The sequence below is a fragment of the Streptomyces sp. NPDC002463 genome, assembly GCF_042889835.1.
In the GTDB taxonomy this organism is placed as follows: Bacteria; Actinomycetota; Actinomycetes; order Streptomycetales; family Streptomycetaceae; genus Streptomyces; species Streptomyces nymphaeiformis.
Window position 1 is genome coordinate 706283 of sequence record NZ_JBIARL010000001.1, and the last position, 107579, is coordinate 813861.

The window sequence follows — 107579 nt, forward strand, 5'->3', positions numbered from 1 at the left end:
TCGAGCAGCAGCACCTCGTCGGGGCCGCGCAGCAGCGACTCCAGGACGAGCCGCTTCTGCTCACCGCCGGAGAGGGTCCTGACCTGCCGGAACTGCGCCTTGTCGTACGGGACGCCCAGCGCGGCCATCGTGCAGATGTCCCAGAGGGTCTCGGCCTCGTACCCCTGCACCTCGGCCCAGTCGCTGAGGGCCTGCGCGTACTTCATCTGCGCGGCCTCGTCGTCGACGGTCATGATCAGGTGCTCGGCCTCGTCGACGGCCTTCGCCGCCTCCCGGATCCGGGGCTGGGCGACGGAGACCAGCAGGTCGCGGACGGTGGACTCGTCCCGTACGGAGCCGACGAACTGCGGCATCACGCCGAGCCCGCCGCTGACGGTGACGGTGCCGCCGTGCGGCTGGAGCTCCCCCGCGATCATCCGGAGCAGTGTCGTCTTGCCGGCGCCGTTGGCCCCGACGAGGGCGACGACGGCGCCCTCTCCGACCCGGAAGGAGGCGTCCCCGAGCAGGACCCTCCCGTCGGGAAGGTAGTACTCCAGATGTGCGGCCTCGACATGTCCCATGGGATGCATTGTCACCGCCCGCCTGGGCCTCGCCCAACCGGTTTAGGATGCGCGGCATGAGCTTTGGGGGACCGCAGTGGCCGCAGGAGCCGCAGCAGCAGGGGCAGCAGGGGTACGGACAGCAGCCCGGGTACGGGTATCCGCCGCAGCAAGGGCAGGGGCAGGGGCAGCAGCCGGGCTACGGCTACCCGCAGCCCCACCAGCCGCAGCAGCAGCCGAACCCCTTTCCCGGCGCGCAGGGCAGCACTGACACCCCCGACTGGGGCGCCCTGGCCGACGCCTCGGCCTCGCGCGGCCGCCGCAAGCGCCTCCTGATGATCGCCGGCGGCGTCGTGGCCACGGTGGCCGTGGGCGCGATCGTCGCGACCGCCGTCGTGAGCACGAACAAGAAGAACGACGAGGCCAAGAACCCGGTCCCCACCGGCACGGTCTCCCCCACGGGCACGCCGACGCCCGAGCCGACGTTCTCGTCGGTGGCGCCGCCGCCCCCGCCGAACCCGAAGGACTACATCTCCGACCCGAAGAAGGACAAGGCCCCGCTCAGCGCCGAGGGCCTCTTCCCGGGCAAGAAGCTGACCATGAGCGGCCGCGCGTACAAGAAGGGCGCGACCTCCGCCACGACGAACTGCGCGGCCGTCACCCAGGGCGGCCTCGGCACGGTCCTGAAGAGGCACGGCTGCGAGCGGGTGCTCCGCGCCACCTACGTGAAGGACGGCGTGGCGATCACCGTCGGCGTCGCCGTCTTCCCCTCCGAGGCGGCGGCCCAGAAGGCGAAGGACCAGGCCGCCGGCGGCATCGCGCCCCTGACGGGCGCGGGCGTGGGTGACTTCTGCCACGCCACCGTCTGCCTGCGCCGCTCGAACGCGATCGGCCGGTACGCGTACTTCACCCAGGCCGGCTTCGCCAACGGCAGGAAGGTCACCAAGGCCGACGAGCCCGTCTTCCAGGCCAGCGACGACCTCGGCACCTTCGCCTTCAACCAGATCTACGCCCGGGGCCGCGCCCAGGCCTCAGCAGCAGCCGCCGACTCCGGGGAGTGACCGCTTGTTGCGCGCCTCCCGGCTGCGGGCGGCGAGCAGCTCGTCCGCCGGGTAGCCGACCTCTTCGAGGGTGAGGCCGTGCGGCCGCACGACGTGGACGGCCGAGTCCCGGACGCCGGCGGCGAGCACCTTGCCGGGCCAGTCGACCGGCCGGTGGCCGTCGCCGACGAAGAGCAGGGCGCCGACGAGCGAGCGGACCATGTTGTGGCAGAAGGCGTCCGCCTTGACGGTCGCCTCCAGGATCCCGTCCTCGCGCCGCTCCCAGCGCAGCACCTGGAGCGTGCGGATGGTGGTGGCGCCCTCGCGCTTCTTGCAGTACGCGGCGAAGTCGTGCTCGCCGACGAGCGCGGTGGCGGCCTCGTTCATGGCGTCCATGTCGAGGGCCCAGTCGTGCCAGAGCACGTGCCCGCGGAGCAGCGGGTCGACGCCGCCGGGGTTGTCGGTGACGCGGTAGGCGTAGCGGCGCCAGACGGCGGAGAACCGGGCGTTGAAGCCGGCGGGAGCCTCCTCCACCGACCACACCCGCACGTCGTGGGAGAGCCGCCCGGCGAGCCGCCGCAGCAGCTTGTCCCGGTGCTCGGCCCACACGTCCACGGGCAGGTCGACATGGGCGACCTGGCCGCGCGCGTGCACCCCGGCGTCGGTCCGGCCGGCGACGGTCAGCTCGTACGTCTCCTTGGACCGGGTGACGGTCCGCAGGGCGTCCTCGATCTCCCCCTGCACGGTCCGCTGCCCCTGGGCCTGCTTGGCCCAGCCGGAGAAGTCCTTGCCGTCGTACGAAAGGTCGAGCCGAACCCGTACGAACCCGTCCTGCACGTCATCGCTCACGCGAAGATCCTCTCAAAGACACGGGAACGGGCCCGCACCCCAGGGGGTACGGGCCCGCTCACGAGAAACGTACGAAAAACGCTTACGCGTCCTTCGCCTCGTCCTCGGTCGCCTCGACGGCGGCGGCCTCGTCGGCCTCCTTGACGGCGCGCTTGGTGGCGGCCTCGGCCTCGGCAACGGTCGCCTTCTTGGCGATCTCGCCCTCGACCAGCTCGATCACGGCCATCGGGGCGTTGTCGCCACGACGGTTGCCGATCTTGGTGATGCGGGTGTAGCCACCCGGACGCTCCGAGTAACGCGGGGCGATCTCGGTGAAGAGGGTGTGGACGACGCCCTTGTCGGTGATCGTCTGCAGCACCAGGCGACGGTTGTGGATGTCGCCCTTCTTCGCCTTGGTGATCAGGCGCTCGGCGACCGGACGCAGGCGACGGGCCTTGGCCTCGGTCGTGGTGATGCGGCCGTGCTCGAAGAGCGACTTCGCCAGGTTGGCGAGGAGCAGCTTCTCGTGCGCGGCGGAACCGCCGAGGCGGGCACCCTTCGCGGGACGCGGCATGGTGTTTCTCCTTGTGATCTGCACCGGCCGTATGAGGTACCGATGTCAGTGTCCGAGCGGGCGGTCACCCGTCGGAGACCCCGCGCCCCCATGGGGGCGCGGGGAACTGCGCGACCAGCCGAAACCGGTCCGCAGCAAGACTGCGACTAGTACTGCTCGGTCTCGACGAAACCGGCGTCCGCGTCGTCGTCGGCGCCGAAGGCGTCGGCGGCGGCGGTCGGGTCGAATCCGGGCGGCGAGTCCTTCAGCGCGAGGCCCATACCGGCCAGCTTCGCCTTGACCTCGTCGATCGACTTCGCACCGAAGTTGCGGATGTCGAGCAGGTCGGCCTCGGAGCGGGCGACGAGCTCACCCACGGAGTGGATGCCCTCACGCTTGAGGCAGTTGTACGAACGAACGGTGAGCTCGAGCTCCTCGATCGGCAGCGCCAGGTCGGCGGCGAGGGCGGCGTCCGTCGGGGACGGGCCCATGTCGATGCCCTCGGCGTCGATGTTGAGCTCGCGGGCGAGACCGAACAGCTCGACCAGGGTCTTGCCGGCGGACGCCATGGCGTCGCGCGGGCGCATGGCCTGCTTGGTCTCGACGTCGACGATGAGCTTGTCGAAGTCGGTGCGCTGCTCGACTCGGGTCGCCTCGACCTTGTAGGTGACCTTGAGGACCGGCGAGTAGATCGAGTCGACCGGGATGCGGCCGATCTCCTGGCCGACCTGCTTGTTCTGGACGGCGGAGACGTAGCCGCGACCGCGCTCGACGGTCAGCTCCATCTCCAGCTTGCCCTTGGCGTTCAGGGTCGCCAGAACGAGGTCGGGGTTGTGCACCTCGACACCGGCCGGGGGCGCGATGTCGGCGGCGGTGACCAGACCCGGGCCCTGCTTGCGCAGGTACATCACGACCGGCTCGTCGTGCTCCGAGGAGACGACCAGCTGCTTGATGTTGAGGATGAGGTCGGTGACGTCCTCCTTGACGCCCGGCACGGTGGTGAACTCGTGCAGGACACCGTCGATGCGGATGCTGGTGACAGCGGCACCCGGGATCGAGGAGAGGAGGGTACGGCGGAGGGAGTTGCCGAGGGTGTAGCCGAAGCCCGGCTCCAGCGGCTCGATGACGAACCGGGAGCGGAACTCGTCGACGACCTCTTCGGTCAGCGACGGACGCTGAGCGATAAGCATGTCTGTGATTCCTTCATTCGTGGACGCCCACTATTTGACGTCCTCGGGGGTACTGCGTACTGCAAGGGTACGGGCGGTACGTCCCACGAAGGGTCGCACCGCCCGAAAAGTCCTGCTCAAGCAGCCCGTGCGTCAGACGCGGCGGCGCTTGGGGGGACGGCAGCCGTTGTGCGGCGTGGGGGTGACGTCCTGGATCGAACCGACCTCGAGGCCCGTGGCCTGGAGGGAGCGGATCGCGGTCTCACGGCCGGAGCCGGGACCCTTGACGAAGACGTCGACCTTGCGCATGCCGTGCTCCTGCGCGCGGCGGGCGGCCGACTCGGCGGCCATCTGCGCGGCGAAGGGGGTGGACTTGCGCGAGCCCTTGAAGCCGACGTGGCCGGCGGAGGCCCAGGAGATCACGTTGCCCGAGGGGTCCGTGATCGAGACGATCGTGTTGTTGAACGTGCTCTTGATGTGCGCGTGGCCGTGAGCGACGTTCTTCTTTTCCTTGCGGCGCACCTTCTTGGCAGCGCCCTGACGACCCTTGGGGGGCATCTATAACTCCTACGGGAGGTGGTCGGTCCTACAGCGAAGACCGCTTGGTCAAGCGTCCGCTGAGGACTACTTCTTGCCCGGCTTCTTCTTACCGGCGATGGCGCGACGCGGGCCCTTGCGGGTACGAGCGTTCGTGCTGGTGCGCTGACCGCGGACGGGCAGGCCACGACGGTGGCGGAGGCCCTGGTAGCAGCCGATCTCGACCTTGCGGCGGATGTCGGCGGCGATCTCGCGGCGGAGGTCACCCTCGGTCTGGAGGTTGGCGTCCACGTACTCGCGGATCTTGACGAGGTCTTCCTCGGCAAGGTCGCGGACACGGATGGACTCGTTCACGCCGGTCGCGGCGAGGATCTCCTCGGACCGGGTGCGCCCGATACCGAAGACGTAGGTGAGTGCGACCACCACACGCTTGTCACGCGGGATGTCAACACCGGAAACGCGTGCCATTCAATGGCTCCTGTGTTCTCGGGGGTCTGCTGCAGAACCGATCCCGGCTGCCGTATGAGGTACAGGTCGGGTCCCCGGCCCCCGCCGGAGGTGCCGTCAACCGTGGGACACGGTCGGACGGGCTCTGCGTATGTACGTATTGCTATGCGTCGCGCGAAGAACTGCGAGATGCAGGTCGGTCGGCGTGCGTCAGCCCTGGCGCTGCTTGTGGCGCAGGTTGTCGCAGATGACCATGACCCGGCCGTGACGGCGGATCACCTTGCACTTGTCGCAGATCTTCTTGACGCTCGGCTTGACCTTCATGGGATGTGAGGTTCTCCGGGTCAGTGCCACCACCCGCGCAGAGGGCGGGTGCGGGCAAGATCTACTTGTACCGGTAGACGATCCGGCCACGCGTCAGGTCGTACGGAGAGAGCTCCACGACGACCCGGTCGTCCGGGAGGATTCGGATGTAGTGCATCCGCATCTTGCCGGAGATGTGCGCGAGGACCTTGTGACCGTTCTGGAGCTCCACCTTGAACATGGCGTTCGGGAGGGACTCGATCACGGTGCCCTCGATTTCGATGGCACCTTGCTTCTTGGCCACGCTTCGCCTTTCGAATCGGCTACCTTGATCGACTCTCTTCGCCGCGTGCAGGCACACGGGTACACGAGAGCCGACGCATCAGTCTACGTCAGGCCCCAGGAAAAGACGAATCGGGAAGTCTGCCCACCGTAGAAGATCATTACGCAAAGGACGAAACCGCCCTACGCCAGCGGGTCCGGCGCCGCCGTGACGCCCAGCTCGGCGAGCTTCGCCTTGCCGCCGTCGACCGCCGTGAGGACCAGCGGGCCCTCCTCGGTCAGGGCGATGGAGTGCTCCCAGTGGGAGGACCAGGTGCCGTCGGTCGTGACGACCGTCCAGTCGTCCTCCAGGACCTCCGTGCGCGGGGTGCCCAGGGAGACCATCGGCTCGATCGCCAGGCAGAGGCCGGGGACCAGCTTGGGACCCTTGCCGCGCTTGCGGGAGACGTAGTTCAGGAGGTGCGGGTCCATGTGCATCTCCGTACCGATGCCGTGGCCGCCGTAGTCCTCGATGATGCCGTAGCGGCCGAGGCTGTGGTCGCCCACCGCGGGACGCGGCTGGCGCTTGATGTACGACTCGATCGCCTTGGAGATGTCCACCAGGCGGTTGCCGAGCTTCATCGCCGCGATGCCGGCCCACATCGACTCCTCGGTCACCCGGGAGAGCTCGACCAGCTCCGGGGCGTGACCGGTGCCGACGAAGGCGGTGTACGCGGCGTCGCCGTGCCAGCCGTCCACGATCGCGCCGCAGTCGATCGAGATGATGTCGCCGTCCTTGAGGACGGTCTTCTCGTCGGGGATGCCGTGGACGACGACCTCGTTCACCGAGGTGCAGATCGTCGCGGGGAAGCCGCCGTACCCGAGGAAGTTCGACTTCGCCCCGTGGTCGGCGATGACCTTGCGCGCGACCTCGTCGAGGTCCTTCGTCGTCGCACCCGGCACGGCCGCCTCGCGGGTCGCCGCGTGGATGGCGGCGACGACCAGCCCCGCCTCGCGCATCTTCGCGATCTGCTCGGGGGTCTTGATCTGCACCATCGTGGCCGCGGCCTTTCCTTCGAGTACGGGGAACAGAACAACGATACGGCCGCGACGCCCCCGAGGGGCACCGCGGCCGTATCGAACGAACCAGGGTTACTTCTTGAGCGCGTCCATCGCCTTGGCGGTGACCTCGTCCACCTTGCCGAGCGCCGAGATCGTCGCGACCAGGTTCTGCGCCCGGTAGTAGTCGATGATCGGCTCGGTCTCGGTGTGGTAGACCGCCAGACGCTTGCGGACGGTCTCCTCCGTGTCGTCGTCGCGCTGGTACAGCTCGCCGCCGCAGGCGTCGCAGACGCCCTCGGTCTTCGGGGCGTTGTACGTCACGTGGAAGACGTGCGAGGAGTCGTTGCGGCAGATGCGGCGACCCGCGATCCGCTTCACGACCTCGTCCTCGGGGACCTCGAGGTCCAGGACGGCGTCCAGCTCGATGCCGCCGGCCTTCAGGAAGGCGTCCAGGGCCTCGGCCTGGGCCACGTTCCGCGGGAACCCGTCGAGCAGGAAGCCGCCCTCGGCGTCCGCCTGGCGCATGCGGTCCTCGGCCATCCCGATCGTCACGGAGTCCGGCACGAGCTGGCCGGCCTTCATGTACGACTGCGCCTCTACGCCCAGCGGCGTGCCCTGCGAGATGTTGGCACGGAACAGGTCGCCCGTAGAGATGTGCGGGATGCCCAGGTTCTTGGCGAGGTACGCGGCCTGCGTGCCCTTGCCCGCACCGGGCGGTCCGACGAGGACGATTCGCATCAGCGGAGGAACCCTTCGTAATTGCGCTGCTGGAGCTGGCTCTCGATCTGCTTCACGGTCTCCAGCCCCACACCCACGATGATGAGGATGCTCGTCCCGCCGAAGGGGAAGTTGGCATTGGCGCCACCGAAGCCTGCCAACGCCATCGTCGGCACAAGAGCGATCAGACCCAAGTACAGCGAGCCCGGCCAAGTGATCCGGTTGAGCACGTAGCTCAGATACTCGGCAGTAGGTCGACCAGCCCGGATACCCGGGATGAAGCCACCATACTTCTTCATGTTGTCCGCGACTTCCTCGGGGTTGAACGAGATCGCCACGTAGAAGAAGGCGAAGAACACGATCAGGAGGAAGTAGGCGGCGATGTAATAGGGGTGGTCACCCTTGACGAAGTGGGCTTCGATCCAGGTCTTCCAGCCCGCGGTGCTGTTCGAGAACTGCGCGATCAGGGCCGGGATGTAGAGAAGCGACGACGCGAAGATGACAGGAATCACACCTGCCTGATTCACCTTCAACGGGATGTAAGTGGACGTACCGCCGTACGACCTGCGGCCGATCATCCGCTTCGCGTACTGCACCGGGATGCGTCGCTGGGCCTGCTCGACGAAGACCACGAGGGCCACCATCACGAAGCCGATGAGGATGACGGTGCCGAACTCGATCCAGCCCTTGGCGAGCTTGCCGCTCTGCTTGATGGCCCACAGGGCGCCCGGGAAGCCGGCGGCGATCGAGATGAACATCAGGATCGACATGCCGTTGCCGATGCCGCGGTCGGTGATGAGCTCACCGAGCCACATGACGACACCGGTGCCCGCGGTCATCGTGATGACCATGGTGGCGATGGTGAAGATCGACTGATCGGGCACGACCTGGTCGGCGACGATGCAGCCGCTGAAGAGCGCACCGCTCTTGGCGGTCGCGACGAGACCGGTGCCCTGGAGGATGGCGAGAGCCACGGTCAGGTACCGGGTGTACTGCGTGATCTTGGCAGTGCCGGACTGACCCTCCTTCTTGAGGGCTTCGAGGCGGGGGATCACGACGGTCAGCAGCTGCAGGATGATGCTCGCCGTGATGTACGGCATGATGCCGAGCGCGAAGATGGTGATCTGCAGCAGCGCCCCGCCACTGAACATGTTGACCAGGCCGAACAGGCTGTTGTTGCCCTCGCTGGCCTGCTTGACACACTGCTGGACGGCCTCGTAGCTGACGCCGGGGACCGGGATGTGGGCCCCGAGGCGGTACAGCACGATGATGGCGAGCGTGAAGAGCAGCTTCTTGCGCAGGTCGGGCGTCTTGAACGCCCGGGCGAACGCGGTGAGCACGGTGCCTCCTGCGACCCCCGCGCACGTGCGTCAGAGGTGACGGTCTTGAGGTAAAGGACAGAGTTGCACGCCACCTTACCGGCGACCATGCCCCCCTAGGAACGACCAACCGGGGATGCCCCTTTTGAGAGGCATCCCCGGTCGGATGTTCAGGCCATCGAGTCGTCTCAGACGAGCTCGGTGACGGTGCCGCCGGCGGCGGCGATCTTCTCCTTGGCGGAGCCGGAGACGGCGTCGACCGTCACCTGCAGCGCCACGGAGACCTCGCCCTGGCCCAGGACCTTGACGAGCTGGTTCTTGCGAACGGCACCCTTGGCGACCAGGTCGGCCACCGTGACCTCGCCACCCTGCGGGTAGAGCGCGGTGAGCTTGTCCAGGTTCACGACCTGGTACTCGGTGCGGAAGGGGTTCTTGAAGCCCTTCAGCTTCGGAAGACGCATGTGGAGGGGCATCTGGCCACCCTCGAAGCGCTCCGGAACCTGGTAGCGGGCCTTCGTACCCTTCGTACCACGACCGGCCGTCTTACCCTTCGAGGCCTCACCGCGACCCACACGGGTCTTCGCGGTCTTGGCGCCCGGGGCGGGACGGAGGTTGTGGGCCTTCAGCGGGTTGTTCTCCGCCATGTCAGTCAACCTCCTCGACCGTCACGAGGTGGCGGACGGTGTGCACCATGCCGCGGAACTCGGGGCGGTCCTCCTTGACAACCACGTCACCCAGGCGCTTGAGGCCCAGGGAACGCAGGGTGTCGCGGTGGTTCTGCTTGCTGCCGATGTACGACTTCGTCTGCGTGACCTTGAGGCGAGCCATTACGCACCCGCCCCAGCACGCGCACGGAGCAGAGCCGCGGGAGCGACGTCCTCGAGCGGCAGACCACGGCGAGCCGCGATCTCCTCGGGACGCTGCAGGCCCTTGAGGGCCTCCACGGTCGCGTGCACGATGTTGATCGCGTTGTCGGAGCCGAGCGACTTCGACAGGATGTCGTGAACGCCGGCGCACTCGAGGACGGCGCGCACCGGGCCACCGGCGATAACACCGGTACCGGGGGAAGCCGGCTTGAGCAGGACGACGCCCGCGGCCTTCTCGCCCTGGATCGGGTGAGGGATGGTGCCCTGGATGCGGGGAACCTTGAAGAAGTTCTTCTTGGCTTCCTCGACGCCCTTGGCGATGGCCGCGGGAACTTCCTTGGCCTTGCCGTAACCGACACCTACGGTGCCGTCACCGTCACCCACCACGACGAGCGCGGTGAAGCTGAAGCGACGACCACCCTTGACAACCTTGGCGACGCGGTTGATCGCGACAACGCGCTCAACGTACGCGGTCTTCTCGGCGGCAGCGCCACCGTCGCGGCCCTTCCGGTCCCGCCGCTCGCCGCCACCGGCACCGCTTCCGCGGCGCTGGGGTCCAGCCATTGGATTACCTCTCTCTGTTACGTCCGTTAGTCCCGGAACCGGGGCTTAGAACTTCAGCCCGGCTTCGCGGGCGGCGTCAGCCAGAGCGGCAATGCGCCCGGCGTACCTGTTGCCACCACGGTCGAACACGACAGCCTCGACACCGGCGGCCTTGGCGCGCTCGGCGACCAGGGAACCGACCTGCTTGGCCTGCGCGGACTTGTCACCCTCGCCGCCGCGGATCGACGCGTCCAGGGTCGACGCCGACGCAAGGGTGTGACCCTTGAGGTCGTCGATGACCTGAGCGGTGATACCGCGGTTGGAACGCGTCACGACGAGGCGCGGACGCTCCGCCGTACCCGACACGTTCTTGCGGATGCGGATGTGGCGGCGCTTCTTGGCGGCGCCCTTGTAGGCGTCGCCCTTGGCGATCTTCACACCGTATGCCATGGCTTACTTACCAGCCTTTCCGACCTTGCGGCGGATGACCTCGCCCGCGTACTTCACGCCCTTGGCCTTGTAGGGGTCGGGCTTGCGAAGCTTGCGGATGTTGGCGGCGACCTCGCCGACCTTCTGCTTGTCGATGCCCTCGACCGAGAACTTGGTCGGCGACTCGACCTTGAACGAGATGCCCTCGGGCGCCTCGATCAGGATCGGGTGGCTGTAGCCGAGCTGGAACTCCAGACCGGAGCCCTTCGCGGCCACGCGGTAACCGACACCGCTGATCTCGAGCGCCTTGACGTAACCCTGGGTCACACCGGTGATCATGTTGGCCACCAGCGTGCGGGACAGGCCGTGCAGGGCCTTGTTCTGACGCTCGTCGTTCGGACGGTTGACGTTGAGCACGCCATCCTCGCCCTTAACGATCTCGATCGGCGCGGCGACGGTGTGGGTCAGGGTGCCCTTGGAACCCTTGACCGTGACCGTGCGGCCATCGATGGTGACGTCCACGCCGGCGGGAACCTGGATAGGCAGCTTGCCAATACGCGACATTAGCTATTCCTCCGTTCCCGACTACCAGACGTAGGCGAGGACTTCCCCACCTACGCCCTTCTTGCCTGCCTGCTGGCCGGTCAGGAGACCGTGGGACGTGGAGATGATCGCCACGCCCAGGCCGCCGAGGACCTTCGGCAGGTTGGTGGACTTCGCGTAAACCCGGAGGCCGGGCTTCGAGATCCGCTTGATGCCCGCGATGGAGCGCTCACGGTTCGGACCGAACTTGAGCTCGAGGACGAGGTTCTTGCCGACCTCGGCGTCCTCGACCTTCCAGCCCGTGATGAAGCCCTCCTGCTGGAGGATTTCCGCGATGTGAGACTTGATCTTGCTGTGCGGCATCGTCACGGAGTCGTGGTATGCCGAGTTCGCGTTACGCAGACGAGTCAGCATGTCCGCGATCGGATCAGTCATGGTCATGAATTGGCCTTCGGCCTCTCTCGCCGGGGTTTCCTGTATGCGCCATCCCTCTCCCCACACAGGGGCGGGACGGGTGCGGCGCGGGGACCTACGGCGTAGTAAGTCGGTAGGGCGGCGGACGCCCAACCCCACAAGCCTAAGGCATGCGGGGGGTGGGCATCCGCCGACCCAATGCTTACCGAGAGACTCCGGTCATCCCAACTAGGGGATTACCAGGAGCTCTTGGTCACGCCCGGCAGCTCGCCACGGTGAGCCATCTCACGGAGGCACACGCGGCACAGGCCGAACTTGCGGTACACGGAGTGGGGACGACCACAGCGCTGGCAGCGCGTGTAGCCACGCACGCCGAACTTGGGCTTGCGGGCAGCCTTCGCGATGAGAGCCTTCTTCGCCATCTCGCTTACGCCTCCTTGAACGGGAAGCCGAGGTGACGCAGAAGGGCACGGCCCTCGTCGTCGTTGGTCGCCGTGGTCACCACGGTGATGTCCATACCCCGGACACGGTCGATCTTGTCCTGGTCGATCTCGTGGAACATGACCTGCTCCGTGAGACCGAAGGTGTAGTTGCCACGGCCGTCGAACTGCTTGGGGGACAGGCCGCGGAAGTCGCGGATGCGCGGGAGCGCGAGCGACAGGGTGCGGTCCAGGAACTCCCACATGCGGTCGCCACGGAGGGTGACGTGCGCACCGATCGGCTGGCCCTCACGCAGCTTGAACTGCGCGATGGACTTGCGGGCCTTGGTGACGGCCGGCTTCTGACCGGTGATGGTGGTCAGGTCACGGACGGCACCGTCCATGAGCTTCGAGTCACGGGCGGCGTCGCCGACACCCATGTTGACCACGATCTTCACGAGGCCGGGGATCTGCATGACGTTCTCGTACTTGAACTCGTCACGCAGCTTGCCCGCGATCTCCTCGCGGTACTTCGTCTTGAGACGCGGAGTGGTGGTAGCCATCAGATGTCCTCACCCGTCCGCTTGGCAACGCGGATCTTGTTGCCCTCGTCGTCGAAGCGGTAACCGACACGCGTGACGACCTTCTTGCCGTCCTTCTCCACGACCAGCTGGACGTTGGAGACGTGGACCGGAGCCTCGGTCGTCACGATGCCGCCGGCCTGCGAGGGACCGGCCTTGGTGTGCTTCTTGACCCGGTTGACACCCTCGACCAGGACACGGTTCTCGCTCGGGAAGGCCGTGATGACCTTGCCCTGCTTGCCCTTGTCCTTGCCGGTGATGACCTGGACCAGGTCGCCCTTCTTGATCTTCATGCTTACAGCACCTCCGGCGCGAGCGAGATGATCTTCATGAACTTCTTCTCGCGCAGCTCACGGCCGACCGGGCCGAAGATACGGGTGCCACGAGGGTCGCCGTCGTTCTTGAGAATGACAGCGGCGTTCTCGTCGAAGCGGATGTACGAGCCGTCCTGGCGGCGGCGCTCCTTGACGGTGCGAACGATGACCGCCTTGACGACGTCACCCTTCTTCACGTTGCCACCGGGGATCGCGTCCTTGACGGTGGCGACGATGACGTCACCGATGCCCGCGTAGCGGCGACCCGAGCCACCGAGAACACGGATGCAAAGGATCTCCTTGGCACCAGTGTTGTCGGCGACACGCAGTCGCGACTCCTGCTGGATCACGTCTATCTCCTGATTGTCTGCCGGTTCCCGGCCGGGGCTTCACGAAGAAGCCCCGGCCGAGCCTGGCGGAACTGACTCGAGGGAAACCCCTCGAGTAATTACTTGGCCTTCTCGAGGATCTCGACGACGCGCCAGTGCTTCGTCGACGACAGCTTCCGGGTCTCCATCAGGAGGACGCGGTCGCCGATGCCGGCAGCGTTCTGCTCGTCGTGAGCCTTGAGCTTGTTCGTACGGCGGATGACCTTGCCGTACAGCGCGTGCTTGACGCGGTCCTCGACAGCGACGACGACGGTCTTGTCCATCTTGTCGCTGACGACCAGGCCCTCGCGGACCTTGCGAGCGTTGCGCTCGGTCTTCTCAGTCACGTTGCTCTCGCTCATCAGGCGTTCTCCACCGTCTCGATGCCCAGCTCACGCTCACGCATCAGGGTGTAGATCCGGGCGATGTCCTTACGGACGGACTTGAGCCGACCGTGGTTCTCGAGCTGGCCCGTCGCCGCCTGGAAGCGGAGGTTGAACAGCTCTTCCTTGGCCTCGCGGAGCTTGTTGAGAAGCTCCTCGTTGCCCAGCTCGCGCAGCTCGGACGCCTTGGTACCGGCCGACATCACAGCTCACCTGCTTCGCGCTTCACGATCTTGCACTTCATCGGCAGCTTGTGGGCCGCACGGGTCAGGGCCTCGCGCGCGATCTTCTCGTTCGGGTAGGACAGTTCGAACATCACCCGACCCGGCTTGACGTTCGCGATCCACCACTCCGGAGAACCCTTACCGGAACCCATGCGGGTCTCGGCGGGCTTCTTCGTCAGCGGGCGGTCCGGGTAGATGTTGATCCAGACCTTGCCGCCACGCTTGATGTGGCGGGTCATCGCGATACGAGCCGCCTCGATCTGGCGGTTGGTCACGTACGCCGGCGTGAGGGCCTGAATGCCGTACTCGCCGAACGCAACCTGCGTACCACCCTTGCTCGCGCCGGAGCGCTTCGGGTGGTGCTGCTTGCGGTGCTTGACCCTACGGGGGATCAGCATGTCGGTCAGGCCTCCGTTCCGGTGCTCTCAGCCGGAGCAGCGGCGGCAGCCTCGGCCTTGGGGGCCTCGGCGGCCGGAGCCGACTGCTGCGGCTTGCGGCCGCGGCCGCCACGCTCGCCACCGCGGCCACCACGGCCGGCCGGGCGGTCGCCAGCGCCGGCGCCACGGGCCGGGCGGTTACCCGCACGGGCAGCGGCGTTCTCGGCGCGGACCTCGGCGATGTTCTTGACGTCGCCCTTGTAGATCCAGACCTTGACGCCAATACGACCGAAGGTCGTCTTGGCCTCGAAGAAGCCGTAGTCCACGTTCGCGCGGAGCGTGTGCAGCGGCACACGGCCCTCGCGGTAGAACTCCGAGCGGGACATCTCGGCGCCGCCGAGACGACCGCCGCACTGGATCTTGATGCCCTTGGCGCCGGCCTTCATCGTGCCCTGCATGCTCTTACGCATGGCGCGACGGAAGGAGACGCGGGAGGAGAGCTGCTCGGCAACGGCCTGGGCGACCAGCTGGGCGTCCATCTCGGGGTTCTTGACCTCGAGGATGTTCAGCTGGACCTGCTTGCCCGTGAGCTTCTCGAGGTCGCCGCGGATGCGGTCGGCCTCGGCGCCACGGCGGCCGATGACGATGCCGGGACGCGCGGTGTGGATGTCCACCCGCACGCGGTCACGGGTGCGCTCGATCTCAACCTTCGAGATGCCGGCGCGCTCCATGCCGGACGTCATCATCCGACGGATGGCGACGTCTTCCTTGACGTAGTCCTTGTACAGCTTGTCGGCGTACCAGCGGGACTTGAAGTCCGTGGTGATGCCGAGCCGGAACCCATGCGGGTTAACCTTCTGGCCCATTACCGGGTTCCTTCCTTGCTGCTGACGACCACGGTGATGTGGCTGGTCCGCTTACGGATCCGGTAGGCACGGCCCTGGGCACGCGGACGGAACCGCTTCAGGGTCGGGCCCTCATCGACGAACGCCTCGCTGATGAACAGCGAAGAGGCGTCCGTGTGGTCGTAGTTGTGCGCGGCGTTGGCGATGGCGCTGTCAAGCACCTTGCCAACCGGCACGCTCGCGGCCTGCGGGGCGAAACGCAGGACCGCCTGAGCCTCCGTGGCGTCCATGCCACGGATAAGGTCCACCACGCGGCGGGCCTTCATGGGCGTGACGCGGATGTACCGCGCCTGGGCCCTGGCTTCCATGGTTGTCCTTCCAGTGTCTGTCATGGTCATTCCACCCCGCTACTAGCGGCGCTTCGACTTCCGGTCGTCCTTCACGTGACCCCGGAAGGTGCGCGTCGGCGAGAACTCGCCGAGCTTGTGGCCGACCATCGACTCGGTGACAAACACCGGAATGTGGGTCTTGCCGTTGTGCACCGCGATCGTGTGGCCGAGCATGGCCGGGATGATCATCGAGCGACGGGACCAGGTCTTGATGACGTTCTTGGTACCGGCTTCGTTCTGGGCGTCCACCTTCTTGACGAGGTGGCCGTCGACGAAGGGTCCCTTCTTGAGACTGCGCGGCATCTAAACCCGCTCCTAGCGCTTCTTGTTCGTCTTGCGGCGGCGGACGATGTACTTGTTCGAAGCCTTCTTCGGCGAACGAGTACGACCCTCCTTCTGACCCCACGGGGAGACCGGGTGGCGACCACCGGAGGTCTTGCCCTCACCACCACCGTGCGGGTGGTCGACCGGGTTCATCGCCACACCGCGGACGGTCGGGCGAACGCCAAGCCAGCGCTTGCGGCCGGCCTTGCCCCAGTTGATGTTCGACTGCTCGGCGTTGCCGACCTCGCCGATGGTGGCGCGGCAGCGGGCGTCGACGAGACGGATCTCACCGGACGGCATGCGGAGGTGGGCCATCGTGCCCTCCTTCGCCAGCAGCTGCACGGACGCACCAGCGGAACGCGCGAACTTGGCGCCGCCACCGGGACGGAGCTCGATCGCGTGGATCGTGGTACCGACCGGGATGTTGCGGAGCGCCAGGTTGTTGCCGGGCTTGATGTCCGCGCCCGGGCCGTTCTCGACGCGGTCGCCCTGGGTCAGACCCTTGGGGGCGATGATGTAGCGCTTCTCGCCGTCCACGTAGTGGAGGAGCGCGATGCGCGCGGTGCGGTTGGGGTCGTACTCGATGTGAGCGACCTTGGCCGGCACGCCGTCCTTGTCGTGACGACGGAAGTCGATCACACGGTAGGCGCGCTTGTGGCCACCGCCCTGGTGACGGACGGTCACACGACCGGTGTTGTTACGGCCGCCCTTGCTGTGCAGGGGGCGGACCAGCGACTTCTCCGGCGTGGACCGCGTGATCTCGACGAAGTCGGCTACGGAGGAGCCACGGCGGCCCGGCGTAGTCGGCTTGTACTTGCGGATTCCCATTTCTCAGTCCTCGTCCGATTCCGGACGATCCAGACCGCCGTTAGGCGGTCGGACCGCCGAAGATGTCGATACGGTTGCCCTCGGCAAGGGTCACGATGGCGCGCTTGGTGTCCTTGCGCTTGCCGAAACCGGCCTTGGTGCGCTTGCGCTTGCCCTGGCGGTTGATCGTGTTGACCCCGGTGACCTTGACCGAGAAGACCGCCTCGACGGCCTGCTTGATCTGGGTCTTGTTGGAGCCAGGCGCGACGATGAACGTGTACTTGTTCTCGTCCAGCAGGGCGTAGCTCTTCTCCGAGACGACCGGCTTGACGAGAATGTCGCGCGGGTCCGAGAAGGTCTTGCTGGTGACGACGGCCTCAGTCATCAGGCGTCGCTCCCTTCGGTCTCAGCGGTCTGGGGGCCAGACACGAAGGACTCGAGGGCGGCCTGGGTGAAGACCACGTCGTCGGAGACGATCACGTCGTACGTGTTGAGCTGGCCCGGCTCCAGGATGTGCACCTGGGGCAGGTTACGAGCGGACAGCCACGCGGCCTCGTCGGAGCGCTCGACGACCAGGAGCAGGTTCTTGCGCTCCGAGATCTTGCCGAACAGCGTCTTGGCGGCCTTGGTGGAGATGCCACCCTCGACCACGCCGGTGACGACGTGGATGCGGGAGTGGTTCGCCCGGTCCGACAGGGCACCGCGGAGGGCGGCGGCCTTCATCTTCTTCGGGGTCCGCTGCGAGTAGTCACGCGGCACGGGACCGTGCACGACGCCACCACCGGCGAACTGCGGGGCGCGGGTCGAACCCTGACGGGCGCGGCCGGTGCCCTTCTGGCGGTAAGGCTTCTTGCCACCACCGCGGACTTCGCCACGGGTCTTGGTCTTGTGCGTGCCCTGACGGGCCGCGGCCAGCTGCGCGACGACGACCTGGTGGATCAGCGGGACGCTGACCTTGGCGCCGAAGATCTCCTCGGGGAGCTCGACGGTCCCGGCCTTGTCGCCAGACGGCGAAAGGATGTCAATGGTGCTCATCGGTTCCTCAAACCCCCTTGGCCGCGGTGCGGACCAGGACGAGGCCACCGTTGGGGCCGGGGACGGCGCCCTTGATGAGCAGCAGACCCTTCTCGGCGTCAACGGCGTGGACGGTCAGGTTCTGGGTGGTCACACGCTCGTTGCCCATGCGACCGGCCATGCGCATGCCCTTGAAGACACGGCCCGGGGTGGCGCAGCCACCGATCGAACCGGGCTTGCGGTGCACGCGGTGGGCACCGTGCGAGGCCTTGCCACCACGGAAGTTGTGGCGCTTCATCGCACCGGCGAAGCCCTTGCCCTTGCTCTTGCCGGTGACGTCGACCTTCACGCCGGCCTCGAAGACCTCGGCGGTGATCTCCTGGCCGAGCGTGTACTCGGAGGCGTCAGCGGTGCGGAGCTCCACCAGGTGGCGGCGCGGGGTGACGTCGGCCTTGGCGAAGTGGCCCTTGAGGGGCTTGTTCACCTTGCGCGGGTCGATCTCGCCGAAGGCGATCTGGACCGACTCGTAGCCGTCGACGTCGTTCGTACGGACCTGGGTCACGACATTCGGGCCGGCCTTGACGACGGTCACCGGGACGACCCGGTTGTTCTCGTCCCAGACCTGCGTCATGCCGAGCTTCTCGCCCAGGATGCCCTTGATGTTCTTAGCCATCTCGCGCGTCACCTCAGAGCTTGATCTCGATGTCGACGCCCGCCGGCAGGTCGAGGCGCATGAGCGAGTCAACCGTCTTCGGCGTGGGGTCGAGGATGTCGATGAGGCGCTTGTGCGTGCGCATCTCGAAGTGCTCGCGCGAGTCCTTGTACTTGTGCGGCGACTTGATGACGCAGTACACGTTCTTCTCAGTGGGCAGCGGCACCGGGCCCGCGACCGACGCACCAGTGCGGGTCACCGTCTCGACGATCTTCTTCGCCGAGGAGTCGATGACCTCGTGGTCGTAGGCCTTGAGCCGGATGCGGATCTTCTGTCCCGCCATGGCTACTAGTAGTCCTTTGTCTCGTAACGCTCTGGAACCCGGTACGTTCGCGGTTTCCTCCGACCCACGCGGTCGGGCGTGTCGCGCTCCCTCTACGCAGAAATCCCAGAGGATTTCCCAACCAAGGGGGCACGGTCGCCATGACCGCGGTTCGGGGGTAAATCACCCACCGGGTGCCTGGTCGGCACCCCGCTGACGCTTCCCAGAAGATTCCCGTACGTCCGCTCCTGAGAAGGAGCGACGAGTACTGTGGGACTCGCTTCCGGTCCTCCCGACGGGAGGCGCGCAGCATCGGCACTCAACCGAGCAACCCCGACAGTCTGCCATACGCGGCCTTCCGGCCGCCAATCGGGGGCGAAGACTGTACCCCACGTCACGTACGCCCATGCGCCGGGGCGCACAGGTGTGCCGCGCGCGCCCCATGGGGCCCGTCATCCCAACCGTTGGGCCTGCTCCGCCAGATGGCGCCGCTCGGGCGCGCTCGTGGTGCGCCGGGCCGCCTCCCGGTAGGCGGCGGCCGCACCCTCCTTCTCGCCGAGGAGTTCGAGGAGATGCGCCCGGGTCGCGAGGAGGCGGTGGTTCCGGGCCATCCGCCGGTCCTCCGCGAGAGCGTCGAGCAGGTCGAGGCCGGTCTGCGGACCGTGGACCATGGCGACGGCGACCGCGCGGTTGAGGGTGACCATCGGGTTCGGCCCGGTGCGCTCCAGGAGCTCGTACAGGGCGAGGATCTGCGGCCAGTCCGTGGCATCGGCGGACCCCGCCTCGTCGTGCACGGCCGCGATGGCCGCCTGGAGCTGGTACGGGCCGACCCGGCCCTGCGGCAGGGTGCGGCTGATCAGCTCCACGCCCTCCGCGATCAGGGCGCCGTCCCAGCTCCCCCGGTCCTGCTCCGCGAGCGGTACGAGCTCCCCGTGCGGGCCCGTGCGGGCCGGGCGGCGGGCGTCGGTGAGCAACATCAGCGCGAGCAGGCCCGCCGTCTCGGTGTCGTCGGGGACGAGCCGGTGCAGCAGCCGGGCCAGCCGGATCGCCTCCGTGGACAGCTCGGGCGCGGTGAGCTCCTCACCGCCGCTGGCCGTGTAGCCCTCGTTGAAGACGAGGTACAGCACGTGCCGCACCTCGGCCAGACGGGCGGTGCGGTCCTCGCCCTCGGGCAGCGTGAGCTCCCAGCCGGCGGCCTTGATCGTCTGCTTGGCCCGGCTGATCCGCTGCGCCATGGTCGACTCGGGCACGAGGAACGCGGCGGCGATCTGCGCGGTGGTGAGGCCGCCGACGGCGCGCAGGGTGAGCGCGATCCGGCTGGGCGGCGACAGGTCCGGGTGGCAGCAGAGGAAGAGCAGCGACAGCGAGTCGTCCCGGTCGGTGTCCGGGGCGTCGTCGGCGGCGCGCGCGAGGAGGGCGGAGTCGGGGGTGGCGAGCGCGACGGCGTCCTCGCGGCGCCGGCGGGCGGACTCGCTGCGCACCAGGTCGACGTACCTGCGGGTGGCGACGGTGAGCAGCCACCCGCGCGGATGCTCGGGCACCCCGTCCTCGGGCCACTGCCGGGCGGCCGCGATCAGCGCCTCCTGAACGGCGTCCTCACAGAGATCGAAGGCCCCGTACCGCCGCACGAGCGCACCGAGGACCTGCGGCGCGCACGTACGCAGCAGGTCCTCGATCGCGTGTGGACCCGTCACACGTCCGCCGCGGACTCGTGCAGGATCGGCCACAGCTCGACGGGCTCGGCGTCCGCGAAGGGCATGTCCGCGGCGATCGCCTGGGCGCGCTCCAGGCTCTCGCAGTCGAGCAGGTAGAAGCTGGCCAGGTACTCCTTGGTCTCCAGGTACGGGCCGTCGGTGACCGCGGGGACGCCGTTCTCGCGCCGGACGAGCTGGGCGGCGGCCGCGTCGGCCAGGCCGTACGCGCCGAGCAGCTCGCCGCTCTCCCGGTACTTCCGGTTGAAGGCCTCCTGCCGGGCGATCGCCTCGGGCCAGGCCTCGGCCGGGAAGGAGTCCCACTTGGCCTGGTTGCCGTAGATCATCGCCATGTACTTCATCTCGGGTGTCCTCCCGCTCCCGCCCGCCCTCGTGGCGCGCTGTCACCCTTCGGTCGTTGCCAGGATCGCCCGCTCGACATGCGCCCGCACAGTTTCGAAGATCTTTTTTGAAGATCTTCCTACCCCGGTCGGACCAGGCGCACAACCCCGTCGCTCGCACAGCCGTCTTCCCGTGGACTGATGAGCGAAGGGGGCCCCGCCTTGCACACTCCAGCCCGTCGGCGGACGGTACTCGCCGCCGCCCTCGCGGTCACCGCGGCCGCCGCCGGCTGTTCCGTACCGGAGCCGCGGCGCACCGCGCCGACCGCCGATCCGGCGCCGGGCAGGCCGATCGCCTCCGCGCGGGCCCGGCGGGCGCTGCTCATGCAGTTCTCCGCGCATCCGGACGACGACCTGTACTTCATGAACCCGGACACGCAGCGGCTGCTCGACGCGGGCGTCCCGCTCGTCTCCGTGTACGTGACGGCCGGCGAGCACAACGGACGCAACCGGATCGCGGGGATGCCCGAGACTCCCCCGGACCCTGCGGCCTACTCCTCCGCCCGCCACCAGGGCCTGCGCCAGTCGTACGCGGTGGCGCTCGGCCTCCCCCCGTTCACGCCGTGGCGCCGGGAGGTCCTGACGCTCCCCGGCGGCCGGCGGGCCGAGTCCGACACGCTCACGAACGGCTCCCGCAGCGTCGAGCTGGTCTTCCTCAACCTGCCGATGCACGCCGGCCGCCGCTACATGGCCGTGCCGTCGCTCTGGCAGGACCGCGCCCTGGAACTGCGCACCCACCTGTCGGCAGGCTCCCCCGTCACCCGCGCCGACACCTACGACTACGACCAGCTGATCGCCGCCCTCGTCGGCCTGCTGCGCCGCCACCGGCCCACGGTCGTGCACACGCTGGACCCGGACCCGGACATCCAGCACAGCGACGAGGCGACCCGGAAGCGGGACTCCGAACAACCGGGCTACGCGGACCACGGGGACCACACGGCCGTCGCCTCCTTCACCTGGGCCGCGCTGTGCCGCTGGGTCTCGGACGCGGTCCGGGAGGGCGAGCCGGTCCCGGCCTTCACCACCACCGCCTTCCGCGGCTACTACAACCGGCACTGGCCCAAGAACCTCCCGCCCGCGGTCCTCGCCGAGAAGGCCGCCCGCCTCGTCCCGTACGGCGGGAACCCCTCCTGGCAGTGCGGGAACCCCTCCGGCTGCGGCGACTACGGCGTCGGCGGCGACCGGCCGCTGACCAACCGCAAGGGCTGGGTGCGCTCCACCCACCACCGCTGGCCGGGTCCCGGCCCGGCCCTCGCCGAGGAGCCGGGCGGCCGGCTCGCGGCGTACGGGGTGCTCGGGCTGCGCGCGGTCCGCTGGCGGGAGTCCGCGCCCGGTGTCTGGGGCGAGCCGGTGGACCTGGGCGGCGGCCCGCTCGCGCCCGCGCTCGGCTCGGCGGTGCTCGGCGACGGCCGGGTGCTGCTCCTCGGCGTGCGGTTCGCCGCGCTCGACGGGCACGGCGGGGCCAACCGGCGCGAGGTCGTGCTCCTGGAGCAGCGCTTCCCCGGCGGCGCCTTCCTGGCCTGGCGCGGCCTGGGGAGCCCGGAGCGCACCGACGACCGGAGCCGCAGAATCGGTTCTCCCGTGGCTCTCGCAGCCCCCGACGGCCGGGTCCACCTCTTCGTACGGAACGCGGACAAGGGCGTCTCGACGCGGGTCCGGGCGGCGGACGGCTCCTGGTCGCCGTGGCGGGCCCTCCCCGGTGACGCGGAGGTCCAGGACGGCCTGGCCGTCTCGGCGGACACGGCCGGGCGGGTGCACGTGTACGCGGCGGGGCGGGACGGCGTACGGCACTGGGTGGACGGCGTCCCGCAGGGAGCCGGGCTGCCGCTCTCCGGGTCCACGGTGGCGAGCGCGGGCGGCGAGCTGTACCACCGGGCGCCGGCGGCGGCGCGGCTGCTCGGCCCGGCCGGTGACGCCGGGCTCGACGGGTACGGGGGCGTGGTCGCCGCGCGGTCGGCGGCGCTCGGCCCCGTCCTGCTCGGCACGGACGTGAAGGGCCGGGTGGCGCTCCGGGCCGGCCGCCGGCTCCGCAGGAACGGCAGGACGGCCGTCTCGACCGCGCTCCACGTGGACGCCCGGGGGGCGACCGTGGTGGGCCTCGGCGCGGACGGCCACCCGTGGAGCTGGCGACCGTAAGGACTCCGGACGCGCGAGAGGGCCAGGACGAGCGCGAAGACCCGGACGGGCGAGAAGGCCCGGGAACGCGAGAAGGCCCCGCACCTTTCGGTGCGGGGCCTTCCCTTACTGCTCAGCAGCTCTTGCGAGCTACCAGGTCAGTTCAAGATCAGGCAGTGATCTTGACGACCTGGCCGGCGCCGACGGTCCGGCCACCCTCACGGATGGCGAACTTGAGGCCCTCCTCCATGGCGACGGGCTGGATCAGCTCGACGGACATGGCGGTGTTGTCGCCCGGCATGACCATCTCGGTGCCCTCGGGGAGGGTCACGACGCCGGTCACGTCCGTGGTACGGAAGTAGAACTGCGGGCGGTAGTTGTTGAAGAACGGGGTGTGACGGCCACCCTCGTCCTTCGACAGGATGTAGGCCTGGGCCTCGAAGTTCGTGTGCGGCGTGACCGAACCCGGCTTGATGATGACCTGGCCGCGCTCGACGTCCTCACGCTTGATGCCACGGAGGAGCAGACCGACGTTCTCACCGGCCTGGCCCTCGTCGAGCAGCTTGCGGAACATCTCGATGCCGGTGACCGTGGTGGTGGTCTTCTCGGTCTTGATGCCGATGATGTCGACGGTCTCGTTGACCTTGAGGACACCACGCTCGATACGACCGGTGACGACGGTGCCACGACCGGTGATCGTGAAGACGTCCTCGATCGGCATCAGGAACGGCTTGTCGACGTCACGCTCGGGCTGCGGGATCGACTCGTCGACGGCGTGCATGAGGCCGAGAAGCTTCTCGCCCCACTCCTTGTCGCCCTCGAGCGCCTTGAGCGCCGAGACGCGGACGACCGGCAGGTCGTCGCCCGGGAACTCGTACTCGGAGAGGAGCTCACGGACCTCGAGCTCGACGAGCTCCAGGATCTCCTCGTCGTCCACCATGTCGGCCTTGTTCAGGGCGACGACGATGTACGGAACGCCGACCTGGCGAGCAAGGAGGACGTGCTCCTTGGTCTGCGGCATCGGGCCGTCGGTGGCGGCGACCACGAGGATGGCGCCGTCCATCTGCGCGGCACCCGTGATCATGTTCTTGATGTAGTCAGCGTGACCGGGGCAGTCGACGTGCGCGTAGTGACGCGACTCCGTCTGGTACTCGACGTGCGCGATCGAGATGGTGATACCGCGCTGGCGCTCCTCGGGAGCCTTGTCGATCTGGTCGAAGGCCGAGGCCTCGTTCAGGTCCGGGTACGCGTCGTGCAGCACCTTGGTAATGGCGGCCGTGAGGGTCGTCTTACCGTGGTCGATGTGACCGATGGTGCCGATGTTGACGTGCGGCTTAGTCCGCTCGAACTTCGCCTTCGCCACTGGTTCCTCCTGTGGAGTGGTTCTGTACGCCTTGCTTCATCGGCGCCAGGTGATCTTTGCTGGGATGCCAGTCGCCGGGGCCCGATCCTCGGGGTTCCGGGGCGAAACCCCGGCGACTGGTGTCAAGCCTAAAGCGTGAACTCGGGAGAGTTACTCGCCCTTGGCCTTCGCGATGATCTCCTCGGCGACGTTCCGCGGAACCTCGGCGTAGGAGTCGAACTGCATCGAGTAGCTTGCGCGACCCGAGGTCTTGCTGCGGAGGTCTCCGACGTAGCCGAACATCTCCGAGAGCGGCACGAGGCCCTTCACGACGCGGGCGCCGCTGCGCTCCTCCATGGCCTGGATCTGGCCACGGCGGGAGTTGATGTCACCGATGACCTCGCCCATGTAGTCCTCGGGCGTGACGACCTCGACGGCCATCATCGGCTCAAGGATGACGGGAGAAGCCTTGCGCGCGGCCTCCTTGAAGGCCTGCGAACCGGCGATCTTGAACGCGAGCTCGGAGGAGTCGACCTCGTGGTAGGCACCGTCGAGAAGGATGACGCGGACGCCAGTCATCTCGTAGCCGGCCAGGATGCCGAACTGCATGGCCTCCTGCGCACCCGCGTCGACCGAAGGGATGTACTCCTTCGGGATGCGGCCACCGGTGACCTTGTTCACGAACTCGTAGGAGGCGTCGCCACCCTCGATGGGCTCGATCGCGATCTGCACCTTGGCGAACTGACCGGTACCACCGGTCTGCTTCTTGTGGGTGAAGTCCACGCGCTCGACGGCCTTGCGGATCGTCTCGCGGTACGCGACCTGCGGCTTGCCGACGTTCGCCTCGACCTTGAACTCGCGACGCATACGGTCGACGAGGATGTCGAGGTGAAGCTCGCCCATACCACCGATGATGGTCTGGCCGGTCTCCTCGTCCGAGTGAACCTGGAAGGAGGGGTCCTCCTCCGCGAGACGCTGGATGGCGACACCCAGCTTCTCCTGGTCACCCTTGGACTTGGGCTCGATGGCGACCTGGATGACCGGGGCCGGGAAGTCCATGGACTCCAGGATGACCGGGTTCTTCTCGTCGCACAGCGTCTCACCGGTGGTGGTCTGCTTGAGGCCCATGACGGCGACGATGTCGCCGGCGCCCACCGAGTCGATCTCCTCACGCTTGTTCGCGTGCATGCGGTAGATCTTGCCGATGCGCTCCTTCTTGCCCTTGACGGAGTTCAGCACCGCGGTGCCGGCCTCCAGGCGACCGGAGTAGATCCGGACGAAGGTGAGCTTGCCGAGGTGCGGGTCGCTCGCGATCTTGAACGCGAGGGCGGCCAGCGGCTCCTCGTCAGACGGCTTGCGCTTGACGACGACCTCGGCGTCCTTGACGTCGTGGCCCTCGATGGCCTCGACGTCCAGGGGGGACGGCAGGTAGCGGACGACAGCGTCGAGCAGGGGCTGAACGCCCTTGTTCTTGAACGCGGTGCCACAGAACACGGGGGTGACCGTGGTCTCGCCGCCCTTGCCGGAGGCGATGGTGATACGACGGACTGCGGCGTACAGCTGCTCCTCGGTGGGCTCGACGCCCTCGAGGAAGAGCTCCATGATCTCTTCGTCGTTCTCGGCGACCGTCTCGACGAGCTTGCCGCGGTACTCCTCGGCGAGCTCGAGCTTGTCGGCCGGGATGTCGACGACGTCGTACATCTCACCCTTGCTGGCCTCGGCGGACCAGACAAGCGCCTTCATGCGGACCAGGTCGATGACGCCCTGGAAGTCCGCCTCGGCACCGATCGGGAGCTGCATGACGATCGGGGTCGCGCCGAGGCGGTCCACGATCATGTCGACGCAGCGGAGGAACTCGGCGCCCGTACGGTCGAGCTTGTTGACGAAGCAGATACGCGGCACGCCGTAGCGGTCCGCCTGACGCCAGACAGTCTCGGACTGGGGCTCGACACCGGCCACACCGTCGAACACGGTGACAGCACCGTCGAGCACGCGCAGCGAACGCTCCACCTCGACGGTGAAGTCGACGTGACCCGGCGTGTCGATGATGTTGATCGTGTGATCGACATTCTCGAGCGGCCAGTGGCAGGTCGTCGCGGCGGACGTGATCGTGATGCCGCGCTCCTGCTCCTGCTCCATCCAGTCCATCGTGGCAGCGCCGTCGTGGACTTCACCGATCTTGTACGAAACGCCGGTGTAGAACAGGATCCGCTCGGTGGTGGTCGTCTTGCCCGCGTCGATGTGGGCCATGATGCCGATGTTGCGCACCTTGGCCAGGTCAAGCGAAGTGGTAGCCATAAGGCTTCAGTCTTCTCTCGGTCTCGATGTGGGTTGCGACTACCAGCGGTAGTGCGCGAAGGCCTTGTTGGACTCGGCCATCTTGTGCGTGTCCTCGCGCTTCTTGACCGCAGCTCCGAGGCCGTTCGAGGCGTCGAGGAGCTCGTTCATGAGGCGCTCGGTCATGGTCTTCTCGCGACGGGCGCGGGAGTAACCGACGAGCCAGCGGAGGGCCAGCGTGGACGCGCGGCCCGGCTTGACCTCGATCGGCACCTGGTAGGTGGCGCCACCGACACGGCGGGACTTGACCTCGAGGGCCGGCTTGACGTTCTCGAGAGCGCGCTTCAGCGTGATGACCGGGTCCTGGCCGGTCTTCTCACGAAGACCCTCCATGGCGCCGTACACGATGCGCTCGGCGGTGGAACGCTTGCCGTCCAGCAGGATCTTGTTGATCAGCGAGGTGACAAGAGGAGAGCTGTAGACCGGGTCGATGATGACCGGGCGCTTCGGGGCGGGGCCCTTACGAGGCATTCTTACTTCTCCTTCTTGGCGCCGTAGCGGCTGCGAGCCTGCTTACGGTTCTTGACGCCCTGCGTGTCGAGGGAACCGCGGATGATCTTGTAGCGAACACCCGGCAGGTCCTTCACACGGCCACCGCGCACGAGCACGATGGAGTGCTCCTGCAGGTTGTGACCCTCACCCGGGATGTAGGCCGTGACCTCGATGCCCGAGGTCAGACGCACACGCGCGACCTTACGGAGGGCCGAGTTCGGCTTCTTCGGGGTGGTCGTGAACACACGCGTGCAGACGCCGCGACGCTGAGGGGAACCCTCGAGTGCGGGCGTCTTGTTCTTCTCGACCTTGTCCTGCCGGCCCTTACGGACCAGCTGCTGGATCGTAGGCACTACTTCTCCGGTTTCTGTGTGCCGTCGGTAAAACTAACCTGGAACATTCGCCGACCCACGCGGTCGGGTGTGTCGAATCTCGCGGACCTCCGCACGGGGCGGAAAAGGCGCGGATCACGGTGGCCGGTATATGACTCGCCGTGCGGTTGAGGACACGCACGGGAGCCCAGGCACACCCCAGGCACAAGGCTTGAGCGTACCTATCGCACGGACTCCGGTCAAAACAAATGCGGGACCCCGGCCGGAGGCATACGAGACCCGGGCCCGGATCGTTCCCGCACGGGCCCGACGAGAACGTGCGGGACCCCGCCCGGGCTCGGCGGGGACGCCGGCTCCGCGCGAGGTCCGGCAGGGAACGTGCCTGCACCGCGCGGGGCCCGGTGGCGCGGTCGGGCCCGGGCGCCAGGTGTCAGTCGCGGGCCGTGCGGCGGGGTTCCACGGTCTCGCCGGGGTCCGTCGCGTCCGTGTCCGGCTCCAGGAACTGGTTGACGACCTTGACGAAGACGCCCATGCGCTCGTCGGGGACGCCCAGCCAGCGGGCGAAGTCCTCCAACGAGGGCTGCCAGTCGCTCGGCGGCAGCAGGTCCGCCGCCATCGGCAGCTCCTCGGGGGTCACGCGACCGGACCGGATGAGCATGTCGCGGACGGAGACGCCGAGCAGCGGGGCGATCCGGCGCATGGTCTCCAGGTCGGGCATGCTCTGCCGCTGCAGCAGGCGCGTGACGGCGGCCCGGTGGACGCCGGCCTCGTCCGCGATCCGGGACTTCCCGCCCCCGCGCGGACTGTCGATGTCGTAGCCGCGCCGTCTCATCAGGCCTTCGACCCAACCTGCGAACTCGTCGAGCCCTTGAGTGCTCATGTGTACCGCTCCTCGCTCCCCCACCCTCCGGATCCCATACCTTAGCGTGCTTGCGCGCACGGAATTACGTGCTTTCGGGCACGCAATCGTGTCGAATCGGTGAAGGGCAGCTCACGGGCACGAAAGTTTTTGTTGCGCGCTCGCACGCAACGTGTAAGTCTGGCTCGCCGCCGCACTCGTCGGCCCCCTGAGCCCCAGGCGCCCCACCGGCCCCATGGACGGCCCCGGCGGGCCCCGGACCGTGGAGAACCCCTTGTCCCATCCCGACCCGTCCCCCTGGCAGGCCTCCGCCGCGTGCGCCGGCCTCTCCCCGTCCGTCGTCTTCGCCCGCCGCGCCAAGGAGGCCGCCCCCGCCCTGCGGGCCTGCGACTCCTGCCCCGTACGGAGCGAGTGCGAGGCCGCGGTGGCCCCGGCCGAGAGCTACTTCGACGGCGTCTGCGCGGGCCGCCTCTGGCGCAACGGACGCCCGGCGGACGCGCGGCGCGTGGCCAGGGCGCTCGCCCTCACGGGGAGCGGCCGCCGTGGCTGACCGCACCGACACCACCCCCGTACTGCGGGACATCACGCTCTGGACCGCCTCCCTCGTACGGCAGTTCCCCGAGCTCGCCGAGGAGCTCACCCCCGGCCGGCGCGGGCCCGCCGGAACGCCCGCCGGAACCGCCCCCGCCGTGCGCGACGACCTGATCCGCGAGGAGCGCCGGGAGGCGCTGCTGCTCGAACAGCGCCACGGGCTCGCCGTCCCCGGCCACGGCGCCGCCCCGATCCGGCTGCACGTCTCCGACGCCATCCGCGACATCACCGACGGGGTGGTGGAGCTGGAGGAGGCCGTGTGCGCCCGGCTCACCCTGCCCCGCCCGCCCCGCGCGGGGGTGATCGACCGCCTCCGGCGCCTCGTGACCCTGCTCGACCGCATCGCGGCCCACCCGGACCTCGCCCGGCACGTACGGGACGAGATCCGCCGGATGGCCCGGCGCTGCGCCCGGACGCTCGGCGACACGGAGACGATCGTGCGGGTCTCGGGCCGCTGCCCCTGGTGCGACTCGGTGTCGCTGCGGGCGTTCCCGGACCGGCGCGCGGTGCTGTGCGTGAACCCGGCCTGCGTCTGCACGGACGAGGTGTGCGGCTGCCAGGACGACCCGGCCTACCGGCACCTGTGGCCGGAGGACCGGTGGGAGGAGCTGTCGGAGGCGTCGGGGACCGGCACCGCCGAGATCGAGGCCGCGATGGACGACCCGAAGGAGACCTCATGCTGAGCTCGCCCGCCCTGCCCACGCTGGTGCCCGGCCCGCTGGCCGCCGAGGAGGCGGGGGTGGCGCCCGCGACGATCCGCAAGTGGGTGCAGCTCGGGCACCTGCGGGCCGCGGGCCGGGCGGGCCGGGCGCAGCTCTTCCGCCTGGAGGACGTCTTCGCGGCGGAACGCCTGGCGCGCCGCCGCCGTCCCCGTACCGCCTGACCCGCCCCGCCCCGCCCCCGCACGACGAGCGCCCCGCGTCCTTCCCGGACGCGGGGCGCTTCGTCATGCCGCCGTCACGCCTCCAGGAAGCGGCGCAGGGAGTCGACGAAGGCGCGGGCGAAGCGCTCGCGGGTCTCCTCGGGGACGCGGTCGAGGGAGAGGTACGGGTTGAGGTCCTCCAGCTCGACGAGGAGCAGTTCGCCGCCGGGGGCGCGGCAGGCGTCGACGCGCTGGATGCCGTGGTCGAGGGTGTTCCACTCGATGAAGCGGCGGGCGAAGGCGAGGTCGTCGGCGGTGGGTTCGTACGGCTCCAGGACCCAGCGGCGCTCGGGGTCGGGGGCGTAGAGGGCGTACTGGAAGAGGTCGTCGACGAAGTAGAAGGAGACCTCGTACCGGAAGTCGACGCGCGGCTGGACGAGGACCTCGCCGTATCCGACCGCGTCGAGCTCCTCGTACGGGAGGAAGCGCAGCCCTATGGAGTCGGCGCCGGCCTTGGGCTTGACCGCGTAGCTCGGGGCCTCGGGCAGGAGGTGGAGGTCCTCGGGCCGGTCGACGGTGGGGATGACCGGGTGGCCGGCGGCGGTGAGGTCGAGGAGGTACTGCTTGCCGGCCATGTCGCCGCGGCCGTGGAGGGGGTTGTAGACGCGGGTGCCGCGGGCGCGGGCCCGCTCGCGGAAGGCCTCGTACTCCTTCTGGTACCCGATGACGGGACCGCTGTTGCGGACGACGACGGCGTCGAAGCCGTCCATGAGGGCGGCGGCGTCGAGCGGGTGACAGAGCGCCAGGTCGAAGCTCTCGCGCAGCCGGGCGGTGAGGTGGATGTCCTCGTCGCAGTAGCGGCGGCCCCGGGCCGGGTAGGCGAGATCGGACACGTAGAGCAGACGGGGGCGAGGGGACACGGGGCGGCTCCTGGTGGTTCGGGGCGGCCCAACCTAGCGGGGCCCTTCCGGCGGGCGGCCTGGAGGGGTGGGACGGGTTGGAGTCCAGAACTAGTTGCGTGCGCGCACGCTCCCTGTCACAGTTGGTGCAGCGGCGGAGCTGTGCCCGCGAGACGGGCCGCAGTCTCCGCCGTTCGCCGTCCGGGAGCGCTCCGCGCCCCCGCCCCCTTCCCCGCGTCGAGCGCCCCGGACGGCCCCCGCGCGGCCCGTCCCGCCGGACGGTCGGTCACCGACCGCCCGGCGGACGGCCCGCACCGCCCGTCCACCGGACGGCCCCGCATCACCTGTCCACCGGACGCCCCCGCACCACCGTCCACCGTCCACCGGACAGCCCCGCATCACCCGCCTGCTCCCCACCCTTCCTCCGAGGAGAACCGTCATGACCACTCCCCCGAGTGCGTTCCCGGACGTCGAGAAGCTGGTCGTCGACGTCCTCAAGGCCGACCCGGCGATGGCCGGCATCACGGTCGCCGCCCAGGCGCCGGCCGGCTTCGACGGCACGCAGAGCGCCGTCCTGGTGAACCGCCGCGGCGGCGCCTGGATCGGCGACCTGCACGTCGACAAGCCGCTGATCGAGTTCGAGGTGTACGGGCCGACGAAGACCGCGGCCCACGTCCTCGCCAACGCCGCCCGCCAGGTCCTGCTCGCCACGATCGGCAAGCAGCTCGGCGCCACCTTCGTCAGCGACGTCGAGGAGCAGGACGGACCCCGCTGGATGCCCGACTACCTCTACCGCGGAGCCCACCGCTACCTCTGCGTCATCCAGCTCTCGCTGAACGTCTTCTAGCCCCCCGGGCGGACGCCCAGCGACCCACAGACCAGGCCTCGCCGTCCGGCGGGGCCTTTGCCGTGCCCGGAGCCGAACTCCGGTAACCGGCAGCCCTCATCACACAAGGAGAAACACCACCATGGCTGGAAACAACTCCGCCGAGATCCGCGTCGCAGGCATCGGCAAGCTCTACGTCGCCGACGCCGGCACCTCCCTCCCCGCCACCTTCGGCACGGACTCCGCCGCCGACTGGTCCGGCGCGGGCTGGAAGGACCTCGGCTTCACCTCCGGCGACGGCGTCACGTTCTCGAAGAAGGACAAGCTGGAGGCCATCGACTCGTGGCAGTCGGTCTCCCCGGTCCACTACATCTACTCGAGCCGTGACCTGTCGCTGAAGTTCTCGATGCTCCAGTTCAACGAGGACACGCTGCCGTTCTTCATGGGCGGCGACTCGGTGAAGGCGGAGCCGACCCCGGCGGTCGACACCTACCGCTACGAGATCGCCGAGCGTCCGTTCGCGGACGTCCGCGCCCTCGGCCTGGAGTTCACCGACGTCAAGGCCGGTGGCACGACCGCGGTGAAGTACCGCTTCATCATCCCGCGCGGCCAGGTCACCGCCACGGACGACATCAAGATGGCGCGCAAGGCCGCGTCCCAGCTGGGTGTCACCTTCACCGCCATGTCGAAGGGCGACGGCAAGCCGCTGGCGACCTTCCTCATGAAGGACAACCAGTACTCCGCGACCGTCTGATCCCTCTCCACCCGGGGCGGGACGGCCGACCGCCGTCCCGCCCCACCTCTCTCCTCTTCACCCACTCGAACAAGGAGTACGCATCACCATGGCCCGCTTCGACGTCAACGCCGCCCGCGCCCAGCGACAGGAGGCCCACGGTCGCACCTGGTCCTTCGAGCTGGACGGCGAGACCTACACGCTTCCCACCGAGCTCTCCCGCAAGACCGCGAAGGCGCTGCGGAAGCTCGACGACAACGACGTGGACGGTCTGCTCGGACTCCTGATGGGTGAGGAGCAGTACGTCCGCTTCGAGGAGCACGACCTCACGATGCAGGACATCGCCGCCATCCTGGAGGCCTACGGCAAGGAGACCGGGCTCGGCCTGGGGGAAGACTGAGCCTCGTCGAGTTCGTCGACGAACACGCCGAGGCCCTCGAAGCGGACCTGCTCCGCCACTACGCCGCCGATCTCCTCGACTGGCACCGCGGTGAGCTCTCCAGCCGGCGCCTGATGGTCATGATCAAGCACCTTCCCGCGGACAGCGCGGTACAGCGCGAGCTCCACGGGGAGGCGGCCGAGTGGTCGCTCTCCGACCACCTCCTCGCCGCGGCGGTGGACCATCTGGCCGCCGCCAACTGGATGTTCCAGTGCGTCAACACGGGCGAGGACGACGAGACCCCGGACCCGCCGAAGCCCGTTCCCCGTCCGGGCGTCACGGACGAGGACGGCGAGGAGCGGAGCGAGGATCCGACGGAGGAGGGCGCCGCTCCGGCGGTCTCCCCCGCGTCCCTGGCCCGCTTCTTCGGCTGACGCTCCCCCGGGTCCCCTTCGCCCCCGGCTCCCGCTCCTCTCAGGAGGCGGGGTCCGGGGGCGCTTCCTGTGCTCGCTCGGCCAGTTCGTCCTCCAGGGTCCTGGCCCGTTCGGACAGCCGGCGGCCGCGCCGCTCGGGGGTCCCCCCGGACTGGCCGGGCACGCCGCCGATCGGCGGCACGATCGGGCGGCCGCCCTTGCCGCGGACGACCTTCCGCACGGGCTGGCCGTTCCTGCGGGCACGGCTCTCCTGGGCGCCCACACGATCGCCGGGCTCGGGTACGAGTTCGGGTTCGGGTTCGGACGCGTGCTCCGGCTCGGGTTCGTACGCGGGCGCGGGCTCCGGCTCGTACTCCGGCTCGGGGCGCTGCTGTTCGAACAGCTCGCGCTCCCGGCGGACGCGCTCCTCGGCGTCGACCACCACGGCCGGGGGTTCCATGAGCCGGGCGAAGGGCAGCGGGATGACGCGGGCGCCCTCGCCGTGGGCGTCCGTGCGGCGCTGCGGGCGCCGTATGCCCCGCGCGTCGCCCTGCCCCTGGGCGTACGCGTCGGCCACGCGCCGCTCGTACTCCCTGCGGATACGCGGGAGTTCGTCGGAGACGGCCTCGGCCCAACCGGCGGTGAACGCGGCGGTCTCGCGGCGGTCCACCTCGGCGCGGGGCAGCACGACGAGGTCCTCCGGGGCGTACCCGGCGACGTGGACGAGTTCGGCGAGCCGCGCGAAGAGGTGGGGCAGATCGGGGTGGGATTCGAGCCAGTCGACGACCTGCTCGCGCCGGTTACCGCCCGGCTCCGTGTCCATGCAGCACTGCCTTCCGACCCCCTGGGGTTCCCCACGCGCCCCTCGCGTCCCCCGGCTCCCCGAATAAGTCAGGTCCAGGGAACGCGTCCCCCAGAGTACCCCGGTCGAACACAAGGTCAGTTCGAGGCTCAACCCCCTTGGGGAACCCGCAGGAAGACACACCGTCAAGCGTTTCCCGCTCGACAAACATCGAGCACTTGTTCCACACTCTGTTCGCACAACAGTTCGAACACGTGGTGCCCCCGCCCCTCACTCCGCGGCGCCGCCACACCCGCACGGGCAAGCAACCGGAAGGCAGGCGTCCATGACTCAGCAGGCCGAGGCATCCCGACCGCACATCCCGCTCCAGGACCGCCTCCGCCAGCTCCTCGACGGACCCGTCGCCCTCGACAAGAGAGCGCTGCTCGGCACGCTGTGCGCCGAGGTCTCCCGCTACGAGACCCTCGCGTACACGGCGGGCTGGAACGACGCCCTCGCGACAGTGCGCCGCGGCGCCCGCCGAGCGGACGACGCCTAGCCCTCCGGACCGCCCCTACGCACGAGCCCCTGCCGAAGTCCCATGCCGGCGGGGGCTTTTCGGCGCTTGGCCGCCACCGGCCGGAAGCGGAGCAAACCATGGCAGAAGTAACGACCGAGGATCTCTCGATCCAGATCGCCGGCCTCGGGCACAAACTCCGGATCGTGGACGGGGGCTGGCTGCCCTCGACGGAATGGCTGAGGGGAAAGCTGGCCCCCCTCGACCTCCTCGCCGACATGAAGTCGAAGATCGAGGACATCCACAAGGAGGTCGTGAAGGCGAAGAAGGTGGAGATCCTCGAACAGCTGGGGATGGACCACCTCGCCGCCGCGTACAAGAAGCTCACCGAAGAAGGCTGGGGCGCGGCGCGCGACTACTTCATCGCGGCAGTCGCGAGCACTGTCGTCCCCCTCATCGGCGGCGCCCTGGTCCTGATACTGAGCGCCTGGGCGCTCAAGGCGTCCCGGGGCATCCAGGAGAGGATCTTCAGGGGCTTCGTCCTCGCCCGCACCGAAAGCGGCCTCGGTATCTGGCCCCAGCGCCGTACCGACGTCGAGGCCCGGGAGGCCAACACCGGCGGCGTCCTCAACACCGCCAACATCCCGGACCCGACGACGCTGGACGCCCTCAAGCTGGCGCTCGCCGATCTCAACCCGAAGATCACGGCGTTCAACACCGCGATCCGCAAGGTGCCGAGAGCGGGCAGCCTCACCAAGACGGCCGACGGCATCACCAGGGTCAAGACCGCCGTCACCGGCGCCGACCCCGACAACATCACCGCCCTCGCCAAGGCACTCGGCAAGCTCACCGGCGCCGTGAAGCACCACGACCCGAAGAAGATGCCGGACCCGCGCAAGGTCGAGAAGCTCAACACGGCCATCGCCGCGGCCAACCCCACCGAGATCGAGAAGGTCGCCACGGCGATCGGCAAGCTCTCCACCGCCCAGCAGCACTTCCAGCCGAGGAGCATCCCCAAGGCCCACGCCCTCTCCTCCGCCGCCAAGGCCGCCGAGCGGCTCGCCAAGGCCGGCTTCGAGGTCGGCCGGGCGTTCGACAGCCTCAAGCTCGCGGCCTCGCAGGCCACCTCCGTCCTCGGCGCCCCCTCCGGTTCCTGACCCACCCCCGAAAGGAGGTAACCCATGTCTCTCAACAACTCCCTGAAGGGCGCGACCACCGCCCTGCGCAACCTCAAGACCCAGGCCTCCGGCGCCTCCGGCGACATCAAGAAGGTCGGGGACGCCGGCAACGGCGCGTCCGGGCAGCTGAAGAACCTCAAGAGCAGCGCAGACGCTTCGAACGCCCAGCTCAAGAACCTGAAGACCGCCTCGGACAACGCCGAGAAGGCGATGACCAAGGCCGGCAAGACCGGCGAGACCGCCGGGACCAAGCTCGGCAAGTACGAGTCCGGCGCCGGCAAGGCGTCCAAGGGCCAGGACAAGCTCAACAAGTCGATGAAGGGCAATCTGCTCGCCCGGCTCGTCGAACTCTTCATGCCTCTCATCGAGAAGGTCGTCGAGATGGCGATGCAGTCGAAGACGATGCAGAAGGTCATCAAGAAGGCCTTCGACGCGATCAAGGTCGTGATCAGCGCCGTCATGAAGGCCATCGGCCCGATCATGAAGCAGGCCGGCACCCTGATCAAGAAGGTCTGGGACGGCATCAAGAAGGCCATCACCGTCGTCGTCAAGGCCGTCGCCACCGTCATCAAGACCTACGTCAACATCTGGAAGACGGTCATCACCACGGTGATGAAGGCGATCAAGGCGGTCATCGGCACGGTCTGGAGCGGCATCAAGGCCGTGATCACCCCGGTGGTCAACTGGATCAAGGAGACGATCCCGCACGCCTTCCAGGCCGTGAAGGACAAGATGTCGTCCATCTGGGGCACCCTCAGCGGCATCGCGTCCCGGGCGTTCGACGGCATCAAGAGCGCCGTCTCCGGCCCGATCAACGCCGTCATCGGCCTGATCAACCGCATGATCAACGCGGTCAACGGGGTCCACGTCAGCGTCCCCGGCTGGGTGCCGCTCGTCGGCGGCAAGACCTTCGGCGTGCACATCCCGACCATCCCGATGCTCGCCACCGGTGGTGTCGTCATGCCCCGCGCCGGCGGTGTCCCGGCGATCATCGCCGAGGCCGGCGAGGCCGAGGCCGTCCTCCCGCTGTCCAAGCTGGACCGGCTGCTCGCCCTCACCGCCCGCCGCGCCCGCATGACGGCGCAGCTCCAGGGGGGCGGCGGCGGTGGTGCCGGGCTGCACATCGAGCACTACCACGCGGCCCGTAACAGCGACCCGCAGTCCACGGCGGACGCGCTGATGTACCTGGCGAAGGCGCGCGGATGAGTGCCGCCGCCGCTTTCCGCAACCCGTTCCAGGGCGCCGCCCCGGTCCTGAGCAGACTGCGGCGGGGCATCGGGGACGCGACCGGCGCGCTGAAGCGGATCAAGGAGGACGCGCAGCGGGCGTCCGGCAGCATGGACAAGTTCGCCGCCGGGCTCCGTACGGCCGGCACCACCGTGCGCTCCCTCAGGACCAGCGCGTCCGGCGCGGCCGGCACCGTCCGCCGGATCCAGCGGTCCAAGGCGGCGAACGGGTTCAGGAAGCTGGGCACCGCGGCGGGCAAGGCGGGAACCGTGGCCGGGATGTTCGGCGGCCCGGCCCTCGGCATGCTCCTGGAGATGCTGATCCCCCTGCTGCCCTTCGTCGACACCGTCACCAAGCTGATGGACACCTACGGCACGGTGATGGAGATCGCCTCCGTCGCCATGACCGGCGTCAACCTGGCCATGAAGAGCAGCCCGCTGGGCTTCATCGCCGGCATCCTCCTCCCGGTCGCCGCCTGGCTCATCGAGTACGCGGTGAACACCGAGACCGGGCAGCGGATCATCAAGCAGGTCATGCAGCAGGCCCTGAAGGGCTTCCAGGCCGTCTTCACGTTCCTGCAGCCGGTCCTGAAGCTCATCGGCACGCTGGTCATGAACTACTTCAAGGCGTACCTGACCGTCTTCACGACCTTCCTGAAGATCATCGGTGACGCGATCAACGGGTTCTCCCACGTCCGGTCCCTCGTCACCTCCGCCGTCAACGCCCTGCGCGGCATCGCCTCCAGCAGCATCACAGCCGTCAAGAACGTCATCCATCCTCTCCTGTCCCTCTTCACCGACAAGATCCCCGGCTTCTTCAGCCACGCCAAGGACGCGGTGGGCAAGGCCCTGCACGGCATGGGCGAGCTCATCAAGGGCGCGCTCACCGCCGTCATCGGCGTCGTCAAGGGACCGATCGACGGGCTCGTCGCGTTCGCCAACTGGATCATCGACGGGCTGAACAAGCTGAGCTTCGACTTCCTCGGCAAGCACTTCGGCATCGACATCCCGAAGATCCCGATGCTCGCCGAGGGCGGTGTCGTCTTCCCCGGCGCCCCCGACGCCCCGCGCATCGACGCGCTCGGCGTCCTGGAGAACCGCCGCGTCCCGGCCCTCACCGAAGCCCCCCGGCAGCCCCACCGCATCCGGGACTTCCACGAGGACCCCGGCGCCGGCCCCCGGTCGACCGCCGAGGACCTGCTGTTCCTCGTCGCCGCCCACGGCTGAAGCCCTCTCATCCGACAGCCCCCTCAGAAGTGAGGTGACGGCCCCATGGCCGAGACCACAACCACATACGCCGGAAACGACCTCACCGCCGACCTCGCGCCCGGCTCGCTGATCACCCAGGACGGGCAGATCCAGTGGGCCGGGCTTCTCATCGGACCCGGTACGCCGTTCAACGTCGACCGGACCGGTCTCCAGGGCTGGGAGGACCTGCCCGAGTACGACTCCTCCGACGCCGACCGGCCCACCTCGCACGGCGCCTGGCCCGGCTCCCGGTACGCCAAGCCGCGCAAGATCAGCGGCACGATCGTGCTGATGCCGGAGTACGACGCCGCGGGCGAGGCCATCCGCGCCCTGCGCCAGTCGCTCGCCCTGCTCGACGAGGAGCGCTGGCTCACCGTCCGGCTGCACGGCGAACTCCTCGCCGTACGCGCCCGGATCGCCCAGCGCGTGGTCCCCGCGGACCAGGGCTTCGCCACCCAGGGCAGCTCCCGGATGTCGATCCAGTGGGTCGCCTCCGACCCCCGCCGCTACACGGTCTACGAGCAGTCCGCCTCCACCACCCCGCCGCAGCCCGAGTCGGGCCTGACCTGGCCGCTGGCCTGGCCGCTCGACTGGGGCCAGGCCAAGTCCACCGGTGACGCCGTCGCCGAGAACACCGGCTCCGCCGCCACCCACCCGGTGATCGTCTTCCGCGGCCCCTGCTCCATGCCGACCGTCACCGAGCGGGTCTCCAAGCGCCGGCTGCGGTACGCGATCGACCTGGCCGCCGGCGACGAGCTCGTCGTCGACACCGCCAACGGCACGGTGACGCTCAACAACACCGCCTCCCGCCGCCACACCGCGATGGCCGACTCCAGCCCCGAGGAGCTGTTCCTCCTCGAACCGGGCCGCACGGAGCTGGCGTTCCGGCCCGACTCGGCCACCCCCGAGGCCCTGATGACGGTCCGCTGGCGCAGCGCCGAGTGGTGACCGCCGCCTAGGCGCCGACCCCCTCCCGACCCCACAGAAGAGGTGAACCCATGACCGTACGGGCCGCCTGGCTCCAGACCAACGGGCAGACCCGCGAGGACACCCGGATCGCCCTGTCCGCGCTGCTCACCCCCAGCGGCGGGAACGCCACCTCGCCCCCGCTGCGCTCACGGCCCGGCATCGTGCCGGGCGGCTTCGCGCTGACCGGTGACTCCGCGATGCAGTGCAGCATCGGCACCGGCCGGGCCGTCGTCCAGGGCTCCGAGACCGCCCAGGGCGCGTACATGATCGCGGTGACCGCCCCCGAGACGTTCACCATCGCCGACGGCGACCCGCAGTACGGCCGGATCGACGTCATCGAGCTGGCCGTCCTCGACGACGCCTACGACAGGAGCGGCGCCACCGACGCCGTGATCCGGCTGGTCAAGGGCACGCCCTCGGCCGCCCCCCAGGTCCCGGCCTCGGGCCCCGGCAGCTCCTTCCCGCTCTACACGGTCTCCGTCCCGGCCGGCACCTCCGCCGGCACCGGCGGCATCGGCTGGACCTCCGGCGCCGTCACCACCAAGCACTACCCGATGACGGCGCTCGGCGGAATCATGCCGACCAGCGGTTTCAACGGCGTGTACGTCGGCCAGTACCGCGACGTCTCGGGCCAGTTGCAGCGCTGGGACGGCACCGCCTGGGTGGCGTACCCGAAGGCGATCGGCGGCATCGCCCCGAACGGGACGGCGACGACCGGCAGTTACGCGGGCCAGTACCGCGACAACGCCGGCATCCTGCAGCGCTGGGACGGCGCGGCCTGGCAGTACGCCGAGGGCAAGGCGACGATCCTGTTCAGCGCCTCGCAGACGTCGATGCAGAGCGTGCCGCAGAACGCCTGGACGCCGATCACCCTGAACTACGTCGACATCGACGACTTCAACGGCTGGAACGGCACCGACAGCTTCGTCGTCCCGCGCACCGGCTGGTGGCGGGTCGGCGCCAACATCAACTGGTACGGCGACTCCACCAGCGGCGTACGCGGTGCCCGCCTCCTCGTCGGCGGCGTCGGCTACTCCCGGATGACCTGGATGACCGCGGCGTCCATGGGCACCACGAGCGTCGGCGGCGACGGCCTGGTCAAGCTCACCGCGGGCAACGTCCTCCAGCTCGCCGGCTACCACAACGCCACCGCGCCGGTCCGCACCCTCGGCGGCTCCGGCTACTACACGACCCTCACCGCCCAGTGGATCCGGTCCTGAACCGCCCTCCCCGTACACCCTCTTGGAGAAGTCCATGAACCTGCGCAGCAGCTGGGTCGCCGAGACCGGCCAGACCCGCGAGGACACCCGCCTCACCCAGACCCCGACCACCATGATCAACCCCGTCCAGGTGCGCTCCGGCATCCTGCCGGGCTCCTACAGCGGCCAGTGGCGGCTCTCCGGCTTCTGGATGACCGGCGCCTCCGCGATGACGGCGACCGTCTCCGAGGGCCGCGCCGTCATCCAGGGCGACATCTCGCAGGGCGTCTACCCGGTGACCCTGCCGGCCTCCGAGCCGGTCACCTTCACCGCCGGCAACGCCACCTACGGCCGGATCGACCTGGTCGTCCTGAAGGTCTACGACAAGCTCTACGACGGCGGCACCCGCAACGAGGCCGTCGTCGAGGTCGTCCAGGGCGTGCCGGAGGCCAGCCCGAAGGCGCCGGCCACCCCGCCGCGCAGCCTCCCGCTGTACGAGGTGACGGTGCCCGCGAACGCCAGCGCGGGCAACGGCGGCATCCCGTGGAACACCTCCCTGAAGGACCTGCGCACCCCGGTCGTCGCGGCCGGCGGCATCCTCCCGGTCGAGGGCCCGGTGCTGCCGGGCGCCCACCCGGGCGCGTACCAGGACGCCCCGAACAACCAGCTGCAGCGCTGGGACGGCGGCAAGTGGGTCGCGTACCCGGAGGCGATCGGCGGCATCGTGCCGAGCTCGGCGTCCACCCTGCCGGGCAGCTACGTCGGCCAGTACCGGGACGGCGCGGGCGGCCGGATCGAGCGCTGGAACGGTTCGGCGTGGGCGCCGGCCGTGCCGGGTCCGTACTTCACCGACTCGCTGACCTCCAGCTACACCACGTCGACGACCTGGGTGAACACGCTCACCAACCGGGACGTCGTCTCCCTCTCCTTCGTCGCTCCGGCCTCCCGGCAGGCCCTGCTCTCGTACGGCTCGCGGATCCAGCTCGTCGGCACGGGCTCCGGCGTCGGCTTCATGGGCGTGAAGGTCACCACGGGCGCGACCGTCCACAGCGACGTGAACGACTCGAACGCGGTGGTCGCCGCCTCCCCCGGAAACGTCTCCATGGCCACCGTCCAGCGCCTCCAGAACCTCACGGCCGGCGCCACGTACACGGTCACCGCCTACTACCGGGGCACCAACAGCGCGCTGCAGACCTGGTTCAACAACACGTACCTCCAGGTCACCCCGCAGCACTGAGCCCAGGCCACCCGCCCGCCGCCCCACCGACAGGAGTCCACCCATGCCCGTACGTTCCGGATGGCTGATGCCCACCGGGCAGACCCGCCAGAACACCCGCGTCACCAACATCGGCGCCACCGTCCCCGTCAACCCGCTCGGCGTCCGGTCCGGCATCCTGCCCGGCACGTACGACGGCAAGTACCGGGTCGGCGGCCTGTGGATGAGCTCGACCGGCCCGATGACGGCCACCGTCTACGCCGGCAGGGCCGTCGTCCAGGGCGCCACCGTCACCGACGGCGCCTACCCGGTCGCCCTCGACGAGGACATGACCATCACCTTCGCCGACGGCGACCCGCTCAACGACCGCATCGACCTCGTCGTGGTCCGCGTCTACGACAACGACGTGGACGCCCTCGGCAAGTACGACGCCGGCATCGAGATCGTCAAGGGCGCCCCGGCGGCCGCCCCGGTCGCCCCGCCCGCCCCCGCCCGCTCCATGACGCTGTTCACGGTCAAGGTGAAGAAGGGCGCGTCGGCCGGCACCGGCGGCATCGACTGGGCGGGCGGCGCCTCCACCGACCTGCGCACCACCACCGTCTCCTCCGGCGGCATCCTGCCCGTCTACAACAACGCGGGCGTGCCCGGCGCCTACCCGGGCCAGTACCAGGACAACGACAACGCCCACTTCCTCCAGCGCTGGGACGGCACCGCCTGGGTCGCCTACCCCAAGGAGATCGGCGGCATCGCGCCCAGCGGCACGGTGACCACCGGCAGCTACAACGGCCAGTACCGCGACTACAACGGCGGCCAGCTCCAGCGCTGGAACGGCAGCGCCTGGGTGGTCTACCAGCCGCCGGTCGAGGTCGAGACCACCAACACCGGGGCGGTCGCCCTCGCCAACTGGTCGCTGATCTCGTTCTCCGGCCGCAAGACCAAGGGCGGCCTGTGCACCGTCACCGTCACCGTCACGCGCAGCGGCGCCCAGGTCAACGTCGACAGCGCCGGCAACTTCACCGACGAGCCCCTGTGCACCCTCCCGGCCGGCTGGCGTCCGGCCATGGACTTCGAGGCCTCGGCCTGCGACGGCTACGGCGACGGCGGCGCCAACATCTACACCAACGGCCAGGTCAACCTGCGGACCTGGTCCTCCAGCGGCGCCCTCGTCCCCGGCCGGAACATCCGCGTCTCCGCCACCTACGTCCTGTAAGGGGGCCCACTCGATGGCCATCGACACGCCCTACCGGGCGATCTTCTGCGACCTGCTCACCGACCAGACGCTGGACATCCTCCCGCTGCGGGACGTCTCGTTCGACGACTACATCGGCAAGGCCGGCTCGCTCTCCGGCACGATCCCCATCCCCGACAAGGCCATCGCCGACCGCGTCAAGAAGGTCCGGGAGGGCCGCACCGCGGTCTACCTGGAGCGCGGCGGCGACCTGTGGTGGGGCGGCATCGTCTGGACCAGCACCCTGCAGTCCAGCGGCCGCGGGGTGCTGACGCTCGGCATCCAGGCCGCGACCTTCGACTCGTACGCCGGACGCCGCCGCATCCGCACGGACATCACGTACGCCACCCCCACCGACCAGCTGGAGATCGCCCGCCGGCTGTGGAGCGAGCTCGACGTCCAGGCCTACCCCGACGCCCCCGGCGGCGAGGAGCCCCGCCGCCTCGGCATCACGTTCGGCGACGAGGTCCCCAAGTTCAAGAAGACGGCCTCGTGGCGGAAGGGCGACGAGACCGTCTACCTGGAGGCGCTCGACCAGCTCGCCGCCACGGAGAACGGCTTCGAGCACCAGATCCTCGTCTACCGCGATCCCGTCAGCGGCGCCCGGATCCGGCAGCTCCGCATCGGCGAGCCCAAGATCGTCACCGGCGCCACCGACCTCGTCTTCGACCGGCCCGGCGTCATCCTGTCGTACTCCTTCCCGTACGACGCGACCCGCGGCGGCACCACCGCCCTGGCCCGCGGCGCCTCCACCAACTCCAACGCCGCCGCCGAGTCCCGGCCGATCTCCTCCACCCAGCAGTACGCCAGCGACCTGCTCGCGGACGGCTGGCCGCTGATCGACCTGTCCTCCGACCACAACGAGATCACCGACCCGCTCGCGCTCGACTCGGTGGCCTCCACGGAACTCGCCCAGGCCCGCGGCGCCGTGGTGATCCCGTCCATCAGCATCCACCTCGGCGGCATCGTCCCGCCCGCGCTCCTCGGCCGCGTCGCCCGCATCCGGATCACCGACGAGTGGTACTCCCAGGGCCTCGACGCCCGGTACCGCATCGTCGGCGCCAAGGTCACTCCCCCGGAGCGCGGCCGCCCCGACACCGCCGAGCTCTACCTCGAGGAGGCCTGATGCCCCAGCTGCCCGAGGACATCATCGACCGGCTCAACCAGATGGAACGCCGGCTCAAGTCCCTGTCCACCGCCGTGAACACCCGCCCCGCCGTCAACGAGTTCCGCCCGACGGCGACCGAGAGCGTCACCATCACCCGGCCGCTGTTCCGGATCTTCGACGGCTACAACCACGAGATCTTCGCGGACGACATCATGACCGGCGGCCTCGCCCGGCCCTGGCTGCAACTCATGCCGCCGCTGGCCACCGACGTGACCAAGTGGCCCTCCACCACCGCCGCCGCCTTCACGACCGTCGCCCGCTGCTCCAACCCCATCTGGCAGCCCAAGATGCGGCTCGCCATCAGCACGGCGGCGTCGAGCGGCGCCACCGGCCAGGTCCGGGTCCTCGTCGACAACGTCCCCTTCGGCCCCACGGTCACCGCCGGCACCACCTACGACTACATCGGCCTGCTGCCCGGCGACATGAAGGCCCGGTTCGGCCAGACCATGAACATCGAGATCCAGGCCCTCGCCACCGGCGGCACGGTCTACGCCCAGCCCGTCCTCATCCACGGCGCCCAGACCTGAGCAGGAGCACTCCATGAACATCGACCCCACCCAGCCCTGGGGCGTGGCCATCGACTACGCGGGCCGCGCCACCGTCACCGAGAACGGCCACACCCTCTCCGTACGCGTCTACGACAACAGCCTGGGCAACACCGTCCAGCGCGACCCGGTGACCGGGCAGTACCCGGCGGTGTACGTCACCGCCGAGGTCACCGAGAAGGGCACCGGCGACGCCGTCCTGCGCGGCTCCGGCCTCGTCATCGTGGACGCGAAGGACGGCGCCCCGGCCGCCCCCGACCAGACCGCCGCCCAGCGGGCCGTGACCGCCGCCCTCGCCGACTTCGAATCGCGCCGGGCCGCGTACGCCGCACTGTGCGCCACCTGGGCCCCGCCGGCCCCGGCACCCGCCCCGTAAGACCCCGTACGAAGAAACCGCAGGCCCGCCGGACGCGGGCCTTTCTCATGTCCGGAGGACACCAGATGGCCACTCCCCTCACCGCGGACCGGTTCGTCGCCGCGCTCCGCGCCGAAGGCGTCGACGTCGTCGAGCACCCCGGCTGGCGCACCCACAACCGCAACCACGTCGGCGCCTGGGGCCCCGTCACCGGCGTGATCATCCACCACACCGTCTCCGCCGGCACCGCCAACTCCGTCGAGATGTGCTTCGACGGGTACGAAGGGCTGCCCGGCCCGCTCTGCCACGGCGTCATCGCCAAGGACGGCAGCGTCCACCTCGTCGGCAACGGTCGCGCCAACCACGCCGGCGGCGGCGACCCGTCCGTCCTCCAGGCCGTCATCAGCGAGACGTACGGAGACCGGCCTCCCACCCCGCGCGAGCACCAGGGCAGCGCCGGCGCCGTCGACGGCAACTCCCGCTTCTACGGCTTCGAGTGCATCAACCTCGGCGACGGCACCGACCCCTGGCCGCCCGCCCAGCTCGACGCCATCGAACGGGTCTCCGCGGCCCTGTGCCGCGCCCACGGCTGGGGCGCCCGTTCCGTCATCGGCCACAAGGAGTGGTCGGACTGGAAGGACGACCCGCGGGGCTTCGCCATGCCGACGATGCGCGACCGCGTCCAGGCCCGCCTGAACAAGGCCCCCGCCAAGCCGTCCGCCGACACCGGAAAGCCGGCCGCCCCCCGCCTCCAGCCCTTCCCGGGCACCTCGTTCTTCCGCGCGGAGACGAGCTCCCCGGTCATCACGGCCATGGGCCGCCGCCTCGTCGCCGAGGGCTGCTCCGCCTACACCGTCGGCCCGAGCCCCCGCTGGGGCGAGGCCGACCGGCTCAGCTACCAGAAGTGGCAGCGCAAGCTCGGCTTCCGCGGCTCCGACGCCGACGGCATCCCGGGCGCCGCCTCATGGAACGCCCTCAAGGTCCCGTACGCGAAGTAACCGCAAGGAGCACAGTGATGTCCGATGCCGCCAAGCGCACGGCCCGTACCGTCCTCCAGTCCGCCGTCGGCATCGCCGTCGTCCTCCCCGCCATCGTCGACGCCTCCGGCATCCCCGCGACCCTCCCCTGGGTCGCCGGGGCGCTGGCCGTCGCCGGCGGGCTGGCCCGCGTGATGGCCCTCGACCTGGTGCAGAACCTGCTGCCGTCCTGGCTGCGCCCCACCCGGGACGGTGCCGATGACCGAGCCTGACCCGAACGACCCCGTCGCCGTCGCCCTCGAACTGGAACGGCTCCGCGGCACCCTGGAGGCCGGCTTCGCCCGCGTCGACGGCTCGCTCGCCCTGCTCGTGCAGCGCAGCGACCAGACCGACAAGCAGCTCGCCGACCACGAGGCCCGCCTCGACGACCTGGAACGCGCCCGCTGGCCGCTGACCAGCATCGCCGCGCTGGCCGCAGTGGCGACGGTCGCCGTCACGGCCTGGGAGCTGACCGCGCGCTGAGGCGCGTCCGACCGGGGAGGTCTTCCTGCCGGGCCCCGGCAGGAAGACCTCCCCCACACGACCGGCCCGTGGCCCTGTCGCCCCGGGGCCGTACGGGCGGACACTGCAGAGGAGCTCGACCAGCCGGCGAAGGGGGACCGTCATGGCGACGGACGACGACGTCCAGCTCACCGTCATCGAGTACGGCGCGGTGGCCGCGGAGTACGCCGGAGCCGCGACCCATCCCGACGCGCCCCGGGCGATCGTGGACGACTACGCCATCGTGGTCGACGCCCTCGCGCTCGCTCGCCGGGTCCCCACCGAAGACGTCCCCGCCGTCCTCGCCGTCGGCACCCGGGCGCTGATGCGCGTGCACCGCGCCCTCCTCGGCTAGCCGAAGGAGGGCCACGAACGCCGAAGGGCGGCACCCCGGTCGGGGTGCCGCCCTTCTTGGCGTCTATCGCCGCCTAAGAGGCATACGACTTACTGGTTGTACGGACCGTAGTCGTAGTCCTCCAGCGGAACGGCCTGGCCGGAGCCCGAGCCGAACGGCGAGTAGTCGATGTCGTCGTAGCCGACGGCCGAGTACATCGCGGCCTTGGCCTCCTCGGTCGGCTCGACCCGGATGTTGCGGTAGCGGGACAGACCCGTACCGGCCGGGATGAGCTTACCGATGATGACGTTCTCCTTGAGGCCGATGAGGCTGTCGGACTTGGCGTTGATCGCCGCATCCGTCAGGACTCGGGTCGTCTCCTGGAAGGAGGCGGCCGACAGCCAGGACTCCGTCGCCAGCGAGGCCTTGGTGATACCCATCAGCTGCGGACGGCCGGAGGCGGGGTGACCGCCCTCGGTGACCACACGACGGTTCTCGGTCTCGAACTTCGAACGCTCGACCAGCTCGCCCGGCAGGAGCTCCGCGTCGCCGGACTCGATGATCGTCACACGGCGCAGCATCTGCCGGATGATGATCTCGATGTGCTTGTCGTGGATCGACACGCCCTGCGAGTTGTAGACCTTCTGGACTTCGCCGACCAGGTGGACCTGGACCGCGCGCTGACCGAGGATCCGGAGCACGTCGTGCGGGTTGGTGGCACCCACGGTGAGCTTCTGGCCCACCTCGACGTGGTCGCCCTCGCCCACGAGCAGACGGGCACGCTTCGAGATCGGGAACGCCGTCTCGTCGGTGCCGTCGTCCGGGGTGACGACGATCTTCTTGGTCTTCTCGGTCTCCTCGATGCGGACGCGACCGGCCGCCTCGGAGATCGGGGCGACACCCTTCGGCTGCCGGGCCTCGAAGAGCTCGACGACACGGGGCAGACCCTGGGTGATGTCGTCACCGGCCACACCACCGGTGTGGAAGGTACGCATCGTCAGCTGGGTACCGGGCTCACCGATGGACTGGGCGGCGATGATGCCGACCGCCTCACCGATGTCGACCAGCTTGCCGGTGGCGAGCGAACGGCCGTAGCAGAACGCACAGGTACCGACGGCGGACTCACAGGTCAGGACCGAACGGGTCTTGACCTCCTCGACGCCCGCGTTGACCAGGGCGTCGATGAGCACGTCACCCAGGTCGACGTTGGCCGGCGCGATGACCTTGCCGTCGACGACGACGTCCTCGGCGAGCATCCGCGCGTACACGGAGGTCTCGACGTCGTCCGTCTTCCGCAGGACACCGGCCTCGTCCTTGGCCGCGATCCGCAGCTTCAGACCGCGCTCGGTGCCACAGTCCTCCTCGCGGATGATGACGTCCTGCGAGACGTCCACCAGACGACGGGTCAGGTAACCCGAGTCGGCGGTACGCAGGGCGGTGTCGGCGAGACCCTTACGGGCACCGTGCGTCGAGATGAAGTACTCGAGGACGGAGAGGCCCTCACGGAACGAGGCCTTGATCGGACGCGGGATGGTCTCGTTCTTCGCGTTCGACACCAGACCACGCATACCGGCGATCTGCCTCATCTGCATCATGTTTCCTCGGGCACCCGAGTCAACCATCATGAAGATGGGGTTCGTCTTGGGGAAGTTCGCGTTCATCGCCTCGGCGACCTCGTTGGTCGCCTTGGTCCAGATCGCGATGAGCTCCTGCGTGCGCTCTTCCTTGGTGATCAGACCGCGCTCGTACTGCTTCTGGACCTTCTCGTCCTGCGCCTCGTAGCCGCGGACGATCTCCTTCTTCGCCTCGGGAACGACGACGTCGGAGATGGCCACGGTGACACCGGAACGGGTCGCCCAGTAGAAGCCCGCCGCCTTCAGGTTGTCGAGCGTCGCCGCCACGATGACCTTGGGGTAGCGCTCGGCGAGGTCGTTGACGATCTCGGAGAGCTGCTTCTTGCCGACGGAGTAGTCGACGAACGGGTAGTCCTCGGGCAGCAGCTCGTTGAAGAGCGCGCGGCCCAGCGAGGTCTTCAGACGGAACGAGTCACCCTGCTGCCACTCCGGCTCGCCCTCCTCGGCGACCGGGGGAACCCAGCCACGGGGAGCGACGGTGCCGACCGGGAAGCGGATCTCGATCTGCGACTGCAGCGCGAGCTCGCCGGCGTCGAACGCCATGATCGCCTCGGCCGTCGAGCCGAACGCGCGGCCCTCGCCCTTGGTGTCACGGAGATCGCCGTCGGTGGTGAGGAAGAACAGACCGAGGACCATGTCCTGGGTCGGCATCGTCACCGGACGGCCGTCGGCGGGCTTGAGGATGTTGTTCGAGGACAGCATCAGGATGCGGGCCTCGGCCTGCGCCTCCGCGGAGAGCGGCAGGTGGACGGCCATCTGGTCACCGTCGAAGTCCGCGTTGAACGCGGTGCAGACGAGCGGGTGGATCTGGATGGCCTTGCCCTCGACCAGCTGCGGCTCGAAGGCCTGGATGCCGAGGCGGTGCAGCGTGGGCGCACGGTTCAGCAGGACCGGGTGCTCGGCGATGACCTCTTCGAGGACGTCGTACACGACCGTGCGGCCGCGCTCGACCATCCGCTTCGCCGACTTGATGTTCTGCGCGTGGTTCAGGTCGACCAGGCGCTTCATCACGAACGGCTTGAAGAGCTCCAGCGCCATGGCCTTCGGCAGACCGCACTGGTGCAGCTTGAGCTGCGGGCCGACGACGATGACGGAACGCGCGGAGTAGTCCACACGCTTGCCGAGCAGGTTCTGACGGAATCGACCCTGCTTGCCCTTCAGCATGTCGCTGAGGGACTTCAGCGGACGGTTGCCGGGGCCCGTGACCGGGCGACCACGACGGCCGTTGTCGAAGAGGGCGTCGACCGCCTCCTGGAGCATCCGCTTCTCGTTGTTCACGATGATCTCGGGGGCACCGAGGTCGAGCAGACGCTTCAGACGGTTGTTGCGGTTGATCACACGGCGGTACAGGTCGTTCAGGTCGGAGGTCGCGAAGCGGCCACCGTCCAGCTGCACCATCGGACGCAGGTCCGGCGGGATGACCGGGACGCAGTCGAGAACCATGCCCTTGGGGCTGTTCGCGGTCTGCAGGAACGCGGAGACGACCTTGAGGCGCTTGAGCGCACGGGTCTTCTTCTGGCCCTTGCCGGTACGGATGATCTCGCGGAGGCGCTCGGCCTCCTCCTCCAGGTCGAAGGACTCGAGGCGCTTCTGCAGCGCCGCGGCACCCATCGAACCGTCGAAGTACGTGCCGAAGCGGTCACGCAGCTCGCGGTAGAGGAGCTCGTCGCCCTCCAGGTCCTGGACCTTGAGGTTCTTGAAGCGCGACCAGACCTCGTCCAGACGGTCGATCTCGCGCTGCGCACGGTCGCGCAGCTGCTTCATCTCGCGCTCGGCACCCTCGCGCACCTTGCGGCGCACGTCGGCCTTGGCGCCCTCGGCCTCGAGCTCGGCGAGGTCGTTCTCGAGCTTCTTGGCGCGGGCCTCCAGGTCGGAGTCGCGACGGTTCTCGATCTGCTGGCGCTCGACGGAGACGTGCGCCTCCAGGGAGGGCAGGTCACGCGTACGACGCTCGTCGTCGACGTACGTGATCATGTACGCCGCGAAGTAGATGACCTTCTCCAGGTCCTTCGGGGCGAGGTCGAGCAGGTAGCCGAGGCGCGACGGAACGCCCTTGAAGTACCAGATGTGGGTGACGGGGGCGGCGAGCTCGATGTGGCCCATCCGCTCGCGGCGCACCTTGGCGCGGGTGACCTCGACGCCACACCGCTCACAGATGATGCCCTTGAAGCGGACGCGCTTGTACTTGCCGCAGTAGCACTCCCAGTCCCGGGTCGGACCGAAGATCTTCTCGCAGAAGAGTCCGTCCTTTTCGGGCTTCAGGGTGCGGTAGTTGATGGTCTCCGGCTTCTTGACCTCGCCGTGGCTCCACTGACGGATGTCGTCAGCGGTGGCCAGACCGATCCGGAGCTCGTCGAAGAAGTTGACGTCGAGCACTATGCGTCAATCCCTCTCAGGGTTGTAAGGCTGTGGGGTCTGATACGGGGGTCCTGGGGCCGGCGGGGGCTCATCGCTGAGCCCCCGCCGGACTCCCGTCAGACCTCTTCGACGCTGCTCGGCTCGCGCCGGGACAGGTCGATGCCGAGCTCCTCCGCTGCGCGGAAGACGTCCTCGTCGGTGTCGCGCATCTCGATGGACATGCCGTCCGAGGACAGCACCTCCACGTTGAGGCACAGGGACTGCATCTCCTTGATGAGGACCTTGAAGGACTCGGGGATGCCGGGCTCAGGGATGTTCTCGCCCTTGACGATGGCCTCGTAGACCTTCACGCGGCCGGTCACGTCGTCGGACTTGATCGTCAGCAGCTCCTGGAGGGCGTACGCGGCGCCGTAAGCCTCCAGCGCCCACACCTCCATCTCACCGAAGCGCTGGCCACCGAACTGGGCCTTACCACCCAGCGGCTGCTGGGTGATCATCGAGTACGGGCCGGTCGAACGCGCGTGCAGCTTGTCGTCGACCAGGTGGTGGAGCTTGAGGATGTACATGTACCCGACGGAGATCGGGTCCGGGAACGGCTCGCCGGAGCGGCCGTCGAACAGGCGCGCCTTGCCGGACGGGAGCACCATGCGCTCGCCGTCGCGGTTCGGGATGGTGTGCTGGAGCAGACCCGCGAGCTCGTCCTCACGCGCACCGTCGAAGACCGGGGTCGCGACGTTGGTGCCGGGGGCGACCTGGTCGGCGCCGATCGCCTGGAGGCGCTGCGCCCACTCGTCCGCGAGACCGGAGACGTCCCAGCCGCGGCTGGCGAGCCAGCCGAGGTGGATCTCCAGGACCTGTCCCGGGTTCATTCGGGACGGGACACCCAGCGGGTTGAGGATGATGTCGACCGGGGTGCCGTCCTCGAGGAAGGGCATGTCCTCGATCGGGAGGATCTTGGAGATGACACCCTTGTTGCCGTGACGGCCGGCGAGCTTGTCACCGTCGGTGATCTTGCGCTTCTGGGCGACGTAGACGCGGACCAGCTGGTTCACGCCCGGGGGAAGCTCGTCGCCCTCCTCGCGGTCGAAGACGCGGACGCCGATGATCTTGCCGATCTCGCCGTGCGGCACCTTCAGCGAGGTGTCACGGACCTCACGGGCCTTCTCACCGAAGATCGCGCGGAGCAGGCGCTCCTCCGGGGTCAGCTCGGTCTCGCCCTTCGGGGTGACCTTGCCGACCAGGATGTCGCCGGCGACGACCTCGGCACCGATGCGGATGATGCCGCGCTCGTCGAGGTCCGCGAGGACCTCCTCGGAGACGTTCGGGATGTCCCGGGTGATCTCCTCGGGGCCGAGCTTGGTGTCACGGGCGTCGACCTCGTGCTCCTCGATGTGGATCGAGGAGAGGACGTCGTCCTGCACGAGGCGCTGCGACAGGATGATCGCGTCCTCGTAGTTGTGGCCCTCCCACGGCATGAACGCCACGAGGAGGTTCTTGCCGAGCGCCATCTCGCCGTCTTCGGTGGCGGGACCGTCGGCGAGGACCTGGCCCTCGATGACGCGCTGCCCCTCGTCCACGACGACCTTCTGGTTCACAGAGGTGCCCTGGTTGGAGCGGGAGAACTTGTGCAGGCGGTACGTGATGTACGTGCCGTCGTCGTTGGCGACCGTGATGTAGTCGGCCGACAGCTCCTGGACGACACCGTCCTTCTCGGCCTTGAGCACGTCGCCGGCGTCGGTGGCGCAGCGGTACTCCATGCCGGTGCCGACGAGCGGGGCCTCCGACTTAATCAGCGGGACGGCCTGACGCATCATGTTCGCGCCCATGAGGGCACGGTTGGCGTCGTCGTGCTCGAGGAAGGGGATCATGGCGGTCGCGACCGACACCATCTGGCGCGGCGAGACGTCCATGTAGTCCACGTCCGAGGGCTCGACGTAGTCGACCTCGCCGCCACGCTTACGGACCAGGACGCGCGGCTCGGTGAAGCGGAGCTCGTCGTTCAGGGTCGCGTTCGCCTGGGCGATGACGAAGCGGTCCTCCTCGTCGGCGGTGACGTAGTCGACCTCGTCGGTGACCTGGCCGTCGACGACCTTGCGGTACGGCGTCTCGATGAAGCCGAAGGGGTTGATCCGGCCGTACGAGGCGAGCGAACCGATCAGACCGATGTTCGGGCCTTCGGGGGTCTCGATCGGGCACATGCGTCCGTAGTGGGACGGGTGCACGTCTCGGACCTCGAAGCCGGCCCGCTCACGGGAGAGACCACCGGGACCCAGCGCCGAGAGACGACGCTTGTGCGTCAGACCCGACAGCGGGTTGTTCTGGTCCATGAACTGGGACAGCTGGCTGGTGCCGAAGAACTCCTTGATGGAGGCGACGACCGGCCGGATGTTGATCAGGGTCTGCGGCGTGATCGCCTCGACGTCCTGGGTGGTCATCCGCTCGCGGACGACGCGCTCCATACGAGCCAGACCCGTGCGGACCTGGTTCTGGATGAGCTCGCCGACGTTGCGCAGACGACGGTTGCCGAAGTGGTCGATGTCGTCGGGCTCGACGACGATCTCGTTGCCGTTCTCGCCGACCGTCTCGGTCTCGCCCGCGTGGAGCTTCACGAGGTACTTGATCGTGGCGATGATGTCGTCGGTGGTGAGGACACCGGCGTCCAGCGGCTCGTCGGCGCCGAGCTTCTTGTTCACCTTGTAGCGGCCGACCTTCGCGAGGTCGTAGCGCTTCGGGTTGAAGTAGAGGTTCTCGAGCAGCGTCTGAGCGGCCTCACGGGTCGGCGGCTCGCCCGGACGCAGCTTGCGGTAGATGTCGAGCAGCGCGTCGTCCTGGCCCTGGGTGTGGTCCTTCTCCAGGGTGGCGCGCATCGACTCGTACTCGCCGAACTCCTGCAGGATCTGCTCGGTGGTCCAGCCGAGGGCCTTCAGGAGGACGGTGACGGACTGCTTGCGCTTGCGGTCGATGCGGACACCGACCAGGTCGCGCTTGTCGATCTCCATCTCCAGCCAGGCACCCCGGGACGGGATGATCTTGGCGGAGAAGATGTCCTTGTCGGACGTCTTGTCGATGGAGGAGTCGAAGTAGACACCGGGGGAACGGACCAGCTGCGACACCACGACACGCTCGGTGCCGTTGATGACGAAGGTGCCCTTGCTGGTCATGAGCGGGAAGTCGCCCATGAAGACAGTCTGGGACTTGATCTCGCCGGTCTCGTTGTTGGTGAACTCGGCGGTGACGAAGAGCGGGGCGCCGTACGTGAAGTCACGGTCCTTGCACTCGTCGATCGAGTTCTTCGGCGGCTCGAAGCGGTGGTCGCGGAAGGTCAGCGACATCGACCCGGAGAAGTCCTCGATCGGGGAGATCTCCTCGAAGATCTCCTCCAGACCGGACTTCGTGGGGACGTCCTGTCCCGACTCAAGGGCAGCCTCGACGCGAGCCTTCCAGGCGGCGTTGCCGAGCAGCCAGTCAAAGCTCTCGGTCTGCAGCGCGAGGAGGTTCGGAACCTCGAGGGGCTCCTTGATCTTTGCAAAGGAGATGCGCAGCGGGGCGGTGCTTGCGCCGTTGTTCGTATTGGTCGAGGCGTTGCGCGAGGCGGCCAAGAGGGGGTCCTTCCGAGGGCTCGGACTCACTACGCGCGTACCGGTCCCCAGCAACGCTTCACGGCAGACGTTTCCTGAGATGACCAAAAGGCCAGGTCAGACGGGGTCGGTCCACGAAGCTGATGCGAAGGTATGCCCCTGGTGACGGGCAGGAGGCAGCTAACAGGCAGCGCAAAGGGTCAGTGTAGCCACTTGGCTCACTGATGTCCAGGGCGACTTCTTCGCGACCCTCGTTGCTCTCAACTCCGCGGTACCTCGCGCCGTGCGGCGCACCTCGATACTGCCCGTTCAGTCGTCGATCCATGCCTCGGAAACGGATCGTTGTGACGACGCGTCCTGAGAATTGCGCGCTGCGTGCGGTTCGTCAAGGCCCCCCGGTCTGCGGGGCGCACGGCGAAGATCACCATACTCCGCTCCCGGCGGCCCGCAGGACCCCCGCCACGCCCGTTTCCCGGGAACGCCGAAAGGCGACCACCCAGATGGGTGATCGCCTTTCGATGCCCCCGCGTTACACGGGGGCAGGAGTCAGCTCAGCGAGCCGAAACGGTCTTACTTGACCGTGACGGAGGCGCCGGCGGCCTTGAGGGACTCGGCAGCCTTCTCGGCGGCCTCCTTCGCGACCTTCTCGAGGACCGGCTTCGGGGTGCCGTCGACGAGGTCCTTGGCCTCCTTGAGGCCCAGGGAGGTGAGCTCGCGCACGACCTTGATGACCTGGATCTTCTTGTCGCCGGCACCCTCGAGGATGACGTCGAACTCGTCCTGCTCCTCGGCGGCGGCGGCACCCTCGCCACCACCCACGGGGCCGGCGGCAACGGCGACGGCCGCGGCGGCGGTGACGTCGAACTTCTCCTCGAAGGCCTTCACGAACTCGGAGAGCTCGATGAGGGTCATCTCCTCGAACTGGGCGAGGAGGTCGTCCTGAGAGAGCTTCGCCATGATGGGCGATCCTTCCACTAATCTCGGCAGGTGCCGATGTGTCTATAGAGGCGGGCGTAACGGCCCGCTACGACCCGCGCACTAGGCGGCGCGGATCAATGCGCGAGCCGAATTACTCGGCACCGCCCTGCTCGGCGAGCTTGACGCGAAGCGCTTCCGCGGTGCGGACGAACTTCGACGGCAGCGCCTGGAAGAGCGAGGCAGCCTGAGACTGCTTGCCCTTGAACGCGCCGGCCAGCTTGCTGAGCAGAACCTCGCGGGACTCGAGGTCCGCAAGCTTCTTGATGTCGTCGGCGGAGAGAGCCTTACCGTCAAGGACACCAGCCTTGATGATGAGGTTCGGGTTCTCCTTGGCGAAGTCACGCAGGGCCTTCGCCGACTCCACCGGGTCACCGGTGACGAAGGCGACCGCGGTCGGACCAGCGAAGTGCTCGTCCAGTGCGGTGATCCCGGCCTCGTTGGCCGCAATCTTGGTCAGCGTGTTCTTCACCACGGCGTACTGGGCGTTCTCACCGAGCGAACGACGCAGCGTCTTGAGCTGCGCGACGGTGAGACCCCGGTACTCGGTCAGCACGGCGGCGTTGGAGCTCTGGAACGCGTCCTTGAGCTCGGCCACCGATGCAGCCTTGTTGGGCGTCGGCATAGTGCTTCAGCCTCCTTCCGGGTGATGAGGACCGCTCAGAAGGGGACTGAACAAAACAAAACGCCCCGGGCGCAGGCGCACGGGGCTGAGCTCGACCGAACATAAGTCCGGGAACTTTCCACAGTCACCTGCGCGGGTCGTCCGTCGTGAGCGGATCCTTCGGCCACCGCACCCGGTAAGGGCACAGCAACGACCAGCGGTCTTTGGCTTCTGTGGAAGCGTACGTGATGGCCCGGGCCAGGAGCAAATCAGCCCCTACCGAGGCGCTTCAGGAGATCCACGAAGGCGACGGTCTCGCCGGCGGGCGGGGCCTGGACAGCGGCCTCGGCGCCGAATTCGGAGTACTTCGTGGTGAGCGAGGTGCTGGTCCCGTCGGCCTCCGAGGCGACGCGGGTCTCCATCGGGTAGCCGTCCGCGCCGATCCAGACCTGCACGAACGTGCCGTCGGGAAGCTCGCCCTCGTACCCCTGCGCCCCCTTGAAGTCGCCGCGCGTGCCGGGGCCGAGGTGCTTGACCGACGACGACCCGGCGAGGAGGCCGAGCTCCTTGGGCAGGTCCATGCTCGCGGCCGTCAGACCGCCGGTCAGCTGGACCATCAGCTCGTCCCCGCCGGCAGCGCCCCCGGTCTCCACCTTCAGCCAGCGCTTGCCGCCCGTCTGCGCGGTGAGCCCCTTCCCCAGGTCCACATAGGTGGCCTCGCCGGCCGTGACCACGCGCGTCTCGACGGGAGCGCCGGGGATGTCGGCCAGGTACGACGAGTCGAAGACCTTCAGGTCGGCGGTCACGGGACCCCACGCCTGGACACCGGTGAACGTGCTGCCGCCGGGCGCCTTCTCGCCCCCCACGGTGAGGCGCATCTCGACCTTGGCGCTCTTCGCCGCCGAGGTCTTGGCGTACGCGGCCCGGACGGCCTTCGCGGCCTCCTCCGGGCTCTGCGCGGCCTGCGCGCCCGGCTGCGCCGTCGCGGAGGCCCCGGCCGCCTTCGTACCGCCGTCGCCGTCCTGGCAGCCCACGGCACCCGCCACGACGGCGAGGGCCACCGCGGCGTACCTCCATCGGGATCCGCTCTTCACTCTTCCCCACCCCTGGTTTCGACGTCCTGCGTCCTACAAGAAACCGGCCCCGCACCTCCGGAGAGGTGCGGGGCCGGTTGACCACTCAGCGAGCCTGATGGGGCTCGGCCCGGCTAGACAGCAGCCGGGTCCTCCTCGACGAGGAGGTTACGGGTGCGGTTGGAGTCCAGCGGGATGCCGGGGCCCATCGTCGTGGTGAGGGCGGCCTTCTTGATGTAGCGGCCCTTGGCGGCGGACGGCTTCAGACGGAGGATCTCCTCCAGAGCCGCGGCGTAGTTCTCGACCAGCTTCGTGTCGTCGAAGGAGACCTTGCCGATGATGAAGTGCAGGTTCGAGTGCTTGTCGACGCGGAACTCGATCTTGCCGCCCTTGATGTCGTTGACAGCCTTCGCGACATCGGGGGTGACGGTGCCGACCTTGGGGTTCGGCATGAGACCACGCGGGCCGAGGACGCGGCCGAGGCGGCCGACCTTGCCCATGAGGTCCGGGGTGGCCACAACGGCGTCGAACTCGTTCAGGCGGTTGCCCTTGGAGATCTCGTCGATGAGCTCGTCGGAACCGACGATGTCGGCGCCCGCGGCGATCGCGGCCTCGGCACGGTCACCGGTCGCGAAGACCAGGACCCGGGCGGTCTTACCGGTGCCGTGCGGGAGGTTCACGGTGCCACGGACCATCTGGTCGGCCTTGCGCGGGTCGACGCCCAGGCGGAAGGCGACCTCGACGGTGCCGTCGAACTTCGTGGTGGCGGTCTCCTTCGCGAGGCGGACGGCCTCGAGGGGAGCGTAGAGCCGCTCGCGGTCGATCTTGGCGTCCGCGTTGCGGAGAGCCTTGCTGCGCTTCACTGCTTCTCCTGTTGGTTCAGGTATGGAGTCGTGGTGCGGGCCGCGCCGGCCCTACCACTAGGTCAAACGGGGGGGTGATCAGCCCTCGACCGTGATGCCCATGGAACGGGCGGTGCCAGCGATGATCTTGGACGCGGCGTCCAGGTCGTTGGCGTTGAGGTCGGGGAGCTTGACCGTGGCGATCTCGCGGACCTGGGCGGCCGTGAGCTTGGCGACCTTGGTCTTGTGCGGCTCGCCGGAGCCCTTCTCCACACCCGCGGCCTTGAGGATCAGCTTGGCGGCCGGCGGAGTCTTGGTGATGAAGGTGAAGGTGCGGTCTTCGTAGACCGTGATCTCCACCGGCACGACCATGCCACGCTGCGACTCGGTCGCGGCGTTGTAGGCCTTGCAGAACTCCATGATGTTGACGCCGTGCTGACCGAGCGCGGGGCCGACCGGCGGGGCCGGGTTGGCCGCACCGGCGTTGATCTGGAGCTTGATAAGCCCCGTGACCTTCTTCTTCTTGGGAGGCATTGCTCTCTCCGGGTCCTAGTGAGAGTGTTCAGCCCGCCTTCCGGTCATCCGGATGCAGGCATACCGCACAACGATAACGGGTATAGACGTGCGGCTAAAAACCGAGCAGGTCAGAGCGGCTGCGAGAGCCACTCTGACCTGGTCGGAAGACGGTGAGATCAGTTCTTCTGGATCTGGTCGAAGCTGAGCTCGACCGGGGTCTCGCGACCGAAGATCTCGACGAGGCCCTTGACCTTCTTGGAGTCCGGGTTGATCTCGTTGATCGTGGCCTGGAGCGTCGCGAACGGGCCGTCGGTGACGGTGACCGAGTCGCCGACCTCGAAGTCCAGGACCTGGACCTCCAGCTTGCGGGCCGGAGCCGGCTTGCCCTCGGCCTCGGCGGCCTCGCGGGCGGCCTTCTCCTCGGCCTCCGGAGCGAGCATCTTGACGATCTCGTCCAGGGTCAGCGGGTACGGGTCGTAGGCGTTGCCCACGAAGCCGGTGACGCCGGGGGTGTTGCGGACGACGCCCCAGGACTCGTTCGTCAGGTCCATGCGGACGAGAACGTAGCCGGGGAGCTTGTTCTGCTTGACGTTCTTCCGCTCGCCGCCCTTGATCTGGACGATCTCTTCCTCGGGGACCTCGGCCTGGTAGATGAAGTCCTCGACGTTGAGCGAGACGGCGCGCTGCTCGAGGTTGGCCTTCACGCGCTTCTCGTAGCCCGCGTAGGTGTGGATGACGTACCACTCGCCGGGGAGGGTGCGGAGCTCCTCGCGGAGCGCGGCGACCGGGTCGACCGGGGCGGCCGGCTCGGCCTCCTCCTCGGTCTCCTCCTCGTCGGCCTCGACCTCGGCCTCGACGGTGTCGTCCTCGTCGGCCTCGTCCGCAGCGTCCTCGTCCTCGTCGATCTCGTCGACCTCGACGTCCTCGTCCGCAGCGTCCTCAGCAGCGTCGACCTCGACGTCCTCGACGTCCTCGTCGGCGGCCTCGACGATGTCCAGCTCGTCCTCGACGGACTCGGACTCGAAGGCGTCGTTCAGGTTCGCGTCAGACACGGTGGCTGCTTCTTCCTGCGATACAGATGGGTGGAACAAAAAGTCAGCCGAAGACGTACTTGACTGCTTCCTGGAAGCCATAGTCAATCACGGTGACAAGGCCGATCATGATGACGACGAAGACAATCACCACGGACGTGTACGACGTCAGCTGGTTGCGCGTGGGCCAGACGACCTTGCGGAGCTCCGCGATGATCTGGCGGTAGAAGAGCGCGAGACGGCCCAGAGGGCCCTTCTTTCCGCGCTTGCCGCCCTTACGGGACTTCTTCTTCGACTCGGCGGTCTCGTCATCGGCATCAGGCATGTCGATGGAGCCTACGGCGTCCGTCACGATCTCTCACCTGATTCCGGGTCGGCCGTGCCGCGCCCGGGTGGAGCCGCACGGCGGTGCAATGAAGTACGTACACATGCGCACAACACCTGGCGGTGTGTGTAGCAGGGCCGGAGGGACTTGAACCCCCAACCGCCGGTTTTGGAGACCGGTGCTCTACCAATTGAGCTACGACCCTTTGTCGGTGCCCCTCAACCTACCGCATCGTGAGATGTGGTCGCCGTGGGCCAACGAGGAGTGAGCATACGTGGTCAGGGGCCCCTACGTCGAACAGGAACTGCGCCGACCTGTCGCCGGAAGCGCGTACGACCGGGAATGACCGTTCCTGTCCGGTCCGTGAAACCCGTGTGCCGGGCCCTTACGGGGTCTGGGACGATGGCCGCATGAGCGCTGCTACCCCTCCCACCGAGCGTCGGGTCTCCGCCCGGATCGGTGCGATCTCCGAGTCCGCCACCCTCGCCGTCGACGCCAAGGCCAAGGCCCTCAAGGCCGCCGGTCGCCCGGTGATCGGTTTCGGCGCGGGTGAGCCCGACTTCCCGACCCCGGACTACATCGTCGAGGCGGCCGTCGAGGCCTGCAAGAACCCCAAGTACCACCGCTACACGCCGGCCGGCGGTCTGCCCGAGCTGAAGGCCGCGATCGCCGCCAAGACGCTGCGCGACTCCGGCTACGAGGTCGACGCCTCCCAGGTCCTGGTGACCAACGGCGGCAAGCAGGCGATCTACGAGGCCTTCGCCGCGATCCTCGACCCGGGCGACGAGGTCATCGTCCCGGCGCCGTACTGGACGACGTACCCCGAGTCGATCCGCCTCGCGGGCGGCGTCCCGGTGGAGGTCGTCGCCGACGAGACCACCGGCTACCGGGTATCGGTGGAGCAGCTGGAGGCGGCGCGCACGGAGAAGACCAAGGTCGTCCTCTTCGTCTCCCCCTCGAACCCGACCGGCGCGGTCTACAGCGAGGCGGACGCCGAGGCGATCGGCCGCTGGGCCGTCGAGCACGGTCTGTGGGTCCTGACGGACGAGATCTACGAGCACCTGGTCTACGGCGACGCGAAGTTCACCTCGTTGCCGACGCTGGTGCCCGAGCTGCGCGACAAGTGCATCGTGGTCAACGGTGTGGCGAAGACGTACGCGATGACGGGCTGGCGCGTCGGGTGGATCGTCGGCCCGAAGGACGTCGTGAAGGCCGCGACGAACCTGCAGTCGCACGCCACGTCCAACGTGAGCAACGTCGCGCAGGTCGCCGCGCTCGCCGCCGTCTCCGGCAACCTGGACGCGGTCGCGAAGATGCGCGAGGCCTTCGACCGCCGCCGCCAGACGATCGTGCGGATGCTGAACGAGATCGAGGGCGTGTACTGCCCGACGCCGGAGGGCGCGTTCTACGCGTACCCGTCGGTGAAGGCGCTGCTCGGCAAGGAGATCCGCGGCAAGCGCCCGCAGACCTCGGTCGAGCTGGCCGCCCTGATCCTGGACGAGGCCGAGGTCGCGGTTGTCCCGGGCGAGGCCTTCGGCACCCCGGGCTACCTGCGTCTTTCGTACGCGCTGGGCGACGAGGACCTGGTGGAGGGCGTGTCCCGGATCCAGAAGCTCCTCGCCGAGGCGCGCGACTGAGCCGACCACCTGGGAACGTCACCAGGTGAGTGCGGGCCCCCGGTTCTCCGGAACCGGGGGCCCGTTTTTACGTTCTAGCAAGGTCCCGATCGGGGAAACGGACTGTATTCGTCCATTCGGGTGCGGCAGTATCGGGCAATGGAGCACCCACGCGATCTCACCCTGCTGCCCAAGGCCCATCTGCACCTGCACTTCACCGGCTCGATGCGGCCCACGACGCTGCTCGAACTCGCCGACAAGTACGGCGTGCACCTCCCGGAGGCGCTCAAGAGCGGTACTCCTCCCAAGCTGCGGGCCACCGACGAGCGCGGCTGGTTCCGCTTCCAGCGGCTGTACGACATCGCCCGCTCCTGTCTGCGCGAGCCGGAGGACATCCAGCGCCTCGTCCGGGAGGCGGCCCAGGAGGACGTCAGGGACGGCTCGGGATGGCTGGAGATCCAGGTCGACCCCACCTCGTACGCCCCGCACCTGGGCGGTCTGATCCCGGCCCTGGAGATCATCCTGGACGCGGTCGACGCGGCCTCCCGGGAGACCGGGCTCGGGATGCGGGTGCTCGTCGCGGCGAACCGGATGAAGCACCCCCTGGAGGCGCGGACCCTGGCCCGGCTCGCGGTGCGCTTCGCGGACCGGGGTGTGGTCGGTTTCGGGCTCTCCAACGACGAACGGCGGGGCATGGCCCGGGACTTCGACCGGGCCTTCGCGATCGCGCGGGAGGGCGGCCTCCTGGCGGCCCCGCACGGCGGCGAGCTGACGGGCCCCTCGTCCGTACGGGACTGCCTGGACGATCTGCGGGCGGCGCGGGTCGGGCACGGGGTGCGGTCGGCGGAGGACCCGCGGCTGCTGCGGAAGCTCGCCGAGCGGGGCGTGACCTGCGAGGTCTGCCCGGCGTCGAACGTGGCGCTCGGGGTGTACGAGAAGCACGAGGACGTCCCCCTGCGGACCCTGTTCGAGGCCGGGGTGCCGATGGCGCTCGGCGCGGACGACCCGCTGCTCTTCGGCTCGCGTCTTGCCGCCCAGTACGAGATCGCGCGGAAGCACCACGGGTTCACGGACGCGGAGCTGGCGGAGCTGGCCCGTCAGTCGGTGCGGGGCTCGGCGGCGCCCGAGGAGGTCCAGGCGAAGCTGCTGGCGGGGATCGACGACTGGATCAGCGGCTGAGCCCCTGGAGCAGGGTGCGGGCCAGCGCGCGGGCGAATTCGTCGAGGGAGTCCGGCGGCCTGCGGTCCGGGGTCATCTCCCAGGCGAAGGAGCGCTGCACACAGGCTCCGAGGAGCAGGGACGCGGCGGCCACGGGGTCGGCGTCGGCGCTGATGCGGCCGTGCTGCTGCTCGGCGCGGAGGTAGGCGGCGAGGCCTTCGATGGGCTTGTGGGGGCCCATCCCGTACGTGCGCATGGCCTCCTCGTGGCGCCGCTTGAGCTGCGGTTCCGCGTAGAGGGAGGCGACGACCGGGAAGGTCTGCTCGTAGAAGAGCGCGGCCTGCCGGGCGACCCGGGTGAGGTTCTCCTCGACGGTGCGGCCGCCGGGGTCGGCGGCGAGCGCGCCGAGGAGCCCGCCGAGCTGGGGAAGTCGCTCGTTCAGGACGGTCAGGAAGAGCTCCTCCTTGCTGCTGAAGTACTTGTAGAGCGCGGCTTCCGAGCAGCCGGCCGCCTTGGCGATCTCCTTGGTGGTGGTACGGGCGAGCCCCGCCGTGCGCATGAGGTCGCGGGCGGCGTCGACGATCCGGGTGCGGGTCGGCTTCTGTTCCATGCATCCTCCAGCCACGCTTGACGTACGAGTGAGTATCCACTCACCCTGAAGGTGAGTGAATACTTACCCACCCGGGGAGGGTGCGACATGAAGCTCACAGTCTTCGGCGCGACCGGCGGCATCGGTCGGGAGATCGTCCGGCAGGCCCTGGCCGCGGGTCACGAGGTCACGGCGGTCGTGCGGGATCCGGCACGGCTCACGGTGACCGGCACACGCCTCACGGTCCGGCGGGCCGACCTGACCGACCCCGAGGCCCTGCGCGGGGCCGTCGCGGGCCGGGACGCGGTGCTCTCGGGCCTCGGGGCCCGCAGCCGCGCGGACGCGGGCGTGACCGCGCGCCTCACCCGCTCGGTGCTCGCGGCGATGGAGGCCGAGAAGACCCGTCGGCTCCTGGTGGTCAGCGCGGCCCCGCTCGGCCCGGTCCCGGACGGTCAGGCCCTCGTGGACAAGGCGGTCCTGGCGATCATCAACAACGTCCTCAAGGACGTCTACGCCGATCTGCGGGTCATGGAGTCGGACCTCGCCGCGAGCGGCACCGACTGGACCTCCGTACGCCCGCCCAAGCTGACGAACAAGCCCGGCACGGGTCGGTACCGCAAGGTCGTCGGCGGCACCCCGTCCCGGGGCCGCTCCCTGGCCCGCGCGGACGTGGCGCACGCGATGCTGGCGATGATCGACGACCCCGCGACGGTCGGGCAGGGCGTCGGCGTCGCGTACTGAGCCTCAGAGCTCGACCCCGACGGTCACCGGCTCGTTGACGAGGGTGATCCCGAAGGCCTCCCGTACGCCGGCGACGACCTCGCGGGCGAGGGCCAGGAGGTCCTCGGTGGTCGCCTCGCCGCGGTTGGTGAGGGCGAGCGTGTGCTTGGTGGAGATCCGGGCGGGCCCGGAGCCGTACCCCTTGGTGAAGCCGGCCTTGTCGATCAGCCAGGCCGCCGAGGTCTTCACTGCGCCGTCCCCGTCCGCCGGGAAGGCCGGCGCGGCGACGTCGGGGCCGAGCCGCTCCGCCACGCGCGCGCGGAAGGTCTCGTACTCCCCCGCCGTGAGGATCGGGTTGGTGAAGAAGGATCCCGCGGACCAGGTGTCGTGGTCATCCGCGGCCAGGACCATGCCCTTGCTCGCGCGGAGCTTGAGGACGGTCTCGCGGGCGGTGGCGAGGGGCACCCGGTCCCCGGCCTCGACGCCCAGGGCGCGGGCGGTCTCCGGGTACTTGATCGGCGCGGACAGCCCGTCCGCGTCCTCGAGATCGAAGCGGACCCGCAGCACGACGTACCGCTCGGGCTGGTCCTTGAAGAGGCTGTGCCGGTACGAGAAGGCGCACTCGGCGTTCGCGAGGGTGACGGTCTCCTCGGCGCGCCGGTCGTAGGCGACGACCTCGCTGATGGTGGCGGAGACGTCCTGCCCGTACGCGCCGACGTTCTGGATCGGGGTCGCGCCGGCCGAGCCGGGGATGCCGGCCAGGCACTCGATCCCGGCGAGCCCGGCCTCGACGGTCCGCGCCACGGCGTCCGTCCAGACCTCTCCGGCGGCGAGCTCCAGGCGGGTCCCGTCGAGCGAGAACCCGGTGGTCGCGATGCGCAGCGCCGTGCCGTCGAAGCCCTTGTCCCCGATGACCAGGTTGGAACCGCCGCCGATGATCAGCAGCGGGGTCCCGGCGGCGTCGGCCTCACGGACCGCCGCGACCACCTCGTCGTCGGTGGTGGCGGTGACGAGCCGGGTGGCGGGCCCGCCGAGCCGGAAGGTGGTCAGGGGCGCGAGGGGGGCGTCTGCGATCTGCTGCACGGGCTCAAGGGTACTTACCGCATGGGCAAGCACCCTTCAGCAGCGAGCGTCAGGCCAGCCGGACCACGGCCCGGCTCATGCCGAGGACCTTCTGTCCGGCGCTCATGGCCGTGATGTCGACCCGCACCTGCTGGTCGTCCAGCTTCGCGGCGACCTTGGCGGAGACCTCGATCAGGGCGCCGGTCCCGTCGTTGGGGACGACGACCGGCTTGGTGAAGCGGACGCCGTACTCGACGACGGCGGCGGGGTCGCCGGCCCAGTCGGTGACGACGCGGATCGCCTCGGCCATGGTGAACATGCCGTGGGCGATGACGTCCGGGAGGCCGACCTCGACCGCGAACTTCTCGTTCCAGTGGATGGGGTTGAAGTCCCCGGAGGCGCCGGCGTACTGCACGAGCGTGGCGCGGGTCACGGGGAAGGTCTGCGCGGGCAGCTCGGTGCCGACCTCGACCTCGTCGTAGGCGATCTTCGCGGTCATGGTCAGGCCCCCTCGGGTGCGCGGGAGACGAGCTTGGTCCAGGCGGTGACGACGTGCTCGCCGGAGGCGTCGTGGACCTCGCCGCGGATGTCCAGGATGTCGTTGCCGGCGAGGGACTTGATCGCCTCGATGGTGGAGGTGACCGAGAGCCGGTCCCCGGCGCGGACGGGCCGGGTGTAGGCGAACTTCTGGTCGCCGTGGACGACCCGGCTGTAGTCGAGACCCAGCTGGGGGTCCTCGATGACGGCGCCGGCGGCCTTGAATGTGATGGCGAACACGAAAGTGGGCGGGGCGATCACATCGGAATGTCCGAGCGCCTTGGCCGCCTCGGTGTCGGTGTACGCGGGATTCGCGTCACCGATCGCCTCGGCGAACTCGCGGATCTTCTCGCGGCCGACCTCGTAGGGCGGGGTGGGCGGATAGGTCCGGCCCACGAAGGACTGGTCGAGCGCCATGGACTCGATACCTCCTGGATTTGTTGCCGATGCCTGTCGGGGGGAGCCGACAAACGACACGAGGCCGCCCCCGAGTGGGGACGGCCTCGTGTACGAGCCTGATTAGCGCGTCTCGCGGTGCGCGGTGTGCGAGTTGCAGCGGGGGCAGTGCTTCTTCATCTCAAGACGGTCCGGGTTGTTACGCCGGTTCTTCTTGGTGATGTAGTTCCGCTCCTTGCACTCCACGCAGGCCAGCGTGATCTTCGGGCGGACGTCGGTGGCAGCCACGTGAGTGCTCCTTGACGGACGGATGGACGGATGAACGCATAGAAGAGTAGCCGATCGTAGGACCGACCCCACAATCGGCTACTGTCTGTAGCGGTGACCGGACTTGAACCGGTGACACAGCGATTATGAGCCGCTTGCTCTACCGACTGAGCTACACCGCTTTGATGATCCGGATCCCGCCCGAAGGCGGGATCCCTCTCACCAGAGCCCCAATACGGAATCGAACCGTAGACCTTCTCCTTACCATGGAGACGCTCTACCGACTGAGCTATTGGGGCGAGCGAGGAAGACATTACACGGTCTCCGGCCCATCACCCAAATCCGTTTCCCCGAGCCCTCGCGACGGCCCTCATCAGGCGTCCCGTACGCCACTCGTGGCCTCATCGGTACGACTTTCGCCGCTCCTCCCCGAAGGTCGCTCCGAGCGCCCCTAGGCTCGGCCCCACGCTTGGTGATCTTGAGCTTGAGGAGCCTTGAGGAGCCCGATGTCAGCCGACAGCAAGCAGCCCCAGCCACCCGAGGACGGGGCCGCCACCACCGCCGACTCGACCTCGCTCCTGCTCTCCCACGCCCGGCTCGCCGACGGAAGGACCGTGGACGTCCGGCTCGTCGGCGGCCGCATCGAGGCCGTCGGCACCGCGGGCAGCCTCACCGCCGTGGGCGCGCGCGTGGACCTCGCCGGCTACCTCCTGCTGCCCGCGGCCGCCGAACCCCACGCCCACGCCGACAGCGCACTCTCCGCCGACACCCCGGGACCCGTCTCGTACGCCCCCGAGGACGTGCAGCGGCGGGCCACCGAGGCGGCGCTGCTCCAGCTCGGCCACGGCGCGACGGCGCTCCGCGCGCACGTGCGCATCGGCGACGTCCACGGGCTGGGCCCGCTCGAAGCGGTGCTCCAGGCCCGGCGCTCGCTGCGCGGGCTCGCCGACCTGAAGGCGGTCGCCGTGCCCCGGCTGCTCACCGGCGTCGCGGGCGCGGACGGGCTCGCGATGCTGCGGGACGCGGTGAAGATGGGCGCCGGCGTGGTCGGTGGCTGCCCGGACCTCGACCCGGACCCTGCCGGGTACGTGGAGGCCGTCCTGGAGGTCGCCGCCGAGCACGGCGTCCCGGTCGACCTGCACACCGACGGGGACGACCCGGCGAGGCTCGCCCGGCTCGCGGCGATGGCCGGCGGGCTGCGGCCCGGGGTGACGATCGGGCCGTGCGCGGGGCTCGCGCTGCTTCCTGCGGACGCGGCCCGGCGGGCGGCGGACCAGCTGGCGGCGGCCGGTGCGACCGTGGTCTGCCTGCCCCAGGGTGGCTGCGCGGCGACCGAGGTGCGCGGCACCGCCCCCGTACGGCTGCTGCGGGCGGCCGGGGTGCGGGTCGCGGCGGGCAGCGGGGCGCTTCGGGACGTGGCCAACCCGGTGGGGCGCGGGGACCCGCTGGAGGCGGCCTACCTGCTCGCCTCGCTCGGCGGACTGCCGCCCGAGGAGGCGTACGGGGCGGTGAGCACGCACGCGCGCGCGGCGATGGGCCTGCCGGAGGTACGGGTGGAGGCCGGCTTCCCGGCGGAGCTGCTCGCGGTGCGGGGCGAGCGCCTGGCGGGCGTGCTGTCCCTCGCGTACAGCCGGATCGTGGTGCACCGCGGGCGGGTGGTGGCGCGGACGAGCGCGGTGCGGGAGTACTGCGACTCGGCGGCGGCCCTGGACCTGCCGCGGCAGGCACGTCCTGAACGTCCCGAGCGCCCGGAGCGGCCGCCCGAGCCGGGGAGCCCTCCGCCCGGACCCGACGTACGGTCGTGAGTATGCGCATCGTCATCGCTGGAGGACACGGACAGATCGCCCTGCGCCTGGAGCGGCTGCTCTCGGCGGCGGGGCACGAGGTCGCGGGGATCATCCGCAACCCGGAACAGGACGACGACCTGCGGGAGGCGGGCGCGGAGCCCGTCGTGCTCGACCTGGAGTCGGCGTCGGTCGAGATGGTCGCCGCGGTGCTCCAGGGCGCCGACGCGGCCGTCTTCGCGGCGGGCGCGGGTCCGGGCAGCGGCTCCGCCCGCAAGGACACGGTGGACCGGGCGGCCGCGGTGCTGTTCGCGGACGCGGCGGAACGCGCGGGCGTGCGGCGGTACCTCGTCGTCTCCTCGATGGGCGCGGACGCCTCCCACCCGGGCGACGACATCTTCGACGCCTACCTCCGCGCGAAGGGCGCGGCCGACGACGACATCCGCGCCCGTACGGCCCTGGAGTGGACGATCCTGCGCCCCGGCTCCCTGACGGACGACGCAGGCACGGGCATGGTCCGTCTGGAGGCCCGTACGGGCCGCGGACCGGTCCCGAGGGACGACGTGGCCGCGGTCCTCGCGGAACTCATCGACACGCCGGCGACGGCCGGCCTCACCCTGGAACTGGTCGCTGGCTCGGTGCCGCTCTCGGTCGCGGTGAAGGACGTGGCCGGCAATTGACGCCGATCGTCTCCGAGAACGAGTGAAGGTCCCCGGTGCAAGCACCGGGGACCTTCTTCACGTGGCGACGCCAGGATTCGAACCTGGGTAGGCTAAGCCGACGGATTTACAGTCCGCTCCCATTGGCCACTCGGGCACATCGCCATGGGTTCGCTGCCTTGGTTCACCGCGTTTCTGCGGTGTTCCCCGGCAACGACGTAAACAATACCTGATCCCGGGGGGTGGTTCGCCACCCGGTTGATCAGCGGTTCGGCCGGCTGCTCACCCCCTAGGCTTCTGGGGTACCCCACAGCATCCGAGCAAGGAGCCACGAGTCATGGCCGACTCCAGTTTCGACATCGTCTCCAAGGTCGATCGGCAGGAGGTCGACAACGCCCTCAACCAGGCCGTGAAGGAGATCTCGCAGCGCTACGACTTCAAGGGCACCAACGCCTCGATCTCCTGGTCGGGCGAGAAGATCCTGATGCAGGCGAACGGCGACGAGCGCGTCAAGGCGATCCTCGACATCTTCCAGTCCAAGCTGATCAAGCGCGGGATCTCGCTCAAGTCGCTGGACGTCGAGGGCGAGCCGCAGCTGTCCGGCAAGGAGTACAAGCTCTTCGCCTCCGTCCAGGAGGGCATCTCCCAGGAGAACGCCAAGAAGGTCGCGAAGGCCATCCGCGACGAGGGCCCCAAGGGCGTCAAGGCGCAGGTCCAGGGCGACGAGCTGCGGGTCAGCTCGAAGAGCCGGGACGACCTGCAGGCCGTGCAGGCGCTGCTCAAGGGCAAGGACTTCGACTTCGCGATCCAGTTCGTGAACTACCGCTGACCCCGTGGGCAGGTCGTGAGGGTGGTGTCCGAATACCGCCAGCCCCGGGCTCGGCGGTCCCCGCACACTGGGTCTCGGGAAGACCCGTACGGGGAGAGGAACCAGCCATGACCGTGTACGCGTACGTCGACGGCCCCCTGGGCGAGATGCTGCTCGTCGGGCAGCTCGCCGAAGGGGGCCGAGCCGTACTGCGCTCGCTGTCCCTGCCGGGGCAGAAGGGCGCCGTCGAGGTCGAGGACGGCTGGACGCTCGCGCCCGGGGCGTTCGCCGAGGCCGCCGGGCAGCTGGGCGAGTACTTCGCCGGCCGCCGGGACCGGTTCGACCTGCCGCTCGCCGGCGACACCGGGACCGCGTTCCAGCGGCGCGTCTGGCGGGCCCTGGAGGAGATCCCGTACGGGACGACCGTCTCGTACGGGGAGATCGCCCGGCGCGTCGGCTCGACCGGCTCCGGAGTACGGGCCGTGGGCACCGCGATCGGGCGCAATCCGCTGCTCGTGGTGCGGCCCTGCCACCGGGTGATCGGCGCCGACGGGAGCCTGCGGGGGTACGCCGCCGGCCTTGAGCGCAAGGAGCGGCTCCTGGGGCTCGAAGGGGCCCTCACCGGGGCTCACGCGTGACCGAGGGGCTCTTCCCCCGCGAGCGGGCCACCGTGGCGCCCGGAGCGGTGCACGTGCCCGCGTGGCTCCCGTTCGCGCGCCAGCGGGAGCTGGTCGACGCCTGCCGGGAATGGGGGCGCGGGCCCTACCCGTACCGGCAGACCGTGCTGCCCGGCGGCGGCGTGATGTCGGTGCGCTCGCTGGCCCTGGGGCGGCAGTGGGTGCCGTACCGCTACCTCGACACGGTCGGGGTCCCCCTGCCGGAATGGCTGATCACGCTCGGCCGGGAGGCGCTCGTCGAGGCCTGCGGCGAGCACGGCGGCTTCACCCCCGACACCGCGCTCGTGAACTTCTACGCGCCCGGCGCGCGGATGGGCATGCACCAGGACCGGGAGGAGCGCTCCGGGGCGCCGGTGGTGTCGCTGAGCCTCGGGGACCGGTGCGTGTTCCGCTTCGGGAACGAGGAGAACCGCGGCCGGCCGTACCAGGACGTCGATCTGGTCTCCGGTGACCTCTTCGTCTTCGGCGGCGCTTCGCGGTGGGTTCACCACGGGGTTCCCAAGGTGTTCCCGGGGACGGCCGACCCGGCGCTCGGCCTGGCCGGGCGCCTGAACATCACGCTCAGGGAGACCGGGCTCAGCGTCTAATGTGCGGAGCATGACACCGGAACTGCGCCGCTCGCTGGGCCTCTTCGACGCGGTCGTGATCGGGCTCGGCTCGATGATCGGCGCGGGGATCTTCGTCGCGCTCGGCCCCGCCGCGGGCGCCGCCGGTTCCGGACCCGGACTGCTCTGGGCGCTCGGGCTCGCCGCCGTCGTCGCGTACTGCAACGCCATGTCCTCGGCGCGGCTCGCCGCCCGCTACCCGGCCTCCGGTGGCACGTATGTGTACGGTCGCGAACGCCTCGGCTCCTTCTGGGGGTACCTGGCCGGCTGGGCGTTCGTCGCCGGCAAGACCGCCTCGTGCGCGGCGATGGCGCTCACCGTCGGTTCGTACGTGTGGCCGGAGCAGGCGCACGCGGTGGCCGTCGCGGCCGTGGTGGCCCTGACAGCCGTCAACTACACGGGGGTTCAGAAGTCGGCACTCCTCACCCGGGTGATCGTGGCGCTCGTCCTGGCCGTCCTCGCGTGCGTGGTCACGGCCTCCCTCACGGCCGGCGGGGCGGGGCTCTCTGCCCCCGGCGGAGAGCTCACGACCGGCGGGGTGCTCCAGGCCGCGGGTTTGCTCTTCTTCGCGTTCGCGGGGTACGCGCGGATCGCCACGCTCGGCGAGGAGGTCCGCGATCCGGCCCGCACGATCCCCCGCGCGGTGCCACTCGCGCTCGGCATCACGCTCGCCGTCTACGCGCTCGTCGCGGTGAGCGTCCTGACGGTCCTCGGCCCCTCCGCCCTCGCCTCCTCCCCCGCTCCGCTCGCCGACGCGGCCCGTGCGGCGGACGAGGGCTGGCTGGTGCCGCTGGTCACGGTCGGCGCGGCGGTGGCCGCCCTGGGCTCGCTGCTCTCGCTGATCCTCGGGGTGTCCCGTACGACCCTGGCGATGGCCCGCGACGCGTACCTGCCGACGGCCCTCGCGGCCGTGCACCCGCGCTTCCAGGTCCCCCACCGGGCCGAGCTCGCGGTGGGCGCGGTGGTGGCCGTGGTGGCGGCGACGGTGGACGTGCGGGGCGCGATCGGCTTCTCGTCCTTCGGCGTCCTCGTCTACTACGGCATCGCGAACGCCTCGGCCTGGACCCTGGGCGCCCGTGACCGCGCCCTGGCCGCGATCGGTCTTGTCGGCTGCGCCGCCCTGGCCTTCGCCCTCCCCCTGGGCTCGGTCCTGGCGGGCTCGGGTGTGGTGGCGGCGGGCGTGGTGGCCTGGGCGATAAGCCGGGGGCGCGCGGTACCGCCGGGACGGTGAGCCCTCCGTCGCGTCAGTGGCCCGCGTAGCCGTAGGCCTCGTCCGTGCGGACGATCTCCTTGCCCAGGGGCAGGAGCGACACCGGGATCAGCTTGAAGTTCGCGATGCCCAGCGGGATGCCGATGATCGTGATGCAGAGCAGGACGCCGGTGGTGATGTGGCCGAGCGCCAGCCACCAGCCCGCCAGGATCAGCCACAGCACGTTGCCGACGCAGGACGGCGCGCCCGCGTCGCGGCGGTCGACGACCGTGCGGCCGAAGGGCCACAGGGCGTACACGCCGATGCGGAAGGCGGCGAGGCCGAAGGGGATGCCGATGATCGTGATGCAGAGCAGGACGCCCGCGAGCATGTAGCCCAGGAACATCCAGAGGCCGCACAGGATCAGCCAGATGATGTTGAGGATCGTCTTCACGGGCGTCGACCTGCCATCTGTTCGAGCCGGGCGATGCGCTCGGCCATCGGCGGATGGGTGGAGAACATCTTCGACAGCCCCTGCCCGGGCCGGAAGGGGTTGGCGATCATCATGTGGCTCGCCGTCTCGATCCTCGGCTCGGGCGGCAGAGGCAGCTGCTTGGTGCCGGCCTCCAGCTTCCGCAGGGCGCTGGCGAGGGCCAGCGGATCCCCGGTGAGCTGGGCCCCGGACGCGTCGGCCTCGTACTCGCGGGAGCGGGAGATCGCGAGCTGGATGACCGAGGCGGCGATCGGGCCGAGGATGAGGATCAGCAGGTAGCCGAGGATGCCGGGGCCGTCGTCGTCGCTGGAGCGGCCGACGGGGATCAGCCAGGCGAAGTTGACCAGGAACATGATCACGGAGGCGAGCGCTCCGGCGACCGAGGAGATCAGGATGTCCCGGTTGTAGACGTGGCTCAGCTCGTGGCCGATGACCCCGCGCAGCTCCCGCTCGTCGAGGATCGCGAGGATGCCCTCGGTGCAGCAGACGGCGGCGTTGCGCGGGTTGCGGCCGGTCGCGAAGGCGTTGGGCGCCTGCGTCGGCGAGATGTAGAGCCGGGGCATGGGCTGACGCGCCTGCGTGGAGAGCTCGCGCACCATCCGGTAGAGCGCGGGGGCCTCGAACTCGCTCACCGGCCGGGCGCGCATGGCCCGCAGCGCCAGCTTGTCGCTGTTCCAGTAGGCGTACGCGTTGGTGCCGAGCGCCACGATCAGCGCGACGATCAGCCCCGTACGCCCGAAGAAGCTGCCGATGACGATGATGAGGGCCGAGAGCCCTCCGAGAAGGACCGCGGTCCTCAGCCCGTTGTGCCGGCGGTGCACGGTACGCCCTCCAGGTGGTGCGGCGGGGGAACCCTTGACCTCGTGGTGGTCCACTCGTCCAGTGGACCCTCCCGTACTGGTCAACGCCAGGCGGGAGGTCCGGGTTCCCCGGCTCGCACGGGGTGCCGCGTGGGCCGTACGGGTGATCAGCGGGCGGCGGGGATCTTCTCCAGGCCGGCACCGATCGGCTCGACCTCGCTGGTGCAGTGGGCACAGCGGGAGGCGATGGCCGGGATCTCGGTGAAGCAGCGGGGGCAGTCGCGCTTCTCGGCCTTGGGGTCCTTCGCCTCCTCCTTGGCGAACTTCTCCTGGATCTTCGTCATGGGGACGACGATGAGGAAGTAGAGGACCGCTGCGGTGATCACGAACGCTATGGCGGCGGCGATCGCCAGACCGTACGGGAAGTCGGTCTTGCCGATGGTGAACTTGGCCTCGCTGAAATCGCCGACCGAGCCCGTCGCGAGACCGATGAGCGGGGTGATGAACGCCTTGCTGAAGCCGGTGACGACGGCCGTGAACGCGGAGCCGACGGCCAGACCGATGGCCATCGAGACGACGTTCCCGCGAAGTATGAAGTCCTTGAATCCGTTCAGCACGGGGTGTTGCTCCTCGGTGTTCTCTGTGGGGGGGTCAGAACAGGCTGGTCGCCGCGAAACGGAGGGCGAACTGCGGGTAGCCCGACAGGACGACTCCGGCGACGGCGGTCAGCGCGATCGCCAGGGTGATCGGCGCGGGGGCCGTGTGCCGGACGGGCGTGCCCTCCGGTGCGCCTTCCGGCGCGCGGAAGAGCAGGGCCGTCCAGCGCAGGTAGTAGTACAGCGCGATCACGACGTTGACGCCCATGATCACGGCCAGCCACCCGAGGCCCGCGTCGACGGCCGCCGAGAAGACGGTCACCTTGGCGAAGAGGCCGATGATACCCGGGGGCAAACCGGCCAGATTCAGGAGGAAGAACCCGAGGGCGAGGGCTGCCGCGGGGCTGGCGGCGTACAGGCCCCGGTAGTCCGCGATCCGGTTCTCGGGGCGGGTGCGGGCGACGAGCGCGACGACGGCGAAGGCGCCGAGGTTCACGACGGCGTACATGAGGGCGTACGCGACGGTGGAGCCGATCTGGTCGTCGCTGGAGTACGCGGCGGCCGCGATCGGCACCAGGAGGTAGCCGGCCTGGGCGACGGAGGACCAGGCGAGCAGCCGGACGGCGCTCCGCGCGCGCGTGGACTGCTGGCGGAGCGCGGCGACGTTCCCGGCGGTCATGGTGAGCGCGGCGAGGGCGGCGAGCGCCGGGCCCCACACGTCCGCGTACGAGGGGAAGGCGACGACGGTCACCAGGATGAGGCCGGTGAAGCCGACGGCCTTGCCGACGACGGACAGGTAGGCCGCGACGGGCAGCGGGGCGCCGACGTAGGTGTCGGGGACCCAGAAGTGGAAGGGGACGGCGGCCGTCTTGAAGGCGAAGCCGACGAGGGTGAGGGCGACGCCGGCCTCGGCGAGGGTCTGGAGCTGTCCGGGGACGTCGTCGAGGCTCTGGGCGATCTCCGTGAGGTGGAGGGTGCCGGTGGCCGCGTACACGAAGCTGACGCCGAGCAGGGTGACGGCGGTCGCGGTGACGGACGAGAGGAAGAACTTGAGCGCGGCCTCGCCGGACATGCGGTCGCCGCGCTTGAGGCCGACGAGGGCGAACGCGGGCAGCGAGGCCACTTCGAGGGCGACGACGAGGGTGGCGAGGTCGCGGGAGGCGGGCAGCAGGGCGGCGCCCGCGGCCGAGGAGAGCAGCAGGAACCAGAACTCGCCGGCCGGGAGCTTCTCGCGGGTCGCCTCCATGGAGAGGAGCGCGGTGAGCAGCGCTCCGGCGAGGACGAGGAACTGGATGACGAGGGTGAACTCGTCGGCGGTGTAGCTGCACGCCTTGACCTGGGTGGCGGCGGTGAGACAGAAGGTCTCCCGGTCGCCCGACCGCAGCGGCAGGAGGAGGGCGAGGGCGGCGGCGAGGCCGCCGATCGCGGTCCAGCCGAGGAGCTGCTTGCGCTCCTGCGGGAGGAAGAGGTCGGCGACGAGGACGACGAGCGCGACCACGGCGGTGAGGGTGGGGGGCGCGATCGTGAGCCAGTCGACGGACTGGACGAGGGACGTCATCGGGGTCCTCCCGCGAGGAGCTGCTGGACGGCCGGGTCGGTGAGGCCGAGGAGGACGGCGGGCCAGAGTCCGGCGAGGACGGTGAGGGCGACGAGCGGGGTCCAGGCGGCGAACTCGTACCCCTGGACGTCGACGATCGCCGTCTCCCCCGCGGGTCGCGGGCCGCCCATGCAGACCCGGCGGACGACGAGGAGGAGGTAGGCGGCGGTGAGGAGGGTGCCGAAGGCGCCGATCGCCATGAAGGTGAGGAAGGCGGGGCGGCTGAGGCCCTCGGCCGGGTCGAAGGCGCCGAACAGGGCGAGCATCTCGCCCCAGAAGCCGGCGAGGCCGGGCAGCCCGAGGGAGGCGACGGCGGCGAAGGCGAGGAGGGCGCCGAGGCGGGGGGCGCGGCCGTAGAGGGCGGCGCCGGTGGCTCCGGCGAGGGTGTCGAGGTCGGCGGTGCCGTAGCGGTCCTTGACGGCGCCGACCAGGAAGAAGAGGAGGCCGGTGACGAGTCCGTGGGCGATGTTGGCGAAGAGTGCGCCGTTGACCCCGGTGGGGGTCATGGTGGCGATGCCGAGGAGCACGAAGCCCATGTGGCCGACGGAGGAGTACGCGATGAGGCGCTTGAGGTCGCCCTTGTTGCCGGGCTTCACGAGGGCGAGGCAGGCGAGCGATCCGTAGATGATCCCGGCGACGGCGAAGGCCGCGAGGTACGGGGCGAAGGTCGCCATGCCGTCGGGGGTGATCGGCAGCACGATCCGGACGAAGCCGTACGTGCCCATCTTGAGCAGGACGCCGGCGAGGAGGACGGAGCCGACGGTCGGGGCTGCGGTGTGGGCGTCCGGGAGCCAGCTGTGGAGCGGCCACATCGGGGTCTTCACCGCGAGCCCGAGACCGATCGCGAGAACGGCGATGACCTGCACCGATGTGGTCAGTCCGCGGCCGTTGTCGGTGGCGAGTGCCACCATGTCGAACGTGCCCGCCTTCAGACCGATGAGGAGCAGGCCGAGCAGCATGACGACGGAGCCGAGCAGCGTGTAGAGGATGAACTTCCAGGCGGCGGCCTGCCTGCCCTCGCCGCCCCAGCGGGCGATGAGGAAGTACATCGGGACGAGGACCGTCTCGAAGGCCAGGAAGAACAGGACGAGGTCGAGGACGGCGAAGGTGGCGAGGGTGCCGGACTCCAGGACGAGCAGCAGGGCGACGAAGGCCTTCGGGGACGGGCCCGCGGGCATCTTGAAGTAGCTGTAGAGCGCGCAGAGGAAGGTCAGCAGCGCGGTCAGGACCAGGAGGGGGAGGGAGATGCCGTCGACACCGAGGTGGATGCGCACGTCGAGTGCCCTGATCCAGCTGATGTCCGTCGTGGCCTGCATCTTCGACGGGTGGTCGTGGTCGAAGCCGAGGGCGAGGACGAGCGCGGCAAGCAGGATGACGCCGGTGACGGTGACGCCGTGGCGGAGCACGGCCTGGTCGGGTGACTTCCCCTTCAGCCCGGGCGGGGCGGGCAGGAGAGCGGCGGCGGCGCCGAGGAGCGGGCCGGCGACGATCAACGCCAGAAGGAACTGCATCACGGATTCGCTGATATCGATCACGGCTCACGCTCCGGCGGCGGCGTTGGCGAGGGCGACGGCGACGATCGCCAGGACGACGGAGCCGGCGAGCAGGGCGCTCAGGTAGGTCTGCACGTTGCCGGTCTGGGCGCGGCGGACGAGCCAGCCGAGCCCCTTGGCGGAGTTCCCCGCGGCGCTCACGTAGGTGTCGACGACCTCGCGGTCCAGGAAGCGGACCAGGGAGGCGGCGGCGAGTACGGGGCGGACGAAGGCGGTCCGGTAGACGGCGTCCAGGTGGAAGCCGTCGGCGGCCGCGCCGTGCAGCGGCCCCAGGAGGGCGCGGCCTGGGTCGGCCGGGTCCTCGGCGGGGTGCGGCAGGTGCAGCGCCTCGGCCTCGACCTGGCCCGCCTCGGCGTCCGGGTGGGCGACGTGCGGGACGGGGGCCGTGACCGGGGTGCGGGCGGCGAGGGTGCGCCAGACCGCGTAGGTGATGACGGCGCCGGCGGCGGCGAGACCGGTGCCGAGGACGGCGGTGGTCAGCGTCGGGGTCAGCGGATGCCCGTCGAACCAGTCGTCGAGGTGGGTGACGGTCAGACCGAAGCCGAGGGAGGGGATCGCGAGGACCCACAGGACGCTCGTCATGGCGATCGGCTGGCGGCCGTGGTCCGGGGCCTCGGGGCCTCGGCCGCGGAAGGTCCGCAGCCAGAGGCGGAGCGCGTACGCGGCGGTGAGCAGGGCGGTCAGCAGTCCGGCGACGAGGACGATCCAGCCGGCTCCGGCGGGGGCGACGTCCCGCTCGCCGAGGGCGGTGTGCTCGGCGGCCACGAGGACGGCTTCCTTGGAGAAGAAGCCGGCGAAGGGCGGGATCGCGGCGAGCGCGAGCAGGGCGACGGTCATCGTCCAGTACGCGTCGGGGATGCGCTTCGCGAGGCCGCTCATGCGGGACATGGCGGTGAGCGAGTTCGTACCGGCGGCGTGGATGACCGCGCCGGCGGCGAGGAACAGCAGCGCCTTGAACGCGGCGTGCGAGAGGAGGTGGAAGACGGCGGCACCCCGGTCGCCGACGGCGAGGGCGCCGGCCATGTAGCCGAGCTGGCCGATCGTCGAGTAGGCGAGGACCCGCTTGATGTCGTCCTGGGCGAGCGCGGCGAGCCCCGAGCCGACCATCGTGATCGCGGCCATCACGGCGAGCACGGTCATCGCGGCGGCGGAGGCGGCGAAGACGGGCAGCAGCCGGGCGACGAAGTAGATGCCGGCGGCGACCATCGTCGCCGCGTGGATGAGCGCGGAGACGGGGGTGGGGCCGGCCATGGCGTCCGGGAGCCAGGTGTGGAGCGGGAACTGCGCGGACTTGCCCGCGACACCGGCGAGCAGCAGCAGCGCGACCAGGGTGGGGTGGTCGAGGTCTCCGTGCGCGACGGCGCCGAGGACGCCCCTGATCTGGAAGGTGCCCGCGTCGGTGGCGAGCGCGAAGAGGCCGATGAGGAAGGGGACGTCACCGAGCTTGGTGACGAGGAAGGCCTTGAGGGAGGCGGACCGCGCCTCGGGGGTCTCCCAGTAGTGGCCGACGAGGAAGTACGAGCAGATGCCCATGATCTCCCAGCCGACCAGGAGCACCATCAGGTCGCCGGAGTAGACGACGACCAGCATCGCGGAGGTGAAGAGGGAGACGAGCGCGGCGTACGAGGGGTAGCGCGGGTCGTCGCGGAGGTAGCCGGTCGAGTAGATCTGCACGCAGGTCGCGACCACGCAGACGAGGACGGCGACGAGGGCGGCGAAGCCGTCGATGTAGAGGCTCAGGTCGATGGGGATCGAGCCGGTCGGGGTGAGCTCGGTGGCGGCGTCGATCGCCCTGCCCCCGCCCTGGCGGGCGGCGACGACGGCGGCCAGGACCGCGGCGGCGAGCGTCGGCAGCACGGCCAGCGGGCGGACGAAGCCGGGCAGATGAGAAAGAGCGCGAAGCCCCTTGGAAGGGTGGCGGTGGGAGACGGGCGGGAGGCCGAACAGGAGTCCGGCGGCGGAGCCGAGGAAGGGGAGGAGGGGGACGAGGACGGCGAGGGTGGTCGTGGTCACGCGGCGGCCTCGGCCTTCTCCTCGGCGGACGGCTGTTCCTCGGCCGCCGGCTGTTCCTTGGTGTCGCGGAGCCGGTCGATGTCCGAGGTGCCGCGGTTGCGGTGGACCATCAGGACGATCGAGAGACCGATGCCGATCTCCGCGGCGGCGATGGCGATGGTGAAGAGGGTGAGCGCCTGGCCGGCGTGGAGGGCGTCGCGGAGCCAGACGTCGAAGGCGACCAGGTTGAGGTTGACGGCGTTGAGCATCAGCTCGACGGACATCAGGACCAGGATCACGTTGCGGCGGGCGAGGACGCCGTACAGGCCGACGGCGAAGAGGAGGGCGGCGAGGACGGCCGGGTAGGCGAGGTGCATCAGCTCTCGTCCTCCTTCTTCTTCCGCGAGAGGACGATCGCGCCGACCAGGGCGGCGAGGAGCAGCACCGACAGCGCCTCGAAGGGCAGCACCCAGTGCTGGAAGAGGATCTGGCCGGTCACGTCCGTGGAGCCCTGGGCGGGCCCGCCGAGATCGATCCAGGTCGTGCGGAACGCGTCGACGACGACCCAGACGAGGGCCGCCGCGGCGGCCAGGGCGACGGCGAGGGCGACCGGCCGGTTGCCGGAGTCGGCGTCCGGGGAGCGGCCGATGGGGGCCTTGGTGAGCATGAGACCGAAGAGGAGGAGGACGACGACGGAACCGACGTAGATCAGGACCTGGACCCAGGCGATGAACTCGGCGGTCAGGAGGAGGTACTCGACGGCGAGCCCGCCGAGCGCCACGACCAGCCAGAGGGCGGCGTGCACCAGCTGGCGGGTGGTGACGGTGAGGAGGGCGGCGCCGAGGGTGGCGAGACCGACGAGGAGGAAGGCGACTTCGACGCCGGTGGGCGAGAGGAAGCCGTGGGCGGCCGTCCGAGCCGCTTCTGCTGCGAGGGTCACTGCTGGTCCTCCGTGGCTGCCGCCTGCGCGGCGGCGGCCTTCTCCGCAGCCTTGCGGGCCGCGGCGATCTCCTTCGGCTCCTCCGCGCGCGGGTCGAGCGCGGGCGGCTCGGGGACCGTCCACATCCACTCGCGGAGCTTGTCGCGCTCGTGGGTGAGCTCGTGGATGTCGGTCTCCGCGTACTCGAACTCGGGCGACCAGAACAGTGCGTCGAAGGGGCAGACCTCGATGCAGATGCCGCAGTACATGCAGAGCGAGAAGTCGATGGCGAAGCGGTCGAGGACGTTCCGGCTGCGCTCGCGGCCGCCGGGGGCGGCGGGCGGCACCGTCTCCTTGTGGGAGTCGATGTAGATGCACCAGTCGGGGCACTCACGGGCGCAGAGCATGCAGACCGTGCAGTTCTCCTCGAACAGGCCGATGACCCCGCGGGTGCGGGGCGGCAGCTCGGGCTGCACGTCCGGGTACTGCGCGGTGACGTTCTTGCGCGTCATCGTGCGGAGGGTGACGGCGAGGCCCTTGGCGAGGCCGGAGCCGGGGATGGGAGGCATGGTTACTGGATCGCCACCTTCACGATGCCGGTGAGTGCGATCTGCGCGAGCGCGAGCGGGACGAGGGTCGTCCAGGCGAGCTTCTGCAGCTGGTCCTCGCGCAGGCGCGGGTAGCTCACCCGCAGCCAGATCACGACGAACGCGAGGACGGCCGTCTTCAGGAGGGTCCAGACCCAGCCGAGGCCGTCGGCGCCGAAGGGGCCGTGCCAGCCGCCGAGGAAGAGGACGGTGGTGAGACCGCAGAGGACGACGATGCCCGCGTACTCGGCGAGCAGGAAGAGCGCGAAGCGGAGACCGGTGTACTCGGTGTACGCGCCGAAGATGATCTCCGAGTCGGCGATGGGCATGTCGAACGGGGGCCGCTGGAGCTCGGCGAGACCGGCGACGAAGAACACGAGGGCGCCGACGATCTGCCACGGCACCCACCACCAGTGGAAGCCGTTCAGGATGCCGGGCAGCGACACGGTGCCGGCGGCCATCGCGACGGACGCGGCGGCGAGCAGCATCGGCAGCTCGTACGCGAGGAGCTGGGCGGCGGTACGGAGGGCGCCGAGCAGCGAGAACTTGTTCGCGGACGCCCAGCCGGCCATCAGGCTGCCGAGGATGCCGACGCCCATGACGGCGAGCACGAAGAAGATGCCGGCGTCGACGACCTGCCCGACGGCGCCTTCGCCGGGCCCGATCGGAATGGCCAGCAGGACGAGCAGATACGGGAGGAGGGCGACGGCCGGCGCGAGCTGGAAGACGCGGCGGTCGGCGTCCTTCGGGACGACGTCCTCCTTCTGCGCGAACTTCACGCCGTCGGCGACGAGCTGGGCCCAGCCGTGGAAGCCACCGGCGTACATGGGGCCGAGCCGGCCCTGCATGTGCGCCATGACCTTGTGCTCGGTCTGCCCGACGACGAGCGGCAGCACGAGGAAGCACACGAAGACGACGACCAGCCGGAGGGCGACGTCAAGCACGTCGTTCACGCGGGATCGCCTCCGGCGGGGTTGGTGGTGTCGTCCGGCCCGGGGGGCGGCTCGGCGGGGGTGCGGTCTTGGTCGGCGCGGGTGTCCGGCGCCTCGGCCGGGGCGGGGGCCTCGGGCTCGGGGGCCGGGGTGCCCGCGGGTGCGGGGGCGTCCGGCTCGGGCGCCGCGGCCGGGGCCTCCGGTTCGGGGGCCTGGGTGTCCACCGAGGCCGGGGCCTCCGGTTCGGGGGCCTCCGGCTCGGAGGCCGGGGTGTCCGCAGCAGCGGGGGCGTCCGGCTCGGGCGCCGCGGCCGGGGTCTCCGGTTCGGGGGCCTGGGTGTCCACCGAGGCCGGGGCCTCGGGCCCAGGGGCCTCCGGCTCGGAGGCCGGGGTGTCCGCAGCAGCGGGGGCGTCCGGCTCGGGCGCCGCGGCCGGGGCCTCCGGTTCGGGGGTCGGGGGCTCCGGTGAGGCCGGGGGTTCCGTTGTCGGGGTCCCGGGCCCGGCGGGCGGCGTCGGGGCTTCGTCGTCGAAGGCCGGGCGGGCGTGGTGCCAGGGGGCGTCCGAGCTGCGGGTACGCGGGGTGGCGGCCGCCGCGCGGGGCGCGGGGCCCTCCGTGTCCGGGGCCGTCTGGCCGCCTGCCTCCGGGGCCGACCGGCTCGCCGAGCCGTCCGCTGCCGAGCGGGAGCGGCGCGGCGGGCGGGCCGCAGAGGCCGGGGGTTCGGTGGTCGCGCCCGGCTCCGGGGCCGGGGCCGACTGGCTCACCGAGCCCTCGGACGCCGAGCGGGAGCGGCGCGGCGGGCGGGCCGCGGAAGCCGGGGCCTCCGTGGAGGCGTCCGGCTCCGGGGTCGCCTGGCTCGCGGAGCCGTCGGCCGCCGAGCGCGAGCGGCGGACCGGAGCGCCCGGCTCCGTGACCGCCTGGCTTGCCGAGCCCTCCGTGACCGAGCGGGAGCGGCGGGCCGGAGCGCCCGGCTCCGGGGGCCGGCTTGTCGAGCCCTCTGTGGTCGTGCGGGTCCGGCGCACCGGGCGGTCGCCTGCCGTCGCGCGGGTCGGACGGGTCGGGGCCGGCGGGAGCTGGCCCTTCAGGGGGCCCCATTCGTTGGGGTCCGGGACGCCCGGCGGGAGCATCTGGCGGCGCTTCGGACCGCCGCCGTCGTGCGACTCGCCCGGTTCCTTCGCGCCCGGCCACGCCTTGGCGACCCGCGCCGCGAGGACGAAGTCCTTGCGCAGCGGGTGGCCCTCGAAGTTCTCGGGGAGGAGGAGGGGGACCAGGTGCGGGTGGCCCTCGAAGTCCACGCCGAACATCTCGTGGGTCTCGCGCTCGTGCCAGCCCGCGCCCGCGTACACCCCGATCGCCGTGGGGAGGGCGGGGGCCTCGTGCGGGACCGTCGTGCGCAGGAGGAGGCGCTGCGGGTGGCCGGATCCCAGCGCCACCACGTGCGCGCAGACACGGAAGCCCGTGCCCGGCTCGTCCACCGCGCTCAGCCAGTCGAAGTACGTGCAGCCCAGGACATCCCGGGCGGTCTCCAGCGCCGTGAGCCAGGCCGTCGGCGGGACGTCGACCGTCAGCAGGTCGTACGCCCGCTCCGCCGTCGCCTCCTCGCCGAAGATCTCCGTCACGGAGTCCGGGAGGGAGTCGTAGCCGGTCATGCCTTGCCTCCCGGCGGGGGCGTCAGCGGGCTCGTCAGCTGGGAGACCGTCGCGGCGGTCCCGTACCGCTCGGCCAGGCTCTCCCTCGCGATCTTCTCCTGGAGCTTGAGGATGCCCTGGAGCAGCGCCTCCGGGCGCGGCGGGCAGCCGGGGACGTACACGTCGACCGGAATGATCTGGTCCACGCCCTTGGTGACCGAGTACGAGTCCCAGTACGGGCCGCCGCAGTTCGAGCAGGCACCGAACGAGATCACGTACTTCGGCTCCGGCATCTGCTCGTACAGACGCTTCACGGCCGGCGCCATCTTGTCCGTCACCGTGCCCGAGACGATCATCAGGTCGGCCTGGCGCGGGCCCGGAGCGAACGGGATCACGCCGAGCCGGATGAAGTCGTGCCGGGCCATCGACGCGGCGATGAACTCGATCGCGCAGCAGGCGAGGCCGAAGTTGAAGACCCACAGGCTGTAGCGGCGGCCCCAGTTCAGGACCACCTTCATCGGCTCGGGGGCCAGGCGGGCCAGCGGCCCCAGCTTCGGGGCGGGGAGCGGGGTCACGTCCATGTCATGACGCCCTTCTTGTATGCGTAGAGCAGCCCCACGGCGAGGAAGCCCAGGAAGACGAACATCTCGACCAGGGTCGTGGCGCCGTAGCCGGGCGCCGCGAAGACGGTCGCCCAGGGGAAGAGGAAGATCGAGTCGACGGCGAAGATGACGTAGAGGAAGGCGTACACGTAGTAGCGGACCTGGGTGTGGGCCCAGCCCTCCCCCACGGGGTCGACACCGCACTCGTAGGTGAGGAGCTTCTCGGGCGTCGGCACGACCGGCCTGAGCAGCCGGTTCGCCGTGAACGCCACGGCCACGAAGAGCACGCCGACGACGGCGAGCAGGCCGACGACGGAGTACGTCTGGAAGTAGTCCGCCGCGTCGGCCGCGACAACGGTCGGTTCCCGCACGTCCGCCCCTCGGTCTCGGTGTCTCATCAGTCACTTCTGTACGCACGCGAGTCTAGGCCCTGCTAAAGGGACCGTAAGCAGTCGCGGGTGCCTTCGCGGTTGCCTCACGAGTAGCTTCGCGGGGAGCCGGGCAGGTGCCCGGGCGGTGTCTCGCGAGCCCCCCGCCGGTGGGGATATCCCCCCTCCACCTCACCCACCTCCCCCATGGCGTCGGGCCGTCCCCGACCGGCAGTCTGGGGACCATGAGCGCCGATCTTGATCCCGTCGAGTCCCCCGAGGCCACCGAGTCACCCGACTCCTCCGGCTCCTCCGGCTCCTCCGAGACCCCCCGTCCGCCGCTGCGGTTCGCCTACGGGAAGGAGACCTGGAAGGAGATCGCCTTCCTCCTCTCCAACCTCTTCACGGCACTGGCCGGTTTCGTCTACGCGGTCGTCAGCATCGCGCTCGGTGCGGGCCTCGCCGTCACCGTCATCGGGCTGCCGCTGCTCGCCCTCGGCCTCGGCGGCGCCCGTCTGATCGGCCGGTCGGAGCGGGCGCGGGCCCGCGCGCTCCTCGGCGTGCGGGTCGCCGAGCCCTCCCCGCTGCCGCGGCCCCGCGGCTTCTTCGGCTGGCTCTGGGCCTCGCTGAAGGACCCGGTGGCCTGGCGGACCCAGCTGTACGGGCTCATCCGGCTGCCCTGGGGGATCGTGACGTTCACCGTCGCGCTGGTCTCGCTCTTCGTCCTCTGGCCCGTCCTGCCCTTCCTGGCCCGCGGCCTGGCCAACGCCGACCGGGGCATGGTCCGGGGGCTGCTCTCGCCCTCCGACGAGCTGGAGCGGCGGATCGCCGAGCTGGAGTCCGACCGCGGCGTCGTCGTCGACACCGCCGCCGCCGACCTGCGCCGCATCGAACGCGACCTGCACGACGGCGCCCAGGCCCGGCTCGTGGCCCTGGCGATGGGCCTCGGCCTCGCGAAGGAGAAGCTCCTCGAAGACCCCGAGGCGGCCGCGGCGATGGTCGACGAGGCGCACGGCGAGGTGAAGCTGGCCCTCCAGGAGCTGCGGGACCTCGCCCGGGGCATCCACCCGGCGGTCCTCACCGACCGGGGCCTCGGTGCCGCCCTGTCCTCCGTCTCCGCGCGCTGCACGGCGCCGGTGAAGGTGAACGTCGACCTGGCGGAGCGGCCGGCCGAGGCGATCGAGGGCATCGCGTACTTCACCGTGTCCGAGCTCCTCCAGAACGTCTCCAAGCACGCGCGTGCCCGGTCCGCCTCCGTGGACGTCTGGCGTGCCGACGACCGGCTGCTGCTCCAGGTGCGCGACGATGGGGCCGGCGGGGCGCGTCTCGACGGCGGTACGGGTCTCGCGGGGCTCGCGGAGCGGCTCGGTGCGGTCGACGGGCTGCTCGTCGTCGACTCCCCCGAGGGCGGTCCGACGGTGGTCACGGCGGAGCTGCCGTGGCGCTCCCGACCGATGGCGTGAGCCGTCTCGCTGCTGCGGGTGGGGGCGGCGGCTGTAGCGCCTGAGGCCCGGTGGCCGCGCGGGGCCGGGCTCGGTGGCCGCGCGGGGCCGGGTCCGGTGGCCGCGCGGGGCCGGCTCGGTAGCCGCGCAGGCCAGGCTCAGTAGCCGCGCGGAGCCCGGCTCAGTAGCCGCGCAGGCCAGGCTCAGTGACCGCGCGGAGCCCGGCTCAGTAGCCACTCGGGGCCGGTCCCCTGAGTCCGCGGTGCCGCTCCCATCGCCGTCGCCCCGAGTCCCCGTAGCCGTTCCCCTGGCCCTCCCGCCGGGATCCCGTACCCCCTCGGTAGGGAAAACCCCCGCCCCCAGACGCCCACCCGCCTCATGGTCCCGCGGGGCGCCGGACGGAAGCCTGGAACACGTACCGCCCACCCCCTCCGAGCAGAGAAGGAACCCCGCGATGGCTGCCGCCTCCCACCCGCTCCGACTCCCCGCCGTGATCCGCGCGCCGTTCGAGGCCCGTACCTGGCGCGCCTTCGGGTATGTGCTGATCGGGCTGCCGCTGAGCGTCTTCTGGTTCGCGGTGTCCGTCTCCTTCGTCTCGCTCGGCGCCGGGCTGCTGATCACCTTCCTCGGCGTGCCGGTCCTGGCCGGGACGCTCGCGATGTGCCGGGGCTTCGGCGCGGTCGAGCGGGCCCGGGCGCGCGGGCTGCTCGGGCTCGACGTGGCCGCGCCGGAGCCGGTGCGCGGGAAGACCGGCGGGGCGCTCTCGTGGATGGGGGCGATGCTGAAGAGCGGCGCGTCGTGGCGACACCTGCTGTACGCGCTGCTTCACATGCCGTGGGCGGTGTTCTCCTTCTCGGTCACCGTGGCGCTGTGGAGCTGGGGCTGGTGCCTCTTCACGTACCCGCTGTGGCAGTGGGTGTTCCCCACGTGGGTGGGGCAGGACGGGATCCAGCTGTACGGGGACCGGACCCACGCCTTCTACCTCGACGCGCCGTTCGAGCTGGCCGTGACGAGCCTCATCGGGTTCGTGTTCGTCCTCGTCGGGCCGTGGGTGCTGCGCGGGCTCGTCTCCGTCGACCGGCTCCTCGTCTCCGGGCTCCTCGGCCCGTCCCGTCTCGCCTCGCGCGTCACGGAGCTGGAGTCGGACCGGGGTGTGGTCGTCGACACCGCCGCGGCGGACCTGCGGCGCATCGAGCGCGACCTGCACGACGGCGCGCAGGCGCGGCTCGCCGCGCTCGCCATGGACCTCGGGCTGGCGAAGGAGAAGCTGGCGGCCGACCCGCAGGCGGCGGCGGTACTCGTCGACGAGGCGCACGGCGAGGTGAAGCTGGCCCTCCAGGAGCTGCGGGACCTCGCCCGGGGCATCCACCCGGCGGTCCTCACCGACCGGGGGCTCGACGCGGCGCTGTCGGCGGTGGCCTCCCGGTGCGCGGTCCCCGTGTCCGTGGACGTGGACCTGCCGGCCCGGCCGGTGCCGGCGATCGAGGGCATCGCGTACTTCACGGTCTCCGAACTCCTCCAGAACGTCTCCCGGCACTCGGGGGCGCGGCGGGCGTGGGTGGACGTGTGGCGGACGGAGGACCGGCTGATGCTTCAGGTGCGGGACGACGGGGTGGGCGGCGCGGAGGCCGCCGGGGGCGGTCTGGCCGGGCTTTCGGAGCGGGTGGGCGCGGTGGACGGGGTCCTGGCGGTGGACTCGCCGACAGGGGGGCCGACGACGGTGACGGTGGAGCTGCCGTGGCGGGCGTAGCCCGTCCGTTGTGGGCAATCGTTCCGCTGGGGCGAGGGGGGTCCCCCTGCTCGAGCGAAGCCGAGAGCTTGGGGGAGGGTGGGCACAACGGACCCGCGCCCTGCCGGCGCCAGAGGCTCCCGAGCCTGGACCAGCACCGCGAGTGACGGCACCCTGGTGGTGCGGGTCAAGGCGCGGAACGCGGAGGCGCCGCTGAAGGGCGCCGTCCCGTGTGCCCACCCTCCCACACGGCGGCGGGCCCCCGGGCGCGGGCGCACGGCAGCGGGTGCGTGCCCCACCAGGCGCGGGCCCGCACGGGGCGCGGGCGCCGGACCCCAAGCGCGCGCCCCGCACCCGCGCGCCCCGCACCCGCCCGCCCCGCCCCGCGCACGCCCCCCAAGTGCCATGCTGGCCCCCTCTTCAAGTGACCGAGGCATGGGGGCGCAAGGCGTGAGTGGGCAGAGTGTGGCGGCGCGGGTACGGGTGGTCATCGCCGAGGATTCCGTGCTGCTCAGGGAGGGGCTGACCCGGCTCCTGACCGACCGGGGCCATGAGGTCGTCGCCGGGGTCGGGGACGGGGACGCGCTGGTGGAGACCGTCGCGGGGCTCGCCGAGGAGGGCGCGCTGCCGGACGTGGTCGTGGCCGACGTACGGATGCCGCCGACGCACACCGACGAGGGCGTGCGCGCGGCCGTGCGGCTGCGCAAGGACTTCCCGGGGCTCGGCGTCCTGGTCCTGTCGCAGTACGTGGAGGAGCAGTACGCCACCGAACTTCTGGCCGGTTCCAGCCGGGGTGTGGGATATCTCCTCAAGGACCGCGTCGCCGAGGTCCGTGAGTTCGTGGACGCGGTCGTGCGGGTCGCCGGGGGCGGTACGGCCCTGGATCCGGAGGTCGTGCAGCAGCTTCTCGGCCGGAGCCGTCAGCAGGACGTGCTGGCGAATCTGACCCCGCGCGAGCGGGAGGTCCTCGGGCTGATGGCGGAGGGCCGGACGAACTCGGCGATCGCGAAGGCGCTGGTCGTGAGCGACGGCGCGGTCGAGAAGCACATCAGCAACATCTTCCTGAAGCTCGGTCTCTCGCCGAGCGACGGCGACCACCGCCGGGTGCTCGCCGTGCTGACGTACCTCAAGTCCTGAGCCGATCTGACGACCTGTCAGATACGCTGATCCTAGACCCAAAGGATGAGACGGAATACGACATTCCAGAACACTCCGGGTGGCGACAGACCGTGACGATTCAGGGCAAGAGGGAGTCTCAAAAAGAGGTCCATGATGTGAGAAGTCCCGGGAAGGGCCCCCTTACCGTCGTAGGGTGGGCCTCGGGACGGAAGGTGATCTCCGTACAGGGACCACCCGCCGCGCCCCGAGCCTTCTCCCCGCCTCCGGCGGAGAGTCCCCTTGCCGCGAGGGAGGTCCAGTTCAGTGACCAGCCAGGTCAGTAGCGAGGCCGGTGAGGCCCTGGTCGGGGAGCAGCGCAGCGCCCCGGCGTCGCCCCACCACGGCACCGAGAAGGAAGTGCGCCGGCTCGACCGGGTGATCATCCGCTTCGCGGGTGACTCCGGTGACGGCATGCAGCTGACGGGTGACCGCTTCACCTCGGAGACGGCGTCCTTCGGGAACGACCTCTCCACGCTGCCGAACTTCCCGGCCGAGATCCGGGCGCCTGCCGGAACCCTGCCGGGTGTCTCGTCCTTCCAGCTCCACTTCGCCGACCACGACATCCTGACCCCGGGCGACGCCCCGAACGTGCTGGTCGCGATGAACCCCGCCGCCCTCAAGGCGAACATCGGGGACGTGCCGCGCGGCGGCGAGATCATCGTCAACACCGACGAGTTCGCCAAGCGCGCCATGGCCAAGGTCGGGTACGCCACCTCGCCCCTGGAGGACGGGTCGCTCGACGGGTACCGGGTCCACCCGGTACCGCTGACGACGCTGACCCTCGAGGCCCTCAAGGAGTTCGGGCTCTCCCGGAAGGAGGCCGAGCGGAGCAAGAACATGTTCGCGCTCGGGCTGCTCTCCTGGATGTACCACCGGCCGACCGAGGGCACCGAGACCTTCCTGCGCCAGAAGTTCGCGAAGAAGCCGGAGATCGCCGAGGCCAACGTGGCCGCCTTCCGGGCCGGCTGGAACTTCGGCGAGACCACCGAGGACTTCGCCGTCTCGTACGAGGTCGCCCCCGCGACCCGGGCCTTCCCGACCGGCACGTACCGGAACATCTCCGGGAACCTGGCCCTGTCGTACGGCCTGATCGCCGCCGGCCGCCAGGCGGACCTGCCGCTCTACCTCGGCTCGTACCCGATCACCCCGGCCTCGGACATCCTGCACGAGCTCAGCAAGCACAAGAACTTCGGCGTGCGCACCTTCCAGGCCGAGGACGAGATCGCCGGCATCGGCGCCGCGCTCGGCGCCGCCTTCGGCGGCTCGCTGGCCGTCACCACCACCTCCGGCCCCGGTGTGGCGCTGAAGTCCGAGACCATCGGCCTCGCCGTCTCCCTGGAGCTGCCGCTCCTCATCGTCGACATCCAGCGCGGCGGCCCGTCCACCGGTCTGCCGACCAAGACCGAGCAGGCCGACCTCCTCCAGGCGATGTACGGGCGCAACGGCGAGGCCCCGGTGCCGGTCGTGGCCCCGAAGACGCCGGCGGACTGCTTCGACGCGGCCCTCGACGCCGCCCGGATCGCCCTCACGTACCGCACGCCGGTCTTCCTGCTCTCCGACGGCTACCTGGCCAACGGCTCCGAGCCCTGGCGCATCCCGGACGTCGAGGAGCTCCCCGACCTGCGGACCCAGTTCGCCACCACGCCGAACCACACCCTGTCCGACGGCACCGAGGTCTTCTGGCCGTACAAGCGCGACCCCGAGACCCTCGCCCGCCCCTGGGCCGTGCCCGGCACCCCCGGACTCGAGCACCGCATCGGCGGCATCGAGAAGCAGGACGGCACGGGCAACATCTCGTACGACCCCGCCAACCACGAGTTCATGGTCCGCACCCGCCAGGCCAAGATCGACGGCATCGAGGTCCCCGACGTCGAGGTCGACGACCCGGACGGCGCGCGCACCCTCGTCCTCGGCTGGGGCTCCACCTACGGGCCGATCACGGCGGCCGTCCGCCGCATCCGGCGCGAGGGCGGACACATCGCCCAGGCCCACCTCCGCCACCTCAACCCCTTCCCGAAGAACCTCGGCGAGGTGCTGAAGCGGTACGAGAAGGTCGTGATCCCCGAGATGAACCTCGGCCAGCTCGCCACCCTCGTCCGGGCCAGGTACCTCGTCGACGCCCGCAGCCACACCCAGGTCAACGGCATGCCGTTCAAGGCCGAGCAGCTCGCCGCCGCCCTCAAGGAGGTCATCGATGCCTGAGCCCCTGCTGCATCTGGTGCCGAAGGCCGAGGCCGCCCAGTCCATGAAGGACTTCAAGTCGGACCAGGAGGTCCGCTGGTGTCCCGGCTGCGGTGACTACGCGGTCCTCGCCGCCGTGCAGGGCTTCATGCCCGAGCTCGGTCTGGCGAAGGAGAACATCGTCTTCGTCTCCGGCATCGGCTGCTCCTCCCGCTTCCCGTACTACATGAACACCTACGGGATGCACTCCATCCACGGTCGCGCCCCGGCCATCGCCACCGGTCTCGCCACCTCGCGCCGCGACCTGTCGGTGTGGGTGGTCACGGGCGACGGCGACGCGCTGTCCATCGGCGGCAACCACCTCATCCACGCCCTGCGGCGCAACGTGAACCTGAAGATCCTGCTCTTCAACAACCGGATCTACGGACTCACCAAGGGCCAGTACAGCCCCACCTCCGAGCTCGGCAAGATCACCAAGTCGACCCCGATGGGCTCCCTCGACGCGCCCTTCAACCCGGTGTCGCTCGCGCTCGGCGCGGAGGCGTCCTTCGTGGCCCGTACGGTCGACTCCGACCGCAAGCACCTCACCGAGGTGCTCCGCCAGGCCTCCGAGCACAACGGCACGGCGCTCGTCGAGATCTATCAGAACTGCAACATCTTCAACGACGGCGCCTTCGAGGCCCTCAAGGACAAGGACCAGGCCAAGGAAGCCGTGATCCGCCTCGAACACGGGCAGCCGATCCGCTTCGGCGCCGAGAACGAGAAGGGCGTCCTCCGCGACCCGGCCACCGGCGACCTCCAGGTCGTCACGGTCACCCCGGAGAACGAGTCCCGGATCCTCGTCCACGACGCCCACGCGGCCACCCCGACGACGGCGTTCGCCCTCTCCCGCCTGGCCGACCCGGACACCCTCCACCAGACGCCGATCGGCGTCTTCCGCTCCGTGGACCGCCCGGTGTACGACACGCTGATGGCCGAGCAGCTGGAGACGGCCGTGGAGCGCTACGGCAAGGGCGACCTGGGCCAGCTCCTCACCGGCAACGACACCTGGACGGTGGTCGGCTGACGGCCGCGCGAGGGCCCGGTCCGCACCGCGGGCCGGGCCCTCGTCAGTCCTCCTTCGCGGCGGTCGCGAACGGGCCCCGGTAGGTGGGGACACCGCCGCGCACCTGCCAGAGGAAGACCGCGTTCAGCATCGCGTCCTTGCTGTTCCTGAGGTCGGGCCGGTACGCCTTCGAGATCCCCTGGTACGGGGCCAGTCGCAGGGCGTTCACGACCGCGGTGGCCACGTGCTCCGCCTTGTGCACGACCGCCGTGCGCAGCGCCTGAGCGATCCAGTGGACGGTGTCGTACGTCTCCGTGGCGTACCGCTCGAAGGGTGCCGTCGCGGGCAGCTTCCAGCGCGCGCGGTACGCGGCGGCGAACTGCTTCCCGGCCGGCATGCGGTCGGGGTCGACATAGCTGGCGCCGAAGTACCAGCCCTCCGCCGCCGGGCCCGCCAGGCCCAGGAACTCGGTCTTGAGCACCTGCTCGGCGCTGCCGCACGGGCCCTTGTACCCCTGTCGGGTCAGGGCCTTGGCGCACAGCGCGGCCCGCCGGGGTGACGTCCCCGCGTAGTACACGCTGTCGGGGTTGGTCGCGAGGGCCTGTCGCACGGCGGACTCGAAGTCCTCGCTGTCCGCCTCCACCGGGTGGGACGTGGTGACGCCGCCGCGGGCGGACGAAGGGGGGTTCTCCTTCAGGAGCCTGGCGGCGAACCAGGTGGCGCGTCCGCCGGCCCGGTCCTCGATGACGGCGGTCCTGCGGCGGTCGTGCTCTTCCAGCCACCGGGCGAAGGCCACGACCAAGGTGTCGGGCTGGGCCCGGGCTTCGAAGTAGGCCTGATCATTGGCCTGCCCGGCGAGGTCCGATGCCGGCGCCGAGGCGACCACGCTCACCAACGGGACCTTGTGGGCGAGGAGTTCGCCGTAGACGGCGATGTCGGTCGCGGTGACCGTCGGGCCGAGCACGGCGGCCAGGTTCCCGGTGCCGGCCAGAGCACGGGCGGCCGCCTTGGCGCGCTTCGGGTCTCCCCCGTCGTCGATGACCTTCAGGGTCAGGTCGAAGGTGCGGTCGGCGCGGGCGTTGAGGGTCTCCACGGCGAGCCGCGCCCCGCGCTCCTGCGCCCGCCCGTCGGCCTTCGTGGCGCCGCTCAGATCGGTGACGACGCCGACCGTGTACGTGGCGAGCCGCGCGCCCGTGCCACCGCTGCCGACGCTTCCGGAGGGCGTACGGCTCAGCAGGTAGGCGGTCAGGCCACCTGCGCCCGCGACGGCCGCCGCCGAGCCGCCGATCAGGAACCGGCGGCGCGAAGGGCCCCGCGAGGGCTGGTCGTCCACGAGCATCGTGGGCTCCGGCACCGGCAGGTCGAGGACCCGGGAGGAGCGCTGGGCGATCAGGGCGGGCAGGCCGTCCGGCAGCCAGTCCCCCGCCGGGGTGTCCGCCCGCCCGAGGACTTCGCGGACCTCGGCGGCCGTGGGCCGGTCCGCGGGGTCCTTGGCCAGACAGGCCCCGACCAGGGGGAGGATCGTGTCCGGTACGTCGTCGAGTGCGGGCTCCTCGTGGACCGTGCGGTAGACCACGGCCGCCACCGTGCCCGTACCGAAGGGGCGTTCGCCCGTCAGCGCGTACGCGAGGACGCAGCCGAGCGAGAAGACGTCGGCGGCCGGGCCGACCTCGCCGGCGCCCGCGGCCCGGGCCTGTTCGGGGGCGAGGAAGCCGGGGGTGCCGATCATCGCGTCGGTAGCCGTGAGCGCGGTCGCTCCGGCGGTCCGGGCGATGCCGAAGTCGATGAGGCGGGGCCCGTCGAGGGCGAGGAGGACGTTGCCGGGCTTGACGTCCCGGTGGACGAGCCCCGCCTCGTGCATGTCGGCGAGGGCGTCGGCGAGCCGGGCGCCGAGGGCCCGTACGGTCGGCTCGGGCAGGGCGCCGTGCAGGCCCACGGCCTCGGCCAGCGAGGGGCCGGGCACGTACTCGGTCGCCAGCCACGGCTCGCGGGCCTCCGGGTCGGCGCCGAGGACGCGGACGACCCAGCGGCCCGTGATCCGTTCGGCGGCCCGCGCCTCGCGGCGGAACCGTTCCCGGAAGCCGGGGTCGGCGGCGTGCTCGGCGCGGATCAGCTTGAGCGCGGCGAGCGCGCCGCCGGTCGAGCGGGCGAGGTAGACGACGCCCATGCCGCCGGCGCCGAGCCGGCCGAGGAGCCGGTAGCCGGCGATGGCCGACGGATCGGCCTTGCGAAGCGGCTGCACGGGCTCAGGCCTTCTTCTTGTTCTGCGCGGGCTTGTTCGGCACCAGCGGTGCGGCGCCCACCGACTTGTACGCGCCGTTCTGCACCGCGTACACGTACGTGCCGCCGGGGCTCAGCTCCCCCGTCTCGTTGAACATCAAGACCCCCGTGGCGCCGGTGTACTTCTGCTTGCGCAGCGCGGCCCACAGCCCCTTGCGGGCGGGCTTGCGACCGGCCTTCGCGTCGGCCACCAGCTGCCCGATCGTCATCGTGACGACGTCGTACGACTCGCCCGCGTAGTACGCGGGTGCCGTGCCGTACCGCTTGCGGTGCGCGGCGCTGAAGGCGGCGGCCGACTTCAGCGTGGCGGGGTCGGCCACGGGCGCGCACACGAACCAGCCCTCGGCGTCGGCCCCGCCCTGCTTCAGGAAGTCCGGGCCGAAGACGGCCTGGCCGGTGAACCTCGGCCCGGTGAAGCGGAGTTCGTTGAGGGCGCGGGCCGCGAGGACGGCGGTCTCGGTGATGCCGCAGTGGACGTACGCGTCGATGCCGGCGTCGATCATCTCGCCGAGGACCCGGCGGTAGTCGCGTGCGTCCGCCCGGGCCGGGACGACCCGGTAGTGCGGGGTGATCCCGGCCTGCCCGAAGCCGAAGCGCACGCCGCCGGTGACCTGCCAGCTGTACGAGTCCTGGGTCCGGTCCTCCAGGACACCGGGACGGCTGATGCCCGGCAGCAGCGTGGCGGCGAAGGCGAGGTGGGAGCCGGCGAAGATGTGACTCGGGATGGCCCGTAGGACCGTCTCGTTCGGCGGGTCCTCGTCGCTCCGCAGGGTGAGCAGGTTGTATCCGGCCGAGACCGTGATCAGAGGGAGTCCGGCCTCCTCGAAGGCGGGAAGGACGGCCAGGCCGACGGCGTCGGTGGTGGCACCGAGGACGGCGACGACCCCCGGGTCGGTGGTCAGGACCTTGGCGCGTTCCACGGCCCGGGCCGCGTCACCCCGGTCGTCGACCACCTTGAGTTCGAGCGTGAAGGGCTTGTCCTTGCGGGCGTTGAACTGCTCGACGGCCAGGCGCGCCCCGTGCTCCTGGGCCTGTCCGATCACCTTGGCGGGACCGGAGAGGTCGGCGAGGACACCGATCGTCCAGCTGGTGCGGGGCGGCGGGGTCTTCTTGCCGTCGCCCCGGGTCTCCTGGCCGTCCCCGAGCCCCGCCCAGACGACGGCGCCGCCTGCGGCGAGCACGGCACCGCCGGCGGCGAACAGGAAGCCGCGCCGGCTCTTCGGGGGCGCGGCGGGTGCCGTGCCCGGCTCGGTGGTGTCGATCTCGGGGAGGGCGAGCATCCGGGCGGAGCGTTCGGCGATGGTCCGGACGACGGGGGCGGGCAGCCACTCGGCGCCGTCGCGCGGGGTGTCCTCGACGAGCTGTACGCCGATCTCGGCCGCCGTGGGCCGGGCGGCCGGGTCCTTGGCGAGGCAGGCCCGGACGAGGTCGAACAACCCTTCGGGGACGCCGGTGAGGTCGGGCTCGTCGTGGACGGTGCGGTACATGAGGGCGTCCACGGCTCCGGTGCCGAAGGGCGGGCGGCCGGTCACCGCGTACGCGAGGAGGCAGCCGAGGGCGAAGACGTCGGCGGGCGGGCCGATGGCGTCGGTGCGGGCCTCGGCCTGCTCGGGGGCGAGGAAGCCGGGGGTGCCGACGACCATGTCGGTGGCGGTGAGGGCGGTCTCACCGGTGGTACGGGCGATGCCGAAGTCGATGAGGCGGGGGCCGTCGACGGCGAGGAGGACGTTGCCGGGCTTGACGTCCCGGTGGACGAGCCCGGCGGCGTGCACGGCGGCGAGGGCGCGGGCGACGGACCAGCCGAGGAGACGGACGGACCGCTCGGGCAGCGGGCCGTGCGCGGTGACGGCCTCGCCGAGGGAGGGGCCGGCGACGAAGGCCGTGGCCATCCAGGGTTCGGGGGCGTCCGGGTCGGCGCCGGTGACGGGCACGGCCCAGGGGCTGGAGACCCGGCGGGCGGCCTCGACCTCGCGGCGGAAGCGGGCCCGGAAGTCGGGCTGGTCGGCCTGGTCGGCGAGGGTGACCTTGACGGCGGCGAGTTCGCCGGCGGCGGTGCGGCCGAGGTAGACGACGCCCATGCCGCCGGCGCCGAGCCGACCGAGGAGCCGATAGCCGGCGATCGTCGACGGGTCGGAGGGCAGCAGGGGCTGGAGGTCGCTGGGCCGGGGTCCGGGCTGCGGGGCAGCGGTGCTCACGACTGGACCTCCAACTGCTTCTTGACGCGATTCAGCATGGTGATGAGGGCGTTGACCTGGGGCTGGATCGTGCCCGTGGTCGTGGCCGTGGCCGTCTCGCTGTAGCCGGCGGCACCCTTGACCACGACGGCGACGGTGACCTGGCCGATCCGGGACTGGGTCCAGCCGTACTGCTGCTTCCCCTTCACGTCGTCGCGCTCGTAGAAGCCGCGTTCGCCGAGGGAGTCCTCGGCGGTGTACATGCCGTCTCTGCCGAACGAGTTGCCGACCGAGATGAGCCCGGAGATGCGTTCGCCGGCGCGCAGCCGCTGGTCGGGGCAGCGCAGTGCCTCTTCGAGCGTGGAGGCCATCTCCCAGTCGGCGTCGGTCTCGGTGCGGTGCACGGTGACGGTGGAGGCGACCCGCAGGTTGCCCTTGCCGCCGGCGGCCGGGATCTCGCTGTAGGCGGTGACGCTGTAGAGCACCGTCGAGGGACGGCTCCCGGTCTCCCAGGAGCAGGTCTCGTCGAGTACGGGCCAGTACTCCGGGTCGCTGAGGTACGGGCTGCGCTTGACGTACTCGGGGCCCCAGGCGTCGGGACCCGCGACGACGGCGAGGGCGAGGCGCCTGGCCTCGGCCTCGGTCTTCGGCGCGCGCTTCGGGTCCGGGGTGAAGTCAAAAGCGGTCGGCGTGGGGGTGGGAGTCGCGGTCGGGGCCTTGGTCGGGGCCGCCGTCGCGCTCGTACCGCCCTTGCCTCCGGGTTTCTCGCCCTCGCCGCCGCTACTGCACCCGGTCGCGACCAGCCCGCCCACCATCACGGCACAGCAGGCACGCAGCAGTCTTCGGTCCCCGTACGCCACAGCTCCCCCACGGTCTTCACGGATTGCCCCGATCGGTGAGCAGATCGTACGGCTCCGCAGATCAACTCGCGCGGGCTACAACGTCATTGGGACGCCGCACGCACCGTGTCGTAACGCACACGCGCCTCCTCGACCGCGCCCACCTGCTGTTCGGTCCAGCGGGCGAGTTCCCAGACCTGGCGAGCGGCCCCCTCGCCGAGGGGGGTGAGGCTGTAGTCGACGCGGGGCGGGATGACGGGCTTGGCGTCGCGGTGGACGAAGCCGTCGCGCTCCAGGGTCTGGAGGGTCTGGGCCAGCATCTTCTCGCTGACGCCGCCGATCTCGCGGCGCAGTTCGCTGAAGCGGTACGAGCGCTCCAGGAGGGCCGCGAGGACGAGGACGCCCCAGCGACTGGTGACGTGCTCCAGGACGAGGCGCGAGGGGCACATCGGCTCGTTCACGTTCGGCGGCTTACTTACTCCCATGCCAGTACCTTACTTCAAAGTGGGTACTTACGAAAGGTTAGCGCCCGCCGTACGGTGAGTGCATCGCCCACCGCACCCACGGGAAGAAGGAAGCACCATGAGCATCGTCGTCACCGGAGCCACCGGACAGCTCGGCCGTCTCGTCGTCGACGCCCTCCTCGAAACCGTCCCCGCCGAGTCCGTCGCCGCCGTCGTCCGCGACAAGGAGAAGGCCGCGGACCTCGCCGAGCGCGGTGTCGAGCTGCGGATCGCCGACTACAGCCGCCCGGAGACCCTCGCGGACGCCTTCGAGGCCGGCGACCGGGTCCTGCTCGTCTCGGGCAGCGAGGTCGGGCAGCGCGTCGCCCAGCACGGCGCCGTGATCGACGCGGCCAAGGCGGCGGGCGTGGCCCAGCTCGCGTACACCGGCATCCTCGGCGGCCCGGCGGCCGACTTCACGCTCGCCGACGAGCACAAGGCGACCGAGGAGCTGATCCTCGCGTCCGGCCTGCCGTACACCTTCCTCCGCAACGGCTGGTACACCGAGAACTACACGGCCAACCTCGCCCCCGTCCTCGCCCACGGCGCCGTCGTCGCCAACGCCGGAGAGGGCCGGGTCGCCTCCGCCTCCCGCGCCGACTACGCCGCCGCCGCGGCCGCCGTCCTGACCGGTCCGGCCGAGGAGCACCTGAACCGGGCGTACGAGCTGAGCGGCGACACCGCCTGGTCCCTCGCCGAGTACGCGGCCGAGGTCGCCGCCCAGACCGGCCGGGAGATCACGTACAGCGACGTCCCCGCCGCGACCCACCTGGAGATCCTCACCGGCGCCGGGGTCCCGCAGGCCTTCGCCGAGATCCTGGTCGACGTCGACCGTGCCATCGCGCTGGGCGCACTCGCCCTGCAGACCGGCGACCTGGCCCGGCTGGCCGGCCGCCCGACCACCCCGATCGCCGAGACGATCAAGGACGCGCTGGCCGCCTCGTGACGTTGTCATGACCGTATGGCGATACGGCCATGACAATCCGCCCCGTGCGGCGCTACCTTCGACAGGACAGCGCGGCACAGGGCGGGAGGTCCGGTGAAGACGGAGAAGAACGAGGCACGAGCAGGACTGCTCTACGGGATCGGCGCCTACGGCATGTGGGGACTGGTCCCGCTCTTCTGGCCACTCCTCAAGCCCGCCGGCGCCATCGAGATCCTCGCCCACCGCATGGTGTGGTCCCTGGTCTTCGTCGGCGTCGCCCTGCTCGCGCTGCGCCGCTGGAGCTGGATACCCGAGCTCATGCGCAGCCCCCGCAAGCTCGGCATGATCACCCTCGCCGCCGCCGTCATCACCGTGAACTGGGGCCTCTACATCTGGTCCGTGAACACGGGCCACGTCGTCGAGGCCTCCCTCGGCTACTTCATCAACCCGCTCGTCACCATCGCCCTCGGCGTCCTCGTCCTGAAGGAGCGGCTGCGCCCCGCGCAGTGGGCGGCGGTCGGCGTCGGCCTGTCCGCCGTGCTCGTCCTGGCCGTCGGGGCCGGGCGGCCGCCGTGGATCTCGCTCACCCTCGCGTTCTCCTTCGCGGTCTACGGCCTGGTGAAGAAGAAGGTCAACATCGGCGGCCTGGAGTCGCTCGCCGCCGAGACCGCCGTCCAGTTCCTGCCCGCCCTCGCCTACCTCGTCTGGCTCGGGACCCGGGGCACGCTGGCCTTCGGCTCCCACGGCGCGGGCCACACGGCGCTGCTCGCCGCCACCGGCATCGTCACGGCGGCCCCCCTGGTCTGCTTCGGGGCGGCGGCGATCCGCGTCCCGCTGTCCACGCTCGGGCTGCTCCAGTACCTCGCGCCGACCTTCCAGTTCCTCCTCGGCGTCGTCTACTTCCACGAGGCGATGCCGGCGGAGCGCTGGGCGGGCTTCTCCCTCGTCTGGCTGGCCCTGACGATCCTCACCTGGGACGCGCTCCGCACGGCCCGGAAGAGCCGGGCGCAGGTCGAGACGGCGGCCGCCGCGGCCGCGGAGACGGCTCGCCCGGAGACCGCTCCGGTGGAGGCCGCTCCGTCGGCCCGGCCGGGACGCTGACCGGGGGCGGGCCCGGGGCCGGCGCTCAGGCGCCCAGCAGGTCGTGCTCCCGGATCAGCCAGCAGACCGCCGTCAGGTGCAGGGTCGCGAAGTCGTGGCCGACGGGCTCCGTCCAGTCGGCCTCGGTGAGCCGGTCGGTGAACCCGAGGACGTAGTCGGCCAACTCCTCCCGGCCGACGGTCCGCCCCTCCGGGCCCCGCTGGACCGGGAGCAGCGCGTCGCACACGGCCGCCGCGTGCTGGTCGACGGCGGCCACGAGGCCCGGCTCCAAGGAGAACTCCGAGAGCCGGGGCATGTACGTGGCGGCGACGTCGATCAGCGGACTGCCGGGCGAATCGTTCATTCCTTCACATTAGGGGCGTACTCGGCAGTTGAGACCGTGACGTTGCTCGCAGCGCGAAAACCGGTGGCCACGCCCGGTGGCCGCCCAGCACCCTGTGGCACATGGAAGAACCGAAGTACCGGATCCGTGCTCTGCACACCGAGCGCACGATCACCGTCTACCAGGCCTACCGGCCCGGGATCGGCCTCCCCGCCGCCCGCGACGGCCGCTTCCCGGAGACCTGGAAGCGGGACCGGATGACGTGGATCAAGCCGTCGTTCCTGTGGATGATGTACCGCTGCGGCTGGGGCGAGAAGGAGGGCCAGGAGACCGTCCTGGCCGTGGAGATCACCCGCGAGGGCTTCGAGTGGGCCCTGCGGAACGCCTGCCTCTCGCACTACGAGCGCGGTTTCCACACCGACCAGGCGTCCTGGAAGGGACAGTTGCGGCAGGCGCCGGCCCGGGTCCAGTGGGACCCGGAGCGCGACCTGCACCTGAGGCCCCTCGCGCACCGCTCGCTCCAGCTCGGCCTGGCGGGCGAGGCGTCGCGGCGGTACGCGGACGAGTGGACGGTCTCGATCACCGACGTGACCCCGCTCGCGCACGAGGTCCACGGCCTGGTCCGGGCCGGCGACCTGGAGGCCGCCGCCCGGCTGCTCCCCCGGGAGGAGCCGTACCCGGAGCAGGAGGGCCTCCTGGACCACCTGCGGGCTCCGGCTCCGGCTCCGGCTCCGGCCTAGGCTCCGGCGATCGAGAAGTTGAAGTCGCCCGTCCCGAGCACCCCGTAGAGCCGCAGCCAGATCGGCATGAGCTGCTCGGTGGCGCGGGCGCTCGACAGCTCGCCGAGGTCGATGATCCGGTCGGCCGCCCAGCCGAAGGAGGCGAGCAGCTCCGCGACCACGGCCTTCGCGTCCGCGTCGTCGCCGCTCAGGAAGACGTTGTGGTGCCCCGGAACCCGGCCGGGCTCGACCATGACGGTGTTGGTCATGGTGTTGAGCGTCTTGACGACGCGCGCCTCCGGGAAGGCGCTCTGGAGCTGCTCGGCGACGCTCCTGCCGTCCGGCAGGCCGACCTTGGGCGGGAAGCCCTCCGAGAAGTCCAGCGCGTTGGAGACGTCGATCAGGACCTTGCCGTTCAGGTTGTCCGCGCCCGCGGCCTGGAGGGCGGCGAGGGAGACGAGCCCGCCGGTCGCGTTGACGACCAGTTCGGCGGAGCGGGCGGCGTCGGCGAAGGTCCCGTGCGCCCCGCCGTGCTCTCCGGCCCACTTGGTGGCGTCGGCGTTGTCGGCGGTACGGGACCCCAGGGCGACCTCGTGCCCGAGGGAGACCAGTTTCGTGGCGAGCCTGCGTCCGACCTCGCCCGTTCCCAGTACGGCGATCTTCATGTGCCTGCGCTCCTTCGGAGGGGGTCGACTGCCCGGCAGGCCGACCCTATGACGTACGAGCCCGGTGTTCCCGCACTTTGCTGCGGTTTCCGCAGCGGTCCATCGAGCACCAACGGCGGCGCCCGGGGCGGGAGGTGTCGGCGAACAGCAACGCGCAGTCGTCGGCGCCGCATTCCCTGATCCGGTCGGCGTACGGCCCGGTGAGGAGCTCGACGGCGTCGCGGGCGAGCGTCGCGAGGAGCCCGGTCCCGGTGGCGCCGGGGGCCCACGCGCGCGTGCCGTCCTCCTGGACCAGGGCGGCGAGGGGCGGCTCGGCGGCGGCGGCGTTGAGCACGGCGAGCGCGCCGGGGTCGAGGCGCTCGCCCCGGGCCTGTGCGAGGGCGAGCCCCCAGAGGGCGTCGCGCACCTCCCGTACGGCCGCGAGCTCGGCGTCGGTGACGGCGGGGGCGAGTCCGGCGGGCAGCCGGCAGTCCTTCACCCATCCGAGGAGTCCGTCGACGCGGTCGAGCACCTCGTACCGGCTCGCGACGGGCCCGGGGCCGCCGGTGAGGAGGAGTTCGAGGCAGAGCGCACCGGCGTCGAAGCGGAAACGCTGTCCGTCGCGGTGCAGAAGTGTCATTCCGGTGGCGACCCCTGTCATGTAACCACTATAAAGAGTTACATGACTCCGATCCATTGGAAGCTTGTCGTCGACAGCGCGGATCCGCACGCCCAGGCCACCTTCTGGGCCGCCGCCCTGGGCTACCTGGAGGAGGACCACGACGCCCTCGTCCGCCGCCTCCTCGACCTCGGCGCGACCACCCCCGAGGTGACCGTCACCCTCCACGAGGGCACGCCCGCCGAGCGCCTCGCCTGGCGCGACCTCGCCGCCGTCCGCCACCCCGACGACCCGCACGACCCGAACTCGGGTACGGGCCTGGGCCGCCGGATCCTCTTCCAGCGCGTCCCGGAGGCGAAGACCGTCAAGAACCGTCTCCACCTGGACCTCCACCCGGAGCCCGGGACCCGCGCGACGGAGGTCGCCCGCCTGGAGGGCCACGGCGCGAAGGTCCTGCGCAACGTGGACGAGCCCGGCGGCTCCTGGACGGTCATGACCGACCCCGAGGGCAACGAGTTCTGCGTCCACTGACGGGGCCGGGGCCCCGCCAGGACGGGGGGCCTACTCTCCGGAGGCGTACTCCACGAACCCGGCCCAGGCACCGGGCCCGAACGCGAGACGCGCGCCCTCGGCGTCCTTGGAGTCACGGACGTGGACGGTGCCGGGGGTGGTGGCGACCTCGACGCAGTCGTTGCCGTTACCGCTGTCGCTGTAGCTGCTCTTGAACCAGTTCAGCTCGGGGTTGCCGATCATGTCTCTCCCAGCAGTTGTTCGATGAAGTCCCTGGACTCCGCCGGAGTGAGGGCCTTGGAGCGGATGATGCCATAGCGCAGCTCCAAGATCCGGAGTCGCTTGAGGTCCGAAACAGGGCGGCCGCCGAAGTCTCCGTCCATGCGCCCCACCGCCGTGCCGTCCCCGAACTTCAGAATCGCGAGCCGCCCTCCCGTTACGGGGTGATCGGCACGCTCGGTCGGCATCACCTGGATCTCGACGTGCGGCAACTCGCCCACCTCCAGAAGATGTTCGAGCTGGCGTCGCAGCACCATTCTTCCCCCGATGGGTCGTCGCAGCGAGACCTCTTCCTGGATGAAGCTGAACTCGGGCGCCGGGCTCTTCTCCAACACCGACCGACGGGCCACACGTGCCGCCAGGTAGCGCTCCAATTCCTCCTGCCCGTAGGCGGGGCGCCATGTCCGCAGAATCGCCCGCGAAAACTCCTCGGTCTGCAGGAGCCCGTGAACATCGAAGTTGGAGTACATGCAGAACTCGACCGCGCGCGCCTCCAACTTCTTCAGATCCCGCACCTGCTTCGGATAGCGGACCTCCTCCACATCCCTCTTCATCGCCGAGATGAGCCCACCCGCCCCCACCGCCCCGTCCGCCTTGTCCAGGTACTCCGGGCGCGGAATGCGGGCCCCGCGTTCGATCTTGCGGATCAGGTCCTCGCCGTAACCGATCAGCGCACCGAACTCGACCGCACTCAGGCCCTTCGACTCCCGCCACAGCTTCATCTGGCGGCCGACCGCCGCGACGACCGCCGCACCCGATTCATCCCCCGGCTCCACCTCCCAGCCCGCGTCCTCTGTCCCCGTGCCGTCCACCTCGTCCACGCTCATGCGTGCCCACCTCCTTCGGCAGAGCCCTTCCCGGAGCGCCGCGCGGGACAGTCGGGACAGGGCCGGACAGACGCGGGACAGTAACCGTACGTAAGGGCGTGTTCGATGGGCAGCGTAGGCACGCCCCACCACCCTGGGTGACATGAACCAGGAACACACCCAACTGATGGCGTCCGTACGCCAATTCGGAATCCAGCTCTCCGCAACCCCTCGCGGCGCCCGCCTCGCCCGGCTGCTCACCGTCGAGCAGCTGCGTTCCTGGGAACTGGAGTACGTGTCCGAGCCGGCCGCGCACATCGTCGCCGAGCTCGCCGCGAACGCCGTGACGCACGGCCGCGTGCCGGGCCGGGACTTCCGGCTCGCGTTGTCCGCCGCCGACGGCACCCTCCGTATCGAAGTCACCGATACGCGCGGTGACCGACTTCCCCGCACAGGACATCCGACGGCGGTCGAGTCGGGGCGCGGGCTGCTCATCGTGGAGGGCCTCGCGCGGAGCTGGGGCGTGCGGCCCGGGCCCGTACCGCGCAAGACGGTGTGGGCCGAACTGGCCCTGTCACAGCCGCCCGCGACGCGAATCCCCGCGTCGCGGTGAACCACGACGTAAAAGAGTCAAAGCCCGGGGAAATCCCCGTCCAATCCCCTCCAGCCTCCCCGCCGCCCACCCGTCACTCACACGGGTGACTTGGGCCAACTGGGCTGGATTTGGAGCCGGTTGCCTGGCATATGCTCACGCCGACAACCCCCATACGACGTCGGCCCCCGGCCGGGACTCGCAATCCCGATCGAGGGCCTGACCACCGAGGAAGTAGACGCTTTCCCGATGGCTTCGACACAGGCTAGCGCGCGTCCGTGCGCCTCCGGGCTCATTCACGTCAACGTCCGCCACACGACCCGCTACACGGTCGTGGGCAACCACCTCTCCCAGCACCGCGAGCTGTCGCTGCTCGCCAAAGGGCTGGCCCTCTACCTCCAGTCGCTGCCCGCCGGCGCCTCCGTCGGCATCAAGTCGATCGCGTCCCGCCATCCGGAGAGCGAGCTGCGCATCGCCACCGCCATGCGGGAGCTGGAGGCCCACGGCTACCTGGAGCGCACGAGGGAGCGCCTCCCCGACGGGCGGATCGTGCCGCGCACGATCTCGTACAACCGGCCGGGGGCTGAACCGAAGCCCGCGCGCACGACGGCACCGCCGCCTCCACCCGCGCGGAAGGCGCCCCCGCCGCCTCCCCCGCCTCCCCTGCCGCTCACGGAGCGCCACCGCGCCGCAGCCGCCCTCCTCGCGGAGCTGCGCGTCCACGACCCCCGGCTGCTGCTCTCGGAGCGCGACGTACACCGCCTGGCCCCGGAGGTCACCGCCTGGCTCGACCGGGGGTCCCACCCGGACGCCGTCCGCCGCATGCTCTGCGCGAACCTCCCCGCCTCCCTCGCCCACCCGGCCGGCTTCCTCGCCCACCGTCTGAGGACCCTGCTGCCGCCACCGCTTCCCACCCCGCCGCCACCCGCGCCGCCCGCTCCAACTCCCCGCTTCATCGAGTGCGACGACTGCCGCCGCCCCTTCCCACCACCGACCCCAGACGGCCTGTGCACCGACTGCCGCACGGCCGCGAGAGCCGTCGCCTGACCGTCCGGCGAAAGTCGCGTGACCCTGGCCATGACACCGGGGACACTGGCGCCATGACGGGTTCCGCGCCGCCTCGACTGCTTCGACCGCGTGCGCTGAGGCCCGGAGATCTCGTCGTCATCGCCTCGCTGTCCGGTCCGCTGCCGGCCGCTTACGAGCCCAACGTCCGGCAGACGGTCGTCGTGCTCGAACGCATGGGATTCCGCGTGCGCCGGGCTCCACTGCTCGAAGCGGGACGCCGCCATTGGTGGAGCGCGGCCACGCCGGCGGAGATCGCGGCCGAGCTCAACGGTCTTCTGCGCGATCCCGAGGTGCGAGCGATCGTCGCGAGCGACGGCGGCCAGGCGGCGCTCGGCTACCTCGACCTGATCGACGTGGAGGCGATCAGGGCCGACCCCAAGCCGGTCCTCGGCTACAGCGACATCTCGCTGCTGCATCTGGTGCTCCATGCGCGCACAGGGCTGGTCGGGTTCCACGCCGACATGGCCGTCCCCGGCTTCGGCGGACACTGGCAGTCCGCGCCCGTGGCGCGCCGAGCGGAACTGGAGGAGCTCTACTCCAGGTTGCTGACCGGTACCGAGGCGATCGGTGCGCTGCCCGCGAGCCCGTCGTGGGAGTGCTGGCGTCCTGGGCGTGTCGAAGGCCGGCTGATCGGCGGGGTGATCAACCGCATCGTGCTGGCGCAGGCGACGCGTTTCGCGCTGCCGCTCGATCGGTTCGACGGTGCGGTGCTGTTCTGGGAGGAGATGGGCGGCCTGGCATCGCACGTGTGGAGCTACCTTCAGGTGATGCGGCACTGCGGCATCCTCGACCGGATCTCCGGCATGGTCGTGGGCGTTCCGCGCGAGATCGGCGGACTTGAGCCCGGCGCGTCCCCGACCCTGCCCGAGATCGTCCTCGACGTCCTCGGCGACCGGGACATCCTGGTCCTGGGCAACGTCGACTTCGGGCACGCCGGCCCGAATCTGCCGATGCCGGTCGGCATCCGCGTCGGCCTCGACGCGCGGCAGCGGACGTTGTCGCTGCTCGAACCGGCGGTAAGGCCCCATGCGATGACGGGACCGGTCGGCTGAGCACGGCGGAACAGTGAGCCGACGGCCTTTCGCAGCACCTCCGGGGAGGGCGTGCGCCGCCCGCTACCCCAGCCACTCCCCCGCGCGCATCACGACCCTGCCCCGCAGTTCCGGTACTCCGCGCCAGGCACGGACCGTCTGCGGCACCACGCGCACGTACACATGGGGGGTCTCCTCGCTCCCCGGGTCCCAGCCGAACTTGCCCGCGTACGCCTCCGCCGCGTCCTTCGGCACGTCCCGCGCCGCGTAGCAGGTCGCCTCGCCCTGCAGCAGTACGACGTCGTCGGCATCCGGCAGCGCGAGGCGTACGCGCGGTTCCTCGCGGGCGTTGCGCACGGTCGCCGAGTTCGCGCCGGTGCACATCCACACCGCCTGCCCGTGCCACAGGAACCACAGGGGCACCTGATGCGGGCCGTGGTCCGGGTGGGACGTCGACACCCAGATGTCGCGCTCCGAGCCGAGCCGTCCCAGGGTGTCCCGCATGCGCTCCGCCGGCGTGCGAGGAGTGATCTTCGTTGGCTGCATGGACGCCGACCCTAACCAGCGGATTCACGGTGCGCATGGGGCGCAGGTCCTACTCCGTTGACAGGACCGTCCGCTGAGCGAACACACCTGACCGGTTTCCGCTCTTGACGCGACGTCAAACTCTCGCTGAACATTCAGCACGCACAGCAGAACAACTGCGCAGCACTGCACACCAGTTCAGCTCCAACGCCTCGTGGCTCCGCCGCCCGGGGCGTCTCGCACGTTCCGTCCCATCCCCGTTCGGAATCCGGAGCCCCCACATGAACATCTCCGTGCCCAGACGCGCCACCGCGGCCGCCGCCCTCGCGGCGCTCGCACTCGCCGGACTCACCGGCACCACCGCCTCCGCCAGCCCGGCCGCGGCCTCCGCCATCACGCCGCCCGACATCTCGCTCGCCAACGTCAAGCAGCACTTGGCGGACCTCCAGTCGATCGCCACCGCCAACGGCGGCAACCGCGCCCACGGCCGTACCGGCTACAAGGCCTCGATCGACTTCGTGAAGGCGAAGCTGGACGCCGCCGGCTACACGACCACGCTCCAGCAGTTCAGCTACAACGGCGCCACCGGCTACAACCTGATAGCCGACTGGCCCGGCGGCGACCCGAACCAGGTCATCATGTCCGGCTCGCACCTGGACTCGGTCACCGCGGGCCCCGGCATCAACGACAACGGCTCCGGGTCCGCCGCGATCCTGGAGACCGCGCTCGCCGTCTCCCGCGCCCAGCTCCAGCCGACGAAGCACCTGCGCTTCGGCTGGTGGGGCGCCGAGGAGCTGGGGCTCGTCGGCTCGAAGTACTACGTCAACAACCTGCCCTCCACCGAGCGTTCGAAGATCAGCGGCTACCTGAACTTCGACATGATCGGCTCGCCCAACCCGGGCTACTTCGTCTACGACGACGACCCGACGATCGAGCAGACCTTCAAGACCTACTTCACCGGGCTCGGCATCCCCACCGAGATCGAGACCGAGGGCGACGGGCGCTCGGACCACGCGCCCTTCAAGAACGTGGGCATCCCGGTCGGCGGGCTCTTCTCCGGCGCCGACTACACGAAGACCTCGGCGCAGGCGCAGAAGTGGGGCGGTACGGCCGGGCAGGCCTTCGACCGCTGCTACCACGCGTCCTGCGACACCACGGCGAACATCAACGACACCGCCCTGGACCGGAACGCGGACGCCATCGCGTACGCGGTCTGGAACCTGTCCTCCGGGACGACGACCCCGCCGACCGGCACGGTCTTCGAGAACACCGCGGACGTCGCCGTCCCGGACAACGGCGCCGCGGTGACGTCCTCCGTCACCGTCAGCGGCGTCGCGGGCAACGCGCCCTCGACCCTCAAGGTGGGCGTGGACATCGTCCACACCTGGATCGGGGACCTGGTCGTCGACCTGATCGCCCCCGACGGCTCGGTCTACAACCTGAGCAACCGGGCCGGCGGCAGCGCCGACAACATCAACCAGACGTACACCGTCGACGCCTCCTCGGAGGTCGCCAACGGTGTCTGGAAGCTCCGCGTCCAGGACAAGGCCTCGGCCGACACGGGTTACATCAACGGCTTCAAGCTGACGTTCCCGTAAGCACCCGCAGAACTCCCGGGCGGGTCGGTGAATTTCGCCCCCGACCCGCCCGGGGTCCCAACTCGACCCCTACTTGCCGG

The 107579-nt window shown here is 70.2% G+C and carries 125 protein-coding genes and 4 tRNA genes (2 of these 129 running past the window's edge); 46 read left to right on the forward strand and 83 right to left on the reverse strand.

The genetic code is table 11. The features are described from left to right. Positions 1–560 carry the beginning of an ABC-F family ATP-binding cassette domain-containing protein gene (locus ACFYX3_RS03215; RefSeq protein WP_389007503.1) on the reverse strand. Its footprint begins 1063 nt before the window's first position, so the window shows 560 of its 1623 coding nt (coding positions 1–560); its start codon is at positions 558–560; its stop codon lies off the left edge, out of view. Positions 561–616: 56 nt separating this feature from the next. Here ACFYX3_RS03215 and ACFYX3_RS03220 point away from each other — a divergent pair, with 56 nt between their 5' ends. Next, positions 617–1600 carry a hypothetical protein gene (locus ACFYX3_RS03220; protein ID WP_389007505.1) on the forward strand — a complete coding sequence of 328 codons (984 nt, stop codon included), beginning with the start codon at positions 617–619 and terminating at the stop codon, positions 1598–1600. Here the strand turns inward: ACFYX3_RS03220 and truA are convergent. The 33 genes from truA to ACFYX3_RS03385 form a co-directional block, all read right to left on the reverse strand. Then, entirely contained in the window at positions 1571–2428 is an 858-nt protein-coding gene (gene truA, locus ACFYX3_RS03225; protein ID WP_359507645.1) for a tRNA pseudouridine(38-40) synthase TruA, read from the reverse strand. The two genes, ACFYX3_RS03220 and truA, sit on opposite strands and share 30 nt — an antisense overlap. Positions 2429–2510: 82 nt before the next feature. Beyond that, positions 2511–2981, reverse strand: a complete 471-nt coding sequence (gene rplQ, locus ACFYX3_RS03230) for a 50S ribosomal protein L17 (protein ID WP_189847048.1) — start codon at positions 2979–2981, stop codon at positions 2511–2513. A 146-nt stretch (positions 2982–3127) separates the two neighbouring features. Further along, positions 3128–4150, reverse strand: a complete 1023-nt coding sequence (locus tag ACFYX3_RS03235) for a DNA-directed RNA polymerase subunit alpha (RefSeq protein WP_004946635.1) — start codon at positions 4148–4150, stop codon at positions 3128–3130. Positions 4151–4282: 132 nt separating this feature from the next. Next, a complete protein-coding gene (rpsK, locus tag ACFYX3_RS03240) occupies positions 4283–4687 on the reverse strand; it encodes a 30S ribosomal protein S11 (protein WP_003956432.1) in 405 nt (134 codons plus the stop codon). Positions 4688–4753: 66 nt separating this feature from the next. Further along, entirely contained in the window at positions 4754–5134 is a 381-nt protein-coding gene (rpsM, locus tag ACFYX3_RS03245) for a 30S ribosomal protein S13 (protein WP_116159336.1), read from the reverse strand. Between the two features lie 189 nt (positions 5135–5323). Further along, a complete protein-coding gene (rpmJ, locus tag ACFYX3_RS03250; RefSeq protein ID WP_003956441.1) occupies positions 5324–5437 on the reverse strand; it encodes a 50S ribosomal protein L36 in 114 nt (37 codons plus the stop codon). 61 nt (positions 5438–5498) lie between these two features. Further along, on the reverse strand, positions 5499–5720 hold the full coding sequence (infA, locus tag ACFYX3_RS03255) for a translation initiation factor IF-1 (protein ID WP_003956442.1): 222 nt from the start codon (positions 5718–5720) through the stop codon (positions 5499–5501). 161 nt (positions 5721–5881) lie between these two features. Beyond that, complete coding sequence (gene map / locus ACFYX3_RS03260) at positions 5882–6733, reverse strand: type I methionyl aminopeptidase (RefSeq protein WP_389007508.1); 852 nt, start codon at positions 6731–6733, stop codon at positions 5882–5884. A 96-nt stretch (positions 6734–6829) separates the two neighbouring features. Next, complete coding sequence (locus ACFYX3_RS03265; protein WP_376591500.1) at positions 6830–7477, reverse strand: adenylate kinase; 648 nt, start codon at positions 7475–7477, stop codon at positions 6830–6832. Beyond that, positions 7477–8796, reverse strand: a complete 1320-nt coding sequence (secY, locus tag ACFYX3_RS03270) for a preprotein translocase subunit SecY (RefSeq protein ID WP_389007511.1) — start codon at positions 8794–8796, stop codon at positions 7477–7479. The genes ACFYX3_RS03265 and secY overlap by 1 nt, the downstream gene beginning before the upstream one ends. Before the next feature lie 167 nt (positions 8797–8963). Beyond that, entirely contained in the window at positions 8964–9419 is a 456-nt protein-coding gene (gene rplO, locus ACFYX3_RS03275) for a 50S ribosomal protein L15 (protein ID WP_030687807.1), read from the reverse strand. A 1-nt stretch (position 9420) separates the two neighbouring features. Then, positions 9421–9603 carry a 50S ribosomal protein L30 gene (gene rpmD / locus ACFYX3_RS03280; protein ID WP_041130781.1) on the reverse strand — a complete coding sequence of 61 codons (183 nt, stop codon included), beginning with the start codon at positions 9601–9603 and terminating at the stop codon, positions 9421–9423. Next, the gene (gene rpsE, locus ACFYX3_RS03285; protein ID WP_015035588.1) at positions 9603–10205 is read right to left on the reverse strand and encodes a 30S ribosomal protein S5; all 603 of its coding nucleotides are present in this window, start codon (positions 10203–10205) and stop codon (positions 9603–9605) included. Before rpsE ends, rpmD begins: the two co-directional genes overlap by 1 nt. A 45-nt stretch (positions 10206–10250) precedes the next feature. Continuing rightward, positions 10251–10634, reverse strand: coding sequence for a 50S ribosomal protein L18 (gene rplR / locus ACFYX3_RS03290; RefSeq protein ID WP_056651228.1), 384 nt, complete (start codon positions 10632–10634; stop codon positions 10251–10253). Between the two features lie 3 nt (positions 10635–10637). Continuing rightward, complete coding sequence (rplF, locus tag ACFYX3_RS03295; RefSeq protein WP_389007515.1) at positions 10638–11177, reverse strand: 50S ribosomal protein L6; 540 nt, start codon at positions 11175–11177, stop codon at positions 10638–10640. Positions 11178–11198: 21 nt separating this feature from the next. Then, entirely contained in the window at positions 11199–11597 is a 399-nt protein-coding gene (gene rpsH, locus ACFYX3_RS03300) for a 30S ribosomal protein S8 (protein WP_015035585.1), read from the reverse strand. A gap of 209 nt (positions 11598–11806) precedes the next feature. Then, complete coding sequence (locus tag ACFYX3_RS03305; protein WP_003948630.1) at positions 11807–11992, reverse strand: type Z 30S ribosomal protein S14; 186 nt, start codon at positions 11990–11992, stop codon at positions 11807–11809. A 5-nt stretch (positions 11993–11997) separates the two neighbouring features. Then, on the reverse strand, positions 11998–12555 hold the full coding sequence (rplE, locus tag ACFYX3_RS03310; RefSeq protein WP_093874534.1) for a 50S ribosomal protein L5: 558 nt from the start codon (positions 12553–12555) through the stop codon (positions 11998–12000). Then, on the reverse strand, positions 12552–12863 hold the full coding sequence (gene rplX / locus ACFYX3_RS03315) for a 50S ribosomal protein L24 (protein ID WP_017239581.1): 312 nt from the start codon (positions 12861–12863) through the stop codon (positions 12552–12554). The genes rplE and rplX overlap by 4 nt, the downstream gene beginning before the upstream one ends. A gap of 2 nt (positions 12864–12865) precedes the next feature. Next, positions 12866–13234 (reverse strand): 50S ribosomal protein L14, encoded by a 369-nt coding sequence (rplN, locus tag ACFYX3_RS03320; RefSeq protein WP_003956455.1) that lies wholly within the window; start codon positions 13232–13234, stop codon positions 12866–12868. A 98-nt stretch (positions 13235–13332) separates the two neighbouring features. Next, complete coding sequence (gene rpsQ, locus ACFYX3_RS03325; RefSeq protein ID WP_024755411.1) at positions 13333–13614, reverse strand: 30S ribosomal protein S17; 282 nt, start codon at positions 13612–13614, stop codon at positions 13333–13335. Continuing rightward, positions 13614–13838, reverse strand: a complete 225-nt coding sequence (gene rpmC, locus ACFYX3_RS03330) for a 50S ribosomal protein L29 (RefSeq protein ID WP_017239580.1) — start codon at positions 13836–13838, stop codon at positions 13614–13616. The genes rpsQ and rpmC overlap by 1 nt, the downstream gene beginning before the upstream one ends. After that, a complete protein-coding gene (rplP, locus tag ACFYX3_RS03335; protein ID WP_017239579.1) occupies positions 13838–14257 on the reverse strand; it encodes a 50S ribosomal protein L16 in 420 nt (139 codons plus the stop codon). The genes rpmC and rplP overlap by 1 nt, the downstream gene beginning before the upstream one ends. A 5-nt stretch (positions 14258–14262) precedes the next feature. After that, positions 14263–15102 (reverse strand): 30S ribosomal protein S3, encoded by an 840-nt coding sequence (gene rpsC / locus ACFYX3_RS03340; protein WP_015035579.1) that lies wholly within the window; start codon positions 15100–15102, stop codon positions 14263–14265. Then, entirely contained in the window at positions 15102–15449 is a 348-nt protein-coding gene (rplV, locus tag ACFYX3_RS03345) for a 50S ribosomal protein L22 (protein WP_030359020.1), read from the reverse strand. The genes rpsC and rplV overlap by 1 nt, the downstream gene beginning before the upstream one ends. Before the next feature lie 42 nt (positions 15450–15491). After that, positions 15492–15773 carry a 30S ribosomal protein S19 gene (gene rpsS / locus ACFYX3_RS03350; protein ID WP_015035577.1) on the reverse strand — a complete coding sequence of 94 codons (282 nt, stop codon included), beginning with the start codon at positions 15771–15773 and terminating at the stop codon, positions 15492–15494. Between the two features lie 12 nt (positions 15774–15785). Then, the gene (gene rplB, locus ACFYX3_RS03355; RefSeq protein ID WP_030208986.1) at positions 15786–16622 is read right to left on the reverse strand and encodes a 50S ribosomal protein L2; all 837 of its coding nucleotides are present in this window, start codon (positions 16620–16622) and stop codon (positions 15786–15788) included. 40 nt (positions 16623–16662) lie between these two features. Continuing rightward, positions 16663–16986, reverse strand: coding sequence for a 50S ribosomal protein L23 (rplW, locus tag ACFYX3_RS03360; RefSeq protein WP_024755407.1), 324 nt, complete (start codon positions 16984–16986; stop codon positions 16663–16665). Next, a complete protein-coding gene (rplD, locus tag ACFYX3_RS03365; RefSeq protein WP_189800378.1) occupies positions 16986–17636 on the reverse strand; it encodes a 50S ribosomal protein L4 in 651 nt (216 codons plus the stop codon). Before rplD ends, rplW begins: the two co-directional genes overlap by 1 nt. A 7-nt stretch (positions 17637–17643) precedes the next feature. Beyond that, the gene (gene rplC, locus ACFYX3_RS03370; RefSeq protein WP_030687820.1) at positions 17644–18288 is read right to left on the reverse strand and encodes a 50S ribosomal protein L3; all 645 of its coding nucleotides are present in this window, start codon (positions 18286–18288) and stop codon (positions 17644–17646) included. Between the two features lie 13 nt (positions 18289–18301). Next, complete coding sequence (rpsJ, locus tag ACFYX3_RS03375) at positions 18302–18610, reverse strand: 30S ribosomal protein S10 (protein ID WP_003948644.1); 309 nt, start codon at positions 18608–18610, stop codon at positions 18302–18304. A 431-nt stretch (positions 18611–19041) separates the two neighbouring features. Next, a complete protein-coding gene (locus ACFYX3_RS03380; protein WP_389007524.1) occupies positions 19042–20283 on the reverse strand; it encodes an RNA polymerase sigma factor in 1242 nt (413 codons plus the stop codon). After that, positions 20280–20642, reverse strand: coding sequence for a YciI family protein (locus ACFYX3_RS03385; RefSeq protein WP_116159346.1), 363 nt, complete (start codon positions 20640–20642; stop codon positions 20280–20282). The genes ACFYX3_RS03380 and ACFYX3_RS03385 overlap by 4 nt, the downstream gene beginning before the upstream one ends. 180 nt (positions 20643–20822) lie before the next feature. Here ACFYX3_RS03385 and ACFYX3_RS03390 point away from each other — a divergent pair, with 180 nt between their 5' ends. Continuing rightward, positions 20823–22817 carry a PIG-L family deacetylase gene (locus ACFYX3_RS03390; protein ID WP_389007526.1) on the forward strand — a complete coding sequence of 665 codons (1995 nt, stop codon included), beginning with the start codon at positions 20823–20825 and terminating at the stop codon, positions 22815–22817. Between the two features lie 148 nt (positions 22818–22965). On the opposite strand, the gene tuf is transcribed toward ACFYX3_RS03390, so the two are convergent. From tuf to ACFYX3_RS03415, 5 genes are all read right to left on the reverse strand, one after another. Further along, on the reverse strand, positions 22966–24159 hold the full coding sequence (gene tuf, locus ACFYX3_RS03395; RefSeq protein WP_369145962.1) for an elongation factor Tu: 1194 nt from the start codon (positions 24157–24159) through the stop codon (positions 22966–22968). Between the two features lie 150 nt (positions 24160–24309). After that, positions 24310–26436: an elongation factor G gene (gene fusA, locus ACFYX3_RS03400; RefSeq protein WP_352023949.1), complete on the reverse strand. Its 2127-nt coding sequence runs from the start codon at positions 26434–26436 to the stop codon at positions 24310–24312. A gap of 39 nt (positions 26437–26475) precedes the next feature. Then, a complete protein-coding gene (rpsG, locus tag ACFYX3_RS03405; protein WP_015035567.1) occupies positions 26476–26946 on the reverse strand; it encodes a 30S ribosomal protein S7 in 471 nt (156 codons plus the stop codon). A 2-nt stretch (positions 26947–26948) separates the two neighbouring features. Then, complete coding sequence (gene rpsL / locus ACFYX3_RS03410; protein WP_003948652.1) at positions 26949–27320, reverse strand: 30S ribosomal protein S12; 372 nt, start codon at positions 27318–27320, stop codon at positions 26949–26951. A gap of 409 nt (positions 27321–27729) precedes the next feature. After that, positions 27730–28179, reverse strand: coding sequence for a helix-turn-helix domain-containing protein (locus ACFYX3_RS03415; RefSeq protein WP_389007530.1), 450 nt, complete (start codon positions 28177–28179; stop codon positions 27730–27732). Positions 28180–28432: 253 nt separating this feature from the next. On the opposite strand from ACFYX3_RS03415, the gene ACFYX3_RS03420 reads away from it, so the two are divergent. From ACFYX3_RS03420 to ACFYX3_RS03430, 3 genes are read left to right on the forward strand one after another with little or no spacing between them, the layout of a single operon-like run. Then, entirely contained in the window at positions 28433–28708 is a 276-nt protein-coding gene (locus ACFYX3_RS03420) for a WhiB family transcriptional regulator (protein WP_376591487.1), read from the forward strand. Continuing rightward, positions 28701–29432, forward strand: coding sequence for a hypothetical protein (locus ACFYX3_RS03425; RefSeq protein ID WP_389007532.1), 732 nt, complete (start codon positions 28701–28703; stop codon positions 29430–29432). The genes ACFYX3_RS03420 and ACFYX3_RS03425 overlap by 8 nt, the downstream gene beginning before the upstream one ends. Beyond that, the gene (locus ACFYX3_RS03430) at positions 29426–29632 is read left to right on the forward strand and encodes a hypothetical protein (protein ID WP_116159352.1); all 207 of its coding nucleotides are present in this window, start codon (positions 29426–29428) and stop codon (positions 29630–29632) included. Before ACFYX3_RS03425 ends, ACFYX3_RS03430 begins: the two co-directional genes overlap by 7 nt. 74 nt (positions 29633–29706) lie before the next feature. Here ACFYX3_RS03430 and ACFYX3_RS03435 read toward each other — a convergent pair whose 3' ends face one another. Then, positions 29707–30531 (reverse strand): hypothetical protein, encoded by an 825-nt coding sequence (locus tag ACFYX3_RS03435; protein WP_389007535.1) that lies wholly within the window; start codon positions 30529–30531, stop codon positions 29707–29709. A 418-nt stretch (positions 30532–30949) separates the two neighbouring features. On the opposite strand from ACFYX3_RS03435, the gene ACFYX3_RS03440 reads away from it, so the two are divergent. The 4 genes from ACFYX3_RS03440 to ACFYX3_RS03455 all read left to right on the forward strand — a co-directional run bounded on the left by ACFYX3_RS03440 (position 30950) and on the right by ACFYX3_RS03455 (position 32882). After that, complete coding sequence (locus tag ACFYX3_RS03440) at positions 30950–31357, forward strand: hypothetical protein (RefSeq protein WP_376594790.1); 408 nt, start codon at positions 30950–30952, stop codon at positions 31355–31357. A gap of 121 nt (positions 31358–31478) precedes the next feature. Then, positions 31479–32090 carry a phage tail protein gene (locus ACFYX3_RS03445; RefSeq protein WP_376594791.1) on the forward strand — a complete coding sequence of 204 codons (612 nt, stop codon included), beginning with the start codon at positions 31479–31481 and terminating at the stop codon, positions 32088–32090. Positions 32091–32178: 88 nt separating this feature from the next. Then, entirely contained in the window at positions 32179–32469 is a 291-nt protein-coding gene (locus tag ACFYX3_RS03450) for a hypothetical protein (protein ID WP_376594792.1), read from the forward strand. Between the two features lie 113 nt (positions 32470–32582). Next, positions 32583–32882 carry a hypothetical protein gene (locus tag ACFYX3_RS03455; RefSeq protein WP_376594793.1) on the forward strand — a complete coding sequence of 100 codons (300 nt, stop codon included), beginning with the start codon at positions 32583–32585 and terminating at the stop codon, positions 32880–32882. Between the two features lie 40 nt (positions 32883–32922). Here the strand turns inward: ACFYX3_RS03455 and ACFYX3_RS03460 are convergent, their stop codons facing one another. Next, complete coding sequence (locus ACFYX3_RS03460) at positions 32923–33684, reverse strand: hypothetical protein (protein ID WP_389007538.1); 762 nt, start codon at positions 33682–33684, stop codon at positions 32923–32925. A 304-nt stretch (positions 33685–33988) separates the two neighbouring features. Between ACFYX3_RS03460 and ACFYX3_RS03465 the strand changes: the two genes are divergently transcribed. The 15 genes from ACFYX3_RS03465 to ACFYX3_RS03535 all read left to right on the forward strand — a co-directional run bounded on the left by ACFYX3_RS03465 (position 33989) and on the right by ACFYX3_RS03535 (position 46363). Then, complete coding sequence (locus ACFYX3_RS03465; RefSeq protein WP_389007540.1) at positions 33989–34201, forward strand: hypothetical protein; 213 nt, start codon at positions 33989–33991, stop codon at positions 34199–34201. A 98-nt stretch (positions 34202–34299) separates the two neighbouring features. Further along, positions 34300–35316 (forward strand): hypothetical protein, encoded by a 1017-nt coding sequence (locus tag ACFYX3_RS03470; protein WP_389007542.1) that lies wholly within the window; start codon positions 34300–34302, stop codon positions 35314–35316. 24 nt (positions 35317–35340) lie between these two features. After that, a complete protein-coding gene (locus tag ACFYX3_RS03475) occupies positions 35341–36543 on the forward strand; it encodes a phage tail protein (protein ID WP_389007544.1) in 1203 nt (400 codons plus the stop codon). Continuing rightward, positions 36540–37790 carry a tape-measure protein gene (locus ACFYX3_RS03480; RefSeq protein ID WP_382654974.1) on the forward strand — a complete coding sequence of 417 codons (1251 nt, stop codon included), beginning with the start codon at positions 36540–36542 and terminating at the stop codon, positions 37788–37790. The genes ACFYX3_RS03475 and ACFYX3_RS03480 overlap by 4 nt, the downstream gene beginning before the upstream one ends. 45 nt (positions 37791–37835) lie before the next feature. Further along, entirely contained in the window at positions 37836–38759 is a 924-nt protein-coding gene (locus tag ACFYX3_RS03485; protein ID WP_376594799.1) for a phage distal tail protein, read from the forward strand. A 50-nt stretch (positions 38760–38809) separates the two neighbouring features. Beyond that, complete coding sequence (locus ACFYX3_RS03490; RefSeq protein ID WP_389007547.1) at positions 38810–40000, forward strand: hypothetical protein; 1191 nt, start codon at positions 38810–38812, stop codon at positions 39998–40000. Positions 40001–40034: 34 nt separating this feature from the next. Then, entirely contained in the window at positions 40035–41216 is a 1182-nt protein-coding gene (locus ACFYX3_RS03495) for a hypothetical protein (RefSeq protein WP_382654967.1), read from the forward strand. A 43-nt stretch (positions 41217–41259) separates the two neighbouring features. Next, complete coding sequence (locus ACFYX3_RS03500; RefSeq protein WP_376594802.1) at positions 41260–42405, forward strand: hypothetical protein; 1146 nt, start codon at positions 41260–41262, stop codon at positions 42403–42405. Between the two features lie 13 nt (positions 42406–42418). Then, positions 42419–43549 carry a hypothetical protein gene (locus ACFYX3_RS03505; protein WP_376594803.1) on the forward strand — a complete coding sequence of 377 codons (1131 nt, stop codon included), beginning with the start codon at positions 42419–42421 and terminating at the stop codon, positions 43547–43549. Continuing rightward, a complete protein-coding gene (locus ACFYX3_RS03510; protein WP_382654961.1) occupies positions 43549–44118 on the forward strand; it encodes a hypothetical protein in 570 nt (189 codons plus the stop codon). The genes ACFYX3_RS03505 and ACFYX3_RS03510 overlap by 1 nt, the downstream gene beginning before the upstream one ends. A 13-nt stretch (positions 44119–44131) precedes the next feature. Beyond that, positions 44132–44512 (forward strand): ATP-binding protein, encoded by a 381-nt coding sequence (locus ACFYX3_RS03515; protein WP_376594805.1) that lies wholly within the window; start codon positions 44132–44134, stop codon positions 44510–44512. Between the two features lie 65 nt (positions 44513–44577). Then, positions 44578–45489, forward strand: coding sequence for a peptidoglycan-binding protein (locus tag ACFYX3_RS03520; protein WP_389007551.1), 912 nt, complete (start codon positions 44578–44580; stop codon positions 45487–45489). Between the two features lie 17 nt (positions 45490–45506). Then, positions 45507–45740 (forward strand): hypothetical protein, encoded by a 234-nt coding sequence (locus ACFYX3_RS03525; protein ID WP_389007553.1) that lies wholly within the window; start codon positions 45507–45509, stop codon positions 45738–45740. Then, entirely contained in the window at positions 45727–45990 is a 264-nt protein-coding gene (locus tag ACFYX3_RS03530; RefSeq protein WP_376594808.1) for a hypothetical protein, read from the forward strand. The genes ACFYX3_RS03525 and ACFYX3_RS03530 overlap by 14 nt, the downstream gene beginning before the upstream one ends. 142 nt (positions 45991–46132) lie before the next feature. Beyond that, entirely contained in the window at positions 46133–46363 is a 231-nt protein-coding gene (locus ACFYX3_RS03535; protein ID WP_389007555.1) for a hypothetical protein, read from the forward strand. 89 nt (positions 46364–46452) lie between these two features. Here ACFYX3_RS03535 and ACFYX3_RS03540 read toward each other — a convergent pair whose 3' ends face one another. The 10 genes from ACFYX3_RS03540 to ACFYX3_RS03585 form a co-directional block, all read right to left on the reverse strand. Next, entirely contained in the window at positions 46453–50352 is a 3900-nt protein-coding gene (locus ACFYX3_RS03540) for a DNA-directed RNA polymerase subunit beta' (RefSeq protein ID WP_389007557.1), read from the reverse strand. A gap of 98 nt (positions 50353–50450) precedes the next feature. Further along, the gene (gene rpoB, locus ACFYX3_RS03545; protein WP_116159375.1) at positions 50451–53933 is read right to left on the reverse strand and encodes a DNA-directed RNA polymerase subunit beta; all 3483 of its coding nucleotides are present in this window, start codon (positions 53931–53933) and stop codon (positions 50451–50453) included. 549 nt (positions 53934–54482) lie between these two features. Continuing rightward, complete coding sequence (gene rplL, locus ACFYX3_RS03550; RefSeq protein ID WP_359507742.1) at positions 54483–54869, reverse strand: 50S ribosomal protein L7/L12; 387 nt, start codon at positions 54867–54869, stop codon at positions 54483–54485. Positions 54870–54981: 112 nt separating this feature from the next. Further along, positions 54982–55512 carry a 50S ribosomal protein L10 gene (gene rplJ, locus ACFYX3_RS03555; RefSeq protein ID WP_030687887.1) on the reverse strand — a complete coding sequence of 177 codons (531 nt, stop codon included), beginning with the start codon at positions 55510–55512 and terminating at the stop codon, positions 54982–54984. A gap of 248 nt (positions 55513–55760) precedes the next feature. Then, a complete protein-coding gene (locus ACFYX3_RS03560) occupies positions 55761–56552 on the reverse strand; it encodes a hypothetical protein (protein ID WP_389007561.1) in 792 nt (263 codons plus the stop codon). A gap of 146 nt (positions 56553–56698) precedes the next feature. After that, positions 56699–57427, reverse strand: coding sequence for a 50S ribosomal protein L1 (gene rplA / locus ACFYX3_RS03565; RefSeq protein ID WP_389007563.1), 729 nt, complete (start codon positions 57425–57427; stop codon positions 56699–56701). Positions 57428–57505: 78 nt separating this feature from the next. Next, positions 57506–57940 (reverse strand): 50S ribosomal protein L11, encoded by a 435-nt coding sequence (gene rplK, locus ACFYX3_RS03570; protein ID WP_030687894.1) that lies wholly within the window; start codon positions 57938–57940, stop codon positions 57506–57508. Between the two features lie 158 nt (positions 57941–58098). Next, complete coding sequence (nusG, locus tag ACFYX3_RS03575) at positions 58099–58974, reverse strand: transcription termination/antitermination protein NusG (protein WP_389007566.1); 876 nt, start codon at positions 58972–58974, stop codon at positions 58099–58101. Positions 58975–59017: 43 nt separating this feature from the next. After that, positions 59018–59305 carry a preprotein translocase subunit SecE gene (gene secE / locus ACFYX3_RS03580; protein WP_359507751.1) on the reverse strand — a complete coding sequence of 96 codons (288 nt, stop codon included), beginning with the start codon at positions 59303–59305 and terminating at the stop codon, positions 59018–59020. 105 nt (positions 59306–59410) lie between these two features. After that, positions 59411–59483 (reverse strand) — tRNA-Trp (locus ACFYX3_RS03585). 205 nt (positions 59484–59688) lie between these two features. Here ACFYX3_RS03585 and ACFYX3_RS03590 point away from each other — a divergent pair. Together ACFYX3_RS03590 and ACFYX3_RS03595 are read left to right on the forward strand one after the other, a co-directional pair. Next, positions 59689–60915: a pyridoxal phosphate-dependent aminotransferase gene (locus ACFYX3_RS03590; RefSeq protein ID WP_116159381.1), complete on the forward strand. Its 1227-nt coding sequence runs from the start codon at positions 59689–59691 to the stop codon at positions 60913–60915. Between the two features lie 138 nt (positions 60916–61053). Beyond that, a complete protein-coding gene (locus ACFYX3_RS03595) occupies positions 61054–62073 on the forward strand; it encodes an adenosine deaminase (protein WP_389007569.1) in 1020 nt (339 codons plus the stop codon). On the opposite strand, the gene ACFYX3_RS03600 is transcribed toward ACFYX3_RS03595, so the two are convergent. Beyond that, positions 62063–62662 (reverse strand): TetR/AcrR family transcriptional regulator, encoded by a 600-nt coding sequence (locus ACFYX3_RS03600; protein WP_389007570.1) that lies wholly within the window; start codon positions 62660–62662, stop codon positions 62063–62065. The two genes, ACFYX3_RS03595 and ACFYX3_RS03600, sit on opposite strands and share 11 nt — an antisense overlap. An 87-nt stretch (positions 62663–62749) precedes the next feature. Between ACFYX3_RS03600 and ACFYX3_RS03605 the strand changes: the two genes are divergently transcribed. After that, positions 62750–63382, forward strand: coding sequence for an NAD(P)-dependent oxidoreductase (locus ACFYX3_RS03605; RefSeq protein WP_389007571.1), 633 nt, complete (start codon positions 62750–62752; stop codon positions 63380–63382). Between the two features lie 3 nt (positions 63383–63385). Here ACFYX3_RS03605 and ACFYX3_RS03610 read toward each other — a convergent pair whose 3' ends face one another. From ACFYX3_RS03610 to ACFYX3_RS03635, 6 genes are all read right to left on the reverse strand, one after another. Next, positions 63386–64477, reverse strand: coding sequence for a UDP-N-acetylmuramate dehydrogenase (locus tag ACFYX3_RS03610; protein ID WP_389007572.1), 1092 nt, complete (start codon positions 64475–64477; stop codon positions 63386–63388). A 16-nt stretch (positions 64478–64493) separates the two neighbouring features. Beyond that, the gene (locus ACFYX3_RS03615; RefSeq protein WP_116159386.1) at positions 64494–64922 is read right to left on the reverse strand and encodes a MaoC family dehydratase; all 429 of its coding nucleotides are present in this window, start codon (positions 64920–64922) and stop codon (positions 64494–64496) included. 2 nt (positions 64923–64924) lie between these two features. Next, complete coding sequence (locus tag ACFYX3_RS03620; protein WP_024755361.1) at positions 64925–65377, reverse strand: MaoC family dehydratase N-terminal domain-containing protein; 453 nt, start codon at positions 65375–65377, stop codon at positions 64925–64927. 102 nt (positions 65378–65479) lie between these two features. Beyond that, the gene (gene rpmG, locus ACFYX3_RS03625) at positions 65480–65644 is read right to left on the reverse strand and encodes a 50S ribosomal protein L33 (RefSeq protein ID WP_003956487.1); all 165 of its coding nucleotides are present in this window, start codon (positions 65642–65644) and stop codon (positions 65480–65482) included. A gap of 88 nt (positions 65645–65732) precedes the next feature. After that, positions 65733–65805 (reverse strand) — tRNA-Met (locus ACFYX3_RS03630). A 44-nt stretch (positions 65806–65849) separates the two neighbouring features. Then, a tRNA-Thr gene (locus tag ACFYX3_RS03635) sits at positions 65850–65922 on the reverse strand. 207 nt (positions 65923–66129) lie between these two features. On the opposite strand from ACFYX3_RS03635, the gene ACFYX3_RS03640 reads away from it, so the two are divergent. Beyond that, complete coding sequence (locus ACFYX3_RS03640) at positions 66130–67428, forward strand: amidohydrolase family protein (RefSeq protein WP_389007573.1); 1299 nt, start codon at positions 66130–66132, stop codon at positions 67426–67428. A gap of 2 nt (positions 67429–67430) precedes the next feature. Further along, positions 67431–68087, forward strand: a complete 657-nt coding sequence (locus ACFYX3_RS03645) for an NAD(P)H-binding protein (protein ID WP_389007575.1) — start codon at positions 67431–67433, stop codon at positions 68085–68087. 62 nt (positions 68088–68149) lie between these two features. Here ACFYX3_RS03645 and ACFYX3_RS03650 read toward each other — a convergent pair. Then, positions 68150–68231 (reverse strand) — tRNA-Tyr (locus tag ACFYX3_RS03650). Between the two features lie 172 nt (positions 68232–68403). On the opposite strand from ACFYX3_RS03650, the gene ACFYX3_RS03655 reads away from it, so the two are divergent. The 4 genes from ACFYX3_RS03655 to ACFYX3_RS03670 all read left to right on the forward strand — a co-directional run bounded on the left by ACFYX3_RS03655 (position 68404) and on the right by ACFYX3_RS03670 (position 71387). Further along, positions 68404–68895 (forward strand): YajQ family cyclic di-GMP-binding protein, encoded by a 492-nt coding sequence (locus tag ACFYX3_RS03655; RefSeq protein ID WP_116159389.1) that lies wholly within the window; start codon positions 68404–68406, stop codon positions 68893–68895. A 107-nt stretch (positions 68896–69002) separates the two neighbouring features. Next, the gene (locus ACFYX3_RS03660; RefSeq protein WP_389007578.1) at positions 69003–69512 is read left to right on the forward strand and encodes a methylated-DNA--[protein]-cysteine S-methyltransferase; all 510 of its coding nucleotides are present in this window, start codon (positions 69003–69005) and stop codon (positions 69510–69512) included. Further along, positions 69509–70138, forward strand: coding sequence for an alpha-ketoglutarate-dependent dioxygenase AlkB (locus ACFYX3_RS03665; RefSeq protein ID WP_376588550.1), 630 nt, complete (start codon positions 69509–69511; stop codon positions 70136–70138). Before ACFYX3_RS03660 ends, ACFYX3_RS03665 begins: the two co-directional genes overlap by 4 nt. A gap of 10 nt (positions 70139–70148) precedes the next feature. Further along, positions 70149–71387 (forward strand): APC family permease, encoded by a 1239-nt coding sequence (locus ACFYX3_RS03670; protein WP_389007580.1) that lies wholly within the window; start codon positions 70149–70151, stop codon positions 71385–71387. 13 nt (positions 71388–71400) lie between these two features. Here the strand turns inward: ACFYX3_RS03670 and ACFYX3_RS03675 are convergent, their stop codons facing one another. The 13 genes from ACFYX3_RS03675 to ACFYX3_RS03735 form a co-directional block, all read right to left on the reverse strand. Then, the gene (locus ACFYX3_RS03675; protein ID WP_376588546.1) at positions 71401–71799 is read right to left on the reverse strand and encodes a YccF domain-containing protein; all 399 of its coding nucleotides are present in this window, start codon (positions 71797–71799) and stop codon (positions 71401–71403) included. Next, positions 71796–72659: a zinc metalloprotease HtpX gene (gene htpX, locus ACFYX3_RS03680; protein WP_389007583.1), complete on the reverse strand. Its 864-nt coding sequence runs from the start codon at positions 72657–72659 to the stop codon at positions 71796–71798. Before htpX ends, ACFYX3_RS03675 begins: the two co-directional genes overlap by 4 nt. Positions 72660–72805: 146 nt before the next feature. Continuing rightward, positions 72806–73255 (reverse strand): large conductance mechanosensitive channel protein MscL, encoded by a 450-nt coding sequence (mscL, locus tag ACFYX3_RS03685; protein ID WP_389007585.1) that lies wholly within the window; start codon positions 73253–73255, stop codon positions 72806–72808. Between the two features lie 34 nt (positions 73256–73289). Beyond that, entirely contained in the window at positions 73290–74792 is a 1503-nt protein-coding gene (locus ACFYX3_RS03690) for an NADH-quinone oxidoreductase subunit N (RefSeq protein WP_382654908.1), read from the reverse strand. Continuing rightward, the gene (locus tag ACFYX3_RS03695; protein WP_389008101.1) at positions 74789–76342 is read right to left on the reverse strand and encodes a NuoM family protein; all 1554 of its coding nucleotides are present in this window, start codon (positions 76340–76342) and stop codon (positions 74789–74791) included. Before ACFYX3_RS03695 ends, ACFYX3_RS03690 begins: the two co-directional genes overlap by 4 nt. Before the next feature lie 27 nt (positions 76343–76369). Continuing rightward, complete coding sequence (locus ACFYX3_RS03700) at positions 76370–78397, reverse strand: NADH-quinone oxidoreductase subunit L (RefSeq protein WP_389007587.1); 2028 nt, start codon at positions 78395–78397, stop codon at positions 76370–76372. Then, the gene (gene nuoK / locus ACFYX3_RS03705; RefSeq protein WP_389007589.1) at positions 78394–78753 is read right to left on the reverse strand and encodes an NADH-quinone oxidoreductase subunit NuoK; all 360 of its coding nucleotides are present in this window, start codon (positions 78751–78753) and stop codon (positions 78394–78396) included. Before nuoK ends, ACFYX3_RS03700 begins: the two co-directional genes overlap by 4 nt. After that, positions 78753–79316, reverse strand: a complete 564-nt coding sequence (locus ACFYX3_RS03710) for an NADH-quinone oxidoreductase subunit J (protein WP_389007591.1) — start codon at positions 79314–79316, stop codon at positions 78753–78755. Before ACFYX3_RS03710 ends, nuoK begins: the two co-directional genes overlap by 1 nt. Further along, positions 79313–79864, reverse strand: a complete 552-nt coding sequence (locus tag ACFYX3_RS03715; RefSeq protein WP_376588534.1) for a NuoI/complex I 23 kDa subunit family protein — start codon at positions 79862–79864, stop codon at positions 79313–79315. The genes ACFYX3_RS03710 and ACFYX3_RS03715 overlap by 4 nt, the downstream gene beginning before the upstream one ends. A gap of 2 nt (positions 79865–79866) precedes the next feature. Next, entirely contained in the window at positions 79867–80835 is a 969-nt protein-coding gene (locus ACFYX3_RS03720; RefSeq protein WP_376588532.1) for an NADH-quinone oxidoreductase subunit H, read from the reverse strand. Further along, a complete protein-coding gene (locus tag ACFYX3_RS03725; protein WP_389007594.1) occupies positions 80832–82460 on the reverse strand; it encodes an NADH-quinone oxidoreductase subunit C in 1629 nt (542 codons plus the stop codon). Before ACFYX3_RS03725 ends, ACFYX3_RS03720 begins: the two co-directional genes overlap by 4 nt. Then, a complete protein-coding gene (locus tag ACFYX3_RS03730; RefSeq protein WP_116159403.1) occupies positions 82457–83020 on the reverse strand; it encodes an NADH-quinone oxidoreductase subunit B in 564 nt (187 codons plus the stop codon). Before ACFYX3_RS03730 ends, ACFYX3_RS03725 begins: the two co-directional genes overlap by 4 nt. Next, positions 83011–83439: an NADH-quinone oxidoreductase subunit A gene (locus tag ACFYX3_RS03735; RefSeq protein ID WP_376588529.1), complete on the reverse strand. Its 429-nt coding sequence runs from the start codon at positions 83437–83439 to the stop codon at positions 83011–83013. The genes ACFYX3_RS03730 and ACFYX3_RS03735 overlap by 10 nt, the downstream gene beginning before the upstream one ends. Before the next feature lie 215 nt (positions 83440–83654). On the opposite strand from ACFYX3_RS03735, the gene ACFYX3_RS03740 reads away from it, so the two are divergent. The 5 genes from ACFYX3_RS03740 (at position 83655) to ACFYX3_RS03760 (ending at position 90985) form a co-directional block, all read left to right on the forward strand. Further along, the gene (locus ACFYX3_RS03740) at positions 83655–84872 is read left to right on the forward strand and encodes a sensor histidine kinase (protein WP_389007597.1); all 1218 of its coding nucleotides are present in this window, start codon (positions 83655–83657) and stop codon (positions 84870–84872) included. Positions 84873–85305: 433 nt separating this feature from the next. Next, positions 85306–86601, forward strand: coding sequence for a sensor histidine kinase (locus ACFYX3_RS03745; protein ID WP_389007599.1), 1296 nt, complete (start codon positions 85306–85308; stop codon positions 86599–86601). Between the two features lie 414 nt (positions 86602–87015). Continuing rightward, on the forward strand, positions 87016–87717 hold the full coding sequence (locus tag ACFYX3_RS03750; RefSeq protein ID WP_116159407.1) for a response regulator transcription factor: 702 nt from the start codon (positions 87016–87018) through the stop codon (positions 87715–87717). 285 nt (positions 87718–88002) lie between these two features. Beyond that, a complete protein-coding gene (locus ACFYX3_RS03755) occupies positions 88003–89940 on the forward strand; it encodes a 2-oxoacid:acceptor oxidoreductase subunit alpha (RefSeq protein ID WP_382654886.1) in 1938 nt (645 codons plus the stop codon). Beyond that, positions 89933–90985 (forward strand): 2-oxoacid:ferredoxin oxidoreductase subunit beta, encoded by a 1053-nt coding sequence (locus ACFYX3_RS03760; RefSeq protein ID WP_389007602.1) that lies wholly within the window; start codon positions 89933–89935, stop codon positions 90983–90985. Before ACFYX3_RS03755 ends, ACFYX3_RS03760 begins: the two co-directional genes overlap by 8 nt. Before the next feature lie 43 nt (positions 90986–91028). On the opposite strand, the gene ACFYX3_RS03765 is transcribed toward ACFYX3_RS03760, so the two are convergent. The 4 genes from ACFYX3_RS03765 to ACFYX3_RS03780 form a co-directional block, all read right to left on the reverse strand. Further along, entirely contained in the window at positions 91029–93206 is a 2178-nt protein-coding gene (locus ACFYX3_RS03765; protein ID WP_389007604.1) for a bifunctional serine/threonine-protein kinase/ABC transporter substrate-binding protein, read from the reverse strand. A 4-nt stretch (positions 93207–93210) separates the two neighbouring features. Then, positions 93211–95439: a bifunctional serine/threonine-protein kinase/ABC transporter substrate-binding protein gene (locus tag ACFYX3_RS03770; protein ID WP_389007606.1), complete on the reverse strand. Its 2229-nt coding sequence runs from the start codon at positions 95437–95439 to the stop codon at positions 93211–93213. Further along, entirely contained in the window at positions 95436–96278 is an 843-nt protein-coding gene (locus tag ACFYX3_RS03775; protein WP_389007608.1) for a hypothetical protein, read from the reverse strand. The genes ACFYX3_RS03770 and ACFYX3_RS03775 overlap by 4 nt, the downstream gene beginning before the upstream one ends. Before the next feature lie 83 nt (positions 96279–96361). Further along, positions 96362–96742: a winged helix-turn-helix transcriptional regulator gene (locus ACFYX3_RS03780; protein ID WP_369145899.1), complete on the reverse strand. Its 381-nt coding sequence runs from the start codon at positions 96740–96742 to the stop codon at positions 96362–96364. Between the two features lie 97 nt (positions 96743–96839). Here ACFYX3_RS03780 and ACFYX3_RS03785 point away from each other — a divergent pair, with 97 nt between their 5' ends. Beyond that, positions 96840–97706, forward strand: coding sequence for an SDR family oxidoreductase (locus tag ACFYX3_RS03785; protein WP_389007611.1), 867 nt, complete (start codon positions 96840–96842; stop codon positions 97704–97706). Between the two features lie 153 nt (positions 97707–97859). After that, complete coding sequence (rarD, locus tag ACFYX3_RS03790; protein WP_389008104.1) at positions 97860–98786, forward strand: EamA family transporter RarD; 927 nt, start codon at positions 97860–97862, stop codon at positions 98784–98786. A 25-nt stretch (positions 98787–98811) separates the two neighbouring features. Here the strand turns inward: rarD and ACFYX3_RS03795 are convergent, their stop codons facing one another. Beyond that, entirely contained in the window at positions 98812–99129 is a 318-nt protein-coding gene (locus tag ACFYX3_RS03795; protein ID WP_376588512.1) for a DUF6401 family natural product biosynthesis protein, read from the reverse strand. 101 nt (positions 99130–99230) lie between these two features. Between ACFYX3_RS03795 and ACFYX3_RS03800 the strand changes: the two genes are divergently transcribed. Further along, a complete protein-coding gene (locus ACFYX3_RS03800) occupies positions 99231–99848 on the forward strand; it encodes a DUF4291 domain-containing protein (RefSeq protein ID WP_389007613.1) in 618 nt (205 codons plus the stop codon). On the opposite strand, the gene ACFYX3_RS03805 is transcribed toward ACFYX3_RS03800, so the two are convergent. Next, a complete protein-coding gene (locus ACFYX3_RS03805; protein WP_389007615.1) occupies positions 99845–100492 on the reverse strand; it encodes an NADPH-dependent F420 reductase in 648 nt (215 codons plus the stop codon). The genes ACFYX3_RS03800 and ACFYX3_RS03805 overlap by 4 nt on opposite strands. Positions 100493–100538: 46 nt before the next feature. Further along, entirely contained in the window at positions 100539–101132 is a 594-nt protein-coding gene (locus ACFYX3_RS03810; RefSeq protein WP_389007617.1) for a CGNR zinc finger domain-containing protein, read from the reverse strand. Between the two features lie 21 nt (positions 101133–101153). On the opposite strand from ACFYX3_RS03810, the gene ACFYX3_RS03815 reads away from it, so the two are divergent. Further along, positions 101154–101621 carry a VOC family protein gene (locus ACFYX3_RS03815; protein ID WP_389007619.1) on the forward strand — a complete coding sequence of 156 codons (468 nt, stop codon included), beginning with the start codon at positions 101154–101156 and terminating at the stop codon, positions 101619–101621. Between the two features lie 30 nt (positions 101622–101651). On the opposite strand, the gene ACFYX3_RS03820 is transcribed toward ACFYX3_RS03815, so the two are convergent. Both ACFYX3_RS03820 and ACFYX3_RS03825 read right to left on the reverse strand, forming a co-directional pair. Beyond that, complete coding sequence (locus ACFYX3_RS03820; protein ID WP_389007621.1) at positions 101652–101843, reverse strand: DUF397 domain-containing protein; 192 nt, start codon at positions 101841–101843, stop codon at positions 101652–101654. Beyond that, positions 101840–102706: a Scr1 family TA system antitoxin-like transcriptional regulator gene (locus ACFYX3_RS03825; protein ID WP_389007623.1), complete on the reverse strand. Its 867-nt coding sequence runs from the start codon at positions 102704–102706 to the stop codon at positions 101840–101842. Before ACFYX3_RS03825 ends, ACFYX3_RS03820 begins: the two co-directional genes overlap by 4 nt. 142 nt (positions 102707–102848) lie before the next feature. Here ACFYX3_RS03825 and ACFYX3_RS03830 point away from each other — a divergent pair, with 142 nt between their 5' ends. The 3 genes from ACFYX3_RS03830 (at position 102849) to ACFYX3_RS03840 (ending at position 105397) form a co-directional block, all read left to right on the forward strand. After that, the gene (locus ACFYX3_RS03830; protein ID WP_389007625.1) at positions 102849–103298 is read left to right on the forward strand and encodes an ATP-binding protein; all 450 of its coding nucleotides are present in this window, start codon (positions 102849–102851) and stop codon (positions 103296–103298) included. A 228-nt stretch (positions 103299–103526) separates the two neighbouring features. Beyond that, positions 103527–104324 carry a helix-turn-helix domain-containing protein gene (locus ACFYX3_RS03835; RefSeq protein ID WP_389007627.1) on the forward strand — a complete coding sequence of 266 codons (798 nt, stop codon included), beginning with the start codon at positions 103527–103529 and terminating at the stop codon, positions 104322–104324. A 53-nt stretch (positions 104325–104377) separates the two neighbouring features. Next, complete coding sequence (locus ACFYX3_RS03840) at positions 104378–105397, forward strand: LD-carboxypeptidase (protein WP_389007629.1); 1020 nt, start codon at positions 104378–104380, stop codon at positions 105395–105397. Positions 105398–105460: 63 nt separating this feature from the next. On the opposite strand, the gene ACFYX3_RS03845 is transcribed toward ACFYX3_RS03840, so the two are convergent. Continuing rightward, a complete protein-coding gene (locus tag ACFYX3_RS03845; RefSeq protein WP_389007631.1) occupies positions 105461–105922 on the reverse strand; it encodes a pyridoxamine 5'-phosphate oxidase family protein in 462 nt (153 codons plus the stop codon). 260 nt (positions 105923–106182) lie between these two features. On the opposite strand from ACFYX3_RS03845, the gene ACFYX3_RS03850 reads away from it, so the two are divergent. Beyond that, positions 106183–107499: a M28 family metallopeptidase gene (locus ACFYX3_RS03850; protein ID WP_389007633.1), complete on the forward strand. Its 1317-nt coding sequence runs from the start codon at positions 106183–106185 to the stop codon at positions 107497–107499. Positions 107500–107568: 69 nt separating this feature from the next. On the opposite strand, the gene ACFYX3_RS03855 is transcribed toward ACFYX3_RS03850, so the two are convergent. Then, on the reverse strand, positions 107569–107579 hold the 3' end of the coding sequence (locus tag ACFYX3_RS03855; protein WP_389007635.1) for an outer membrane lipoprotein carrier protein LolA. The gene runs 1177 nt beyond the window's last position; the window shows 11 of its 1188 coding nt (coding positions 1178–1188); its start codon lies off the right edge, out of view; its stop codon occupies positions 107569–107571.

Coding starts and splice junctions, on each gene's coding strand:
- ACFYX3_RS03220 (WP_389007505.1), top strand. CDS start 617: ATGAGCTTTGGGGGACCGCAGTGGCCGCAGGAGCCGCAGCAGCAGGGG.
- rplQ (WP_189847048.1), bottom strand. CDS start 2,981: ATGCCGCGTCCCGCGAAGGGTGCCCGCCTCGGCGGTTCCGCCGCGCAC.
- ACFYX3_RS03235 (WP_004946635.1), bottom strand. CDS start 4,150: ATGCTTATCGCTCAGCGTCCGTCGCTGACCGAAGAGGTCGTCGACGAG.
- rpsK (WP_003956432.1), bottom strand. CDS start 4,687: ATGCCCCCCAAGGGTCGTCAGGGCGCTGCCAAGAAGGTGCGCCGCAAG.
- rpsM (WP_116159336.1), bottom strand. CDS start 5,134: ATGGCACGCGTTTCCGGTGTTGACATCCCGCGTGACAAGCGTGTGGTG.
- rpmJ (WP_003956441.1), bottom strand. CDS start 5,437: ATGAAGGTCAAGCCGAGCGTCAAGAAGATCTGCGACAAGTGCAAGGTG.
- map (WP_389007508.1), bottom strand. CDS start 6,733: ATGGTGCAGATCAAGACCCCCGAGCAGATCGCGAAGATGCGCGAGGCG.
- ACFYX3_RS03265 (WP_376591500.1), bottom strand. CDS start 7,477: ATGCGAATCGTCCTCGTCGGACCGCCCGGTGCGGGCAAGGGCACGCAG.
- rplO (WP_030687807.1), bottom strand. CDS start 9,419: ATGGCGGAGAACAACCCGCTGAAGGCCCACAACCTCCGTCCCGCCCCG.
- rpmD (WP_041130781.1), bottom strand. CDS start 9,603: ATGGCTCGCCTCAAGGTCACGCAGACGAAGTCGTACATCGGCAGCAAG.
- rpsE (WP_015035588.1), bottom strand. CDS start 10,205: ATGGCTGGACCCCAGCGCCGCGGAAGCGGTGCCGGTGGCGGCGAGCGG.
- rplR (WP_056651228.1), bottom strand. CDS start 10,634: ATGGCATACGGTGTGAAGATCGCCAAGGGCGACGCCTACAAGGGCGCC.
- rplF (WP_389007515.1), bottom strand. CDS start 11,177: ATGTCGCGTATTGGCAAGCTGCCTATCCAGGTTCCCGCCGGCGTGGAC.
- rpsH (WP_015035585.1), bottom strand. CDS start 11,597: ATGACCATGACTGATCCGATCGCGGACATGCTGACTCGTCTGCGTAAC.
- ACFYX3_RS03305 (WP_003948630.1), bottom strand. CDS start 11,992: ATGGCGAAGAAGGCTCTCATCGCGAAGGCTGCCCGCAAGCCCAAGTTC.
- rplX (WP_017239581.1), bottom strand. CDS start 12,863: ATGAAGATCAAGAAGGGCGACCTGGTCCAGGTCATCACCGGCAAGGAC.
- rpsQ (WP_024755411.1), bottom strand. CDS start 13,614: ATGAGCGAGAGCAACGTGACTGAGAAGACCGAGCGCAACGCTCGCAAG.
- rpmC (WP_017239580.1), bottom strand. CDS start 13,838: ATGTCGGCCGGTACCAAGGCGTCCGAGCTGCGCGAGCTGGGCAACGAG.
- rplP (WP_017239579.1), bottom strand. CDS start 14,257: ATGCTGATCCCCCGTAGGGTCAAGCACCGCAAGCAGCACCACCCGAAG.
- rpsC (WP_015035579.1), bottom strand. CDS start 15,102: ATGGGCCAGAAGGTTAACCCGCATGGGTTCCGGCTCGGCATCACCACG.
- rplV (WP_030359020.1), bottom strand. CDS start 15,449: ATGGAAGCCAGGGCCCAGGCGCGGTACATCCGCGTCACGCCCATGAAG.
- rpsS (WP_015035577.1), bottom strand. CDS start 15,773: ATGCCGCGCAGTCTCAAGAAGGGACCCTTCGTCGACGGCCACCTCGTC.
- rplB (WP_030208986.1), bottom strand. CDS start 16,622: ATGGGAATCCGCAAGTACAAGCCGACTACGCCGGGCCGCCGTGGCTCC.
- rplW (WP_024755407.1), bottom strand. CDS start 16,986: ATGACTGAGGCCGTCGTCACCAGCAAGACCTTCTCGGACCCGCGCGAC.
- rplD (WP_189800378.1), bottom strand. CDS start 17,636: ATGAGCACCATTGACATCCTTTCGCCGTCTGGCGACAAGGCCGGGACC.
- rplC (WP_030687820.1), bottom strand. CDS start 18,288: ATGGCTAAGAACATCAAGGGCATCCTGGGCGAGAAGCTCGGCATGACG.
- rpsJ (WP_003948644.1), bottom strand. CDS start 18,610: ATGGCGGGACAGAAGATCCGCATCCGGCTCAAGGCCTACGACCACGAG.
- ACFYX3_RS03385 (WP_116159346.1), bottom strand. CDS start 20,642: ATGAAGTACATGGCGATGATCTACGGCAACCAGGCCAAGTGGGACTCC.
- ACFYX3_RS03390 (WP_389007526.1), top strand. CDS start 20,823: ATGAGCGAAGGGGGCCCCGCCTTGCACACTCCAGCCCGTCGGCGGACG.
- fusA (WP_352023949.1), bottom strand. CDS start 26,436: ATGGCTACCACTTCGCTTGACCTGGCCAAGGTGCGCAACATCGGCATC.
- rpsG (WP_015035567.1), bottom strand. CDS start 26,946: ATGCCTCGTAAGGGCCCCGCCCCGAAGCGCCCGGTCATCATCGACCCG.
- ACFYX3_RS03415 (WP_389007530.1), bottom strand. CDS start 28,179: ATGAGCACTCAAGGGCTCGACGAGTTCGCAGGTTGGGTCGAAGGCCTG.
- ACFYX3_RS03430 (WP_116159352.1), top strand. CDS start 29,426: ATGCTGAGCTCGCCCGCCCTGCCCACGCTGGTGCCCGGCCCGCTGGCC.
- ACFYX3_RS03440 (WP_376594790.1), top strand. CDS start 30,950: ATGACCACTCCCCCGAGTGCGTTCCCGGACGTCGAGAAGCTGGTCGTC.
- ACFYX3_RS03445 (WP_376594791.1), top strand. CDS start 31,479: ATGGCTGGAAACAACTCCGCCGAGATCCGCGTCGCAGGCATCGGCAAG.
- ACFYX3_RS03450 (WP_376594792.1), top strand. CDS start 32,179: ATGGCCCGCTTCGACGTCAACGCCGCCCGCGCCCAGCGACAGGAGGCC.
- ACFYX3_RS03455 (WP_376594793.1), top strand. CDS start 32,583: ATGGTCATGATCAAGCACCTTCCCGCGGACAGCGCGGTACAGCGCGAG.
- ACFYX3_RS03460 (WP_389007538.1), bottom strand. CDS start 33,684: ATGGACACGGAGCCGGGCGGTAACCGGCGCGAGCAGGTCGTCGACTGG.
- ACFYX3_RS03465 (WP_389007540.1), top strand. CDS start 33,989: ATGACTCAGCAGGCCGAGGCATCCCGACCGCACATCCCGCTCCAGGAC.
- ACFYX3_RS03470 (WP_389007542.1), top strand. CDS start 34,300: ATGGCAGAAGTAACGACCGAGGATCTCTCGATCCAGATCGCCGGCCTC.
- ACFYX3_RS03475 (WP_389007544.1), top strand. CDS start 35,341: ATGTCTCTCAACAACTCCCTGAAGGGCGCGACCACCGCCCTGCGCAAC.
- ACFYX3_RS03480 (WP_382654974.1), top strand. CDS start 36,540: ATGAGTGCCGCCGCCGCTTTCCGCAACCCGTTCCAGGGCGCCGCCCCG.
- ACFYX3_RS03485 (WP_376594799.1), top strand. CDS start 37,836: ATGGCCGAGACCACAACCACATACGCCGGAAACGACCTCACCGCCGAC.
- ACFYX3_RS03490 (WP_389007547.1), top strand. CDS start 38,810: ATGACCGTACGGGCCGCCTGGCTCCAGACCAACGGGCAGACCCGCGAG.
- ACFYX3_RS03495 (WP_382654967.1), top strand. CDS start 40,035: ATGAACCTGCGCAGCAGCTGGGTCGCCGAGACCGGCCAGACCCGCGAG.
- ACFYX3_RS03500 (WP_376594802.1), top strand. CDS start 41,260: ATGCCCGTACGTTCCGGATGGCTGATGCCCACCGGGCAGACCCGCCAG.
- ACFYX3_RS03505 (WP_376594803.1), top strand. CDS start 42,419: ATGGCCATCGACACGCCCTACCGGGCGATCTTCTGCGACCTGCTCACC.
- ACFYX3_RS03510 (WP_382654961.1), top strand. CDS start 43,549: ATGCCCCAGCTGCCCGAGGACATCATCGACCGGCTCAACCAGATGGAA.
- ACFYX3_RS03515 (WP_376594805.1), top strand. CDS start 44,132: ATGAACATCGACCCCACCCAGCCCTGGGGCGTGGCCATCGACTACGCG.
- ACFYX3_RS03520 (WP_389007551.1), top strand. CDS start 44,578: ATGGCCACTCCCCTCACCGCGGACCGGTTCGTCGCCGCGCTCCGCGCC.
- ACFYX3_RS03525 (WP_389007553.1), top strand. CDS start 45,507: ATGTCCGATGCCGCCAAGCGCACGGCCCGTACCGTCCTCCAGTCCGCC.
- ACFYX3_RS03530 (WP_376594808.1), top strand. CDS start 45,727: ATGACCGAGCCTGACCCGAACGACCCCGTCGCCGTCGCCCTCGAACTG.
- ACFYX3_RS03535 (WP_389007555.1), top strand. CDS start 46,133: ATGGCGACGGACGACGACGTCCAGCTCACCGTCATCGAGTACGGCGCG.
- rplL (WP_359507742.1), bottom strand. CDS start 54,869: ATGGCGAAGCTCTCTCAGGACGACCTCCTCGCCCAGTTCGAGGAGATG.
- rplJ (WP_030687887.1), bottom strand. CDS start 55,512: ATGCCGACGCCCAACAAGGCTGCATCGGTGGCCGAGCTCAAGGACGCG.
- rplK (WP_030687894.1), bottom strand. CDS start 57,940: ATGCCTCCCAAGAAGAAGAAGGTCACGGGGCTTATCAAGCTCCAGATC.
- ACFYX3_RS03590 (WP_116159381.1), top strand. CDS start 59,689: ATGAGCGCTGCTACCCCTCCCACCGAGCGTCGGGTCTCCGCCCGGATC.
- ACFYX3_RS03595 (WP_389007569.1), top strand. CDS start 61,054: ATGGAGCACCCACGCGATCTCACCCTGCTGCCCAAGGCCCATCTGCAC.
- ACFYX3_RS03600 (WP_389007570.1), bottom strand. CDS start 62,662: ATGGAACAGAAGCCGACCCGCACCCGGATCGTCGACGCCGCCCGCGAC.
- ACFYX3_RS03605 (WP_389007571.1), top strand. CDS start 62,750: ATGAAGCTCACAGTCTTCGGCGCGACCGGCGGCATCGGTCGGGAGATC.
- ACFYX3_RS03615 (WP_116159386.1), bottom strand. CDS start 64,922: ATGACCGCGAAGATCGCCTACGACGAGGTCGAGGTCGGCACCGAGCTG.
- ACFYX3_RS03620 (WP_024755361.1), bottom strand. CDS start 65,377: ATGGCGCTCGACCAGTCCTTCGTGGGCCGGACCTATCCGCCCACCCCG.
- ACFYX3_RS03640 (WP_389007573.1), top strand. CDS start 66,130: ATGTCAGCCGACAGCAAGCAGCCCCAGCCACCCGAGGACGGGGCCGCC.
- ACFYX3_RS03645 (WP_389007575.1), top strand. CDS start 67,431: ATGCGCATCGTCATCGCTGGAGGACACGGACAGATCGCCCTGCGCCTG.
- ACFYX3_RS03655 (WP_116159389.1), top strand. CDS start 68,404: ATGGCCGACTCCAGTTTCGACATCGTCTCCAAGGTCGATCGGCAGGAG.
- ACFYX3_RS03660 (WP_389007578.1), top strand. CDS start 69,003: ATGACCGTGTACGCGTACGTCGACGGCCCCCTGGGCGAGATGCTGCTC.
- ACFYX3_RS03670 (WP_389007580.1), top strand. CDS start 70,149: ATGACACCGGAACTGCGCCGCTCGCTGGGCCTCTTCGACGCGGTCGTG.
- ACFYX3_RS03690 (WP_382654908.1), bottom strand. CDS start 74,792: ATGACGTCCCTCGTCCAGTCCGTCGACTGGCTCACGATCGCGCCCCCC.
- ACFYX3_RS03695 (WP_389008101.1), bottom strand. CDS start 76,342: ATGCAGTTCCTTCTGGCGTTGATCGTCGCCGGCCCGCTCCTCGGCGCC.
- nuoK (WP_389007589.1), bottom strand. CDS start 78,753: ATGCACCTCGCCTACCCGGCCGTCCTCGCCGCCCTCCTCTTCGCCGTC.
- ACFYX3_RS03715 (WP_376588534.1), bottom strand. CDS start 79,864: ATGCCTCCCATCCCCGGCTCCGGCCTCGCCAAGGGCCTCGCCGTCACC.
- ACFYX3_RS03725 (WP_389007594.1), bottom strand. CDS start 82,460: ATGACCGGCTACGACTCCCTCCCGGACTCCGTGACGGAGATCTTCGGC.
- ACFYX3_RS03730 (WP_116159403.1), bottom strand. CDS start 83,020: ATGGACGTGACCCCGCTCCCCGCCCCGAAGCTGGGGCCGCTGGCCCGC.
- ACFYX3_RS03735 (WP_376588529.1), bottom strand. CDS start 83,439: ATGAGACACCGAGACCGAGGGGCGGACGTGCGGGAACCGACCGTTGTC.
- ACFYX3_RS03740 (WP_389007597.1), top strand. CDS start 83,655: ATGAGCGCCGATCTTGATCCCGTCGAGTCCCCCGAGGCCACCGAGTCA.
- ACFYX3_RS03745 (WP_389007599.1), top strand. CDS start 85,306: ATGGCTGCCGCCTCCCACCCGCTCCGACTCCCCGCCGTGATCCGCGCG.
- ACFYX3_RS03750 (WP_116159407.1), top strand. CDS start 87,016: ATGGGGGCGCAAGGCGTGAGTGGGCAGAGTGTGGCGGCGCGGGTACGG.
- ACFYX3_RS03760 (WP_389007602.1), top strand. CDS start 89,933: ATGCCTGAGCCCCTGCTGCATCTGGTGCCGAAGGCCGAGGCCGCCCAG.
- ACFYX3_RS03780 (WP_369145899.1), bottom strand. CDS start 96,742: ATGGGAGTAAGTAAGCCGCCGAACGTGAACGAGCCGATGTGCCCCTCG.
- ACFYX3_RS03785 (WP_389007611.1), top strand. CDS start 96,840: ATGAGCATCGTCGTCACCGGAGCCACCGGACAGCTCGGCCGTCTCGTC.
- rarD (WP_389008104.1), top strand. CDS start 97,860: ATGTGGGGACTGGTCCCGCTCTTCTGGCCACTCCTCAAGCCCGCCGGC.
- ACFYX3_RS03795 (WP_376588512.1), bottom strand. CDS start 99,129: ATGAACGATTCGCCCGGCAGTCCGCTGATCGACGTCGCCGCCACGTAC.
- ACFYX3_RS03800 (WP_389007613.1), top strand. CDS start 99,231: ATGGAAGAACCGAAGTACCGGATCCGTGCTCTGCACACCGAGCGCACG.
- ACFYX3_RS03805 (WP_389007615.1), bottom strand. CDS start 100,492: ATGAAGATCGCCGTACTGGGAACGGGCGAGGTCGGACGCAGGCTCGCC.
- ACFYX3_RS03810 (WP_389007617.1), bottom strand. CDS start 101,132: ATGACAGGGGTCGCCACCGGAATGACACTTCTGCACCGCGACGGACAG.
- ACFYX3_RS03815 (WP_389007619.1), top strand. CDS start 101,154: ATGACTCCGATCCATTGGAAGCTTGTCGTCGACAGCGCGGATCCGCAC.
- ACFYX3_RS03820 (WP_389007621.1), bottom strand. CDS start 101,843: ATGATCGGCAACCCCGAGCTGAACTGGTTCAAGAGCAGCTACAGCGAC.
- ACFYX3_RS03825 (WP_389007623.1), bottom strand. CDS start 102,706: ATGAGCGTGGACGAGGTGGACGGCACGGGGACAGAGGACGCGGGCTGG.
- ACFYX3_RS03830 (WP_389007625.1), top strand. CDS start 102,849: ATGAACCAGGAACACACCCAACTGATGGCGTCCGTACGCCAATTCGGA.
- ACFYX3_RS03835 (WP_389007627.1), top strand. CDS start 103,527: ATGGCTTCGACACAGGCTAGCGCGCGTCCGTGCGCCTCCGGGCTCATT.
- ACFYX3_RS03840 (WP_389007629.1), top strand. CDS start 104,378: ATGACGGGTTCCGCGCCGCCTCGACTGCTTCGACCGCGTGCGCTGAGG.
- ACFYX3_RS03845 (WP_389007631.1), bottom strand. CDS start 105,922: ATGCAGCCAACGAAGATCACTCCTCGCACGCCGGCGGAGCGCATGCGG.
- ACFYX3_RS03850 (WP_389007633.1), top strand. CDS start 106,183: ATGAACATCTCCGTGCCCAGACGCGCCACCGCGGCCGCCGCCCTCGCG.